The organism is Neisseria weixii (assembly GCF_042658245.1).
GTDB lineage: Bacteria > Pseudomonadota > Gammaproteobacteria > Burkholderiales > Neisseriaceae > Neisseria > Neisseria weixii.
The window spans coordinates 112622-222381 of sequence record NZ_JBHSPY010000001.1 but is presented as its reverse complement, the minus strand read 5'-3'; the positions used below and the strand labels follow the sequence as shown (position 1 = coordinate 222381).

Below are 109760 nucleotides of genomic sequence, written 5' to 3'. Positions count from 1 at the left end.
AACAGGGGTGCTGCGCCATGCGCGGCTGAGAATTACCCTTATACCACCCGATCAGGATAATACCTGCGTGGGGAGTTTCAGCGAGTTTATTTTTCAGACGGCCTTGTTGAATCCATCAGGCCGTCTGAAACCCCAAACGCCGCTCCTGTTTCGTTTTATTCTAAACGAGAAACAGGAGCATTTTTTATGGCACTCAAAACCAATGGCAATGAAGCCGACCAACTCGACCAGCTTTCCCACGATTTTGGTATTCAGTTTGCCTACCCCAACTCACGCAAAATCTATCTTTCGGGCAGCCGCCCCGATATGCGCGTGCCCTTACACGAGATCGGCCAAGACGACACGGTAACCGAACACGGACGCGAGGTCAACCCGCCGATTCCCGTTTACGACACCAGCGGGCCTACGGCGATCCGAACGCCGAAATCGATTTGAAACAAGGCCTGCCGCACATCCGCAGCGCGTGGATAGACGAACGCCGCGACAGCGAAATCTTGAGCGGTCTCTCCAGCAAATACGGCAAGGAGCGCGCGCACGATCCGAAAACCGCCCATTTGCGTTTCAACCAAATCACCCGCCCGCGCCGCGCCAAAGCCGGCCGCAACGTGACCCAGATGCACTATGCCCGCCAAGGCATCATCACGCCGGAAATGGAGTTTGTTGCCCTGCGCGAGCAGATGAAAATGGACGAGCTGTTCAGACGGCCTGAATACGCCAAATTAATCAAACAACACGCCGGCGAAGCCTTGGGCGCACAAATTCCCACCCATCCCGACCAAATCACCCCCGAATTCGTGCGCCGCGAAGTGGCCGCCGGCCGTGCCATTATTCCCGCCAACATCAACCACCCCGAGCTGTAACCGATGATTATCGGCCGCAATTTCCGGGTGAAAATCAACGGCAATCTGGGCAATTCGGCGGTAACCTCCAGCCTCACCGAAGAAGTGGAAAAAATGGTTTGGGCGCTGCGTTGGGGCGCCGACACGATTATGGATTTGTCCACCGGCGCACACATCCACGAAACACGCGAATGGATTACACGCAACGCGCCCGTGCCCATCGGCACCGTGCCGATTTATCAGGCCTTGGAGAAAACCGGCGGCATTGCCGAAGATTTGACTTGGAATTTGTTCCGCGACACCTTGATCGAACAGGCCGAACAGGGCGTGGAATATTTCACCATCCATGCCGGCGTGCTGCTGCGTTATGTGCCGCTTACCGCCGATCGGCTTACCGGCATTGTGTCGCGCGGCGGCTCGATTATGGCCAAATGGTATTTGGCGCACCATCGGGAAAACTTTCTCTACACCCGTTTCGACGAAATCTGCGAAATCATGAAGGCTTATGACGTGTCGTTCAGCTTGGGCGACGGCCTGCGCCCCGGCTGCATGGCCGATGCCAACGATGCGGCGCAGTTTGGCGAATTGCACACCTTGGGTGAATTGACCGCCAAAGCCTGGCAGCACGATGTGCAGGTGATGATCGAAGGCCCCGGCCATGTGCCACTGCAACGCATTCGCGCCAATATGGAAGAAGAGCTGCAACACTGTTTCGAAGCGCCGTTCTACACGCTCGGCCCCTTGGTTACCGACATCGCGCCGGGCTACGACCACATCACTTCCGGCATCGGCGCAGCCAATATCGGCTGGTACGGCACGGCCATGCTCTGCTACGTTACCCCCAAAGAACATTTGGGCCTGCCCGATAAAGAAGACGTGCGCACCGGCATCATCACCTACAAGCTCGCCGCCCATGCCGCCGATTTGGCCAAAGGCTGGCCGGGCGCGCAACTGAGAGACAATGCCTTATCAAAAGCGTGCTTCGAATTCCGCTGGCGCGACCAGTTCCGCCTAAGCCTCGACCCCGAACGCGCCGAAAGTTTCCATGATGCCACCCTGCCGGCCGAAGGCGCCAAAACCGCGCATTTCTGCTCAATGTGCGGCCCCAAATTCTGCTCGATGAAAATCACGCAGGAAGTGCGCGACTATGCTGCCGCACAGCAGGGTATGCAGGAAAAAGCGGTGGAATTTGTGCAGCAGGGCGCTAAGATTTATAGTTGATAAAAATACGCCGTCTGAAACGATTGTGTTTCAGACGGCGTTTTATTGCGGTTTGATGAGAATAGCTTAAGCGGAAGGTTATTTAAAGACAATGTCGGAACTGGCTCTTCATTTGATGAAAAGGCCGAGACCTTTGCAAAACTCCTTGAAAAGCCACTGCACAAAGAATCGACGTCATTCCCGCCTGCGTGGGAATCCATTTTTGAACATGACAAACTATTGAATAAAATAAGTTTCTGAAATTTTAAGATGGATTCCCGCCTGCGCGGGAATGACGGCTGTTTGGTTTTAGTGTAGAAAATCCTAGCGTTGTTTACACTTTTGCTTTTTTGCTTGAAGACCCATTTTGGGATTTTTGAGTGTTGTCAAGAATGCCGAAAGGCACGGCAACGCCGCATGGTTCTTGATAATGCTCAACAATCCTAAAACAATCATTTAGGCAGAAAATAAAAGCTGTTTTGCATAAAAAGTGTAAACAACCCGACAATTTCCTACATCTCAGGCCGTCTGAAAAAACACCATAATTTATATATATAGTGCGTCACAAACAATATACTTATCACAAAACAGAATCCAGAAAAACCTAGTAAAAAAAGCCGTCTGATTTTTCAGACGGCTTTTTATATTAGTTCCCTGAATAAGCAGGAATAAAAATGAGTGGTGGTGCCCGGAGCCGGAATCGAACCGGCACGACCTGTTTAGGGTCGACGGATTTTAAGTTTTTATTTAAATTTATAACTAATTGAAAATACTAAAGATTGATGTCTGCACACAATGTTATAGCCAATCTTGATATGTACTTCCCCGTCACAATTTTGACACAGAAGCAATATTTAAATCCTTAGTTTCAAAGGCTTTAAATATTGCTTTTTTTATTTTTGAAAGGAGGCTGGATGAGAAGAAAAGTTTTCTTGACGGTGTTGCTGTTAGCTTCAGTAGCAAACGCAGAGAAATTAACGTTTCCACAGTATGCTGTGTTAGTTGAAAAACATGCGGCGGCCCAGCGTCTTGACCCGAAAATGATTTGGGCGGTAATGGGGCGCGAAAGTTCAGGCAATCCGAACGCCTTATCACACAAAAATGCGCGCGGTCTGATGCAGGTAATTCCGCCGACGGCGGCGCGGATGGGCGTAAATCCGAAGCATCTGTATCAGCCTGAGCCGAACCTGATTGCAGGCACGCGTTATCTGCGTTTTTTGTGCAACCGTTATCCCGATAAAAATCACCCGACCGGGTGCGATATCGATTTGGTTTTGGCCGGATACAACGCCGGCGAAGGCGCAGTCGACAAATACCGGGGTATTCCGCCTTACGCAGAAACCCGTGCGTATGTGAAAAACGTGAAATACCGCTATGCACGCTTGAGTAAAAACCCGTCTTTGATGACTGCTTCTTTTACTCCGCCGGTTAAGCCGTCTGCCAAACCGAAAATGGCAGTCGCCCAAGTGGAAACGGCCACGGCTGTTCCGGTGGCCATGAAACGCCGGCATGAGGCATGGGACGTGTTTCAAGAATTTTAAGTGTGGCCTTCGGGCTTTTTTTGTTGCCGCTTTATGCGGTTTTTTTTATGGAGTTAATGATGATCACAGTTAGTCAAAATACCCGTCAATGGGGTAAAGCCGTTTTCTTTTCAATGATTTTGGGCTTTGCTCAAATGGCATTGGCTGCCGGAGGGCTGTCAACGGCAGAGGGCAGTCTCAAGGAATTGGTACAGGGTTTCTACGGTATTGTTGCCATTTTGTCCGGGGTAGCTATCTTGGCAGTAGCCGTTTGGGGTTATTTCGGCCATAAAACATTGGGAGACATCATTCAGATCTGCTGTTGGATTTTCGTAGCCGGTGCAAGTTTGGCAATCGGTAAGGCAATCTTCGATTGGGGTAAATCCGCCACATTCTAAGGAGAACGAGTATGGATAATATGCCGGAAATGGATATTGAACACGAATACAATACCTACGACGGTATGTCACGTCAGGCAATGATTGCCGGAGTACCCATTCTTCCGGCATTTATCATCCTCATTTTGATGATGTTCGGTACGCTCAGCTTGATACCCATGCTCGGATTGAGGGCATTGGCCATTTTTTTGCCGGGATTACCGATATTGTTTTTTCTGCGCATATTGGTCAAGCGGGATGACCAAGCCTTGAGGATTTTGGGGCTGGAAGTTTATTGGTGGTTCAAACGCAAAGGTTCGGAAAACTTTGGCAACAACTTCACGATTACCGCAACTAAATTTGGAAGAGATCGAGATGATTACAAGCGATTTGTACAAAAAAATGACGAAGCAGCAACCGCAGCAAGACTTTTTGCCGCCAGTCAGTCAGCACATAGCTGAAAATATCGTTCACTATCAAGACGGTTATATGATGTTTGCCATCAAGTTGGACGGTATTCCGTTTGAAGGAGTGAATGACAGTCATTTGATAGCCGCGAACGAAACGCTGAAAAACCTGTTTGCAACCGTCGGCAAGCAGTTTGGCAACCGGCTGGCATTATGGACGCATATCCAACGTCAGGAAATCAAACTGAAGCGCGATTATGATTTCGGTACGGCCTTCAGCCGGGACTTTGCTGCCAACTACATCAGTCAATTCAATCAAAAAAAGTATTATGAAAACCTTTTTTATATTTCAGGGGTATTGAAATATCAGGATTTTTCAGACGGCCGCGAAGAAGCAGAAGAACTGCTGCAACTGATGGTAAGGGCATTGAGTCCGTTTGACCCTCATGTATTGGGAACTTACGAGAATCAAAACGGCGTTCGGTTTTCGGAAGTCTATCAATTTATCGGAACGCTGATTAACGGCGGTATCCGTGAAGACATTCCTTTATCGCCGACTGCTGCTTATAAGATTATTCCTTGTGCCGATTTGCATTTCGGTACGGATATTCTGGAAATCAGAACGCCGACACATCAGAAATTTGCGACCTGCTATGATTTGAAAGACTTCGGTAAAAGCAAAATCATGGTTTTGCTGTCGATTTTGTCGTTACCGTGCGAATTTACCCTGACACAAAGTTTTGTTTATGTTGAAAACTCGGAAATGCAGACGGCCATCAATAAGCAGAAAAACGCATTGGTGAGCGCACAAGACCAAGCAATAGAACAGCAGGATGAATTGTCGGAGGGTAAAGGAGCATTGGCAGCAGGTCGTCTGATGTTCGGCGATTATTCGGCGGGACTGATTGTTTATGGCAACACGGCCAAAGATGCACGCAAAAACGGTACGACCGTTGCGACAGAGTTTCTCACGTCGGGTACCTACCGTTTTGTCCAATCCACCTTATCGATGCCGTCCACATTTTTCAGCCAGGTTCCCGGTTACAAAAAACGTCCTCGGATGATTCCCAAAACGACCAACAATTTGGCAACCGTGTTCGGTATGCACAATTATTCGCAAGGAAAATCGTGGGGGAATCCGATTGGTGACGGCTCTCCGGTCATGCCGCTCAAAACCTTATCCAATACGCTTTTTAACCTGAACCTGCACTTTACCGCTAAAAATAAGGACATGAAAGGAAAGAGGATTGCCGGACATACCTTGATTACCGGTGCAACAGGTACGGGTAAAACCGCTTTGGAGACAACTGTCCTGACTTTTATGGAACGGTTCAATCCCTACATGTTCGTATTGGATTTGGATCGCGGGATGGAAATTTTTGTGCGTGCTTTGAAAGGTACTTATTATTACCTTGAGGAAGGACAGGACAGCGGTTTCAATCCGTTCCAATTGCCGGATATACCTAAAACACGGAGTTTTTTATATCGGTTGGTAAAACAATGTGCCGACGGTGCCACGGCAGAAGAGGAGGGGCAGATTAAATTGGCGGTTGATACGCTGTATGAAATCAATTTCGAGAACCGCAATTTCAGTATGCTGCTGGATAACCTGCCGTACTCGACTATGCCCAATTCCCTGCGTACCCGCTTGTCGAAATGGTGCAGAAGTGAAAACGGTGAATTTGCCTGGTGCTTGGACAGCCTTCAAAACCGTTTCAATCCGGAATCTTTTTACCGGATTGGTTTGGACGTGACCTGTATCCTGAAAAAAGATTACGAACCGACAGGGCCGGTATTGGCCTATCTGTTTTATCTGAAAGATATGATGTCCGAGCGGGTTTCCGCAGAAGGCAGCCTGATGGCTTCCGTGATTGCGGAATTCTGGTATGCAGACCGCTTTGAGATTACCTCTGAGTTTATGCTCAAAACGCTGAAAACAGGCCGTAAGCTGGGTGAATTCATGATACTTGATTCCCAGTCACCTGAAGATGCTGCCGACAGTCCTAATTTTGCAGCCATTATCCAGCAGACACCGACTAAGATTTTTCTGCCTAATCCCGACGGCAGCAGGGAATCTTATTACCGGTGCGGTCTGACGGAAAAAGAGTGTACGGAGTTGCTTAAACTGTCATTGGAAAGCCGTACATTCTTAATCAAACAGAGCAAACAGAGTGCGTTTGCGACTTTGGATCTGCACGACTTCGACAAAGAATTGGTTGTGTTGTCCGGCACTTCGGAAAACGTCAATCTGATGAACCGGATTATCGAGGAGGTCGGGTCTGAAGATCCCGACGTATGGTTGCCTGTTTTACAGGAACGGGTGGTTGGTAAAAAGGAGGAAATAGCCGCACATTGAATAAATGGAGTGACGGAGCCGTCTGAATATTCAGACGGCTTATTTATTTTTGGTTTAAAAAGGAAATTCAAATGAAATTGAAAAACTTTACAAAAACGGTTTGCGCCGTCTTGGTCGGCGGCAGTTTGGTATTGGGTATGCCTTCAGCCACAGCCGGCGGTATTCCCGTCATTGACGGTGCGGCCATTGCCAAAATGGTTGAACAGGCCATCGTAATGAAAGAGCAGGTTGATAATCAGCTTAAGCAAATCAACGAACTGAAAAGCCAGGTAAAAGCAGTAACGGGCAACCGTAACTTGGGTAACATTCTGAAAACCGAGGCCTACGAGCAATTGCCGGACGAATGGAAAAAGGTTTACCGGTCGGCTGAAAAGCTGAAAGATGGGAACTATAAGGATTTGCTGAACTCTAAAGGCTATAATGCGAATGCCGATACTGAGCGTTTGTCCAAGCAGTTTGATCTGACTTTACGCGCGATTCAGGATTCCGAAGTGCGTATGAAAAACATCGACAAACTGATGAATCAGATTAACCGAACCAACGACATTAAAGCCGCACAAGACCTTCAAAACCGTATTGCGCTGGAAAACAGCAAAATCCAGCAAAACCAGACCAATCTGGATATGCTGTATCGTTATATGGAACTGGATGAGAAGGTTCAAATGAAAAAACGTGCGGCTCGTGATAGCTGTCGACGACAAAATGTCATCAAAGACAGCAATAAATCCTGTACTTAATTTGGAAGGGTGGAAATGAAAATTCAAGCAATTGGCTTATTATTATGTATCACTTTTCTTTTGTCTGCCTGCGGACAGTCAGAAGAAGAAAAGTTCTACGAAAAAATGAATCATGATATAGAAAAAAGTGAGAGAAATAAGCAAAATGATTCTTGTCGCAGGCAAAATATCATTAAGAAAACGAATATTGATTGTGATAAAGAATTTCCACGTATGAAAAACTAATCCTGCCTGATTCAAGCCACTACTTAGGTAGTGGCTTTTTTTTTGGAGAGATAAATGTCGACTTTTTTTGCAGATTTATCCAACACGCTGGGGGCGGATTTAGGTGCGAACCTGTTAAACAGAACGGGGGATTTTATCAGTCAGTTGACACCGCTGTTTGCCGCAGCCTTTGCCATATATGTTTTGCTGGTTATATGGGATTACTACAGCCAGAGTTTTGATGTGGCCTTTATCGATTTTGTCAAAAAATGTATGGGCTGGGTAGTGATCATCTCGTTGGCTTTTTCGCCCGCGATGTATATGAAATTGGCCCATCTGATTTACGGTTTGCCGGATGAAATTGCCGCTATTTTTTCCGGTGGATACTCGGTGAATGCTTCAGCTATGGATGCCAGTTGGAGTATGGTGAGAGAGTTATTGGGAAAAATATCTGACATACATAATGAATATAGTTGGATGGAAATAGGTGTCCATTTAGGACTGGAAATTAAAATAGCATTAATTATTACAATTTGTGCTGCTCTAATTATCGGCCTTTCTTTTGCTTTCTATATGGTAGCTAAAATTTCTTTGGCATTGGTTTTGATGATAGGTGTGTTCTTTATGGGCTGCCTGCTGTTTCCGTCAACCCGGCAGTATGGGATGAATTGGATAGGACAATGCCTGAACCATATCATTACCTGCACGATGTTTGTACTTTTGACCAAAGTACAGATGGCTGTTTTCGATAGGACTATAACTATGGCTTTGAGTGGTGGCATTTTAGATTATGCGGCGGTTGAGATGTTACCCCCCGTCTTCCTGTTACAGACGATTATTTTCGTCATTATCGTATTTAATATTCCGAGTATTGCTTCTGCATTAACCGGTGGAGCGGCTGTTCAAGGTGCAAGCCGTCAGTTGATGTCGTTGGCCCGGGCAGGCGGTTTTGCCGGCAGCACCGCAGGCAAAATAGGCGGAGCCTTTATGAAAGCCGCTTCAAACCGCAGCAGCGGCGGCAGCGTGAGAACCAAACTTCCGTAAATTGAAAGGATATGAATGATGACTGCACGTTTGTCCTGGGTTGCATATATTCCCTATTTGTCAGTCGGTTTTTTACTCTATTTTTGTATCGTGCTTGCCGTTTTTCCGATGATGTCGTATTTCGGTGTGACTATGAATAAAACATTGGCGGTGAACCTGTTGATGGTGCTGACGGTCTGTTATACGGCAGGGTTTCTGTGGATGGTTTACCGGGTTCGGCGTTGTAAGGCATATTTTAATCGGGACGGCGTTTGGTATTTCAAAGGTGTTTGGCCGTGGACATCAAAAATGCGCGGCATACGCTGGGAAAATTTCCACCAAGCCCTATACCGTCAGGATGCCGCAGGTTTATTCTTTAAGACGTACACCATTTATCTGTTCGGCAGGGACGGCAGCACGGTAATCATTAAAAATCTTTACGACGGCAGGAACTGGAGTGCGTTTGTGAACGACTATGCGCAGGACAGGGAACTGTCAACCTGATGGAACAGGAGTATGCGATGAAAAAAGTTTTCGGTATTTTGGCCATAGCCGTCTTTATTTACGGCTACCTCAACCGCGATACCAACTTGGGTGTCGGTATCATCATGTTTTTTGCATTTTCTTTTTGGGCAATCGTCTTTATCCGTGCGGCCAACAACCGCAGATATTGGGACGATTACTGACCGATAAACCAACTGAAATCCGGTGGGCTGTCCGCCGGATTTTTTTATATTCAAAGGAATTGTCATGAAAAAAATCGTTTTCTTATTAGGTGTGTTGCCATTGATGGCAGCTGCCTGTTCTTCTGCGCCGAAACAGCCTTCAGGCAAGCCGTTTCCCCTTAATCCCCATTATCAGACCGGAGTGAAATAATGTTTGGACGTGACCGCAAAAAACAGCCTGTGACAGAAGAAGCCTTGGAAAAACAGCGTAAAAAATCTGTCAATCAGGAAGTGAACCAAATGTTGGAAATGGCTAACGGTTTTGAAAAATCTTTAGTTGAAACTGCTCAGAACAATGCCAGAACTTGGCGGTACTTCGGTATCGGCTCGCTGGTTGTCGCAGGTATGGCCGTTGCCGCCGTCATGGGTCTGACCCCTTTTAAAGAGGTCATTCCCTTTGTTGCGCGCGTGAATGATACAACCGGCGCGGTAGACATCTTGACGACCATTAAGAACAAGCAGATGAAGTATGAAGAAGTGATTAACCGTTACTGGTTGGCCATGTATGTCCGCTACCGTGAAAGCTATGACTGGGATAAGATTCAGGCGACTTACGATGCCACCAACCTGCTCAGCGCACCGCAGGTTCAGGCTGTGTTCAAAGCGTTTTACAACAGTCCGGCGGCACCGCATAAGATTCTTAAGCAGCATGCCAAGGTAGTGGTTAAAGTCACCAATATTTCATTTGTCGGCGACATGGCCCAAGTACGGTTTGAAAAAAGGGTGATACCCGTTACCGGTGAGGAAAACGCCCAACCGATTCCGCCTCAAAAAATGATTGCGACGATTGCCTTTGAATTCAAATCGACACCGATGAAAGAGGCAGACCGTCTGATCAATCCTTTGGGTTTCCAAGTGCTGAGCTATGATGTTACGGAGGAAGTGGCACCATGACGAAACAAACACTCATTTTAACCGGCCTGATGGCCGGTTTGTTTTTTCAGACGGCCTATGCTGCCGAAACACCCAAACGCTCGGTCTATGACGGGCGTATCCAAAGTGTTGACTATAACCCCAATGATGTGGTCAATATCAAAGCCAAGCCGGGCTTCGTCACCATGATCCAGTTGCAGGATGGGGAAACCATCAATAGCGGTGACAGTGCTTCATTGGCAATGGGCTACGGTAAGGCTTGGGGTTTGACCAGCAAGGGGAACAATATCTATTTCAAACCCTTAAACCATCAGCCTACGACCAACCTTTTGTTTACAACAAATAAGAAGCGCAGATATGCACTTCATCTGAGTATGGCCGGCAGTAAATCGCAGCCGACCTATATTTTGGCATTCAATTACCCCGGAGATGCCCGTTACAAGCAGTTGCTGGAGGAACAGAAACAGGTTCAGGCCGCTGCCGTCTTGCGCAGCAGCCAGAGTAGGAACAAAGCCGGCGGGGACTATAACCGCAACTACTGGGGTAAGGGTAAGAAGGCTCTCGCACCCACATCGGTTTACGATGACGGCAGGTTTACCTATCTGCGTTACGACGATGCCAAAAGCCTGCCGGCGGTTTTCCGGGTAAACAGCGACGGAACGGAAGCCGCCGTAAACAGCCATGTCGAAGGCGATACGCTGGTTATTCATGAGACGGCGGAAAAATTTGTTTTACGTCTCGGCAAATCGGTATTGGGCATAGAAAACCGCAGCTATGATGCAAAAGGCAAATTCAACATGACCGGCAGTACCAAAGGCAGAACCGTACGTTTGAGAAAGGGTAAGAAATGAACCTGAATGATGATAACTTCAATATGGACAATGAACCCCGGAGCCTGAAAGAGCGTATCGGCGACAAAACCGTCGAACGGGGTATTCCCACCGAATTGAACGTCAAGAAGAAAAGGACGATGGCAACGGTCGGCTTTTTCCTTGCTGCAATGGTGGTGACTGCTGTTGCCGTCGGCGGTATTTTAAGTTTTACCGGCGGGGAGGATGAGGCGGCGGTTCAGGCTGAAGAAAATTCCATCAGCGGGCAAACGGGGCGCAAGGATTTGGAAGCCGAAAAGCAGGATTTGTTGGAAACAGTCGATAATCGGCCTGCTTCCGATACCGTCGCACCCGAGCCGCAGGAGCCACAGCCTGCCTCGGAGGCTGTGGCTCCTGCGGAACCGGTTGAACCTGTAGCGGCTTCCGGGCCGGCTCCTGACGAAAGGTTTGACAGCAGTTTGACACCGGTCGGTCTGAACGGAGGTTCGCCAATGTCTCTTTCGGGTTCATCAGGGGAAAACCGGCCGGAAGGCGGCAGCGGGTCAATCGGTTCAACAGATGAGACTGCCGGCACCTATTCGGGTAATCCGTTGACAGCCAAATTACGTCCTGGGGTATATCGCGCCACTCAGGCTGAAGAACGCGGCGATCCGACTTATCTCATGAGCCGGGGAACGGGCATATCCTGCGTTACCACCACCAAAATCGTTACCACACATCCGGGGCTGGTCCGCTGTCAGGTAACGAAAGACGTTTATTCCGCAGACGGTTCCACCCTTTTGGTAGAACGCGGTTCAACGGTCATCGGTGAACAGACATCGGCTTTGACGCAAGGACAGGCACGGGTTTTTGCATTATGGAATACGCTCGAAACGCCGGAAGGCATCCGTGTGGCATTGGACAGTCCCGGCGGGGATCCATTGGGTGCGTCCGGCCATCCGGCCAAAGTCAAACACCACTTTTGGCAGCGCATCGGCGGCGCGGTCATGATCAGCATGATTCAGGACGTTGTTGACGGTGCTAATAACCGGCGCAGCAATAAGGGAACCGAAGTAAGTTTTGAGACGACCACGGAATCGGCTCAAGATATTGCAACGGAAATCCTGAAAAACAGCATCAACATTCCGCCGACCGGTTATGTGAATCAGGGGACGGAAATCATGATTTTTGTCGCCCGCGATGTCGATTTTTCCGGTGTCTATGAAAACGTAACGGTTTCCAACCGTTATTAAGCCCAAGCCGCTTCTCAGTAAGCAGCTGAATTTTTAATGACCGTTAAAGGAACAGATATGCACGACAGTTCCATTTCGTCCCGCAATCTGCTGGACAAACTTCAGTTAACCGAATACCTCAATACTTCGGGGATAACGGAAGTTTTTATCAACCGTCCGGGCGAGGTATTTTTAGAAGGGGAATACGGGCGTATCAGATATGAACGTCCCGATTTGACTTTGCCCGTATTGGAAAAGCTGGCCAATACGCTGTGTACGTTTAATAAAAAACACATCAGTTACGAATCTCCTATCCATTCGGTGACATTGCCTGACGGCGAACGCGGCCACATCATGATGCCGCCTTCTTGCGAAGACGGCACAATGGTGTTTGCCTTCCGTAAGCCGTCCAACAGCCGTTTCAGCTTGGGTGACTATATCGAGACAGGCCGTCTGAAAGCATTTAACGATGTATCTGCGCACGGCGTACCCGAATGCCGTGAGGCTGCGGAAATTGAAATAGACAACCGCTATGTCCGGGACATCTGCGACAAAATGAAGCTGCCTTACGGTGTGAAGCTGGCTGACTGGCAATATCTGATGTTAGAGCATAAGGCCGACGGAAATCTGGCCGAGTTTTTTAAAATTGCGATCGCACGCAAGCTGAACATCTGCATGGTCGGCGGTACGGGTTCCGGCAAAACCACCTTTACCAAAGCCCTTGCCGATTTAATACCTGAAAACGAGCGTTTGATTACCATCGAAGATACGCACGAATTGAGTCTGCCCAATCACCCCAACCATGCCCATCTTTTCTATAAAGAACACATTTCGGCCAAAATGATTGTGGCTGCCTGCATGCGTTTGAAACCCGACCGGATTTTTTTGACCGAGCTTCGCGGCGATGAAGCATGGGACTACTTGGCTGCACTCAATACCGGACACCCGGGCGGTTTGACTTCGGTTCACGCTAATGATGCCCGTTCCGTCCACTACCGTATCGCACAGTTGGCAATGGAATCTCCGGCCGGCCAAAATATGGATCATTCCTACATCTTGAATACGGTTCGGGCAACCATTGATGTGATTTGCTATTTTGAAAAAACGCGTATGACGGAGCTTTATTACGACCCCGTTGAAAAATTTTATGCCATGCAAGGCCGTCTGTAACGGCCGCTTTTTATGCCTTGGTAAGGATTACGAAAATGAACTGTACTGAAGACATTCCAATGCACCTTAAAATTCTCGACCCATGCAGCGGCAGTCGCATGATGTGGTTTGACCGACAGAACCCGCACGCCCTGTTTGGCGATATACGCAGCGAAACCCACCGGCTGAAAGACAGAAAATATCAGCGCAGTCTGGAAATTCACCCATACATCCGCATGGATTTCCGCAACCTGCCTTTTCAGGACGGTCAATTCAAACTGGTTGCCTTCGACCCGCCCCACCTTGTTCATGCCGGTGCGAAATCATGGCTGGCACTCAAATACGGCAAACTGGGGCAAACATGGCAGGAAGACTTGCGGCAGGGCTTTGCCGAATGTTTCCGTGTTTTGGAAGCAGACGGTGTATTGGTTTTCAAATGGAACGAAGACCAAATCAGAGCCGAACAAGTATTGGAACTTACGCCTTACAAACCGCTGTTCGGTCACACCACAGGAAAACGCGGCAAGACGCTGTGGTTTACTTTTATGAAATAAAAAGGACTTTATCATGCCATACCTGAACCGTATCGAAGTGATGGGCAATTTGGGCAAAGACCCGGAATTGCGTTATTTGGCCAATCAAACACCGGTGACCACCATATCCCTCGCCTATACCGAAAAATGGCGCGACAAGGCCACCAATGAACCGCGCGAGCGTATCGAATGGTTTACCGTCGTGCTGTACGGCAAACAGGCGGAAACGGTTTGCCGCTATATGAAAAAAGGTGACTGCCTATGGGTAGCCGGTAAGATGCAGTCGCGCCGCTACGGCCATCACGGCGTTGAGAAAACGGTATATGAAATCATCGCCGGGGAAATGCAGATTATCCATACCAAGCAGCAGGGAGAAACGGCAGCCGGTTTGGATTATCTGTAAGGCCGTCTGAAAAACAAACCGGCTGTTTTTTACACAGCCGTTCCTGATGGAGTGCCCCCATGTTTCCGAAATTGAGACAGGCGGCCGGTTCGATACCGGCCGTTCTTTTATCCATCGCCACCGCCGCAGCGGGCTGGTGGTATCACGGTCTGTCCGATACCGGGCATGAGTTCCGCTGCCGTGTGGTCGGGGTTGCCGACGGCGATACCTTCCTTTGTCTGTCCGGACAGGAAAAGACGACCATCCGTCTGCGCGGCATCGATGCCCCGGAAAAAACACAGGCTTACGGCCGGGATGCCCAGGAGTTTTTGTCCGGACTGGTTTTCGGGAAAACGGTGTCCGTTACCGTCTACGGTAAAGACCGGTACGGCCGCATACTCGGCATGGTTAATGTAAACGGACGTGATGTCAATCACGCGATGGTCGCTGCCGGATATGCCTGGGTGTACCGGCGGCATAACGAAGATGCCGTAATGCTCCGTGCGGAAGGAGCGGCCAGAATCGGCAAATCGGGCTTGTGGGCAGATGCCCGTCCGGTCAATCCGGCCGAGTACCGCCAACGGCATTGACGCAGGCCGTCTGAAAATGAATTAGGTTGCTTTTTTCATTCCTTAAAATTAGGATATTCACTCCATCAACTTGGGAATGGAAATGACGTATGAAAACCAAGCAATTACTGCATCCGCTTTTGGTTGCTTTAAGTTTGGCCGGTACCGTATTTTTACCGCTGGGTTCCGTATATGCTGCCCCGTATTTTTCCACAACGGCAGCAGCAACCAAAGCGGCGGAAAGAATCGGTTACAGAAAGACCGGGCAGGTTTCCAGCGGACAAGCCGTATATGAAGCGACTAAAGCTGCAAAAGTCAAAGGATTGCCGTACATTACTCCCGATGTTGACAGCCACAAGGGAGGAGCATGGAAAGCGACCAAAACCGTTGCGGCTTTAGGCAGCAAACAGACCCGTCTCGGCACTTATAACGAAGACTTAACAGTACGCATAGGAGATTAAACAATGAACATGACCGAATGGGATGACAGACAGAAAAGCATTGCCCAAGTGATTCAGGAATTAAAAACCTTTGAAGACCAAGAACTGGTTGTTGTCGTAACCGATGACGAAGGAGAAACATTCAAAACCGTCAAATTGGTCAGCAAAGGTTTTGACGGCGACAAGGTGTACTGTGCCTTACATATTTAGCCGTAAAAACGAGCCGGCAGCCTGAAAAGTGATTTTCAGGCTGTTTTGTTACATTGGACGCAGTAAGGCCGTCTGAAAAAAAACTGTAACCGTATGCCCGCCCCGTGCGGGCTTTTTTAATGGGGTAGAAGATGAAAAACAAGTTTTTCGGCCTGCTGGCCGCGTTGGGTATCTTCGTGCCGCTCAGCTTGGCCGGTGGTCTGTATTTGGGCAGTACCGTCATGGCAACATGGCTGAGCCTGAAAGCGGAGCCGTCCGTCGGTATGCTGTACCGCTACTGGCACTATTACGACCGTTTGAAACCGGGTGCTCAGACGGCCTTTGAAGTATCGGCCTTTATTGCGCTGCTGATTCCGGCAGTGACGGCAGTCATCATTTGCGCGGCGGTGCTGATGAAGCCCAAACGCGAACTGCACGGCTCTGCGCGGTTTGCCAAACGTTCGGAAATCGTCAGGCACGGCTTGCTTAAAAAGAAGTTTTACGGCGGTGAAGAACCGGATTTGCTCATCGGCAAATACGGCAACGATTACCTGCGCTGGGCAGGCAATGAGTTTCTGTATCTGGCCGCACCGACCCGTTCGGGCAAAGGCGTCGGCATTGTGATCCCCAACTGCCTGCATTACCGCGACAGCATGGTGGTCTTTGACCCGAAACTGGAAAACTTCCTTATTAGCGGCGGCTACCGTGCGGAACACGGCCAAGAAGTCTTCCTGTTCAATCCGGCCGGCCGTATGCCCGAACACGAGCGTAATCCCAACGCACCTTTGGTGTCGCACCGCTGGAATCCCTGCACCTATATCCGCCGCAATCCGGTTTACACCTACAAAGACGTGAAAGACATTGCCGGCATTATGTATCCGAAGCCGGTTAAAGACAGCGGCAGCGCAACCTTCTTTCAGGAATCGGCGCAAAACCTGTTTGTCGGTTTGCTGCTTTACATGATTGAAACCGAAAACGAGCGCGATCTTTCTCTTCAGGAAAACAAAACCACATTGGCCAACCTGTTCCGCCTGACCACGCCTTCGGACGGCCGCACGCTTTCCGAATGGATTAAAGATGAAGTGATGTTGCGCGACCAACAACCGCAGACGCAATTGAGCCAAAACTGCCGCAGCCTCTTGATGGGCTTTGCCAACGGCAATGCCAAAACCGGTGCCGACATTCTGGCCACGCTGACCGCCCCTTTGGGTATCTTTATCGACCCGGTGGTAGAAGCGGCTACAAGCGGCGACGATTTCTACTTGGACGAAGTGCGCAAAAAGCGGATGACGGTTTATATCGGCATCGTACCAACGGAAACGGCGGTTTTTTCACGGCTGACCAACCTGTTTTTCAGCCAGTTGGTTTCGGTAAACGTGCAGCAGGGCTTACCTTCCAACAATCCCGACAGTCTGAAATACCAATGCTGCCTGCTGATGGACGAATTTACCGCTCTGGGCGTAATACCGGCGATTCAGCACGGCGTGTCCTACATCGCCGGTTACGGCTTGCGGCTGCTGCTGATTATCCAAACGCCTTCACAGGTAACGGACCTGTACGGCCGCGACGCAACACGTACCTTCTTCACCAATTTCGCTTGCCAAATCGTTTATCCGCCGCGCGAACAGACCGACGCGGAGGAGTACAGCAAGTTGATTGGTTACGAGACCTACAAGGCCAAATCGGTTTCACGTTCGGCGGGTAAGCTCGGCAGCCGCAGCACCAGTACCAGCGACCAGCGCAGGGCGGTGATGAATCCGGACGAACTCAAGATGATGCCCAAAAGCGACTGCATCATCAGTTTGGGCAACAGCCGGCCGGTTTACGCGCAGAAAATCGTTTATTACCAAGACCCGGAGTTCAGCAAACGCGCCAACCGGCCGCTGCCGGTGATTCCGCCTTTGGATGTTCGTACAGTGAATAAGGTAAGTGCAGCGATACCGAAAGCTGAATTTGTACCACCGGAAGCGTTAGACAGCTTCCATTGGGCAGATGCGTCTAATGCGGAAGACATCGCCCGTTCGCTGCTGAGTGTCCTCATCCCGCCGGGCAGCCCGCCGGATTACGTCGCCCAACTGGTGCCGGTCATACTGGAAAACTGGGGCGCGGATACCATGCCGTTTGTTCAAAAAATTCTCGGTAATCAGGCAGTGCCGACGGCTTGAGTGTAAAAAAAACCGTCTGCCCTTTGGGGCAGACGGGAAAACCTTTCGGTTTTATTTCAGCCGTCAGTTGACTAAGAGCAGGAACAGGGCTAAGATAATCTTAACGACTGTTCGCAGTCTCAGCCATGAACGACCTTTACGCAGGGTATGGTTCATACTTGAAACCTTCCTTTCTAGGGCGGTTTCAGCATAAAGCCCCACTGCAATGGGGCTTTTTTGCTACCAGCCCCGACGCAATTATACACGCATTCCGTATCAGGCCGTCTGAAAACGATTTTTCAGACGGCCTTTTTCTTTTGGGGTAATCAAACATGAGCGACATCGACAACATCCGCAGCGCACTGAGCTACATCGAACCGCACGACCGCGACGACTGGTGGCATATCGGCGCAGCTTTGAAAGACGAATTGGGCGAAAACGGTTTCGACCTGTGGGACGAGTGGTCCCAGCGCGGCGACAGCTATTCCGCCCGCGGTGCGAAAGCGACATGGAAAAGCCTGAAGCCGGGTATGTGGCACATCGAAACCGTTTGGAAAATGGCCCGGCAAAACGGCTGGAAACCCGAGAAGCCCTATACGCCGCCCAGTGCCGAAGAAGCGGCGCGGCGCAAAGCCGAATCGGAAGCACGCCGACAGGCGGCAGAGGCCGAACGGCAGCGCACGCGGCAGAAAGTGAAAGGTACGGCGCAGACGGTTTGGAAAAACAGCCGTCCGGCCGATCTCAGCCATCCGTATTTGGCGGCCAAAGGCATTACGGATTCGGCGGTTGTCGCCGGTTTGCGACAAAACGAATACAACGGCGATAGCAATCTCGTGATTCCGGTTTTGTACGGGCGCGAAATCGTCAACCTGCAATCCATCAACCAAGACGGCGGCAAACGCTTTTTGTCGGGCGGTCAGCTAGAAGGCGGCTATGCCTTTATCGGCAAATCGGAGGACGTGCCCAACGGCGTGGTGCTGGCCGAAGGTTATGCGACTGCCGCCAGCATTCATCAGGCAACGGGCAGGCCGGTCATCATCGCCTTTAACGCCGGCAATATGGTGGCGGTAGCAGAGCGGCTTTCCCAAACGCTGCCCGAACAGGTGCCGGTGGTGATTGCGGTCGATAACGACGCGTCGCAGACCGGTATCAAAAAGGCACGGCAGGCCGCTGCGTTTTTCAACGGCCAAGCCACGGCAGTACAGCCCGAATTTACCATGACGCAGATTCAGCAGTTTCAAAAAGGCAAAGGTGTGGACGAAAAAGGCCGTCCGCCGCTGCCGAGCGATTTTAACGATTTGTACAATCTGGCCGGAACCGAAGCCGTGCGTGCGGCATTTGAAAACCGTTTCAGACGGCCTGAACCGAATCCCGAGCCTTCCCAAACAGCAGGCAACACCGAATCCGATATTCCTTCACAACAGGAGCAGCAAATGAAAACCGAAACCCGAGCCGCAACAGCGGCAGAGGCCAACAGCATCGAATTTGACGGCCGCATACAGGAAACCGAACGTTCAGCCCACCCTGAAGAGCATGAGCAAAACCAACCGCAGCAAAAAGCGGCCGGCGAAACCGCCAAAACAACAAACACCCCAAAGCCCGATGTTGAAACGGCAGCCATGCCGTCTGAACAGGCCAAAAAAGCGGTTTTGGATTTGGAATACCGTATCCCCGACACCCTTAAAACGCGTTATCACGCGATTGGCGGCAAGTTTTATTCCGCCGCCGACGGCAAAACCGTACTGTTTGAAGACAAAGGCCGACAACTTAAAACTTCGCTGCAAGATCCGCAAACCGTGAAAGATATGCTGGAAGTGGTCAAGGCCAAAGGTTGGGACAACATCAAGATTTCGGGCAGCAAGGCATTCAGGCAGATGATGTTCATCGAAGCGGCCGCACAGGGCATTAAAACCAGCGGCTACACGCCGACGCAGGCCGATTTGCAGCAGGTGGAAGCCTTGCGCGAACGCTATGCGAAAAACGGCATCGAGCCGGTACTGACGCGCGGGCAGGAGAGGCGGACAGAGGCCGCCAAGCCTGAGCAGGATAAGGCGCAGGCTAAGCCTGAATCAGAACGGGAAGAACGCGTCCGCAGCGAACCCGACCGCGAAATGCCGGCTGCCGCCGAACGCTTGAAAGCCCAAAGCACCATGCCGTCTGAAAGCCAAGTCAACTCATCGCCGCGGGCCGATACCGACATCGGTGTGCCGGTTCACAGCCTCGGACAGGAAGAAGTGCCTGCCGAAGTCGTGCATCAAACCGACAACATGAAAGCGGCCGCACAAGATACCCGCTTCGTGTCGGCCAAAACCGTCTATACCGAAAAAGCCCGGAAACTCAGTAAAAACGAGCAGAAGAAACTGGCGTTTTACGAACGCGGCGTGACGGACACGCTGCGCGGTTTGGAAGGCGGTACCCGCACCGACGCGCTGCGCAATTACTACGAACACACGGCCAAGATGATGAAGGGCGGCAAACTGGATTTGCCGCATCCGATTCAGATTCCTTCACACACACAGACACCGGCAGGACAGAAACCGGGGCTTGAGCAACAGCCCCGTCACGAACGCAGCCAGGAGCAGGAACCGGAAATTTCACGATAAAAGGAGAAGACCTATGACAGGCAGGACGATACATAAAAAGCTCTCTGAAGCGTGGGCAGGCATTCATGTGTTGAAATGCACGCATTCGTTGAACAGCCGTTCCAAAATAGATTACCTGATGTATTGCGATGTATTGAAAAAAATGCCCGGAGGCCGTCTGAAAATCCGTGTGTACGGAAGCCGTTACGTATCGACGGAAGGAAGCCGGATCCGATATGCCGGCAGGGACGCGGCGGATAAGGCCGGAGACCGGAATATCGGGAAAGAAACATCATGACTCCGGAAAACTCCGCCGAGATGTGAGCAATTACGACAATCTGCCTATGCCCGAAGCCGCCGTGCTTCGGGCTGTTTTTATCCGGGAGTAAGCAATGGAAAAAGAACACGACAAAGACAAACCCGCAGGCAGCCGCCGCATGGAGATTTTGCAGCAGTCGTTGGCCGACAAGCAGGCTGCATTCGACCAACGTCTGCAAGCGCATTTTGATGATGTGAAATCCGCCAACGGACAGCCACTCAACGACAAACGCAACGGCCGTGCGACCCTCAACCGTTGGGCGCGGCAGAACGACGGCCTGCGCTCCATGCAGGAGGGCATCGAAAAAACGCAACGCGCCATCGAACGTGAGCAGCAGAAAATCGACCGTGTCGCCCGCACCCCGATTCCGGACTGTTTGAAGCCCCTGCTGGAATCGGGAGAAATCAGCCAATGGCGCAAGTATCCGAACCGCTTTTTTGTGAAGGGTGTAGAGAAAGCCCGCATCATTTGGTTTGAAGACAAACAGGAATTCGGCTACGGCCATATACAGGGCATCCCACCCGAACAGCGGCTGCGGTTCAAGGAAACCTACGGCAAAATCCGCGCCCTACACCGACAGGAACAGAAAAACAGCCTTGAGCCTGTCAAACCCGCAGGCAGCCGTATGGAAATTTTACAGCAGTCGCCGGCCGACAAGCAGGCTGCCAATACGGACAGCCCGTCTGAAAACCTCAAAGCAAACGGATACGGCAGTTTTCTGCCTTTGCCCGACTTTGGTTTGCAGGGGCAAGACCTCAAGGCATTCAAAGCATCTTGGCTCAGGGCGGTGGAAAGCCTGCCGGCGGCTATCGAAAAACAGCGGGAGCGGTTGGCCGCCGCCGGCATTGACGATACCGGTTTGACAGAATACGGCCGGGAAACAGACAGCGGCAAGCGCAGCGGCATTACCACAGAGATGACGCAGCAGCGGTTGGCAGACATTACCCGCTATATCGAAAGATTGCGTGACGGGCAAATCAAACCTTCAGACTACATCGGCAGCGGTTACAAAAATCCGCGCCAAACCGCATTTGAAGCAATGGCACGCGATATGGTGGAAACTCAGGCGGTACTGTCGCCGCATATCCCGTATTACGACGACATCAATGTAAACAACTACCTGCGCCGGCAGCTTGAAGCGGAGAGAGAACCGCAAAGGCCGTCTGAAAAGCATTATTCGGAAAAAATCATCGACCGTCTGGCGGAGCGGCACGGCTGGACGAAAAAGCCCGACCCAACCCAACTGCCCCCGGAAAACGTATTGGCCGAATATCCCGAACTGTCAGCCCTGTATATGCCGAAGAGCCTGTCCGAACGCTTGCAAACGGCCAAGCAGGAATATGAACGGTTGTTGGCCGGAGGAAACGATACCGACCGCAAACTCAGCCGGTTTATGGAAAGCGGCATGGAAGCGTTGGCCAAGGGGCTGCCCGAACAGACGCAGTTGCAGGTGCGCGTGAATTTTTACGAAAACCTAATCAGCCGTATCAACGGAAAGGGCGAACCGGAAAGAACACCTGAGCAGCAGGAACTGTTTGCCGAACGCTGAACAATAGGCCGTCTGAAACCCCGAAAAGCATACAGCTTGTCGGGGTTTATGCTTTTCAGGAGAAGCAATGAACAATGCAATCGATACCGCCGACAAACGCCGCCCGGTCCGAGTGTTCGGACTGACCGAAAGTGAACTGGAAGCATTGCGGAATTTGGCTTTAAAGAAATATGGTAAAGACAGCGTATCTTTATTGGCCAAAAAACTGTTACAGGCTCAGTTAGATGAAGCCGAAGAACCCGAACTCGTCAAACTGCCGACACCCAAAGGCAGCAAACGCATTACCGTGCGGCTGCCCGAAAAAGACCGCGCCTATTTGGAAATGGCCGCCGCGCAGCACCACAGCAGCGTGAACGATGTCGTGCGCGATATTGTACAGGCGTATATCCGCAAACATCCGTCTTTGTCGGCCGCCGAAGTGGACGTGCTGTACCGGTCCAACTATCAGCTTCTGAGTATCGGCCGCAACCTGAACCAAATCGCCCGACAGCTCAATATGGGCGAAAGCGCATCTGTTACATCCGAACATATCAAAGAGCTGACACGGATTATCAAACAGCACACCGAAAAAGTGGCCGGTGTTTTGAGAACCAACCGCAAACGCTTGGCTGCCAAATAGGAGAACCGCCATGTCGCTCAACAAAAAAATCGACGATTGGTTTTTAGGTTATAAAACCCGCGCCGTCAAAGCCAGAGATTCCGGTGTTCTGATAGGAAAATCCAAGCACCGCCGCAAATCGGGCATACCGCTGAAACCGGGAAGCGGTTTGGCCAACCTGACCGCAGCCGCCAAAAAACATCCCGAAGTGATGGTGAAAATCCCCAAGCGGCTCAGCCGGTTTTCCAAAGGTATGCAGGGTGTCGTCAACCATTTGGACTATATTTCGCGCAACGGAAAAATCACGGTAGAAACCCAGTCTGGCGAAAAGCTGGACGGTAAGAAAGCCGTCAAATCGCTGACCGAAGACTGGAAAAAGCTCAATATCCCCGACAACAGCAAACACCGCGAAGCCCTCAATATCGTATTGTCCATGCCCGCCGGCACGCCGCCGCAAGCGGTACTGAACGCAGCAAGAAATTTTGCGGCCGAACAGTTCCGCGACCACCCATACGTTTTTGCGCTGCACCATGAATCAGAGAAGGCCGACGAACCCGAACACCCGCACGTCCACTTATGCGTGTTAATGCGCGACGCATTCGGCGGGCGGCTCAACCCGCGTAAAAACGACCTGTTCGAGTGGCGCGTCCGTTTTGCCGAAAAGCTCAGGGAAGAAGGCGTGGAGTGCGCGGCGACAAGGCGGCAGCACCGGGGCCGAACCGTCAAACCGGAAAACGGTTTACTGCGTGCCATGCTGCAGCGCGGTGTCGCCGGCAATGTCCACCAGCAGCAGGCGGCCGAACTGATAAAAGCCATGCAAAACAGCGACCGTCTGAAACACCCTTATCTTCAGGAGGCCATGAAAACCCGTGGCTACATTTTGTCCGAATACGGCCTGATTGCCAAAGAACTGTACAAAATGGGGCACAAAACCGAAGCACGGATGATCAGCAAACTGGCCAAAGATATGGCCGGCCAGCCGTTTACCACACAAGCCCAACGGCAGTATGATGACGCGCAAGGCCGTCTGAATGGACAAAAAACACAGAATCCAGAACAAATATCGGAATACCTTCAAAATGATGATATTACGCGTTAGCTTTTCTCGATTATTTTCTGTGATATTGATATAATGATAAAAAAGGGAGCATTTATATGAGAATCGAAGCAGTAGACTTATTTTGTGGAGTAGGAGGCTTAACTGCAGGTTTGATAAAAGCAAACATTGTTGTAAAAGCAGGGTATGATATTGAAGAAAGCTGTGCTTTTCCATACGAACATAATAATAAAGGTGCCAAGTTTCATTTGAGAGATGTAAAAGATGTTTCAGGCAATGAAATTCTCAAACATTATTCGGATGGGGCTATTAAGCTTTTAGCAGGTTGCGCACCTTGCCAACCTTTCTCTACATATAATCAAGGAAAAGATGTAAGAAATGACACAAAATGGCCGTTACTATACGCCTTTTCGCGTTTAATTAAGGAAGTTAATCCTGAGCTTGTGACGATGGAGAATGTACCAGATGTTACAAAACATCAGGTATACCATGATTTTGTTGAAGAGCTTAGAAAAAAAGGTTATGAGATATGGGCAGCGAAAGTAAAATGTGCAGATTATGGAATTGCACAAATGCGACAACGTCATGTTTTACTGGCTTCTCGTATTGGCAATATTGAATTACTGCCTCCCACTCACGCCGATAATCATGTTACGGTCAGGGACATAATTGGTAAATTGCCTAAAATTACCTCAGGTGAGCAACATAAGACAGATATACTTCACAGAAGTTCTAGGCTAAATGATTTAAATATGAAACGTATTAGAGCCTCCAAACCAGGAGGCACATGGCTAGATTGGCCAAAAGAATTACGGGCGAATTGTCATACAAAGCGAAGTGGACAAACCTACAGAGGGGTATATGGCAGAATGGAATGGGATAAGCCTGCCCCAACTATGACTACGTTATGTACCGGCTTTGGGAATGGCCGCTTTGGTCATCCGGAACAAGACCGTGCCATTTCATTACGCGAAGCAGCCTTGTTCCAGAGTTTTCCTGTAGATTATCAGTTTTTTCCGTCTGATGAGAAGCCTATTATTTCAGCTATTTCAAGAATGATAGGCAATGCGGTTCCTGTACGTCTAGGGGAGATTATTGGCTTAAGTTTTGTACATGGTATTGCTGCTTTAAAGAGTTGTTAATAATATCAAATAATCCATCGAAAAAGCCTTGGATGTTTTCAAAGTGCATTTTGATTTCATCAAGGCTTTTCTTTTGGCCAAATTCGGAAAAGGTCATACTTCCATGTGCTAGGCGATTACGTCCTGATTTAATTTCTAAAATTGATGATGGACGCTTCTTTTTGGAATCTGCATGAATCTTATAACGCCTTCTGGATTTGTCAGAAACAATATCATCTATTAGGCAGCTTTTTAAGCCCAATCCATCTAACTCAGTCTTTAATTTTCTAAAATCTACATTACCATTGAAATATTTATCATACGAAACTCCTTCATCGTCTTTTTCAGTAGCTAACTCCTTTGATTTCTTTAGCCATCCATCAATTAGTATCTTATCTATACTATCTTCTTTATTTGCATAATTGTCGAAATACTCCTTAAGATCATTCAATTTTAAATTACAATTAAAATTTATGATCGTATTACGCAATTTTTCTGATATTTCAGTTAATGCCCTTGAAGGTAATTCTCCATTTAAATACTCATGAATATCTTTCATTAGCGCTGTACTGATAGATTCAATAAAATTGTAAATCATGAGTACTGCACCGGCTTTCAAAGGATGAGTATCACACAGTTCTAATACTCTTTTCTGTTTCATTTTTCCCATATCTGACTTATATTCAATGACTGCTCCTTTGGACAACATAATCGCCAATAGACTTAAATGACGTTCAATTTCTTCTACTTTCTCGCTAAAGCAGCTGCTTACCTCCGGTAAGTAATGCCATTTTTTATTCATTTAACACCTAATAATTTATCTCGGACATATTCAATTCGACTTTTTACTTTATTTTTATCGTTGCTGGCATCTGAACGAGTGTGTGCTTTAAATTCAGCACTATATGGCCATTCTGGTAAAGTTGAGGGTGGTTTGAGATCAGGGTTTTTCCTAAGTGCTAAAATAATGCCTACGGAAAGGGCTTCAAATCGAATTCTAGGAACAGAATTATCATTAGGTTTTTTACGAAAGCCCTGATCTCCAAAAAGTTCTTGAGCAAAATTTAGCATTAGGATAAATTCACTTTCCAAATTTGCAAAATCGTGATCTTCTTGTTCAGCGTAGCCTTCTAGGAATTTATCTACACGGTGGTGAAAATTTAAATAATTATTTGAGTATGCAAAGAACCTTAGAATCAACTCTGGATACTCTGCACGTTTCTCTCTTGCCTGTGAAATAGGGCATAATTTTTTTAACAATCCATTCCCATTTTTAGGAGCATATTTGTCCCTTATATTGCTTAAGAATTTATAGAACGGTTGATCATCAGATCCAAATCGACGTTCCATATCATTCAAGCGTGTTCCACCGCTATTCAGACGATCGAATATTTCACGACGAGCTTCTTCATCTGCATGCTCAGTTAACTCTATCATGCGCAAGGTTTTACGATTAAAGCGAAGTTGGCGAGATTTACCAAAGTCAGTAAAGCGTAAACCATTTGCAGACGGCAACTTCTCTAGGCCATTCAATTGCAATTCACCAGTCAAAAAATTTACCAATGTTCGAATGCGTTGACTACCATCAACAATTTCCAACCTTCCATCATCATTTTGATTGGTATCTGCAACAAAAAGATATGGGATAGGTAAATTGAGTAGCATTGATTCAATGAAACGGGATTGTTGACTTTCAGTCCAAACAAATTCGCGCTGATAGTCAGGAATATAAAGCTCCGCCTCATCCTCTTCAAGGCCATTTATGAATTTTTCCACAATGACACTTACAGGAAATTCTCTTATTTCGTGATCCGTAATTTTTTGTTTTTCTTTAATTTCCTGCTCAAGAGTATCTAACTTCTCTGGCATGAATAGTTCTGTTTGCTTCATATATTGTTCTCCAGTAAATCCATACTTATCTTTTGTATACTTCGCGTCGATTACCGATTCGTACAACCAGAATTTTCATGATTCCGTCTTCGATTTTAGCGATGATTCGGCAATCACCTACCCGATATTTCCAGTAATCCCCTAATGCTGAGCCTTTGAGGGCTTCGCCGATACTTCTCGGGTCTTCGGATTTTGAAATTCTTTCGTGTAAGAATTTCAAAATCCGTATGGCCGTCTGCTTATCCAATTTTTTCAGCTCTTTTTCAGCCGATTTATCCAACTCAATCTTCCAAACCATAGTCCCTCATCACATCATTAAGCGACACGGTTTTGCTTTTACCGGCCTGAATGTCGGTATAGCGTTGCTCAGCTAGATAAAAATCTTCCAAGTCATCTAAATATTCGAGAATCGCTTCTCGGGCATAATAGGTTTTGGTACGGCCAGTCTTCTCAGCCAAGACACTTAAGCGGTTTTCGATTTCTTGAGGCAAACGGATTGCAAGCATTTTTTCCTCCTTGCTATACATGTATAGCAAATTATAGCAGAGATAATGTTGTAAAAGGGTAGAATGTGTAAATCAGATTGCCGCATGGTCAAATAGAGTAGATAATTTATATGTGGATAAATAAAGTCCCTAATATATTAAATTACCCATTATTTGACTGATTCTGACATTAGACAATCAGGGTATGCCCAAATTAATCATAGGATTCGGTATGTATCCCGACAAATACGCACTCAGCCTGAAAGAAAACCTCTTCTTGGCCAAAAAGGTTCTTGTGGCGCAAATCCACAATCTCAGCCGCTTTGAAAACTGCCAGACCACGTTGTTGCAGACCGAACAGATTATCAACGGCCATAACGTTGCCTCAGCTTCTTTAGGCGATATTCAGACCATTCTCCACCTGAAGCGCGCGTATCAGTATGTGATACAGCACCTTTCAGACGGCCTGCCTGTGGATATTGCCCTGCTGAAGAAAATCAACAATATGGTGGCACAAGACGATTCGCTGGCTCCGGGCGAATTCCGCACCGGCTCCGTGGGCGTAACCTTGTTTGACGGTTCGCGCCATACGCCGCCGGTCATGGCCGAAGCGGAAGTGGCAGAACTGATGCACAGCATCGAAACGCACAGCGGCTCAACCACCGAAACCGCCATACGCACCATGCTGGCCTTAATGCGGCAGCAGGTTTTTTGGGACGGCAATAAACGCACGGCCACGCTGTTTGCCAATGCCCTGATGATGGCAAAAGGCTGTGGTATTTTGGAAATCGCCGAGGCAAAAATGCCCGAGTTCAACGAAAAACTGTCTGCCTTCTACCGCTCCGGCGATGACAGCGAAGTAGCGGCGTTCCTGTATCAGCACTGCATTTCGGGTATCGACTATTGAGGCCGGCTATGAAAGCAGCAAGAATCTACCAACGCGTCAGCACAGAAGCGCAAAATCTCGAGCGGCAGAATGCCCTGATTGAGAAAGCAAAGGCCGAAGGCTACTATATCGCCGGCGTTTATAAAGAAAAGGCTTCCGGTGTCCGAGCCGACCGCCCCGTGTTGAACCAATTGATTACCGACCTGCGACAAGGCGATGTCATCATCGCCGAGCATATCGACCGCATTACCCGCCTGCCGCTGGCAGAGGCGGAAAAGCTGGTCAACCGTATCCGTGAAAAAGGCGCGTTCCTTTCCATTCCCGGCATTATAGACCTGAGCCAAATCCAAACCGATTCCGAAATCGCCAAAATCGTTTTAGACAGCATACAAACCATGCTGCTGAAAATCGCCCTGCAAATGGCCAGAGACGACTACGAGCAGCGCAAACAACGGCAAGCTGCCGGCATTGCTGAAGCTAAGAAGCAAGGACGGTTCAAAGGTCGTGTAGCCGATAAAGCCAAACACAAACTGGTTATTGAACTGCGCCAGCACCATACAATCAAAGAAACTGCCAAATTGGCCGGATGTAGTGAAGCATTGGTCAAGCTCGTGATGAGACAATACAAAAACAGATTGAAAGGAAATTAGATGCCCATTCATTTAAATGAAGACGTGAGCAAACAAGTTGATTCCATATTTGCCCTCGAAGGCTTTCAGCCAACCGAAACCATGCAACGCATTCGCTTGGCTATTGCGGATGGTCGGGTAAGTAGAGAGCAAGTTACAGCTGAAATGCTTGAGTACGTTCAGCAAAATAAGGTATTTGAAGGATTCGCTGAATCGAGAACTTGGATATGAAAGCCTATGAGTAATCCTTATACTGATGAAAACGGCCTTTTTCATAATAAATTAGGTATTACGGATCAAACGGCATTAAATGAGTTTGAATACCACCATAGCGCAATGAAGGCTGAAGCCGTTCTTTCAGGTGAAATCAAGCTAGACCATAGCAGCTATGATTTAGCTCATTTGAAAGATATTCATAAAGCGTTATTTGGTGATATTTATGAGTGGGCTGGACAAGAAAGGACAAGACCGTCTGTAAAGGGAAATAATCTAAGCAAAACAGTTACATTCTTTTTAGAACCTGAAAAATTACAGGATAAATGGCAGGAAATCCAAAAGCTCACTCAAGAATTTTTGCAAGCTGAAAAACTGGATTTGAAGACGGCTAAGGAAAAATTGGTCGGCATCATGATTGAAGCCAATTATTCGCATCCGTTTCCAGAGGGGAATGGCCGCACTTTGCAGGTTTTTATGACCCAGCTTGCAAACGAGCAAAATTTAAAAATGGATTATTCCAAAGTTGATGCCGAGATGTGGAACATGGCCAACGCGCTGAGTGTACCTCATTCCAAACGTTATGAAGGCCATTTAATTGATGTACCGCCCAACAAAGAAATGCTTGGGCGTATGATGGATAAAGTGATACAGGAGCCTACTCAATCTCAAAATCTCCAAATCCAATTTGAACAGCTTGATAAGGTATATCAGGAAAATCAACATTTGCTGTCACCTAAGCAGAAGTTAATTATTCATGAAGCTGAGAAAATTATTCAGCAATTACCGCCACAAGCACAATTACAAGCTAAGGTGAATTTGTATCAGAGCGTTTCAGAGGATATTCAAAAACATCCCCAACAATTTGATGAGCCTGAAATTGATCGTTGATTTAAAAAAGCACCTTTGGATGAACCGACAAAAACTAAGCCCATGTTATACGACCAGGGTACTCGACTTGCCTATCCTTTCATGAACTCTTACTCAAAAAGAGAAATTCAATCATAAAAAAATCCCGCAGGAGGGGGCAAGTCGGGCTTGGGCTTGCCGGTGGCGCAGATGGCCGCAGGTATCGGAGCAGACGGCACGGTCAAGTCCGGCTTGGGGGCGTGGGGCCGTTTCTGCCGAACCTTGAGAGCCGGAAACGGGGCTGCTGCGGGATTTTTTCGGCAGCTGCCGCTGGCTTTGGCCGCAGTATCCTTTCTTCAAAAAGGCCGTCTGAAAGATAAACCTGTTCTTCAGACGGCCTCTTTTCATCCGCTTAGTGGTGAACGATTATGTCGATTGTCCACCAAGTCCCAGCATAAGCAGTCTTAAAATCTTCTACTTTCCATTGAATTTCTTTATCATCAATACCTATATCATAGATATATTTCATGTCCGAATTCATAAAATATGTAGCATTGATACAACCTTTTCGGATACTTGCTTCAACATCGGCTACATTTTCAAGCATCAAAAGGTTAATGAGTGCTTGAGTATCCAGCCGAACGCCTTCAGGAATTTCACCTTTCAAGCAGTCTGAAAACAGCTTGTCATACTCTCCACGCGGCAGCAAAGCGAATGTCTCCGTCACCGTGCCGACACCGTAGTCATCACAAGTCTGCTTCAGCAAATCGTAAGTAAAATCCGAACTGCCTTTTAACGCACCTGCGAAAATCTCAATGCAGTCATCTGCCGTCAAACCTTCATTCAGCCCTGCAACATCGCGCCACACCGTGATGAATACGTCGCGTATCTGTCTCGGCTCGAGTGCTTCAATCAGGGGCACGATATGTCCCACCCTGTTTTTTTCTTCACGCATCATCCCATCCTTTTTCATGGTTTTTAATGCCCTTCGCTTTGGTTTCCCGTTCAAACCACGCGGCAGGGTCTGCGTAAAATTCGGGCGGAAATGCCAATGCCACATTAAAATCAATGTTCGTGTTCTGCCAAAACCAATGCGCCTCCACGTCAAAACTGCTGTAAAAACAGATTTCCAGACAGCACCCCATCAACGCATATTCAAACGAGCCGCTGACACTCCGTATCGTCGCATCCATATAGACCTTGACCTGTTTACGGTCATCGCCCGCTGCCATCAGCATTCGATGCAGACGGCAGTAAAGGTCGATGTCGAAAATGACGGTCATGTCTCGGTAGTATCCGCCCAAACAGTCAAGGTCTTCATCGGTGCAGTTGATACAGTCAAGCTCATCATCCAGTTCCGCCACCATCAGGCGGCGGCCGGCTTTATCGTATTCAAATCGGTATTTCATTTCGGTTTCCTTTCCGAGGTTTCAGACGGCCTTCAGACCGTCTGAAAAACAGAGTTACAAACGCCTTACCACCAACTGTCATAGAACACGGCCAGCCATGCGGCAATGGCGGCACGCGCATTTTCGATAAAGGCTTTGGTTTCGGTAATGTCTTCAGGGTAGATTTCTTCGCCACCGAAGAGAAAGCCGGGCGTATGCTCCAGTTTTCCGCCGTCTAAATCCGCTTCCAACCGCGCCAAGTCTTCAAGCTCCAGCCGAACGGTGCAGCAGTTGAACGATTCTTTGCTGCCGCCTTTCTCCCGATACAGCTTTTCCATCCAGCCATGCAGATGATTGAATTTGCGCCAGTAGGCAAAGTGCGTAAGCCCTGCCTGTTCCTGCTCTTCTTCACGCACATTCACATCGGTTTGACGGTCGCCGACAAACTCGGCACGCATGGTGTAGCCGTACATATCCAGTCCCATCGGATACTCCTTTCATCAAGGTTCGTTCATAAATAAACAACCATCGGGGGCAGCCGCCGCCGTGTTGTGATGTCGTAAAAAATTTCAAAGCGCAAAAAGTCCAGACTGGCTTTGTGCGGCTTTCATCTTTGTCCGGTTCGTCCTCTGCGGCGTAGTGGAAAAGGTGGAAGACGTGCAAAGACACTCGTCTTGGTCTGGACTTTTTGCGCTTTGAAATTTAGACATCAACCAACAACACGGCGGCGGCTGCCCCCGATGGTTGTTCAAACCTTCAGCCGCTCTGCGGCGTTTCCGCTTTATATGGCGGAATTTAAAAAACGCGTTAGGGCGTTTTTTGGCACTCGTTGCCTATCCTGCGTTCTAGCAGAAATACACTTCTTTCTTAGGAAATATCCGTTTTTGAAGGAGGAGGTACGCGCGGAGGGGGAGATGAATTAGTTCATTGGTTAGATATTGATGGTTTGAAGTAGATTAATTATAGTTTTAAATTAGATTGAATTAGATTATAAATAGGTTTATATTAGATTATAATTAGATTTTATATAATCCAATAACTAGCCTTTGTTAGGCTGAAATATAGTCTGAATTAGATGATATTGGATTGAAGATAGATTATATTGGATGTATAATAGGTTATAGATAGTTTTAATTAGACTGTGATTGGATATGGGTATTTCTGTTGAAAATTTTATGGCCGGTCAAACAGGGCAAGGCCGTCAATCAAAGCTGGAGCCGTTCAAAGCCGATATTTTGCTGCTCAAGAAAAACGGGGTTCCCAAAAGCAGATTCAGCAGTTTTTGGCGCAAAACGGTGTCCGTGCCGGGCTGACGACGATTAACTGGTTTATCCGCTCCCGGGGGCAGGAGACGGTTTCTGCGACGGTGAAAGTATCGAAAAAATCAGATGATGTTAATCAATTAACGGTTAAGCCGAAGACCGTTCCCGAGCCGGAACAGCAGTCAAACGATTCCGAACAGTCGCAGCTATCCCAACCCAGAAAATTCAGTTGGACAGCCACACCTCCCGATGACGACGAACTGTTCGGGACAAACCAAACTCCTGAACATCCGGAAAACCAAGAAAAAGCCGTCTGAACGGTTTCAGACGGCCTTATTTAAATCTTAACCGGAAAACTGTAACTCAATTCCCGATTGGTGCTTAATCGCCACAATCACAACGGTTTCAGGATCAATCCGATATAAAATGGTATAACCTGCATCTCCGAAGGAAACCGGCCATTCCCGGTATTCATCATCAAAAAAACGGCCGGCGGCAGGAAATTGTGCCAAACCTGCCAAAGCGTCCCTAACGGCTTTTACCGCATTTCGTGCAGCTTGTTCGTTTTTCAGTGCTAAAAAATCGTAGAGCCGTCGTAAATCAGCCGTCGCATGTTCGGTTAACATTACTTGTGGCATTTCAATTCCCCGGCTTCTCTTCCCTCAATAATTGCACCCATCCATACATTCGCCTCTTCCAACGTAACATGCAGGCCGGTTTCTTGATAGTGGGCCCAAGAAGCATCGGCTGCGGCACGTAAAGCAGCTTTCTGCTCCTCACGTTCCAAAAATTGGTTGACCGCTTCCCGCATCAACCAATGCACAGAGCGATCTTGGGTTTCGGCAACTGCTTTCAAACGGTCTCTGATTTCCAGCGGTAATTTGACGGCCACAGGCACGGTTTTCGGTTTCATTTTATTCTCCGAATAAAAGTATTAAAAGGTATTACCATTATATACTTTAGTAGGGTAATTTGGCGTGGCGGTATTAATTCTTTTAACCTTTAATGGGCAACTTGACTAGAAATAACTAGGCCGTCTGAAAATTTTCAGACGGCCTGGTTATTCAATATGCAAAGAAGTTAATTCCCGTTATCAAAGATTGCCCAATCCAATCAAAACAGAAATTTTTGCCCGGATTTCTTCCAATTCGCTGTCCGAGACCTTCCCTTTAAAAACAGCTTGCCGGATACGCCAATCCAAACTTTTCACTTGGTCGGAAAGGGCAACATTCTTTCTGCTGCCGTCAATATTAACTTCAAAAGGATAACCTTTTACTTGAGTTGTCAGCGGACAGCAAATCAGCAACCCGGTGTTTTTGTTATAAGCCTTCGGAGTTAACACAACAGCCGGTCGATGTCCGGCCTGCTCATGCCCGGCTTGGGGAGTAAAATTCAGCCAAATAATATCCCCTACATCCGGTATATAGTTTTTGCTCATAACAATTCCTTGCCGACGGGTTCGCCGCTCGAAATTTCCTGATGAAGGTTGTCATCGGTAATGGCAGACAGAAGCTGATCCAAGCAATACCTGCTTTTAACAGGTTCAATCACAATTTTGCCGTTTTCTTCGCGAACATCGACCAGCGCATCAGCTTTTAACTGCAATGCTGCCAAGATGGAAGCAGGAATCCGAACACCTACGCTGTTCCCCCATTTTTTAATAGCCAGTTGCATTGTTCTCTCCTTCTTAATCTTAAGCATGTTATACATTGTATAACTTTCTTTGCTAGTATACAAGGTTCGGGTCGTCTGAAAATTTCAGACGGCCTTTTTGTTGCAAATACAATTAAAAAAATAATTCTGCACTTGGCGCAGTAAAAATATCGCTTGTAATACAAATATATCCTGCGTTCTAGCAGAAATACACTTCTTTCTTAGAAAATATCCGTTTTTGAAGGAGGAGGTACGCGCGGAGGGGAGATGGATTAGCTCATTAGTTAGATATTGATAGTTTGAAGTAGATTAATTATAGTTTTAAATTAGATTGAATTAGATTATAAATAGGTTTATATTAGATTATAATTAGATTTTATATAATCCAATAACTAGCCTTTGTTAGGCTGAAATATAGTCTGAATTAGATGATATTGGATTGAAGATAGATTATATTGGATGTATAATAGGTTATAGATAGTTTTAATTAGACTGTGATTGGATATGGGTATTTCTGTTGAAAATTTTATGGCCGGTCAAACAGGGCAAGGCCGTCAATCGAAGCTGAAGCCGTTCAAAGCCGATATTTTGCTGCTCAAGAAAAACGGGTTTTCCCAAAAGCAGATTCAGCAGTTTTTGGCGCAAAACGGTGTCCGTGCCGGACTGACGACGATTAACTGGTTTATCCGCTCCCGGGGGCAGGAGACGGTTTCTGCGACGGTGAAAGTATCGAAAAAATCAGATGATGTTAATCAATTAACGGTTAAGCCGAAGACCGTTCCCGAGCCGGAACAGCAGTCAAACGATTCCGAACAGTCGCAGCTATCCCAACCCAGAAAATTCAGTTGGACTGACATACCACCTGATGACGATGAATTGTTCGGGATAAACCAAACTCCTGAACATCCGGCAAAACAAGAAGAAGCCGTCTGAACGCTTTCAGATGGCCTTTGATTCGGTTATTGAGCAGTAGCGATCTGTTTAAATACAATCTATAATTAGCTAACTGAACTAAGTAAAGGCGTCGCCATGTTCCATGCAAATATCCATCAGGCAAAAACCAATCTCAGCCAATTGATTCAAAAAGCCGAGGCTGGGGAAACCGTCATTATTGCCAAAGCGGGAAAACCATGTGTCCAATTGACCGGTATTATCAAACAGGAACGGAAAGCAGGCAGCCTGAAAAAATTCAGCCATGCCCAAAATACCGATATTTCCCGAATCCTTGAAAGTGATAGCGATACCGCAGATTTATTTGAGACATCTTCCCTATGAGAAAAATCCTATTGGATACGCACGTTGTGCTGTGGTGGGTATTGGATGACGGGAAATTAGGCAAAAATGCCCGCAAACTGATCGAAAACCCCAACAATCTGATTTTTGTCAGTGCTGCGAGTATTTGGGAGATTTCAATCAAGCTGAATAAAAGATTGCTGAAACTGCCCGAAGAGTTTTTTGATGTGATAGGGCAAGAGGATTTTGAGAATCTCCCTATAGATTTCTTCCACGCCAAGCAGGCCGGACTGCTTCCTGCGATACATCAAGATCCTTTTGACAGGATGCTGATTGCCCAGACCCAAGCGGAAGGTTTGGAACTGATGACCGTTGACGGATATATCCCGCAATACGGAATCAGGGTTATTGATGCAGGCAAATGAAAATTCATCTTTAATAATAAGGCCGTCTGAAATTTCAGACGGCTTTTTACCACTCGGATTCTAAAAATCATCAACAGGCCATTTTTGCCATTGAGGGAGTATTGCAATGACATTCAGTACATTTTCTTTGTCAATTTGATATATAAGACGGTAACGAAGCGGATACAGCTCTCGGGTATCCTTAACGGTTCCGGGTTTGCCCATTTTGGGTTGGGTGGCCGCCAACTCAAGCAGCCGTTCAATTTCCCAAAAAGCCTTTTGCGCAGAGACTGTTCCGGCAAAATCTTTCCTTGCTTCAAGCAGCTTATCCAATTGTTCGACGGCGCGTTCGGACCAATTGATATTCATTCAGATGGCTCCTCAGCCGCCCACAAAGCAAATTTCGCTTCCATTTTTCTACGAACTTCAGAATCACCGGTTATCCGTCCTGCTGCAATATCAGCCAAGCCTTTTTCGACTTCGGCTCGGACATAAGCTTCATAACGCTGCTTCTCAATATAATCGCGCATAAACTCACGTACAAGCTGGGAAGCGTTTCGATCCGACTGCCGTGCAGCTTCCATAAAAGCTTCTTTTTCCGTATCGGGAACATTCATGATGAATTGAGCCATGTTATATCTCCTGATTAAATGAATATATATAAAATATATATACAAACCGCAGAAACTGCAAGTGTGTTGTATCCATACCGCTACTTATCCACAAAACCTGTATATATCCCCCCTCAAAAACAGCACATCTATCCACTAAATCCCCATATCCACAATGATTGAGACGGTTGCACAAAAATCAGGCACTTTAAGTGTCTGAAAGGGGTCTCTGAAAGGGCTGTCTGTATAGTGATCGGCTTTAGCGTACAAAGACCTTTGTCTTAACTGTACATTGTACTTTGCAATAATTGTACAAAGACATGATTTATAAAGGTTTTTAAAACGCAGTTTCTACGAAGCCGAAACGGCTTTTCAGACGGCCTGAAACCTTAAAATCATCAAAACGGCATAAAAAAACGGCCGATACAGGGTATCAGCCGTAAAAAACTGCCCGAGCCAGGCTCAAAAGCAGGGTGAAGACGGATTTTAGGCAGGTTTGGACAGCACGAAAGCGCAACAAGGCTTCAGACCTTATTGCGCTGAGTTATTTTTTTAGTTTCCGCTTTTTCAGATATTCCTGTATGGCTTGATAGCCTTCGTTTTGGCGGACAGCCTCCTTGTCGGGTGGCGGTTTGTTCTCTTCTTCCAGTTTGGCTTTATATTCGGCCTCCCGCTCACGTTTTACCTGTTCCGCCTGTTCCCGTACGGTTTTTTCAGACGGCCTGTACGGTTGGTTTTTGTCATTAAAGAAGAATCCTATCCAACCCGTCAGAACCGATTTTTCCATAATCGGCTTCAGATCCAGCTTTTTATTGTGCAGTTCCGCCAGTTGCTTCACGGCTTTCTTTTTCATGGAATGGCCGGCCGTTTTGCCTTTCTCGGCCACCATATCCAGCCAGTCGTGCCAAAGTTTGAGCGGGATAAATTTGGGAATACGGAAATTGTCGCGGTCATAGTGATGTTTGCTGTCGGTTTTCGGTACGGCAACGCCGCGTAATCCGCAGATTTTGGCCAGCAGCACTTCACGGTTGATATACCAGTGCATTTTGCCGTGGATGCCGCCGCGCCGGTATTGAACCAAACCCTGTTCCAACAGGATACGGCGCACCTTCTCATAGCCGCGCCGGGTCAGGCCCAGTTCTTTTTTCAGGTGGTCGGCAGTCTTATAAACCCAGCCCTGTTTTTTAGGTTCTTTATCAGCCACGTCGCTCCACCAAAACAGGTTGGACAGGAATGAGGCCGTCTGAAAATCGTGCGCGCACAGGGGCATAAATTCATCATAGACTTGGATGAATTTGTCTTGGAGGTAGAGGCGCAGGTCGGCGATGAACATTGCAGATAGCCCTATTTTTTTGGCTTATAGGCTTTAGCAATTGCCTCCACCGTCACTTCATTATTGGTGTATTCCGAGATTTTAATTGCCGTTTCAAGTGGAGCTTTTTTCCTGCCACTCGCAATTTGGGAAATCCATGTGTAGTTAATGTCTAAATCCTTAGCCATTGTTGTTACCCGACCACGGCGTTGTTTCAACCATTCTCGTAATGTGCGTTCGCTCATCAGTATTTGCCTACTATCGAAAAATTTGAGTTTATATGTTACCTATGGCTAATAAATAAATCAACAACTGAATGATTGTAGTTTCCCAAAGGAAAATAATTGGCAGCGATAATTAAAAAATGAATACACTTGCTGATAGAATCAAACAACGTTTGTCAGACTTGGATAAAACACAAGCTGATTTAGCCAAATATTGCAAAGTTAAACCGCCTTCTGTCTCTAAATGGTTGAGTGGTGGCACTAAAACGCTACAAGGACAGAATCTGCTTCGCGCTTCTGAATTCTTGGAATGTGATCCAGATTGGTTGGCTAGTGGCAAAGGATTTTGGGCTGATACTAAAAATGGAAATATAAAACCTCATGAATCTGTTACGTCCCCCTATACAGTCAAAATGCTTGGAGAAGATATTCTTGCGCAATATCTGATTAATACGTCTGATATTGCGGCCAATATATCTTATATTGAATATACTGAAGACCAATACAGAAGAATTTTTACAGCAAAAAATCCTAGCAGCCTCAGGTTAACTAATATCAAAGTAGACAATATGTCGGGTACATTGGAACCCGGTGATTTGGTATTTGTAGATATTTCTACCAATCGATATGATGGAGATGGGATTTACTTATTTATAGTAGGCAATCACTTACATCTAAAAAGATTACAAATGGCTGGAAGTAATCTGTTAGTTATTTCTGATAATCGGCAATATAAAAGCTGGGAAATTTCTCCTAAAGATAAATCTACTATGGTCGTTGTTGGAAAGGTTCTTCTTGGCCAGTCACAGATATTTCAAAGATTTTAAAAGCCATAAAATAGAGAAAATTATGAAATCAGAAGTTGTCTTTGAAGATAGATTTTTTCAACTTGTATGCTATTCAGGTATTGTTGCTGATGCAAATACTAAAATTAGTACCCATGTTTCAGGTGGCGGTTTTGATTATGTATCCATCAAAAGCACAACGCATGAAACATCGGAGTTTTTTCTACTTGATGATGAAGGTAATGAGAGTTGCTTTAGGATGAATAACTGGGGAGTCTCAATGAGACCTGGGCATAATGTCCAAGTGTATGCTTTGTTCGATAAACGAAAAAAACTTGGGGAATATGTACTTGTAAAAAATGATAATTTAAATGAGACTGCCCCTAATTTATATAATATAAAATTAGTGATAAAACAGAAATATAAATGGCCAGCAATATGGGCGACATTATTTTTACTCTTTGGTTTCCCAGGAATTTTGAAATTTATATTGCCTCCCGTTTTATCAATTTTTCCTTCGCTTGAAAAAGCTCTAAACCCAGTTGTGTTTCCATTGTATGTAGCCTTATTGGCAGCAGTTTTTATAATTTATCAGATCAAAAGTCATTTGACTTTCTCCTCTATTAGGAAAGCCTTATTAGCTGAAGTTTCAAGAAAATGATAGAAGTTTTTGAATGAAGCCCCGAATTCTCGGGGCTTTTATTTTTTAAAAAATAAAGTTATTTAAATTCAATGCTATGCGGTAATTAGAATGTAAAATATTAGCCAAGGCTAATATTTTTCTTGCAAATAATGTTACCTATGGCTAATATATCGATAACAAGCTCTTTAACAACCAGCCTTTAAATGCCTATGCCGCACCGCCGTCTGTGTCGTTGTCGTGTGGGAAAATCATTTGTGGCTGAATTTAACGTAGCAACCGTTCGGAGGCAGAACAGCCTTTGTCAAATCGGACAAACGGTTGCGGGTATCGTCAACATACCTGAAAGAAAAAAGACCGACTAACCGGGTAGCGCGGGTGCGTCCGGGTCAAGCGGTCTGTTGAACGGAAAAAATCGGAACGTAATTCCGATGTTGGGCAAATCTGCGGAGAAGCCCTGACTGACAATTTGACTTGATAAAACTGCCTCTGTCGGGCAGATGTAGGGCGGTAATGCCCTTTGCGCGTGTCCGGTAACACGCATTTTCAGACGGCCTCACACGCCGTCTTCGGTCTGTATCCAGACCCAAGCCCGTTTGATGAAGCGGGTTTCAGTATGGGTACGGTCATTATAGCACTAAGACTGCTGTAATAATGACAAAAGTTATTTTTAGGAAGGTTGAAATGGAAACCAAGTATTTTGTGTCTGACGACGGCAACCGTCATGGTTTGTTTGATTCGCTTGAACTGGCTGAGCATTATATCTTGAAGAAGAACGGCTGGACGGACAGCGAGATTGCCGAAAAATGGGCGTTCGTAAAAAAAGAAGCCCGAAAATACGGCGGAGACCCGTTTTCTTCTAATGGCCGTCATTCGTTGTGGTTTATCGACGAACTGAAACTTTCAGACGGCGTGATTATGGAAGTAGATGGGCAGTTGTTTGACGATTATGTCGAAAGTATTAGTGCCGAGCGCGGGACGGAAGAGTTTGCGGAAACGAAACGGCGGATGGTTGGGTATTATTTGGGAGGGTGAGATGGAAAATAACCGTGGGCAAAAGATACTGGTTCTGTCCGTATTACTTGCCCGGGAAGCATTTACCGTTATCAGAAATCTCGGCTTCGGGCGTGGCGGTTTGTACGATTCGGAAAACCGGCCTGTCAAGAATTTGGATATTTGCGATTTGCGGCAACGGCTGAATCCGGCAGGGCAATTGGCCGAAGCATTGCACAACCTGCCTACGGGTCGAAGTATGGACGATGTTGCCTTTACGGTACGGTGTATGGAGCGTTTTTTGCTGCTGAATCCGCAATATGCGGATGGACGTTACTATTTTAGGGCGTATTTGGACGAAATCAGGGCATTAGTTCCCGATATTGATGATTTAGTGTTTGGAAATGATGAGTGAGAAAGTCATGGCAGGCATAAATATTGCATCCGGTTCTGCCCGCAGCTTGCTGTAAGAGCATGGCATTCTGACGGGTTTTACTGAACACCGGTAAATATTCCGCTCCGTTGGCAAGTAGCCAAATGGTTCTTGTCAGGCTATCGGAGAAAACAATGCCTTTATCTTTATCAAAAGTTAACTCACTGATGACTGGAACGGGAGATTTTCTGCCTTGATTGAACAGAAATCCCGTATTCTGAAATTTTCTGTCTTTACACCACAATATTTCATTTCCTAAATGATAGTTTGGGTAGTCCTCATCATTTTTCGACATACGCCACGCATCGAGAAATAAGGTGGTGTCAAGCAGCAGGATATATCCGCTGTGGTAAGGGTAATCATGAAATGGCAGGAACATATATACTGTTCTGCTTTTAACCGGGATTTCAAAAATCAAAATGGGTTCGACTGGAGAACTGTTATTGAGTGTAAATTCGTATTTAATATCCCAATCAAGTTTTAATGGTTTAAGTTCCATGGGCATTTCCTGTTTCGTGGAAAGAGAAGATGTGGTAATCCAATCTTAACACAGGCAGCGGAATGCCCGCCTATGGCAAAGGCCGTCTGAAAGTGTGTGTTTCAGACGGCCTTTTCTTTACTCTTAAAACCGAAAGGAACCTTCATGCTGGAAAACTTTGAAAAACGCCTGTTGGCCGATTTTCTCGGCGAGCATTGGCAGATGTTTGTGGATTTTTGTGAAATGAACGGTAATGCCGGATACGCGGATACCATTGCCGACAAGTTGGAAAACCAATCCTGAATGTGGAAGGAGATTGAAATGTTTGCGAAAAAAAGCCGTCTGAAAAAATGTCGTGAACGTCTGCTCGGGCGTTACGGTTCGATGAAAGCCGCGTCCAAACAGGTGGATTTGCTGATGCGCGGCAATATGGATTTGTGTGTGAACATCGTGCAGGTCGGCCATCAATTTGAAGTCCGCACAATCGCGTGGCAATGAAAAAACCGCTTTGTTTCCAAAGCGGCTTTTTCTTAGGAGAAACGGATAATCTCGTAGGGGTACGGTGATTATCCTTTTTTTCGTCTATCAATGCAATGGGAGTGAATATGAAGAAGTGTTTACCTGCGGCGGCCGTGGCCGTTGCGCTGATGGCGGCTTTGCCGGCTCAGGCAGACGATCTGCTGACCGGCGATGTCCGTTTGGCTTGCGAAGCCATTCTGTGTTTGTCGTCAGGCGACAGGCCGTCTGAATGCACGGATTCGTTGCGCCGCTATTTCAGTATCAAACATAAACGGCTGCACAAAACCATTACCGCGCGTAAGAATTTTTTAAAGCTCTGTCCTACCTCTAATAATCAGGGCATGCCTGAATTGGTCAATGCCGTTGCTGAAGGAGCGGGCCGTTGCGACGCGAAGGAACTGAACCGCGTTATGCGTTATACGGTACAGGTTCGGCAATGTCCGCGTTATCACTATTCCCGTGACCGGGACAGTTGCCCGATTGTCAGCAAAACCTATATCCGTCCGTCTAAGCCGTCGTATTGCAAAGCCTACTTTGAGCATGGATGGACAACGGCCGGTGATGCCGTCCGCTATGTCGGCGAAGAGAAAAACGGCGGCAGATGGGTGGATGTGCGTTAAGTTCACTCCTGCTTCAACATTCGGCATAAAGTGTTAAAGCAGTTTTGGCAGCCTCAATCGGGGCTGCTTTTTTTACAAACGAAAGCGGCTTTTTCAGAAGCGGGTTATTGCCTGACAGAAAGAAACTTGTTACCATGAATGCGCTGTTCAATAGCAGCGCAGGCTTGGCGGCCTGTTTCTTTTATTGCTGATACAAGGCTTTTCACATGTATGCCATTACCTTTGACTTAGATACAAAAGAACTTGAAAAACGGTATCCTTCGGCTTCATGGCGGAAGGCATACGACGATATTGCCGACTTCTTAACCGACTACGGTTTTACTCGGCAACAAGGATCGGTCTATTTTGGCGACGATACCGTTGATGCCGTAACCTGTGTTACCGCAGTGCAAGATTTAAGTACAGAATATGCTTGGTTGGAAGAGTCGGTAAAAGACATCCGCATGCTCCGTATCGAAGAGCGCAATGACCTAATGCCTGCCATAAAAAAAAACCTTCGCCGTAAGCGCAATAAGACAAATCTCAAAATGGTTGGTTGAGAATTTCCCAAAACCGTCAGAAATGTTCGTACGGTTTCTAACTTAACAAACCATTACAAAACCCGTTTTCAGCCGAAAACGGTTTTTTTTATTGCCTGACCGAAAGAAACTTGCTACTATGAATACGCTGTTCAATAGCAGCGCAGGCTTGGCGGCCTGTTTCTTTCCAACGGCACACAATGCCGCTTTTGCGGTTTTTTGTTTGCAAATTCAATCCGTTTCAGTTTTCCCCAAATTCGGGGAAATCCCTACGGGGCGAGCTAGGCAGGACACCGCAAGGTGTGCTGCGACCGTTGGAGCAGTCCGCCAACCTGCCTAGTTTCCGCCCCTCCCAGCTTGGCGGCTGGAGACGGAAGTTTAAAATCCAACGGAGCAAACAAAATGAATTCAAAAAACCTCATTCCCGTATTCAACGGCAAAATTTCCGACTCCGAAACCCTACTTTGCGATGCGCGCAAACTGCATAAGTTTTTGCAGGTCACAAGGCCGTCTGAAACTGTTTCAAAATCAAACCCGCTTTAATTAAGGCGGGTTTGGTTTTGGTAACATGGAAAAACCATTGACAAACCGCCGCAGAACAGGCACGATGACCGCACTATTTCGTTCTAGCGGTTCATATCGCACCCGTCAGTTGCGGCTTTTTACGCCTGAAATTTCTGTTTCAGGCCGCCATCTTGCAATGACGGGTCCAGAGAGCCTAATACAATACCCGCAAGGGGAATAAGTTCCGCCGTCTAGAACCGGTAGTTGAAGCCCGCCCACCTAAAATCCGCGATTTGCGGTTTTTTTATTGCCTGACAGAAAGAAACTTGCTACTATGAATGCGCTGTTCAATAGCAGCGCAGGCTTGGCGGCCTGTTTCTCTCGTATCAGGCACACAATGCCGCTTTTGCGGTTTTTTGTTTGCATAACGCGCCCCTATGGGCAGGCGCGTGTAGGAAGCCGCAAGGCTTGCCGTGTCTGATACCACGGTCCGCCAACCCGCACGTTTCTTGCCCACCTCAGGCCGTCTGAAACTGTTTCAAAACCAAACCCGCTTTAATCAAGGCGGGTTTGGTTTTGGTAACACGGAAAAACCATTGACAAACCGCCGCAAAACAGGCACGATAGCCGCACTACTAAAACGTTAGCGGTTCATTCGCACCCGTCAGTTGCGGCTTTTTTATGCCTGAAATTTCCGTTTCAGGCCGCCATCTTGCAATGGCGGGTTGAGAGAGCCTAATACAATACCCGCAAGGGGAATAAGTTCCGCCGTCTAACGTCGGTAGTTGAAGCCCGCCCACCCACTAAGTGGGCAATTTGAAACTAAAACGTTAGGAGTTCAGCAATGAACAATCAAAACCTCATTCCCGTATTCAGCGGCAAACTTTCCGATTCCGAAACCTTGCTTTGCGATGCGCGCAAACTGCACGGATTTTTGCAGGTATCCAGTCGTTTTAACGACTGGATTAAAAACCGTATTAACGAGTACGGATTTCAGGAAAATCAAGACTTTTTGAGTTTTACTAAAAATTCAGTAAAACCCAAAGGAGGCAGAGCGGCAACCGAATACCACATCACGCTGGACATGGCCAAAGAACTGGCGATGGTCGAGCGCAACGAACAAGGCCGCGCCGCACGCCGCTATTTCATCGAGTGCGAGAAAAAGCTGCATCAAGCGCAAAGGCCGTCTGAAAAGAAACGGCTCCCCGCCACAGTCAAACGCCGAATCCGCAACCGTGAAGACCTGTCGTTTACCCGACGGGACGGACAGGGACGGCTGATCAACTGGGTTCCGCCTGTCGATGAAAGGGGGCTGTACGATTGGGGCGAAGCCTACGCCGTCGGCGAAGCATGGTTTGACGAAGTTATCGAACTGGCCGGCAACAATCCCGAATCCGCTTATCACGCGCTGTCGTTTTCGCCACGCTATATGTCGGAATATGCGCGTAATGTGGCCAGACAGGGTTTGGGCTTTATCGAAGGCTTCTTCGATAAAATGGCACGCTATACGCTGGCCGGTATTTTGGAACACCGCAACGGTGTGTCGTTTCCGTTTCAACGTACGATGAACCGCGCGGTAGATTTGGAGGTTTATTTGAAACAGGCTGCGCCGTTATCTGATGACGAATTGCGCTGGAGAGCATGGACGGAAAGCGAACATTGCCGATACAGATGTTATGAAAACAAATTGACCGAATTGTCGGAATTGGTCCGATAAGTACAGGCCGTCTGAAATTTTCAGACGGCTTTTTTTACAAACGAAAGCCTGTTCGGACGAGCAGGTTTCTTTTTGTGAAAAACATACGCAAACAAAACGAAAGGTTTATGCTATGAAAGAAGTCCATTTCATCGTGCAAGGTAAAGGCGGTGTCGGTAAGTCGCTGTCTTCAACGATTCTTGCCCAGTATTTGAAAGCCAAAGCCGCTAATGATACTGTCCATTGCTTTGACACCGATCCTGTCAATAAGACGTTTAGCCGCTTTAAGGAACTCAAGCCCGAAATGGTTAAGATTCTGACGGAAAACAATACCATCAACACCCGTGTGTTTGACGGGCTGATGGAAAAAATCATCAATGAAAAAGGTATCGGTGTGGTGGATAACGGCGCGGCTACATTTGTGCCGCTGATGTCGTACATCGCAGAAAACCATGTTGACGAGTTGCTGAAAGAAGAAAAAATACGCCTGGTACTGCATGTGCCGGTAACGGGCGGGCAGGATTTGCGTGACTGTCTGTCCGGCCTGAAACAGACCGCCGAAGGGATTGATGCCGATATTGTGGTTTGGCTCAACGAATACAAAGGCGAAATCAAAGCACCGGACGGCAAAGGGTTCACGGAACTGCCTGTCTATCAGGAACATAAATCGAAAATTATCGGCATGATCAACTTGGGGCTGCGCAATCCCGATACCTACGGTAAAGACATCGAAGTGATGGTCAGCAACAGTTTGACTTTTGACGAGGCCATCCGGTCGTTCGGCATCATGGAGCGTCAACGCCTCAAAACCGTGCAACGTGAATTGTACGGACAACTGGACAAAATCCCGTTCTTGGCTACCGGGACGGAGCCGGCAAAAACCGTAGTAAAACCGAACGGACAAGAGGCGTGATATGGCTAAACAGGCAGATGTAGAAGCCATCATTAACGATGTATTCCGCGTTTCAGGCATCAAGTTGACGGCAGATGACCCCGTTATCGCTATTCTGTTGGTGCAGGAAGCCCGTCTGAAAGCCTTGTTTGAAGAGCAGCGTATCGGCATTCGGCACAGCTTGGCCGAGTACGCGGCGGAAATGGACGATGCGCTGAAAGAAACGGTGGCGGCGGCGAAAGAGTTAAAAACCTATCGGGAGCAGATTTTGGCAGACTTATTGGCCAAAAGCGACGGGCAGCTTCAAGATGCCGAAGGCCGTATTTATGCGGCCATGCAGCCGAAGATTGCGGCTCAGAACAAGGCGTTGGCAGACGAAATTGCCGCCAAGACGAACCGGTCTTGGCTGGCTGCTTTTTTGGTTTTCTGCTTGTTGAGCCTGTTACTGAAATTTATTTGAGAGGTTAGCCATGCTGATAGAAGAAAAGGCAGTTGTAGCTACGGTCAAAGTCAATCCGTCGTTTGTTCCGACGGAAGACCGGTTTCCGCACTACCGGCTGGTTCCGCTCGATACGGACAGGCAGGGTTATCTCTGCCTGATTTTCTATATCGGTCCGGACAGTTTCCTGATGTTGGAGCCGCGCATCAAACGGTATGCGGCTCTTAAAAAGTTGTCGTTATGGCTTGAAAACGCGGATTATGAGATTTACGAAATTATGCGAAAAGGGTAGCTTATGAAAAGTTATACCGCTGAAGAGGTTGCTGAGTATTGTAAATGCCATGTTGACACAATTCGCAGCTATATAAAGCAAGGACGCTTAAAGGCAAGTAAACCTGGGCGTGCTTATTGTATTACCCAAGCCGCACTTGACGATTTTATAATCACATTGGAGAATGTTCAGGTGCAGGCATCACTCGAAAGCAGGAGTGAAGAAAAATGCCTAACAATAAAAGCAATAGCGGAATCTACCAACGTAACGGTATCTGGTATATCGATTTTATCGCACCCAGCGGTAAAAGAGTTAGACGGTCTGCTCAAACAAAAGAAAAGCGTGAAGCGGAAGAATTGAGGGATAAACTCAAATATGAAGCATGGCGTATTTCTCAGCTAGGCGAAAAGCCTAAGCGGATTTGGGATGAAGCTGCCTTACGTTGGATTCAAGAAAAATCGCATAAAAAAACCATAGCGGACGATATGGCCAAAATTAACACCCTTACACAGCTGAGAGGTGTTTTTTTACATCATATCGACCGCGATTTGATACATAGCATAGTTGCGAAACTACCTTGTAAAAACAGTACCAAAAACCGATACCTTTCGCTAATACGTTCAATTCTCCGTGCTGCCGTCAATAAGTGGGAGTGGTTAGAGAAAGCCCCATATATTGAAGAGTATAAGGAGGATAATGGGCGTATTCGCTGGTTAAAACCTGAAGAGGCTCAACGATTGATAGATGTTGCGAAGCCACGATATTTTGCTGATCTAATCATTTTCAGCTTAAATACCGGACTTCGTCAGGCTAATGTCTTGGGATTGAAGTGGAATCAGGTTGATTTGGAAAGGAAGGTCTGTTGGTTTCATTCTGATGAAATGAAAGCTGGCCAGGCGTTAGGTGTTGCGCTAAACCAAACAGCAGTTTCGGTATTGGAACGTCAAATAGGAAGGCATGAAACTTTTGTTTTTGTGAATAAGCGAGGTAAGCCGATAACGGATATAAATAGCCGATATTGGAAAAGTTCGCTTGAGGAAGCAGGAATAGAAGATTTCACTTGGCATGATTTGCGCCATACTTGGGCAAGCTGGCTTGTTCAGCGTGGTGTTCCGCTAAGGGTACTTCAAGAAATGGGTGGTTGGAAGACACTTGCCATGGTTCAAAGATACTCTCATCTTTCGCCTGAGCATTTACATCAACACGCGCAAGTTCTGCATGACTTAGTCAACCATGTTGATACAGGAAATGTACTATTTGACACAGATAAGGCACAAAGCAAAAAGACAGCTTAAAAAAATAGGCTGCCCTCAATAAGGATTTAAATTCGTAAGTATCAGTAATTAAATGAATTATTGGTGCCCGGAGCCGGAATCGAACCGGCACGACCTGTTTAGGGTCGACGGATTTTAAGTCCGTTGTGTCTACCTATTTCACCACCCGGGCAATAGTTTTATCGGAATAAAACTATTGAAAGTGGAGGCGGGAGTCGGAATCGAACCGGCGTAGACGGATTTGCAATCCGCTGCATAACCACTTTGCTATCCCGCCATAATAAAAAAGTTGCTTTATTTCAAACAACTTTGTTATTTGGAGCGGGAAACGAGTCTCGAACTCGCGACCTCAACCTTGGCAAGGTTGCGCTCTACCAACTGAGCTATTCCCGCATTTAATTAAATTTGAATGGAGCGGGAAACGAGTCTCGAACTCGCGACCTCAACCTTGGCAAGGTTGCGCTCTACCAACTGAGCTATTCCCGCATTTAATTAAATTTGAATGGAGCGGGAAACGAGTCTCGAACTCGCGACCTCAACCTTGGCAAGGTTGCGCTCTACCAACTGAGCTATTCCCGCTCAAATTTAATACTGATTGTTACACGCCGTAACAAGGAAGACGCTATTATTATGGATTTGATTCCAATCGTCAAGCTGTTTGCATCATTTTTTTCAACTTTTTTGCGCCATTTCTTTCCAAACCATTTTCAGGTAATAGAACATCGACCAAATCGTGAGCACGGATGCAATAAACATCAATATGTTACCAATCATGATTAAGTCGAAGCCGTGGAAATTAGGTAAGCCGATGAGCAGCAATAAGATGGCAGCCATTTGCGCGGTGGTTTTTAATTTGCCGATGGTGGCGACGGCCACGCTGTTGCGCCGTCCCATTTGTGCCATCCATTCGCGTAGTGCGGAAATGGTGATTTCGCGACCGATGATGATCATGGCGAAGATAACGTAAGTACGGTCAAGGCTAACGAGCAGCAGTAGGGCGACGGCAACCATGAGTTTGTCGGCAACAGGATCGAGAAATGCGCCGAAGTCGGAAGTTTGTTTCCACAGGCGTGCTAAAAAGCCGTCAAACCAGTCGGTAATAGCAGCCACGGCAAAGATAATGGCGGCTGTCCAGTTGACGGTTTGAGGATCTGCCCAGTTTTCCGGCAGATAAAAAAGTATGGTAAATACCGGAATGAGCAAAACGCGCATCCAGGTGAGAAAAATGGGAATATTCCAAGGCATTGGGGCGACCTTTTCGGTAGGCTGGTGGTTCGCTTGATATCAAGTTGGCTATTATAGCGAATTTCATCGGCTACCGATAATCTCTGAGGGTAAAAATTCCGGCACGAAGCTCTGCGCAGGGTAGGTTAGATGATGCTGAAGTTTCGGTAGTGAGGTAGTAATTGTCGCTGCAATGGGTTGTCTAAAAATGCATGTAAGGCCGTCTGAAAAGCGTGCAGGTGGTGGCTATGGGGATTATGCGGCAAATAGCGTGCGGCATAATAATGGGCGAGTAGGTCGGCCTGTTGTTCCATATTTAAGTCGCTGAAATGTTCGATGCCGTGTGGCGGAGGATAAACATAGGCTTTGCGGCGCACATAGCCGCCGACTGCCATCAGCAATATGCCGGCCCACCATGTTTTGAAACCGAGCTGATGCTGCCAAACATGGGTAAGTTCGTGAATGAGCCACATTTGATAGCTGTGGCCGGCCAGCGCGAAATCAGCAGGGCAGTTTTGGCGTGGGAAGTAAACGTTGCCGTTGGGGGCAATGGCCACATTGATATCGGGTAGATAGGGAATGCCGCGATAGATTTTGACGCGGGCATAATCAATGCCGTCTGAAAAAACACGGCGTGCCAATTCGACTTCGTTTGCCGTCAAGCGTCGCCAATGTTTACTCACGCGCTTCCTTTCGTTTGCGCCAATGATATTGGGTGCGCAATCGCCAGCCGACCAATACGGCGACGTAGCCGATTACGGCCAAAATAGAACCCAAAACCGGTACGCCGACTAACAAAGGTTTGCCCGCGCCCAACAGCCAAGTACCAAGCTCGCTGAAAAAATGTGTATCCGACCAGCTTGGGAATTCCAGCGAGTCTGCTGCTTCCACACCCAAAATCAGCGAGCCGATTTTATAGGCGGTGTAGTAGAGCGGCATATAGGTAATAGGGTTGGTGTAAAGCGTGCTGAACACGGCCACCGGCAGGTTGGTACGCAAGAAATAGGCAACAATCAGTGCGCTCAGCATTTGGGTGGGGCCGGGCATTAAGCCGCAAAACATCCCGACCGCCACCGATACCGCAGCTTGACGGCGGTTGAGCGTCCAGAAATAGGGTTTGTCAAACAGTGGTGCAAAAGGCTTGCTCCAGCGCGATGAGAAAATCTGCTGGCGGTTGGGAAGTTTTTGGCGTAAACCGTTGGACTTGGGTTGGTTCATGGATGGGTGTTGGAGTGAAACATACGGCGTAATATGGTGGATTGTAGCTGAATTTTAAAGAGAAGGCCGTTTGAAAAAAATAAGCCTCGTTAAAGTTTGCCTAAATTACAGATGTTAAAAGGCCGTCTGAAAAAATTTTCTTTCAGACGGCCTTGAGTTTTACTGACCGTTATCCGTACCGAAGAGTTTATCCATCGGGGTCAGATTAATGGCATTACCTTGGCTGGTGATCCATTTGTTTTCCACGCGCCAGATACCGGCTGTGTCAGCTACACGCACATACCAGTGATTGGTGACAGGTAAAGGTTTGAATACGGCTTCGTATTCCATGCGGTCGGCAGCTCCGTTGCTTTCCACTGCTTTGAGCGTGATGGTCTGGTCTTCCGCTTTTTTGGCCGGATGCATCAATTGCAGTTGAACCGGCTGCTTAGTATCGAAATCGCCACTGACAAATACTTTGGCTTTATCCATATCCGGGCTGATCAATACCTGCGCCTGAATGTGGCGTTTGACTGCTTCTTCATCGCGATGCAATTCAATTCCGATGTGTTTGCCGTCTTTGTAGTAATCGTCGGATACCAAGTCGGTCATGTTTTGCTTGGCAACAAAAAACATGGATACGCTGGCAATCACCACAAAAATCGGGCCGACCATCAGAAACCACGGCCAGAAGTTTTTATACCAAGGTTGGACATTTTTTTTCTGTGGCACATTACTCTCCGATAAAGGTTGCTTCTTCTTCAATCACCACTTTATCCGAATCGGCTTTGCCTGATTCTTGGTAAACGAAGGTAAATTCAATAGGGTGGCTGCCTTTGTCGGCATATTCCGGAATGGTGGAGACTTGCACCGGAATCGTGATGGTTTCACGGGCAGGCAGTTTCAAGCCTTCTTCCGGTAAGCCGGTTAATGTGATTTCTTCGAAGCCTTTGACGCTTGCGGTCAAAACTTGGTCATATTCGCTGTTGTTGATGATGCGCAGATTATACGCATTTTCCAGCCAGCCTTGGTTGTTTTCACGAACCATTACGCCGCGGTCTTTCAAGATATCCACTTCAACCATTTTGCGGGTAGAAATACCGGTGATAAAGGCAATAATCACGACGGCCAATACTGCGCCGTAACCGGCTACGCGTGGGCGCTTCAAGCGTTTCTTGATGTCGGATTCAGGATACTCATGTTCCAATGCGCCTTCAGTGGTGTAACGGATCAGGCCGCGCGGATAGTTCATTTTATCCATGATTTCATCGCAGGCATCAATACAGGCGGCGCAACCGATACATTGGTATTGCAGACCGTCGCGGATGTCGATGCCGACCGGACATACCTGTACGCACATATTACAGTTGATACAGTCACCCAGCGGGGTTTCTTCGCGCGAAACACTTTTCTTACGCGCACCACGCGGCTCACCGCGTTCGTAATCGTAAGAAATAATCAGCGTGTCTTTGTCAAACATGGCGCTTTGGAAGCGGGCGTAAGGGCACATGTGCAGACACACTTTTTCACGCATGATGTGCGCCATGAAGAAGGTCATGAATCCGTAGAAGGCTGCGGCAAACATAGCCCCGCCGCCTGCCGAGCCGTTAAACAAAGCCGGTACAAATTCGCGAATCGGCGTGAACCAACCGGCAAAGGTAATGCCTGTCCAAGCGCAGAACAGGAAAATTAGCAGATATTTAGTCGTTTTAATACGGATTTTGGTGAAATTCCACGGCGATTTGTCCAGCTTCAGGCGTTTGTTGCGGTCGCCTTCGACTGAGTTGTCAATCCACAGCATAATTTCGGTATAAACTGTTTGTGGGCAAGAATAACCGCACCACAAGCGGCCGGCGATGGTTGTCCACCAAAACAGGCCGAAGGCGCAAATTATCAGCAATAATGCCAGGTAAATCAAGTCGCCCATGCCCAGAGACAAGCCGAAGATATAGAAATGGCGCTCGGGAATGTTAAACAATACCGCTTGGCGGTCAGACCAGTTAAACCATGGAATGATGTAAAATACGAATTGCGTGGCCAATACTGCGGCAATACGCAGTTTGGCAAAGCGGCCTTCGGCTTTTTTCGGGTGAATACGTTCGCCCACCGGATGAATTTGAATCGCAGCCGATTTCGGTTTGGCAGGTGTCGGCGGCGCTGATTTTTCCGTTTTGGCTTGCGCTTGGCTGTATTGTTTAGGCTCGGCTTGCGGCTCGTTCACATGATGTTCGGCGGCCGGGGTTGGTTTTTCTTCGGCAGACATAGCTTGTTCCTTAATAAATATTAATATAATATTTTTTGATCATGGTGGTGTGTTTTGCAATCCATTTCAGACGGCCTAGGCAATCTGAAAAATGTTTGCAGCGGGAACTTTGTAATCATAACATTTTCTACTGCTCCTGCCGACCAAACTGCTTGCTGATATTTAGAAATTCATCTAATGTTTTTTGAACTGATACAAAAAATGTTTTTTGAACTGATACAAAAAAAGATTTGTATGAATCAATTGAAGCCTAAAGGCAATACCGCTGCCAATATTGCTCAATCCATTGAACAGCTTATCCGCCGCAAAGTGTGGTCTGAAGGCTACCGTTTGCCGACGGTGCGCAGTTTAGCTGATAGGTGTTAATCCCAATACGGTATCAGCCGCTTATAAACAATTGCGTGAAGCCGGCATCATCCATACCGATGGCAGCTGCGGCAGTTTTGTACCGCATAAAACTGAAATTCTTCACAGCGAAACCGCTGTTCCGCGGGGTTTGGTCGATTTGGCTTCGGGCAATGTCGATCGCCGCTTGTTGCCGCTGACGCCGGAATTGTTCGATCATTACAGCTTGAATGCCGATATGGGTAATTATGGCGACCATCCTGAATTGATGAAATTTTTAAAAAAATGGTTGGCCGAATATATCGGCATTGAGAGCGAATTGATGTTGCTTTCTAGCAGCTTGGATATTATCGAGCGTATTCTCATGCAACGCTGCATCAGCGGCAGTAAAGTCTTGATTGGAGATCCATGCTGGCCGCCGCTGCCTGCGTTGTTGGCTACTTTACGGTTAGAAGCCGTGTCTTTACGGATGGATGATGAGAGGGCGGTGATACCTGAGCCATTGATCAATGATTTTTCTGTGGTGATTCTCACGCCGCGGGCGCATAGCCCGACCGGTATTAATTACAGCCGCGCGCGTTGGCAGCAATGGCAGGCATTTTTGAATCAGCGTGCTGCCTTGCTGATTGTCGATGACCATTGGGCGGCTTTAAGCCAGCAGCCTTTTCACGGCATGCAAGGTTTTGAAGGTGAATGGATATACACCACGTCTACCAGCAAATTTCTGGGCACCGATGCACGCATAGCGATTGCGGCCGGCAACAGCAATATCCTGCATGCCATGAAAAAGCGTTTCACCTTGGGGTCGCGTTGGATCAGCAAAATCCTGCAACATTTGACTTGGCAACTGTGGCGGCAGCTGGAAGGGGAGGCTATGTATAAAATTTCAGAAAACTATCGCATCCGCCGTTAAACCTTGTTTGCATGTTTGAATCAACACGGCATTTTTCTCTTGGGCAAAAATGGTGAAGGTTTCCATATTTGGCTGCCGGTGGTCAATGAAGTGCAGGTGATTCAGTTTTTGGCAGCAAAGGGCTGGGCGGTGCAAAGTTGTGCAGCATTTCACTTTGGTAAAAGCGGTTCGGTGCGCATTAGTTCAGCAATCTCGATTTGGCGGATTGCGCACGTTTGGCCGACGATATTGCCTCTACACTCAATGCAGACCGTAAAACCATATATTGAGTGTAGAGGCCGTCTGAAAATTTTCTGCATGGTTTTCAGACGGCCTTTGGTTTTGTCGCAATACTGTGCTTGAAAGCCCTGGAAAATAAAGCGATAATTCAAACCGTTTCCCCACATTCACATCTTTAAAAGAAAGAAGGTACTGATGTCACAACTGGCAAACGCAATCCGCTTCCTTTCCGCAGACGCGGTACAAAAAGCCAACTCCGGCCATCCGGGTGCGCCGATGGGCATGGCTGAAATGGCCGAAGTTTTGTGGACGCAATATCTCAACCACAATCCCGCCAATCCGAAATTCTACAACCGTGACCGCTTTGTGTTGTCTAACGGTCACGCGTCGATGATTTTATACAGCCTGTTGCACCTGACCGGTTACGATGTTTCTATTGAAGATTTGAAAAACTTCCGCCAGCTTCACAGTAAAACCCCCGGTCACCCGGAATACGGCTACACCGATGGTGTGGAAACCACTACCGGTCCGTTGGGTCAAGGTATTGCCAATGCAGTCGGCATGGCTTTGGCGGAGAAAATCTTGGCATCCGAGTTTAATAAAGACGGTTTGGAGATCGTCGATCACTACACCTACGTGTTCTTGGGCGACGGCTGCTTGATGGAAGGCGTATCTCACGAAGCCTGCTCTTTGGCCGGTACTTTGGGCTTGGGCAAATTGATTGTTTTGTATGATGACAACAATATCTCCATCGACGGTAAAGTAGACGGCTGGTTTACCGAAGATATTCCGCAACGTTTTGCAAGCTACGGCTGGCATGTTGTCCCGAATGTCAACGGTCACGATACCGCTGCGATTCAGACGGCCATTGACGCTGCACGCGCTCAAACAGATAAGCCTTCTATCATCTGCTGCAAAACCTTAATCGGTAAAGGTGCCGCAACCAAAGAAGGCAGCCACAAAACCCACGGTGCACCATTGGGCGCAGAAGAAATCGAAGCCACGCGCAAACATTTGGGCTGGGCGTATGCCGCGTTTGAAGTGCCGCAAGAAATTTATGAAGGTTGGGATGCCAAAGAAAAAGGCGCCCAATTGGAGAACGAATGGAACAAACTGTTTGCTGAATACCAAAGCCGCTTCCCTGAAGAAGCTGCCGAATTCGTACGCCGCATGGAAAAAGAATTGCCGAAAGACTTCAACGCTTATGTTCAGACAGCCTTGAAAGAAGTGTGCGACAAAGCCGAAACCATCGCTACCCGCAAAGCCAGCCAAAACAGCATCGAAACTTTGGCCAAAGTATTGCCGGAATTTGTTGGTGGCTCGGCAGATTTGACTCCTTCTAACCTGACCGACTGGTCACACAGCAAAGCCGTTACTGCTCAAAACGGGGGCAATTATGTGCATTACGGCGTACGCGAGTTCGGCATGGCCGCCATCATGAACGGTATGGCACTGCACGGCGGCGTGAAACCTTTCGGCGCCACCTTCCTGATGTTCAGTGAATATCAACGCAACGCCTTGCGCATGGCGGCACTGATGAAAATCAACCCGGTTTTCGTGTTTACCCACGATTCCATCGGTTTGGGCGAAGACGGCCCGACACACCAACCGGTCGAGCAAACTGCCACCTTGCGCCTGATTCCGAACATGGACGTATGGCGCCCTTGCGACACCGCCGAATCGCTGGTGGCATGGGCAGAAGCAGTCAAAGCTGCCGATCACCCGAGCAGCCTGATTTTCAGCCGTCAAAACTTGAAGTTCCTGCAACGCAGCGATGAACAATTGAACAACATCCAACGCGGCGGCTATGTGATCAGCGAAGCACAAGGCGAGGCTAAAGCTGTGATCATCTCCACCGGTTCGGAAGTCGAATTGGCCTTGAATGCGCAAGCTGCTTTGGCTGAAGAAGGTATCGCCGTGCGCGTAGTGTCTATGCCGTCAACCAACGTGTTCGACCGCCAAGACGCCGCTTACCAAGCCGGCGTATTGCCGGCCAATCTGCCGCGCGTCGCAGTAGAAGCAGGCGTGACCGATGGTTGGTACAAATATGTCGGCTTAAACGGTAAAGTAGTCGGCCTCGACCGCTTCGGTGAATCAGCTCCGGCAAAATTGCTGTTTAAAGAGTTTGGCTTCACCACAGACAATGTGGTTGCAACCGTAAAATCTGTTTTGTCAGTAAAATAAGTTTGAACAAAGGCCGTCTGAAATATTTCAGACGGCCTTTTTATTGGGGTGAACCCGCAACATTAAAATAAGCTTTTTTGTGCTTGATTGAGATAATTCAATAAGGGTTTGGGTAAACCATAAGCGGCCAAATCTTCTTGTGCGACCCACAGGCCGTCTGAAATCTTTTCAGACGGCCTTTCGTCTGTGGTAAACGGGGTAATCATCAAAAGACGATGGGTCAGGCGGTGTGTGAACGCGGCTTCTTCATTGAGGCTGTCTAAATCGAGATTTAGGGCTTCTTGGGTGTATTGGTATAAGCCTGTTAAGTGTTCAAAACACGGCACACAATACAGGCCGCCCCAAATGCCTTTGGTCGGGCGTTTATGCAGTAGGATTTGATTATCCTGGTTGCGTACGATCAGCCAATACAAAGACAGGGTGTGTACCTCGACTGCTGCTTTTTTTCGCGGCAATTCAGTAATGCGGTTTTGCTTTTTAGCTTGGCAAATGTCGTTCATCGGGCATTCGTGGCAAAGTGGTTTGGTGCGTTTGCACACGGTTGCACCCAAATCCATCAAGCCTTGGATATAAGCGGGCATATCGTTGTTTTTAGGCGGCAACAGGCTTTCGGCAAGCTGCCAGAGCTGATTTTCAAATTTCTTGTTTTGCAGATTGCCGTCAAGTGCATATACGCGGCACAACACACGTTTGACGTTGCCGTCTAATATGGTTTCACGCTGATTGAATGCAAAGGCGGAAATGGCGGCGGCAGTACTGCGACCGACGCCGCATAGGGTTTCCAATTCGATTCGCGTTTGCGGAAATTCGCCGCCGAATTGTTTTACCACTTGCTGGGCAGCTTTGTGCAAATTACGTGCGCGGCTATAATAGCCTAAGCCTGCCCATAGTGATAAAACCTCATCTTCGGCAGCATTGGCCAAGCTTTCAACATCAGGAAAGCGGTTCAGAAAGCGTGGATAATAATCCAATACGGTGGCCACTTGCGTTTGCTGGAGCATGATTTCCGACAACCAAACGGTGTAGGGGTTTTGGGTCTGCCAAGGTAGATGATGGCGGCCGTGTTGGCGTTGCCATTGAATAAGGCGGTCTGAAAAAGTAGGGGGTTGGGGCATGGCTTCAGATTAAATCAGGAGGGTTTGCGTTGTATCAAAAATAGTTTAAAAACAGGGTGATATATTATAACATTTGGCAAAACTGAAATTGACTTTCATCAGTAGTAGGACTATAAATAAGGTATACTGTAATGTGAAGTTTCATCTTTTTTCGTTTCATCAAACAATAAAAGGAGCTGTACTATGAAAGCTATGGTGTACCACGGAGCGAACGATATCCGTTTTGAAGAAAAGCCGCGCCCTGAAATTATCGACCCGACCGATGCGGTAGTAAAAATCGTTAAAACCACAATTTGTGGTACTGACTTAGGCATTTGGAAAGGTAAAAATCCGGAAGTTGCCGATGGCCGCATTCTCGGTCATGAAGGTGTAGGTATTGTAGAGGAAGTAGGTTCGGCTGTAAAAAATATCAAGGCAGGCGACAAGGTTATCATTTCTTGCGTAAGCAAATGTTGTACTTGCGACAACTGTAAAAAACAACTCTATTCACACTGTCGTAATGGTGGCTGGATTTTGGGCTACATGATTGACGGCACACAAGCCCAATACGTGCGCACGCCTTATGCCGACAACAGCTTGATTCCGTTGCCTGATTCGGTAAATGATGAAGTGGCTTTGTTGTTGAGTGACGCCCTGCCGACCGCACATGAAATCGGTGTGCAATATGGCGATGTAAAGCCGGGTGATACCGTATTTATCGCCGGTGCCGGTCCTGTGGGTATGTCGGCTTTGTTGACCGCACAGCTTTACAGTCCTGCAGTATTGATTGTTTGCGACATGGACGAAAACCGTCTGAAAATGGCAAAAGAGTTGGGGGCGACCCATTTAATTAATCCAAGCTCTGGTAATGTGGAAAAACAAGTATTCGATATTGTTGGTAAGGACGGCGTAGACTGCGCGATTGAAGCAGTCGGCATTCCGGCTACTTGGGACATGTGTCAAGAAATCGTGAAACCGGGCGGCCATATCGCGGTAGTTGGTGTACACGGTCAGCCGGTTGATTTCAAACTGGAAAAACTGTGGATCAAAAACCTTGCCATTACCACCGGTTTGGTGAACACCAATACCACCGAAATGCTGCTGAAAGCGATTTCGACCAGCTCGGTAGATTATACCAAAATGATTACCCATCGCTTTAAATTCAGTGAATTGGAAGAAGCGTATCATGTGTTCAAACATGCATCTGAAAATCAAGCCATGAAAGTGGTGTTGATTGCGGATTAATTAGTCAGGATGTGATTTACATCACGCTACTGTTTGGAAGAAGCCGTCTGAAACATATGTTTCAGATGGCTTTGTGATTTTATGCTTTAAGCTCCCGCTACTGATTGATTAATGACAATTAAACTAAAAGGCCGTCTGAAAGGAAATACTTTCAGACGGCCTTTGATGGTTTAGCCTACGCTAATTATACATTCACTTTTTCGGCAACTTCGTTGTAGGTGGCGATTTCGTTGAAGTTCATATAGCGGTAGATTTGATCACCGTTTTCATCGATGATACCGATGTTGGCTTGGTATTCTTCGATGGTTGGGATTTTACCCAGTTTAGAGCAAATCGCGGCTAATTCTGCCGAACCTAAGAACACGTTGGTATTTTTACCTAAGCGGTTCGGGAAGTTACGGGTTGAAGTCGACATTACAGTCGCGCCTTCGCGCACCTGTGCTTGGTTACCCATACACAATGAGCAGCCCGGCATTTCCATGCGTGCGCCGGCACGGCCCAATACACCATAGTGACCTTCGTCGGACAGTTGTTTTGCATCCATTTTGGTCGGTGGCGCAATCCACAGGCGAACCGAAGTATCGGTTTTGCCTTCGAGCAATTTAGAAGCCGCACGGAAGTGGCCGATGTTGGTCATACAAGAACCGATGAACACTTCGTCAATCACAGTGCCTGATTTTTCAGACATGAAGCATACGTCGTCCGGATCGTTCGGGCAGGCGATGATTGGCTCTTTGATGTCGTCCATGTTAATTTCGAGAACCGCCGCATATTCGGCATCGGCATCGCCTTCCAACAATTGCGGATCAGCCAACCAAGCTTCCATGGCTTTAATGCGGCGTTCCAAAGTGCGGGCATCTTTATAACCATCTGCGATCATGTTTTTCATCAACACGATGTTAGAAGTCATGTATTCGATGATCGGCTCTTTGTTCAGCTTCACGGTACAACCGGCTGCGGAACGCTCTGCAGAAGCGTCAGACAATTCAAATGCCTGTTCAACTTTCAAATCGGGCAAACCTTCGATTTCCAAGATGCGGCCGGAGAAGATGTTTTTCTTGCCGGCTTTGGCAACCGTAAGCAAACCGTTTTTAATGGCATACAATGGAATCGAGTTCACCAAATCGCGCAAGGTCACGCCCGGTTGCAATTTGCCGCTAAAGCGTACCAATACAGACTCAGGCATATCCAAAGGCATAACGCCGGTTGCCGCGGCAAAGGCTACCAAGCCAGAACCGGCAGGGAATGAAATGCCGATTGGGAAACGGGTGTGTGAGTCGCCACCGGTGCCGACTGTATCCGGCAACAGCAAACGGTTTAACCATGAGTGAATCACACCGTCACCCGGGCGTAGCGATACGCCGCCACGAGTAGAGATAAATTCAGGCAATTCTTTGTGGGTACGTACGTCAACCGGTTTCGGATAAGCTGCGGTGTGACAGAACGACTGCATAACCATATCGGCAGAGAAACCCAAGCAAGCCAAGTCTTTCAACTCGTCGCGGGTCATCGGGCCGGTGGTGTCTTGTGAACCGACAGTCGTCATGCGTGGTTCGCAGTAAGTACCCGGGCGAACACCTTGACCTTCAGGTAAGCCACATGCGCGACCAACCATTTTTTGCGCCAATGAGAAACCAGCTTTGGTTTCAGCAGGTGCTTGCGGCAAGCGGAATTTATCAGAAGCAGGCAGACCCAAAGCTTCGCGCGCTTTGGCAGTCAAACCACGGCCAATAATCAGGTTAATACGACCACCGGCTTGCACTTCATCCAACAATACTTGAGATTTCAACACAAATTCTGCAACAGTTTCGCCGTTTTTCACGATTTTGCCTTCGTATGGCAAGATGTCGACAACGTCACCCATTTGCAGAGCTGATACGTCTACTTCGATTGGTAATGCGCCAGAGTCTTCTTGGGTATTGAAGAAAATCGGGGCAATTTTACCGCCTAAACATACGCCACCGAAGCGTTTGTTCGGTACGAAAGGAATATCTTCACCAGTGTGCCAGATTACAGAATTGGTCGCTGATTTACGCGAAGAACCGGTACCCACTACATCGCCAACGTAAGCGACAGGGTGGCCTTTGGCTTTCAATTCTTCCAATAATTTGATTGGACCCACTTCGCCCGGTTTATCAGGGTTGATACCGTCGCGCGGGTTTTTCAGCATAGCCAAGGCATGCAGAGGAATGTCGGGACGGCTCCATGCATCAGGTGCGGGAGACAAGTCGTCAGTGTTGGTTTCGCCGTCAACTTTGAATACGGTTACCGTAATTTTTTCAGGAACAGCTTCGCGAGAAGTAAACCATTCGGCATCAGCCCATGATTGCAACACTTCTTTAGCATGAACATTGCCTTTTCCGGCTTTTTCTTGTACATCGTGGAATGAATCGAACATCAACAATGTGTGTTTCAAACCTTTGGCAGCGATAGGTGCCAATTGGTCATTGTCGAGTAATTCGATTAACGGATGGATGTTGTAACCGCCGAGCATGGTGCCGAGCAATTCGGTGGCGTATTCTGCAGAAATCAATGGGCTGGAAGCGCTTCCTTCGGCAACGGCAGCCAAGAAAGAGGCTTTCACTTTGGCGGCATCATCTACGCCCGGCGGAACACGGTTAACCAACAGGTCAACTAAGAATTCACCTTCGCCTTCAGGCGGGTTTTTCAACAGCTCGATCAAGTCGGCAGTTTGCTGTGCATCGAGAGGGAGGGGAGGAATACCAAGGGTGGCGCGCTCAGCAGCGGCTTTGCGATAGGCTTCTAACATCTCTTTGTTCCTTTATGGTGTTTTTCTTCTGAGGGATTGCGAAAGTTTGCGTTAAAGATTGTGAACAATCCTTCTTTATCATCATAGACTAATTTTAAAGAAATGAAAATACTCTTGTTGTAAGATGTAATAAAGATTTTTTCTCATATTAAGAATTAGGCCGTCTGAAAATATCTGAGCGTAAAGCGATACTTTAAACAACAGATTTTTCAGACGGCCTGTTTACGCAATGATTTGATATTGCAAATTATTTGAGACCTTTGCAAAATCCCTATCTTTGGCACATTTCTTCATTATACGCTGCTCGAAAGCTTGCCTATCTTGATGATATCTCTTCGTCCTCTGTGCTGCGACAACTTTGAACTGCACTCAAATCTAGGGTTTTGCAAAGCTCTTTATTTGGTATTTTTGCGCGTTTTTTTCGCGGCTGCGTTAAGCTCTTTGTATTCGCTGCCGTCAGCCAGCAGCAATATTGGGTCTTCGCCTTTGTCAATGACATTTTGATTGATAACGACTTTTTTCACGTCTTTCAAGTCCGGCAATTGATACATGGTGTCGAGCAGGCAGCGTTCGACAATCGAGCGTAAGCCACGCGCACCGGTTTTGCGCTCCATCGCTTGCTTGGCAATACTGCGCAAGGCATTTTCTTCGATTTCCAATTCGACATTTTCCATGCCGAATAAGATTTGATATTGCTTAACCAAGGCGTTTTTCGGCTTTGTTAGGATGTTAATCAGGGCATCTTCGTCCAGTTCGGCCAAGGTGGCGATCACCGGCAAACGGCCGATTAATTCAGGAATCAGGCCGAATTTGATTAAGTCTTCCGGTTCGACGGTTTCGAACAATTCGGAAATATTGATGTTTTCGTCTTTGCTGTGTACCGCTGCACCAAAGCCGATGCCGCCTTTTTCCGTACGTTGGCGGATGACTTTTTCTAGTCCGGCAAACGCGCCGCCACAAATAAACAGGATGTTGGTGGTATCGACGTTGATGAATTCCTGATTCGGATGTTTGCGGCCGCCTTGTGGCGGAACGCTGGCAACCGTGCCTTCAATCAGTTTCAGCAAAGCTTGTTGCACACCTTCTCCCGATACGTCTCGAGTAATGGACGGGTTGTCGCTCTTGCGGGAAATTTTGTCGATTTCATCAATGTACACAATCCCGCGTTGTGCTTTTTCGACATCGAAATCGCATTTGCTCAATAGCTTGGTAATGATTTGCTCCACGTCTTCACCGACATAGCCGGCTTCGGTTAGGGTGGTGGCATCGGCCATTACAAAAGGCACGTCTAATTTGCGCGCCAAGGATTGCGCCAACAAGGTTTTACCGGAACCGGTCGGGCCGATCAGCAAAATATTGGATTTGGATAATTCAACATTGCCGTTGGCTTTGGGGTGGCGTAAGCGTTTGTAATGGTTGTAAACAGCAACCGCCAAGGCTTTTTTGGCGTGCTCTTGGCTGATAACGTGGTCGTTAAGGTTGGCCACGATTTCGGCAGGAGTCGGCAGCGCACTGTTTTCGGTAGTTTTGATGTCGCTTGATTCGGCTGGTGCGCCGCTATCGGAGTCTTGCAGCATAACACCGCAGGTTTCAACACATTCGTTACAAATAAAAGCGTGCTCGCCTTCAATCAAATTTTTGACTTCGTGTTCTGACTTGCCGCAGAACGAGCATGAGCGTTTTTCTTCAGACATAATTTATTCTTTAAGATATTAATATGAAAGCCGCGAAGAAATCTTTCCGGCATGATTTCTTAGTAAAGCGGTTAAGTATAATAAGTATCGCTGGGTTTATCAAATTTGCCGGTGAGTTGTTGCGAAAATTTCCACATCGCATTAAATTTAAGGAAAGCTTGCAAACAAACGCAAAAATTCAATGAGTTGCTTTACATTTTTTTTAAAATTGCCGAAAATGTTGGAATATATTGATTGAAATGTTGAACAAATCTGTGAAAGATACCGCTATGTCAGTAAAAAAATGGTGTAACAAATTAAGTGCGGCCTGCTTGGGCGTGGCACTCGCGGCAAGTGTATTTCCGGCTGCCGCCGATGATATGGACGTATTGGGCCAGTTTTTAGAACAGAATTTCCCAACCCAGCAAGACCCGTTGGGCGCATTTGCCGAAACGCAAGCCGGTAAGGTGGAAGCCCAAGCCATGATGGCAGGGCCTTTGCTTTTGTCGCAATCTGCGCTGATTCTGAATAACCGCACGGGCGAAGTGTTGTATCAGAAAAACGCCAATCGTGTGATGCCGATTGCGTCGATTTCCAAATTGATGAGTGCGATGGTGATTTTGGATGCCAAGTTGGATATGAACCAAATGGTTGAAATTACACCGGCTGAAATTGACCGTTTGAAAGGCACCGGCAGCCGTTTGGGTATAGGTACTACCTTAACCCGCAGCGAATTGCTGCATTTGAGCCTGATGAGCAGCGAAAACCGTGCGACACATGCTCTGGGGCGCACTTATCCGGGCGGTATGAGCGCGTTTGTCGCAGCGATGAATGCCAAGGCACAAAGCTTGGGTATGTACAACAGTCGTTTCTATGAGCCGACCGGTTTGGATTTCCGTAATGTCTCTACGGCACATGATTTGAGCCGTTTGGTTGCGGCAGCGAGTAAATATCCGTCGATTCGTTCAAATTCAACGTCTAATTATGGCTCGGTTTATACCGTTCGCGGTCGTCAAAGCTATAAAAATTCCAATGCCTTGGTTCGAGAAGGCTCATGGAATATCGAATTACAGAAAACCGGTTACACCCGTGAGGCAGGCCGTTCAATGGTGGTAAAAGCCAATGTGCAAAATCAGCCGGTCACCATCGTATTGCTGAATTCACCAAGCTCGCTGACACGAGTAAACGACGCGCGCAGTATCCAATCCTGGATGTTGCAAACCCGTTCGTAATGATTTGGTTAAAAAAGGCCGTCTGAAGATCATCGGAAAGATACAAGGTTTCAGACGGCCTTTTTACGTATATTTTACGTATAAAAGCATTTGAAACCACCTTTACACGTTATATTGTGTCCATTAACTGGTAACTGGGAGCCATTTATGACGATTCAAAACAAACATTATGCATGGTTAACCGCTGCTTTGTTGGCGGTGACGGGTTGTACTTCAGTGGCGGACATGGTCGGTTATGATTCTGCTGCTTTAAACCAAAGCGCCGCGAAAAACTATACGCAGGTCATGCAAAAGGCGCAAAGCCAAGGCGTTTTGGATATCACATCGCAAACCGCACATCGCGTTCATGCCGTATTCAACCGCATGAAGCCTTATGCCAATCAGGCTAACGGCACCGGCGTGCCGTTTAGTTGGCAGATGAATGTGATTCGCAGCAATGAAATAAACGCATGGGCGATGCCGGGCGGTAAAATGGCGATGTACACCGGCATGGTGGAGCGACTGAAGCTCACTGATGATGAAATTGCTGCTGTAGTTGGTCATGAAATGACCCATGCTTTGTTAGAGCACAGCAAAAAGGCCATCGGCGGCCAAGTCTTGACCGGTATCGGCGGCTCGATTTTGGCCAGCGCAACCGGAGTAGACGGTAATTTGATCGGTTTGGGTGCGGACTTGGCGGCGACCAAACCGTTTTCGCGTTATCAGGAAAATGAAGCCGATGCCGGCGGTGTGCGCCTGATGGCACAGGCCGGTTATAATCCGCAAGCGGCCATCAGTGTTTGGCAGAAAATGAATCAAGCACAAAGCGGTACACCGATTTCGGTTTTATCCACACACCCGGCTAACGATGCGCGCATTAACGCCATCCGTAAAATGCTGCCGGAGGTGATGCCGATTTACGAGCGCAACAAACGTTGATTTAAAGCTGAAATAGAAATGATGAGGCCCTCTGAAACGAATGGCCCGTTTCAGACGGCCTTTTTTGATGAATACGGTTCGGAGTTACAACAGCACAGAAAGCGAAGACATATCATCTAGATAGGCAAGTTGAGACTTTTGCAAAAGCCTCGGTTGATATGCTGTCTGAAACCTTACATCTGAACCGAGCCATCAACCGTAATGCTGATTTCTTCCGTACCAGGCGAGGCAGTTTCCACTGTATCCATCATCATGGCGGCTTCCGGTGCGGCGGCGCGATACATTTTACTTTCGGCCATTTGACCTGATTGCACACTGTTGCTGCCGATGTGGCCTAAGTTGATTTTGACGATTTTGTAATCGCGGTGGCCTAAGGTTTCAGCCAAAGTTTGCGCGCGTTGCTTGAAGCGGATGATGGCTGATTTACTCACTTCGTCAATCACTGATTCGCGTTTTTCTTTGGATACGCTGAAATAGGTGTATTCGACATGGGCATCATTTTGGGTATCGGCAATCAGACGGTTGAGCGCGGCGAAGTCTTTGCTTTCCACTTTGAAATCAGCGCGTTCTTCCCAGCCGGTTTGCGTGCGCTTGCCGTTTGTGTATTGATAACGCGGTGAAACGTTGCGGCTGAGTAGCTCGGTTTTGAAAGCGCTGTTTTTGGCTTGTCGGTTGAAACTATTGAATTTTCTGATAAATGCCGCATTCACTGCCTGACGATCTTTGCCTTCGGCACGCACTTGGAAACGGGCGGTCATGGTGTCGCGCGGCACTTCCATCACAGCGCTTTCGGAAAATTCGACAATATTGTAATTTAATTGTTCGGCGGCGGCGGGCAGGGCCGCGGCAAATAATAAAGCGGTTAAAGTCGGGCGGAGCATGGCTTTTCCTTTCGGGTGATTTATAGGGCAATAATCTAGCATATTGTTATACAAAATGGTATCAGGCCGTCTGAAAATACGTTTCACTTGTCGCGATTTTGTGTTCGAGGGTCTTGGTTATGTTTATAAAACCGGCGGTTTATTTAGCCAAAGAACCCCATTTTTACTTGAATCAGTTTTTCCAGTTCGCGCAACACGCGTCGGCGGGAAACGAAGAAAATCACATGGTCGCCTTCTTGCAGGATTTCATCGGTATGGTGCCCCATAATCACTTCTTCACCGCGCACAAGCGCAGCAAAATGGCAACCGGTCGGCCAGTTAACATCGCTGATTTTGCGGCCGACAATGGCGGAAGTGTTTTCATCTCCATGCACAATCACTTCAATTGCCTCGGCCGTACCGCGGCGCAACGGATGCACGGCCACCACGTCGCCGCGGCGGATGTGTGCCAGAATCGAGCCGATGGTAGTCAGGTGGGGAGAAACCACGATATCAATTTTGTTGCCTTCCAGCAAATCAACGTAGCTGGAGCGGTTGACAATGGCAATAACGCGCTTGGCACCGAGGTTTTTTGCCAGCAGGCTCGACATGATGTTGTTTTCGTCATCATTGGTCAGCGCGCAATAAATATCGATTTCGTCGATGTATTCTTCGTTGAGCAGCGATTCATCATTCGCCGATCCGTGTAGCACCAAGGTATTGTCGAGATTTTCTGCCAGCCATTCGGCGCGGGTGGCGTTGTATTCGATGATTTTGATGTCGTATTTGTTTTCCAGTTTTTTAGCCAAGCGGTAGCCGATGTTGCCGCCTCCGGCAATCATGATGCGCCGGCTGCGTTGTTCTTTCGGGCGCAATTCGCGGATGATGGCATCGATATTGTCGATGTTGGCGACAAAAAACACCTCGTCACCTTCGATAATTACGGTTTTCGATGACGGCACAATCAGGCGGTTGTTGCGGTAGATGGCGCAGATTTGGCAGTCGATGCCTTCAGGCAGATGAGCGTTGATGTCGGCAATTTCCTTGCCAACGAGTAAGCCTCCTTGCCTCGCCTGAACAATGACCATCTGCACTTTATTGTCGGCGAAATTCAAGACCTGCAACGTGCTGCTATAGCTGAGCAGGCCGACCAATTGCTCAGTCACCAATTGCTCGGGGCTGATGGTTTCGGTGATGTCGAAAATATTTAAGCTGTTGCTGTCTTCGCCTTCTTTGTTGGGAAAACTGTATTCCAAATATTCACTCGAACGCACGCGTGCGATGCGGTTGGGTACGTTGAAAATATCAGCAGCGATTTTGCAGGCAACGATATTGGTTTCGTCACTACGGGTCAGCGCAAGCAGCAAATCGGCATCGGCGGCGGCGGCTCGTTCCAACACGAAAGGAGATGCGCCGTTGCCGATGATGGTTTGCACATCGAGCTTGCTGAGCTGTTGCAGGGCTTTTTCATCGACATCGACGATGGTAACGTCATTGCTGGATAAGGAAGCAAGGTTTTGGGCAACGGTCGAGCCGACTTGGCCGCTGCCGAGAATCAGGATTTTCACGGTAATTGAATTGAGAATAAACAGAATGCGTTTATTGTATAACAAAGGCCGTCTGAAAACGAAGTTTCTGCGGAGCAAAAACGAATTTTCAGACGGCCTTTATTCATGTTAGGTCAATTTACGGTGTTGATTACCAGTAACCCAGCACCTTCCACCACATAATGCCGATGGTGCCGAAAATCAGCAGTTCCAACACGCTCATGATAAAGCCCGCTTTCCACCATTCCTGCATGGTGACGAAATTAGAACCGTAAATCACCGGAGAAGAACCGGAAGCGTAGTGGGTGAGCGACATCATAATACCGGTCGATGCAGCCATCACTAAGGCAAACAGCATAGGGGGAGCGCCCAATGCCAAACCTGCACCGTAGAATGCGCCGAACATGGCCGTAACGTGGGCAGTGCCGCTGGCAAACATATAGTGCGAATACACATAAGCCGCCACCAATAAGGCACAACCACCGGCCCAATCCAAACCCATGCCGGAAATACCGGCTTGCAGGTAATCAGACAGCCAGCCGATTAAGCCCAATTTGTTTAAGAAGTTGGCCATCATCACCAAAGCGGCAAACCAAACGATGGTATCCCATGCGCCTTTTTCTTTCAAGGCGTCTTCCCAAGTCAATACGCCGGTGAGCAGACACAATGAAAAGCCCAAGAAAGTGGTGGCAGTGGCGTCGATTTTCACGCCGAACAACATTTCCGGTACACCTGCCCACAACACCAGCAGCAACAAGAAAATCGCCAGCATGATTTTTTCGTTGCGCTGCATCGGACCCATTTTGCGCAATTCTTCTTTGGCCAGCGCAGTGGCATTCGGTGTTTGCTTGATTTCAGGCGGATACAGGAAATACAGCACCACAGGCATAATCAGCAAGGCGACCAAACCCGGCACCACCATCGCCATAAACCAAGTACCCCAAGTCAGGTGGATATCGGAATTGGTGGCTTTGGCAACCAGCTCAACCACCAAAGGGTTGGGTGCGGTGGCGGTGATGAAGATACAACAGGTGATGATGTTGGCGTGGTAGTTGACCAAGGCCAGATATTTACCGATTTTGCCTTCAGTGCCGTTTTCCGGATTGGAATCAAAGCTTAAAGCAATGGATTTCATAATCGGGTGTACAATCGCGCCGCCGCGTGCGGTGTTGCTCGGAGTGACCGGTGCGATAAACAAATCGGCAATCGCCAAGCTGTAGCCCACGCCCAAAGTGCGTTTGCCGAACCATGAAATCAACAAATAACCGATGCGCGCGCCCAATCCGGTTTTCAGCAGGCCGCGTGAAATCATGATGGCGACACCAATCATCCATATCAGCGAGTTGTTCAAGCTGCTCAAAGCATCTTTCATGGCTTGGCCGGCCGGATTTTTTACCGGCTTGCCGTCAACCAATTCAGGCACGGTCACGCCGGTGAGCGCAACCAAAGTAATGGCCAACATGGCCATCGCGCCAATCGGCATGGCTTTGCCGATGATGCCCGCAATAATGCCGACAAACAGCGCCAACAAGTGCCACGCTTGCGGTGACACACCTTCCGGCACCGGGATGCCGAACCAAATCAGCAGCGTCAGCGCCAGCGCGACCGCCGCAGGTATAGGTTTAAAACCCATGTTTCATCTCCAATCATGAAGTATTGTCAAAACTGTTTTCAGACGGCCTTTTTCAATCAGGCCGTCTGAAAGATTAAAATAATGTGCAGTTTGATGTTTTTCTTATGTTTTTCAGACGGCTTTGAAAAAAGCCAAAGCAGTCTGTCGGGGTGTGTTTTTGATGTTGGGTAGCGATTCAGGCGGTATCATAGCGTAAAACCTTGAGGCCGTCTGAAATCTTGGCCAACACTAAAACGATGGATGGCATACATCAATTTTCAGACGGCCTTTTTGACAACATGCGCTGTCAAGGCCGTCTGAAAAATAGGTTTAGTCCTGCTCAGCCGATGCCAAACCGTATTCTTCCGGGAAGGTGCGCAATGAGCTTTGCAACACGGTAACCGCCCCGTCAATCAAGCCGCAGCGGCCACTTTTTGGCAAAATTTGGCACAGGCTTTGTAAGGCGCGCAAGTCGTCGGCGGTGCCGATGCCGGTGTCCACACGGTTGAGCAGGCGCGACAGTTGGAACGTACCGCCCTTGCAAGGCGGGCATTGGCCGCAAGAGTTGGCCGCAAAAAATTCCACGTATTCCGATACCTTACGTACCACGCTGGTACCTTCCGAAATCACAATCATTGCACCGGTGCCCAAGCTGGATTTGCGTTCGCGCACGGACACAAAATCCAGCGGTACATCTAAATCTTTGGCTGTCAGCAGGGTATTCGACGGGCCGCCGGTAAACACGGCTTTGAAGGTTCGGCCTTCGAGCATACCGCCGCCATATTCGAAAATCAGCGTGTAAAGCGTGGTGCCCATCGGCAATTCGTATAAGCCCGGGTTTAACACGTCACCTGATAACGAATACAGTTTGGTGCCGACCGCATCGCCCAAGCCTAAGCTGCGGTACCATTCTGCGCCTTTGGCCAAAATTTGCGGAATATTGGCAAACGTTTCGGTATTGTTAATCAGTGTCGGTTCGCCGTTGACACCGCTTTCCGCAGGGAATGGCGGCTTGCGGCGCGGGAAAGGGAAACCGCCTTCCAGCCACGAAATCACCGCGGTTTCTTCGCCGCCGATGTAGCGGCCGGATGTTTCCACCAGTTGCAGATCCAAAGGCTTACCGAGATAGTTTTCAATGCGGATAAACAAATCGCTTTGTTTCCATTGTTCAATCGACGGAATCAGCGAAGCAATCGATTCAGTTTGGTGCGGGTTTACATACAGAACGGCTTTGTTGGCGCGACAGGCTACGGCCGCAATCAATACGCCTTCAATCACTTGATGCGGGGTTTGCGCCAGTAACACACGGTCTTTAAAAGTGCCCGGTTCGTCTTCATTGGCGTTGCACACGACGTATTTGTCGCCGTTTTTGCTTTGTGCGGCGACCGCCGCTTCCCATTTGCGCCAAGTCGGGAAACCGGCGCCGCCCATGCCGCACAAGTTGGCTTCTTGCAGCTTCGACACAATATTTTGCGGGTCGGCCAATGCCGCCAGCAAGCCTTCTCCGCCGCCGACATTGCGCCAAGCAGCCAAATCTGCGCCTACCCGGCGGGCGGGGTGTAATAAGTTTTGGTTGGCCTGATTCATGATTGCACCTCCTTCAAGCCTGCGTGTTCGCGTAAATCGAATCTACCGTAATCCGGATACAATACCGGCGCTTTGACATCGCTGCTCAAACCGGCGCGGGTCATTTCACGTTGTAAATCATGCACATGATCCACACCGCCGCGTACTTTTTTCAAAGGTAAGCCGCAGTTGGCCGCCGCCACTCCGGCGCGTCGGCCGAAGCTGATGATGTCGAGCAGGGCATTGCCCATCAGGCGGTTGCGGCCGTGAATGCCGCCGGTGACTTCGCCTGCCGCGTATAAACCCGGTACGGTGGTCGAGCCGTCGCCGTTGATTTCCATGCCGCCGTTTTGATAGTGCAGCGTCGGGTGAATCATCATCGGTTCTACTTTCGGATCCACACCGCATTTGTGGGCAACGTGGCCTAAAGTAACCAAGCGGTTCAACACTTCGGGATCGTTTTCAATTAAACGCGGAGTATCTAAGAACACGCCTACTTGGCCGTCGCGCACCACGCCGCGGCCTTCTGCCACTTCGCGCAAAATCGCGGCGGCGACCACGTCGCGTGGTTGTAATTCATCGACAAAACGCTCACCCAAACCGTTCACCAATTTGGTGCCTGCCGAACGGACAGCTTCGGAAATCAAAGCGCCGGCCAAGTGCGGCGGGTGTGCCACGCCGGTGGGGTGGTATTGGAAGGAATCGACATCACGCAATTTCACGCCGATGCGGTAGGCCATCACCAAACCGTCGGCGGTTGCGCCGTAGTGGTTGGATGTGGCAAAACCCTGCAAGTGCAGACGGCCTGAACCGCCGGTTGCCAACACCACAGATTTGGCGTGTACCAGCAGCAGGCTGCGTTTTTCCAAATCGTACAAAATCGCACCGACGCAACGGCCGTGTTCATCGGACAACAATTCGATGGCCGGATGGCGGTTGAATTGGGTGATGTTTTCATCGAGCTCCACCGCTTCACGCAACACGCGCATCATTTCCAAACCGGTAAAGTCGCGGTAGTGCAGAATGCGCGGCACGGTGGTGCCGCCGGCGCGTTTGCGGCTTAGATGGCCGTTACTGTCGGCACCTTGCGCCAAATCGAAAGTCATGCCCAAGCCAATCAGCCAACGGATGGCCGATGGTGCGTCAGTAACCATTTGTGCCACCAGAGCCTTTTTCGCCGCGTTGTGGCCGCCTTTGATGGTGTCGTCAAAGTGTTGTTGCAAACTGTCTTCGGTGCCGACTGCCGCTTGAATGCCGCCTTCGGCCATCACGGTATTGCTGTCGCCGATGCGCAGTTTGTTTGCCATCATCACACGGGCGCCGGTTTCGCTGGCCGACAAGGCCGCTGCCGCACCTGCACCGCCGCCGCCAATTACCAATACATCGGTATTAACGTGTTCGGCACGCGATAAATCGTAATCGTCAATCAAAGGCCGGCTGATTAACAGTTTGGCCAAATCAGGATGGCAATAGTCGCCGGCATTCGGACCAATCGGCAGCTTCACGCGCGCGCTCGGTTGGTAGTCGGGGTGGAAGCGGCTTAATAATTCGTCTTTCGGTGGCAAATCAGTGCGCATTTCCAATGATGACCCGTGCAAATTGGCCAAAGCGGTTTCGTAATCAATACCTGTTACTTGCTTTTCCATTTCAGACGGCCTCCTCTTCAAATTCCACGCGCATTTTGCCGCTGTCGATTTCGCGCAGACGGCGCATCAAATCCACCGGACGCAGCGTACGTGCGGCTTTCATGCGGCGGGCAAACAAGCCTAGATGGTTGGGGCGGATGTGTTCGGGGCAGGCGAGAGTGCATAAGTTGCACATCACGCATTGGTCGAAAGTATCCGCCGCCGCGCCGAAATCGCCCAATACCACCTGTGCTACGCCGTTTTCAACCTGCAAGCCTTTCGGGCAGGCGCGGTTGCAGCCGCCGCAGTGTCGGCAGTTTTGCGCTTCGGGGAAAGATTTGGCGGTGTCGTCGAGCCAGTTCCAGCCATCGCCGATTTCTTTGATGTCGTAATACTGAATATGCTCGGGGATAAAGTAATCAATAAAGCTTACCTGCATACCGGCTTCAACTTTGGTTTCGCAAGCAAGAGCGGTGGTGACATCACGTTCGCCTTCTTTGCGCACCATGCAGCGGCACGAGCCGCAGACACCTTGACCCATGCAGCCGACGTTTGCGGTAAGCGCGCTGCCGGCACGGGCATAGGCCTGAATAATGGACGAGTCGGGAGAAGCGTGTACTTCGTGGCCGTCGATGGTGAGGGTAATCAAATCACTCATGGGTTGTGTCCTGTTGAAAAGAAAGAGTAATAGTGGCGTGTTGTTTTATGTATTTTTATTACATAAGTTTTGATTTTTAAAACCTGAGTAGATTCGTCAGGAATTTTTTGTTATAAATCAAGGCTTATTTAATGTAATAAGTGTAGCAGAAATTAAGGTAAATTTGATGGTAGGCGGGGATGGCGAGGCTGTTTGAAGGATTGTGAACAAAAAAAGCGTGATTTTAAACCGGTTGAATGCTAAAAAACTGATTACCAAAGAAAAATAATTTCATAAAAAATAGAAATAGAAAAAAATCGGAATATTTTTAAAAATAAATACCATTATTTATAAATCAGATATTTTCATAATTAATTGAATATTATTATGAAAAATTGAAATCACAGAACATGGGCTGTTGTGTTGTTTAATTTCACTAATCGCATGTAACTTGATGTTGGTCAAACGCTGTTGTTAAAAAGATGACAAAGATTTTGCGATTGTGTAGTTTAAATTACCGCAAAAGGCCGTCTGAAAACAGAATGATAGGTAATTCATTTTGAAAACAGCCCTGTATTCAAAAGTTGGCCGGCATAGACAAAGTTTAACCATTGCCTCGATGAAATGTAAGATTATTCCCAATTGATATACAGGCAAAAGATTTAGGTTATCAAATTCTGAGTAAATTTATCAGTTATTAAATTAAAGGAAAATCAAAAGATTAGCAAATATAGACTGTTTTTCTGCCTTAAAAACAAGCACTATAACGCTTACAAATAGGCCGTCTGAAAACAGGCTCTGCCCACAACAACACAAACCAAACTTTTTTATTTAATAAAGGAACTGCCATGACCGTCATCAAACAAGAGGATTTCATCCGCAGCATTTGCGATGCTTTCCAGTTTATCAGCTATTACCACCCGAAAGATTATATCGACGCGCTCTATCAGGCGTGGCAGAAAGAGGAAAATCCGGCCGCCAAAGATGCGATGACACAAATTCTGGTCAACAGCCGCATGTGTGCCGAAGGCCGCCGCCCGATTTGCCAAGACACCGGTATTGCCACCGTGTTTTTGAAAGTCGGTATGAATGTGCAATGGGATGCCGAAATGAGCGTGGAAGATATGGTTAACGAAGGTGTGCGCCGTGCCTATACTTGGGAAGGCAACACCTTGCGTGCTTCCGTATTGGCCGACCCTGCGGGCAAACGCCAAAACACCAAAGACAACACGCCGGCCGTGATTCACATGAGCATTGTGCCGGGGGATAAAGTAGAAGTGACTTGCGCAGCCAAAGGAGGCGGCTCGGAAAACAAATCCAAATTGGCGATGCTGAATCCTTCTGACAACATTGTAGATTGGGTATTGAAAACCATTCCAACCATGGGCGCGGGCTGGTGTCCGCCGGGCATTTTGGGCATCGGTATCGGCGGTACGCCTGAAAAAGCCGTGTTGATGGCCAAAGAATCGCTGATGGATCATATCGACATTCAAGATTTGCAAGCCAAAGCAGAATCAGGCGCCGAGCTGTCGACCACCGAAGCGCTGCGTTTGGAATTATTTGAGAAAGTCAACGCATTGGGCATCGGCGCACAAGGTTTGGGCGGATTGACCACCGTGTTGGACGTGAAAATCTTGGATTACCCGACCCATGCTGCGTCGAAGCCGATTGCCATGATTCCGAACTGCGCGGCCACCCGCCACATTGAATTTGAATTGGACGGATCAGGTCCGGTAGGGCTGACACCGCCGAGCGTGGAAGATTGGCCGGATATCGCCTACAATCCCGACAACGGCAAACGCGTTGACGTGAACAACCTGACCAAAGAAGAAGTGGCTACATGGAAAACCGGCGACGTATTGCTGCTCAACGGCAAAATCCTGACCGGCCGAGATGCTGCGCACAAACGCATGGTCGATATGTTGAACAAAGGCGAGCCATTACCGGTTGATTTCACCAACCGCCTGATTTACTACGTCGGCCCGGTTGACCCGGTGGGTGATGAAGTGGTGGGGCCGGCCGGCCCGACTACCGCAACCCGCATGGACAAATTCACCCGCCAAATGCTGGAACAAACCGGCCTGCTCGGTATGATCGGCAAATCCGAACGCGGTGCCGCCACTTGCGAAGCCATTGCCGACAACAAAGCCGTGTATCTGATGGCGGTGGGCGGTGCGGCCTATTTGGTAGCCAAAGCCATCAAAGGTGCCAAGGTGCTGGCGTTTCCTGAATTGGGCATGGAAGCCATTTACGAATTTGACGTCAAAGACATGCCGGTGACCGTGGCGGTCGACAGCGACGGCCAATCCATCCACGCCATCGCACCGAAACAATGGCAAGCCAAAATCGGTATCATTCCGCTTGAAAACTAATCGGGTTTAAATCATCAAAGGCCGTCTGAAAACTATTTTTTCAGACGGCCTTTTTCATATTTGTCACAATCAACCAATCTCTAAACCCAATAAAATTAAGGTGAGATCTTTGCAAAACTTCAGATCTGGGTACAGGTCAAAGTTATAGCAGCACAGAAAGCGCAGACCTATCATTTAGATAAACAAGTTTTCGAGCAGCGCATAACGAAGAAATGTCCAAAATGAAAATTTTTCAAAGGTATCAAGGTGTTGATATTTATTTCATGCCTTTGTAACACAGCTTTGCCAAACTGAAGCCGATTTCATCTCAACCACAAAAAGGAACGCACCATGTCTCCAAAGCTCACCGGTGGCAGCCGCAAGCTGTTTATTCCCGATACCAATGTGATGTTGCACGACCCGTCTTGCCTGTTCCGTTTTCAGGAACACGGCATTTTTATTCCGATGGTGACCTTGGAAGAAATGGACAATCACAAAAAAGGCTCGTCTGACGTAGCGCGTAATGCCCGTCAGACCAGCCGTTATCTGGATGAACTGCTCAACGCCGAGCTGCATGGGCTGCATCAGGGTATTGCGCTGAATGTATTGGGGCACGCCGATGCCAAGGGTAAATTGTTTCTGCAAACCGAAATGCTGCAGGCCGATTTGCCCGAAGTATTGAGCAGACAAGCCGGCGATAATCAGATTTTAGCGGTGGTGATGAGCCTGTCGTACCGCATTTGCGGTGATTACGGTTATGTCGCATTGGTGTCGAAAGACATCAATATCCGCATCAAAGCGCGCACGCTGGGCTTGAATGCTGAAGACTACATTAACGATAACGTATTGGAAGACAGCGATATTCTATACAGCGGTTTGCGCAGACTCACACCGGAATTTTGGGCAAACAACGGCACGCATTTGAATTCATGGCAGGAAAACGGCCGCGCCTATTACCATATCGAAGGCAAAGATACGCCGCATTTACTGCTCAACGAATTATTGGTGGACGAACACGGCGAACCACCTTTGAGCGCACGCGTTATCGAGCAAACCAAGGTAAAGTGTTGCTCGAAACCTTAAAAGATTACAGCGGCCGCAACAATGTATTCGGCATTTCCGCCCGCAACCGCGAACAAAACTTCGCCTTGAATTTATTGATGGATCCCGAAATTGATTTGGTAACGATTCTAGGGCAGGCCGGCACCGGCAAAACGCTGCTGACGCTTGCCGCCGCGTTGACACAAACCTTTGACGACAAGCGCTACAACGAAATCATCATGACCCGCATCACTGTGCAGGTGGGCGAAGACATCGGCTTTTTACCGGGCACGGAAGAAGAGAAAATGAATCCGTGGATGGGCGCGCTGGAAGACAATTTGGAAGTATTGGCCCAGCAAAATGACGGCGACGAATTCAGCGCATGGGCGAAAAAAGCCACGTCCGACTTAATCCGCGCCCGCATTAAAGTGCGCTCGCTTAATTTTATGCGCGGGCGCACGTTTCAAAACAAATTCGTCATCATCGATGAAGCGCAAAACCTGAACGCCAAGCAGGTGAAAACCCTGATTACCCGCGCAGGCAAAGGCACGAAAGTGGTATCCTTGGGCAATTTGGCGCAAATCGACACGCCGTATCTCACCGAAGGCAGCAGCGGCTTGAGTTATGTGGTTGAGCGGTTTAAAGGCTGGCAGCACTATGGCCGCATCACGTTGCAGCAAGGCGAACGCTCGCGTTTGTCGGATTTTGCGGTGGAAGTGTTGTAGGATGAAGAATAATCATGTCGAGACCTTTGCAAAATCCCCATCTTTGGCACATTTCTTCGTTATGCGCTGCTCGAAAACTTGTTTATCTAAATGATAGGTCTGCGCTTTCTGTGCTGCTATAACTTTGACCTGTACTCAAATCCGGGGTTTGCAAAGGTCTCATGCCGTCTGAAACGTTTCAGGCGGCATGGTTATTTGCCTAAAAAAAGAGATTCGCGTTTCATCACTTTTTCGTCAGCGCAAAACTCTGCGCCAGCAATTGCCACACCAAATCCGCATCCACTTCCGCCAAGACCAAGCTTATCCAATGCGTTTTGTTCATGTGATAAGCCGGCAAAACACCTGGCATCTGCCGCAAGCCGCCGACCATTTCCGGCGGGCATTTCACGTTCAGCAAAGCCACATTATCATTGCCGTTGCGACCGATTTTTTCAGCGGCCACCGGCAGATAAGCGCAAAACCATTTCTGCTTTCCCCCAGTATGGCGGAACACAGCGTATTCAGGAAATTTCGCCCACAAATACTGCGGCTCGGCACCGAAGCGTTCTGTAATGCCGCTGAATAAAGTGGCCTGATTCATATTCAGACGGCCTGTTTCGGCGATAAAAATGCATCCAAGCGCGGATTATTGTCGCGCGGAATCGGGCGTGGGCGGCCTTCGTGGTCGATGGCAATGAAAGTGAATACCGCTTCTGTGACCAGCTCGAGCGGAATATTCGGCTCATCGGCGACAAACGGTTTCACCCACACTTCCACTTCAATTTTCAGCGAGGTATTGCCCACACCCAAACAACGTGCATACACGCCGACCACATGGCCGACTTTGACCGGCCGCAGAAAGCTCATTTCCTGCACCGAAACCGTGACAATCCGCCCTTGCGCGATTTCCGCCGCCAAAATGCCGCCGCCCAAATCCATCTGCGACATAATCCAGCCGCCGAACACATCTAAATTGGTGTTGGTGTCTTTCGGCCGCGCGACCGTGCGCAGCATCAATTCGCCTTCGGGCTTGGCGTGGGTGGTTTGGTTTCCGCTCATGTTTCTTCCTTTGTTGTCATGCAAATCAAACTTTATTTTACGATGAAAACAGGCCGTCTGAAACCTTTATCCTGACTTTCAGACGGCCTATTTTCAATGCTAAAATTTTGTTCCACTTTACATCAGGATTTTCCCATGCACCCGATTTGCGAACCGCACCGCAGCGGCTTACTGCCCGTATCCGCACGCCATCAAATTTATTGGGAAGAATCCGGCAATCCCGACGGCTTGCCGGTGATTTTTCTGCACGGCGGCCCCGGTGCAGGCGCTTCGCCGGCGTGTCGCGGATTTTTTCATCCCGATGTGTACCGGATTGTGATCATTGACCAGCGCGGTTGCGGCCACTCGCTGCCTTATGCCTGCGTCGAAGAAAACACCACTTGGGATTTGGTGGCCGACATTGAAGCCGTGCGCCGCATGCTCGGCATTGAAAAATGGCTGGTGTTCGGCGGCTCATGGGGCAGCACGTTGGCCTTGGCCTATGCCCAAACCCATCCCGAGCGCATGGCCGGATTGGTGCTGCGTGGTATTTTCCTGTGCAGATCGTCTGAAACCGCTTGGCTGAACGAGCAGGGCGGTGTCAGCCAAATTTATCCGCACCAATGGCAACAGTTTCTCGCCCCAATTCCCGAACACAAACGCAACAATCTGATTGCCGCGTATCACGAATTATTACACGGTGAAGACGAACCAGGCCGTCTGAAAGCGGCCAAGGCATGGGCAGATTGGGAAAGCTATTTGGTGCGGTTTGAGCCGAAAGAGGTGGACGAAGGCGCGCAAGAATCACTCGCCATCGCCCGCATAGAAACGCATTATTTTGTGTATCAAGGCTGGTTGCAAGGCGATAAAGCGATTTTGAACAACATCAATCAAATCTGCCATATTCCGACCATCATCTGCCAAGGCCGCTATGATTTATGCACCCCGATGCAAAGCGCATGGGAACTGGCGCAAGCCTTTCCCGAAGCCGAATTGCGTATTGTGCAGGGCGGTCATTCTGCGTTTGACGAGGGGTTGGATACGGCGTTGAAAGAAGCGGTGGCGGAGATGGAGGAAAGGGCAGATTGGTAAGATTGGGAAAGGCCGTCTGAAATTTCAGACGGCCTTTTATTTCAATTCAAATCAAGCCTGTTTGTTCCAGCGATCAATCGATTCTTTAATCACTTTTTTGGCTTCTTCCACATCGCCCCAAGATTCGACTTTGGTGGTGCCTGCTTTTTTCAGGTCTTTGTAGTGGTTGAAGTGAAATTCGATTTGTTTGATCAATTGCTGCGGCAGGTCGGCCAATGATTGGTAGGCGTTGCCGTTGTTGCGGTCGTCGGCCGGTACGCAGACGATTTTGTCGTCCACTTCGCCGTCGTCGACGAATTTCATCACGCCGATCACACGGGCTTCTAAGAAGATGCCGGTGGCCAACGGCTGCTCGGTCACCAACAATACGTCGAGTTCGTCGCCGTCTTCATCCAAAGTTTGCGGGATAAAGCCGTAGTTGGTCGGTTTGGCGAAAATTGCCGGCTCTACGCGGTCTAGTTGGAAGGCGGCCAGTTTGCGGTTCCATTCGATTTTGTGGTTGCTGCCGCAAGGGATTTCGTTGACTACGTTGATGATGCCGCCGTCTACGTCGCCCGGGGTCAGGATTTGGTTAAAATCTGCCATGTATGTTTCCTTTGAAAATAGGTTGGGTTAAACGGGTAAAGTATAGCAAACAAAAGGCCGTCTGAACATTGAACAGGGTTTGTGTGACGGGAAGGGGATGATTGATGACAACAGATGCGCGTTGAAATATTTTTGTCAAAATATTGTCATCAAAACCTGATATTTTAAGGGCTTCTTAATCTAGGAGACGAGAATGTCCGAGCATATTTCATCGCATTTCCATCAGGAATTGGAACAGGTGCGCACCGATGTATTGGCCATGGTCGGTTTGATTGAGCAGCAGCTCGGACAAACTCTGGAAGCATTTAATGATGCCGACAAGGAAATCTTGGCACAAGTGGTGCAAAACGACGATAAAATCAATGAGTTGGAAGTATCGATTGATGATGCCTGCCAAACGATTTTGGTGCGCCGCCAGCCGACTGCCGGCGATTTGCGTTTGGTATTGACCGTGAGCCGCGTGATTGTGGATTTGGAGCGTATGGGCGATGAAATCAAGAAAATCGCTTTGCACGCCAACGGTTTGATTGCAAAACACCATGTCAGCTGCAAGCAGCTTTATGATACGCACCGTTTGCTGGAAATGACGGTGCCGATGTTGCGCCAATCTTTGGATGCGTTTGCGCGCTTGGACGATGAAACCATTCTGAAAATCAACGAGTTGGATAAATCTTTAGACATGGCTTACCACAATCAGTCGCGCGCCTTGCTGACCTATATGATGGAAGACCCGTACGGCATCGGCATGGAAACGATGTTGATGAACAAAGCGGCCGAGTGCATTGGCGACCATGCGAAAAATATTTGCGAACATGTGGTTTATCTGGTGCGCGGTATTGATGTGCGCCATGTGCCGGTGGATGAGATTCACAAGAATTTTTAAGGCCGTCTGAAGGTTTGGGGAGATGAATCTGCTGCGTTTCCCGAAAAAAATGCCGTCTGAAACAGGTTTCAGACGGCATTGGTTATTGTTTCTCCAGCCTTTTTTGCAAAGCTAAAATCGCGCGTTTATTTGACGGCGAAAACACCTTTTCCGCCGCCTCTTCGGCGTTAAACCAGCCATAAGCCACATGTTCCGCCGCTTGCAGCGTGATGGCCGTATCGCGCGGGATTTCGGCGGAGAAGATGTGTTCGCGGTTTTCAAACACGCCTTGGGGGTAGCGGTGGCGCCAATGATGGTAGATTTCATATACCGTGCTTTGATGCCAATCAAGCAATTGGCCGTCTGAAAGTGAAATGCCGGTTTCTTCCCACACTTCGCGTTTGGCGGCGGCAAAAATATTGTTGTCTTCCGGCTCGATGCTGCCGGTGACCGATTGCCAAAAGCCTTGTGGTGTGGTGCGTTCGATTAAGAGAATGTTGCCGTCTTTATCGTGCAGCACCACTAAGGCGGAGATAGGGTATTTCAGCGGTTTGCTCATCGGTCGTCGTGTTCCGCTTCGAAATTTTTGTCGGAACGCGTATACTTTTTCACTTCCATACCGGCGCGTATCATGGCGGCATTATCAGGTGCGCGCTCTTCATTGAGAATGCGGATTTCGCGTTGCGGGAACGGGAACTCAATGCCGCTTTCGTTAAATCGTTTCCAAATATCCAGCAAAATTGCTGAAAACAGGCCGACAAAGCCGTTCTCCGGGTCTTTTACCCAAAAGCCGACACGCAGATTAACGCCGTTATCGCCGAAGCTGATTAAAAAGGCTTTTGGCGATGGGTCGGCCTGTACGCGTTCCTGCGATTTGGCGGCTTCTTCCATAATCTTCATCGCCAAGGCCAAATCGGTGTGGTAGGCGACTTGTACGTCGATGCTCTGCCACAAAGATTTGGCGGTGTAAGATTCGTTGATTACGGTGGATGTGATGAAAGTCTCGTTCGGAATCAAGGCTTCGCCACCCGCGGCGCTTTTTAAGACCACAAAGCGCGAGGTGATTTTGGTGACGTAGCCGGTAAAGTTATTCACTGTCAAACGGTCGCCCGGGCGGATAGAGCGGTCGCCCAAAATGATAAAGCCCGAAATGTAGTTGCTGGCTACTTTCTGTAGGCCGAAACCGATGCCGACACCGAGTGCGCCGCCAAATACCGATAATACAGTCAAATCAATGCCTACCAGCGGCAGCGCAATCAGAATCGCCAGCACGGTTAAGAAAGCTTTGACCACTTTTGACATCACGATGCGCAAGTTCATGTCCATGTGGTGGTTTTTCATCAACCAGCCTTCAATCAGGCGGCTGAGCCACATGGCAAACGTCAATACCACCGCCACCCACAACAGGCCGGTGAGAATGGTGTACACGCTTAGATTAATCGAACCGAGGCTGAGCTTGGTATCTTGCAAAATGCCAATGAGCAAATCATCGATACCCGACAACCAAATGACAAAACATACCCACAATGTGCCGGATAAGAAGCGTTCCAGCCAGTCGGTTACTTTATGTCTCGGCAACGCGGCATGCACCAAAGACAACACCAAGCGAATCAGAATCATCCAGCGTGCCGCCATTATGAGCAAGCGTAGCCATACCGAACGCAGCTCAAACAAGTTCCACGTATAAAGCGCGATAATCGAGCAAATCAGCAGTAGAAAAGGCCACAGCAGGCGGTTGGCAATATGGCGTGCACTTGCCCACTTGCGGTCGGGCAGAACGGGATATTTGCGAATCAGAAATTCCGATAAATAATAAGTCGCTATCATCAGCGCAACGGTGATGCCGATTTCCAGCCAGCCGATGGGTTCGCTGAAGCTGCGTTCGAGCAGGTGGGAAGTAAATTGGTTACGCGCAAACAGATTGAAAAAAAATTCTTTCAAGCCGTTGCCGGTCGATTCCAAAAGATGATTGGCCGCTTCGGCTACAGGTTTGGCCGTGTTGGCAGATAAAAAAAGCATAAGTATTCTCGTGGATGGGTCGGTGATTGCTCTACAGATTGCAAATAATAAATTATTTAAGTGGTTCGGTGGGAGTAGGGCAGTAGATTTTAGCATTAGTTGACTGAAAGAAAGTATGGAAAATTAAAGTATTTGTAAGCTTGGTTTGGAGGGGGAGGCCGTCTGAAAAGCAGAGATTGTATGAGGGCAGGGTTTTTTCTGATTTCGCCAGTTTAAAGGTATCGGTACTCGATTGCCCGATGCCAAGCACCATGCGGATTAAGGTTAAAAACAGGATGAAATATGTTTGGAAATGTGTATAATACCGCACATGTTATAAATAATAATTATCATTTGTAAGTTGTTTTTTGTTATTTTCTGTTTTCCTAAGCATATCGTGACATTCAAGTTTTATCGAATCATCAAGCTGTCGACGGCGTTATTATTGGTCGCCGGCATTATTTTTCAGACGGCCTGCCGCCCACAAGCGCAGCAGGCCGCCAAGCCGTTTGTGGTTTACGAACGGGCGGGCCATCAATATCCGGTCACCCTCAATGGCAGCTTGGGCAGCGTGACTTTGCAAAAAGCACCCGAGCGCGTAGTTGTGTTGGGTGCGGGTACGGTTGATTTGGTGGTGGCTTTGGGCATCCAGCCGGTGGCGATGGAAGCCAATCTTTGGGGAGGGGATGAAAATGGCTACATGCCATGGTTTAAAGAGTTTATGGCTGAACAGAAGCGTCCTTTGCCGCCCACGGTGGTGATGTATCCCGAATTGGATGCGGAAAAACTGGTTTCGTTCAATCCAGATCTGATTATAGCCACGCAATCGGGCTTGTCCGAGGAAAACTACCGTCTGCTGTCAGGGTTCGCCCCTGTCATTGCCCATCCGCACAAACCGTGGATGACGACAGTAGATGAACAAATCGGCATCATTGCCGCCGCTTTCGGCAAGCAGAAACAAGCGGCCGCCCTCAAAGCCCAAATCGGCGCGGAATATGCCGATTTCCGCCGTCGCCACCCCAAACTTCAGGGCAAAACCTTCGCCTATATTTACTCCGGTGCCCGCAGTCCGCAATTGTCGGTTTATGCCGAAGGTGAACCGCGCGTGGACGCCTTGTACGGACTCGGTCTGAAAATGTCGCCTGATTTGGTGAAGATGAGTGTCGATGAAGGCTCGTGGTCGGTGGCTTTAGGCTTGGAAAACGCCGACAAACTCAATCAGAGCGACATCGTCATCACTTGGTTTTTCAGCGAGGAAGATCAAAAAATGGTGGAGGCGAGGCCGTTATTCCGTGAAATCAAGGCTGTCAAACGTGGCACATACCTGCCGCTGCTCGACCGCGAAGTGAATGCCGCCATGTATCAGGCCACTCCGCAGAGTTTGCGCTGGGGCTTGAGGCGTTTGGAAGCGGATTGGACGCGTATTGAAAACGCGTTGGATTGAGGCGGTCTGAAAACATGGGTGGAATATAGTGGTTTCCAATAAAAATAATACGGCGTTGCCAGCCCTTTATTTACTGGGTGTACACGGCATTCGCTTCAAACAATATCTGTTTGGAAGCCGCTAATCCGATAGGGCAGTAAAACCGGAAAGACCGTCTGAAAACTTTTTTCCGGTTTCAGACGGTCTCAACAATAAATCATTTTTTCCCGACAAGGAGCAGCTGTGAAATCCACGGCAACCTTATTTTGTGGCCTGTTGGCCGTCGTTTTGTTGACCGTCGTCGCGCTGGCGTGTGGCTTGGTGTTCGGCACTAAGCCTTTGGCCTTCGGCGATTTGCAGCATTACCTGTTTTCAGACGGCCTGCGTGTGTATAACGATTGGGTAATCGATTCTCGTTTGCCGCGCACTTTTACCGCCGCCTGTTGCGGTGCCGCTTTGGGCTTGTCGGGCGCATTGATGCAGGGCTTGACGCGTAACCCGCTGGCCGATCCGGGTTTGCTCGGCGTGAACGCGGGTGCGGCGGCGGCCATCGTCTCTGCGCTGCCGCTGCCTTTTCTGCAAAACGTATCCGAATTCTGGCTGGCTTTAGGTGGTGCGTTGGTGGTATCTGTAGTGATTTGCAGCATTGGCTTGAGCAGCCGGCGGGGAGCTTATGGCAAGCTGGTGTTAGCGGGGGCAGCTATTGGTGCGGCCTTGAGCGCGTATGTGTCGTTGCTGTCGCAACTCAATCCGGTTTTATTTGACTATTTGCGCTTTTGGAACAGCGGTGCGTTCGGCGGCGTGACCTTGGCCGGTCTCGGTCAAATGCTGCCTTTTGCCGTTCCGGCTGCCGTCACTGCTTTACTACTGGGCTATCATCTCAACCTGATTGCGCTGGGGACGGATACGGCGCGTGCGCTGGGTACAAAAGTGTTACCTGTTCAACTGGCGGTGTTGGTATGTGCGGCGGTATTGGCCGGTTCGTCCGTCGCGGTGGCGGGGCCGGTGGCATTTGTCGGCTTGGCGGCTGCACACTTGGCGAGAATCTGGACGGGCAACGACTACCGCTGGCTGTTGCCTTACAGCTTGTTTATTGGTGCGTGCCTGCTGGTAGTATCCGATATTTTGGCACGGGTCGTATCGGCACCGGCGGAAGTCGCTACCGGCATCATTACCGCCTTGGCCGGCGCGCCCTTGCTGTATGTGGTCGCGCTGCGTTTGAAAGGGGCAGCAAAATGAAAAGTTTGTTCCTGCCTTTAAAGCGCCAACGCAAGATTCAGACGGGCTTAATCATTATCTTGGCCGGATTGCTGGTGTTGTCTGCCATTTGGGGCAAACAGCATTTCCTGCTCGGCAATATAGCTGATATCCTGAGCAGTACCGCTAACCCGATGCAGCAATGGCTGTTTTATGATTTGTGGCTGCCGCGCACTCTGACCGCAGCGGGCGCGGGTGCGGCATTGGGTGCGGCGGGGGCAGTATTTCAAAGCCTGACGCGCAATCCTTTGGGCAGCCCCGACATCATCGGTGTCAATGCGGGCGCGGCAGTCGGGGCGGTGGCGGCAGGATTGCTTTGGCCGGGGTATTTGGGTATTGCGCAAGACGCGCTGCTGGGCGCGCTGTCGGTGTTGGTTTTGGTGCTGCTGGGCACCAAAGGCCGTCTGAATTTTGGTATGGAGATTATCGTCAGCGGTTTGGCGGTGAATGCGGCGGCAATGGCGCTGGTGCAGTTCGGCTTGACCGCTGTGCGTCAGGAAAACGCGCAGCAGATGACGGCATGGCTGAGCGGCAGTCTCGAAGCGCGGTCGTGGGAGCACGTTGTCACCGTGTGGACGTTCATGCCCTTGTTGCTGGCGGGCTTAATGCTACTCAACACACGTTTGAGCCTGTTGGCATTGGGACGCGATACCGCTTCGGGTTTGGGTGTGCCGGTTAGAAGCAGTTCATGGCTGCTGTTGTTGGCGGCGACGGCATTGGCGGCTACAGCGGTTACGGTGGCAGGTCCTGTATCTTTTTTGGCCTTGGCAGCCCCACACATTGTACGTCGCATGATGCAGACAGACCGGCCGATGGTGGTGCCCGCCGCGCTTACCGGTGCCGTGTTGATGATGGCCGCCGATTTGACTGCGCGTCTGCTGCCGACGCCAGCTCCGTTGCCTGCCGGCATCGTTACGGCGGCTTTGGGCGGACTGTATCTGGTTTTTCTGCTTTCGCTTAAGCCTAAAGCCGTCTGAAACATTTTCAATAGGAAACATTATGCTTCATGGTCAAAACTTGGTCGTTGCCTACGACAGCCATACCGTTATCCGCGATTTGTCACATCAAATCCCCCAAGGCAAAATCAGCGTGTTCATCGGCACCAACGGCTGCGGCAAGTCCACCCTGCTCAAAGCTTTGGCGCGGCAGATTCAGCCGACGGGCGGGCAGATTGTATTGGACGGAAAAGCAGTAAATGAATACGGCAGCAAAGCATTCGCCCGCCGCTTGGCCATGTTGCCGCAAAGTCCGGCCACTCCCGAGGGCATTAGCGTGCGCCAATTGGTGCGCTATGGCCGCTATCCGCACCGTACATTCGGTAAGGCATGGCAGCCCGGCGATGATGCCGCCGTCGAAAACGCCATGCACCTGACCCGAACTGACGCTTTTGCAGAGCAGGCGGTGAAAACCTTATCCGGTGGACAACGGCAGCGGGCATGGATTGCCATGGCTTTGGCACAAGATACACCTTATCTGCTGCTTGACGAGCCGACTACCTTTTTGGATCTGTCGTATCAAATCGAAATCCTCGATTTACTGCAACAACTCAACCGTGAAACAGGCAAAACCATTCTGATGGTATTGCACGATTTGAACCTGGCATGCCGCTATGCGGATGAAATAGTTGCATTATACCAAGGCAATGTCCACGCACGCGGTACGCCGCAGGAAGTGATGACCGCCGAAACCGTGCAAACCGTGTTCGGCCTTAAAAGCATGATGATTGCTGATCCGATTTACGGTACGCCGATGTGTATTCCTTTTGGTAGGGAAAGTTTCAAAAGTTTTGAAAACGGGCATACTGTTGAGTAGAATCTTTGGCAGGTTAAGCACCGAAAGGCCGTCTGAACAATTTGAACTGCACCTTTTAAAGTTGGAGGGAATATCCAATTTTGGGGGCAGGCTAGTTTCAGGCGGCCTCAAGTTGATTTGAGTAAATGTTGGGTAACGGCTCTGTTTGAGCTGGGCTATTACATAAGTTATGTTTGTAAATATAAATAAAAACCTATATCATTACACTTTTTTGTCTTGCGCATCCTCCTTACAAGATATTGATTTCGGAGGGCTTTAGGAAAATCTCATGATTAAAAACAGCACTTTCACAAAAAATGCAATGGCAGCCGCTATTCTCGGCATTTATGCAGGTACAGTTTTGGCTGCGGATATTGAACAAACGGCCGAGCTTGATACCGTTCAAGTCGTCGGTTCCGCCGGCAAAATCGAAGGCCTCAAATTCAAGTCGGCACAATCAAATGCCGTCATCACTCATCAAGAAATCGCCGATAAAGCTCCTGAGAAAGTCGAAGATATTTTGGCTTACGAATCGGGCGCACGCACGGGGCAGTTCGGCACCGACACCAAGCAGGAATGGATTAAAATCCGCGGATTCGACGCTTCGGTTGCTGTCGACGGTTCGCCTGTAATGCAAAACGGCTTTTTTACCGTAATTCCCAATACTTACGGCCTAGAAGCAGTGGAAGTAGTCAAAGGTGCGGACTCATTAGCTTACGGTTCGTCTGAAACCGGTGGTTTGGTCAATCTGATTTCCAAGCGGCCCACCAGAACAGCCCAAGGTGAAGTCGGCGTACGTATCGGTACCCAAGGCCGTGCCGGTGTATTCGGTGATTACAGTGGCAAGCTGGCTGCCGACAACAGCGTCCGTTATCGTATGGTCGGCGAAGTCGAACGCCGCAAAGGGGATTTCAACGGCAAAATCAACGATTATTATTTTGCGCCTAGCTTGACTTGGGACATCAGCGACCAAACCGGATTGACGGTTTTAAGCAGTATTTCGCGCCAACAAGGTACACCGACCAGCGTACATTTACCGTCGGCAGGTGTGTTGTATCCGATTTCAGGTAAAAAAACCGCATACGGCATCCATTACCAAGATTCTGATGCCGATTACATCCGCCGCAACCAATATTCCATTGGCTACGAATTGAACCACGATTTTGGCAACGGTTATAAATTTACCCAAAACTACCGCTATAACCATCAAGATTTAGATTGGCTTGGGACATTTGCCTGGTCTACTGACGGCGTTGACACCGCCTACCGAGGCTACAGTTACACCGACGGCACGGTCAACGCCCACACCGTTGACAACCGCCTGAGCAAGGAGTGGAAAGGCAATGGCTGGAAAAATACACTCTTGGGCGGTATTGATTACCTGCACTCCAACACAGGCGGTGTTAACAACGGTTTTGGCAGCGTTTCGGCTACCAATTTGTTCACACCTGATAACAGCAGCAGTGGTATCGTCAAATCTGGTACACGCTATGAAGTCAAGCAAAAGCAATTGGGCTTCTATCTGCGGGATCAATTCACTTATGGCGGTTTAGTAGCCAATCTCGGCATGCGTCACGATAAAGCCAAATCCGATTCTTTCTCCAACGGTACCGCAGACGGCTATGATGTCAGCCATACTTCCTATCAAGGGAGTCTAATGTATAACTTCAAGTCCGGCGTGTCGCCCTACATTAGCTACAGCGAATCATTTAAGCCGGTTTCCGGCACCGATGCTTACGGTAATGGTTACAAACCGTACGAAGGCCGCCAATATGAAGCCGGTATCAAATACATTCCGTCATGGCTGGATGGCAAGCTATCCGCTGCCTACTTTGACTTGGAAGAGAAAAATGCCTTGGTGGCCGATGCCAGCGCTGTTCAACGCCAAATCGGCAAGCGCCGCGGCAAAGGCATCGAATTTCAAGCCGATGTCGCCCTGAACGATAACCTAAGCGCAACCTTGGCCTACACTTACACCGATTCCAAACAAGATTTAAGTTACAATCAATCGGTACGTACTGCGCTGATTCCGGAACACCAAGCCTCAGTGCAAGTCAAGTATGCCTTTGACCAAGGCGCATTAAACGGTCTGACTTTGGGCGCAGGCTTAAGATACGTCGGTAGCACGGCGGATGAGCAATACTCACCGGGCTACAAAGTGCCGTCATACACCTTGCTTGATGCTTCGGCACAATACAGATTCGGCAAAAATTGGTTGGCGCAAATCAACGCCACCAACCTTACCGGCAAGAAATATGTAGCGGGATGTGACTATTATTGTTATTGGGGTGCCGAGCGCAGCGTAGTCGGCAGCTTGCGCTATACCTTCTAAATCCGCTATATCCTGATTTGGCTTGACTGAGCTGTTTTAAGTCGAATATTTGTTTTCAAGGCCGTCTGAAAACGAACTATGTCGGTTGTGCTTTTGGTAATAATGGAGTAAGGTTAGGCATTTGAAGTCTGATGAATATTTGTCAATAAGAAAACTGCATCTTTTAAGGTTGGAGAGATCGTCCAACTTTGGGGGGCAGTTTATTTTATTTTTTTTTTTTTTTTTTTTTTTAGACGGCCTGCTGGTCTTCTTTAGATGGTGCTGGAGATGCGTTTGTATTCGCGGCTGAATTGGTTGGCACTTTCATAGCCCACTTGATAGGCGGTTTGGGTAATGGGCAAATCACTTTTCAGAATCAGACTTTTGGCATGATTAAGACGAATCGATTTCTGGTACTGCAAGGGCGTGCAGCCGGTAATCATTTTGAAATGCTGATAAAAAGCCGATTTCTCCATACCCGATAATTTGATGAAGCGGGCAACGGTTCATTTTTGGGTTCAAGGCCTCTTGCAGAACATGGCAGGTTTTTTTGATTTGAGGCAGAAAGCGGCTTGAGATGGGTAGCCGGAACAGAATAAACAGCATATCACTGATACGCGCCATGAAAGAGCGTTCGCCCAGCCGCATATTTTGCTCGCCCGATGAAATAAATGTTACGGTGGTGTATTCGGAAATTACATCGATTTTGACCGGCGGCTCAGCAGTATGCAACATGATTCCTTTAAAAGGGTGTAAGACCCGGTTGATTAAGGGTTTGAATATGCCGGATGACGGTTTCAGCAGCGGCGGAATCCATAACAAAATCCTTTGATACGATAAAATAATCTAAATATTTCGCAGGATTAGGCAAGTTTTTTTTTAAAGAATCTGGCAAATATTTCCATTAATATGTTTATAATAAAAACAAATCAAGTTTCAAACAGTCTCATTAAGAAGAACGATCGCTTTCACCCGCCAATATGTGGTCTGAACATTTCAGACGGCATATTGAAATAAGCTTCGCAAACAATGAAAGGAGCCAGCCATGGAAATCCGCAGCCATATTTATTGCCCGAATTGTCAATTCCCTTATTGCCACCATACACCAGACGGTTTGCTGCAATGCACGCAATGCGGCCACACCTGGCAAGAAGCGCAACAAGAACTGGCGAAACACGTTGCTTATCAAAATGGTCAGATCAAAGAAATAAATCCCGAAGGTGATTCGCAGTAAACACCGTTTTATGCATTGACGATAAATTTTTGATAAATCGGATCGGATTGATTTGGGAAACGGATGTATGTGTGCGAGAATGGGGCACAGAGTAAATTGATGGTTTAAATAGCGCAATTTTGTCCGTTTTCAGAGAAGAACATCATGCAGAATATCCGTTTTCCCTTAAATTTCCAATTCAAAATCTTTACGCCGTCAAACGATTTTTCCGTATTCGATGCCGACGGCAAAGAAATTGCCTACACGCGGCAGAAGATTTTTAAAATCAAAGAGTCGGTGCAGATTTTTCGCAGCAGCAGCGACAAAACCGAATTGTTCAACATCCGAGCCGACCGCATTATTGATTTCAATGCGGTTTATACCGTGCGCGATCCAAGCGGAAATGCGATCGGCAAAATTCAGCGCCACGGCATGAAATCGTTGTGGAAAACCAGCTATGTGCTGTTCGACGAGCAGGGCTGTGAAGTGTATCAACTGCGCGAAACCAATCCGATGGTGGCCTTGGTTAACGGCTTGATCGGTGAAATTCCGCTGCTCGGCTCGTTGACCGGTTATTTTCTCAATCCGACTTACGCAATCACCGCACCGGATGGGCAGGAAGTTTACTGCCTGAAAAAAGAGCCGTCGTTTTTCGAGCGCAAGTTTAGCTTGGACAAACTCGCCCAAACCGATGAGCGCGATGATGTGCTGGTGTTGAATGCCGTGATGATGGTGATGCTGTTGGAGCGTGGTGACGGTTAATCGGTTTTCATTTAAAAGGCCGTCTGAAAACAAAAGTTTTCAGACGGCCTTTTAAATGAAAACTTTAAGCCTTACCGGTGCTGCCGAATCCGCCTTCGCCGCGTTCGCTGGCGGCAAAGTCGTCCACCACTTTAAACGCCGCCTGAATCACCGGCACAATCACCATTTGCGCGATGCGTTCCATCGGTTCGATGGTGAAGGCGGTTTGGCTGCGGTTCCATACCGACACTTTCAATTCGCCCTGATAATCCGAGTCGATTAAGCCCACCAGATTGCCCAACACAATGCCGTGTTTGTGGCCGAGGCCGGAGCGCGGCAGTAATACGGCGGCGTAGGCAGGATTGGCCAAATGCACGGCCAAGCCGGTCGGCACCAGATAGGTTTCGCCCGGTTGCAGCGTCACCGCTTCGTCCAAACACGCGCGCAAATCCAAGCCGGCGGAGCCGGGGGTGGCATAGGCGGGAAGCTGCTCGGCCATTTTCGGGTTTAAGATTTTCAGTTCGACTTCTATTTGCATGGTTTTTCTCGCATTGATATTTTTCAGACGGCATTATAACAAGCTTGAGGCCGTCTGAAAAAAAAGCGTATCATTAGAGCAAACCACAGGAGAACCATCATGGATCTGCACAATATCCGCGAAGACTACAGCAAACGCGAGCTGTCGGAATCAGAGTGCGACAGCAACCCGATTACCCAATTCGAACAATGGCTGCAAGAAGCTATGCATTCGCAGGCCAACGAGCCGACGGCTGTGAACGTGGCTTCGGTCGGCGAAGACGGCCGCCCCAACAGCCGCATGGTGCTGCTCAAAGAAGTGAACGCGCAAGGTTTTGTCTTTTTCACCAATTACCATAGCCGCAAGGGCAAATCGTTTGCCGCCAACCCGTTTGCCGCGATGACGTTTTTCTGGCCTGAATTGGAGCGCCAAGTGCGCATTGAAGGGCGCATTGAAAAACTGGATGCGGCTGCTTCCGACGAATATTTCGACAGCCGCCCCTACACCAGCCGCATCGGCGCATGGGCGAGCAATCAGAGTGAAGTAATTTCCGGCAAAGCCATGTTGGTGGCGAAAGCCGCGGCAGTCGGCGCGAAACACCCGCTGCATGTGCCGCGCCCGCCGCATTGGGGCGGCTATATCGTGATTCCCGACCGCATTGAATTTTGGCAGGGCCGCCCAAGCCGTTTGCACGACCGCATTCAGTATCGCTTGGAAAACGGTGTGTGGGTGAAAGAGCGGTTGTCGCCTTAATCGGATTGGCTTGGAAATAAAGATGAAGCGCTGAACCATTTGTTTTCAGACGGCCTTTTCTAAATTAAAACCAACACAAATTCAATAAAATAGGGTAAAATCGCGGTTGATATAAAAGGCCGTCTGAAAGCGCTTAATTTTTCAGACGGCCTCAGTATTCCCTCAGTATCCATTGTCCAACTGTCCTGCCGCATTTGCCGCAGAAGAACCGTTGTTTTCAAAATATCCAACGTGTTAGGAGATTCATCATGGCCAAAAAGCCGACCAGCAAGCGCGAATGGCGTGACGGCGTGTCCACCGCCGCCCAAAAGCCCGCCAAGAAAAGCGTATCGTTCAAAAGCAAACCGAAAGCCGAATCCGGCTTTAAATCCAAATCACAAGAAACCGAATTCAAAGGCGGCCGCCGTGCACGCGGCGAAGCCGTTTCAGACGGCCTGAAAGCAGGCAAAACGGCGAAATCAAGTTTCCGCGACCAAACGGCCGAGCAAAATCCGCGTGTGCCGAAACAGCGTGTCTCTAAAGCCAAAAAGCTGATGGTGCGCAATCCGAACCAAAAAATCATGGAACACGCGCGCGATTTGAAAGAGCGGCGCAGCGATTTGTCGCGTTTTGAGCCGGAGCGTTTGCAAAAAGTGCTGGCTGCTTCGGGTGTGGGTTCGCGCCGTGAGATGGAAGAATGGATTACCAACGGTTGGGTGACGGTCAATGGCCGCGTGGCCGAGTTGGGCGAAAAAGTCACGCCCGACGACCATGTGACGGTGAAGGGTAATGTCATCAAGCTGAAATGGGCCGACCGCCTGCCGCGCATTATTCTGTATTACAAACAAGAAGGCGAAATCGTATCACGCGACGACCCGCAAGGCCGCGTGAGTATTTTCGACCGTTTGCCGCAAGCGGCCAGCAGCCGTTGGGTGGCGATTGGCCGTTTGGACATCAACACCAGCGGTTTGCTGATTTTGACCACTTCAGGCGAATTGGTGCAGCGTTTTGCCCACCCGAGCTTTGAAGTCGAGCGCGAATACGCTGTGCGCGTGTTGGGTGAACTGAGCACCGAGCAAATGCGTATGCTGACGCAGGAAGGCGTGATGCTGGAAGACGGTTTGGCCAAGGTCGAGCGTATTTACGAGCAGGGCGGCGAGGGCATGAACAAATGGTATAACGTGGTGATTAAAGAAGGCCGCAACCGCGAAGTACGCCGTATTTTCGAAAGCCAAGGCCTGACTGTCAGCCGTTTGGTGCGTGTGGGCTTTGGCCCGATTGGTCTGCCGAACCGCTTGAAACGCGGCCAGTTTTATGAATTGAATCCGGCAGAAGTCGCCAATATTATGAAGTGGGCGGATATGCTGCTGCCGGGCGAATACCGCCGCCGTTCGTAAGCTGTTCAGTTAAATCAATGCCGTCTGAATGTCTGTGAAATGATTTTCAGACGGCATTTTGGGATCTTTGCAAAACTCCAAAAGCCAGTTTGCTTTAAAACTGCCGTCATTCCCGCGCAGGCGGGAAGCCATTTTTGAGCATGGCAAACTATTGAATAAAATAGGTTTCTTAAAATTTTAAGATGGATTCCCGCCTGCGCGGGAATGACGGCTGTTTTGGTTTTTATTGATGGTTCATAAGGTTTTGCAAAGGTCTCATTTTGTGTATGGAGAAATGAGCGAAGATGTTCAGCCTTGATTTATCTGAAGAAACCATTGTATTAAACCATCGAAGCCAATGCCGTGCCGAAATTTACACCTTTGGCGCTCTGCTCAACCGCTATGAAATCATGAGGCCTGACGGTACTTGGTTCAACGCTGTCAAAGGACATGAATCGCCGCAGCAATGCCGCCAAACGCTGACAGATGGTTTTCACAGCGTCAAACTCAGCCCGTTTGCCTGTCGCGTGCGGCATGGTCAATATGAGTTTAACGGGCAGCTTTATCAGCTTGAGGGTAAATTTCAGGCAGCCGGCCACGCTTTGCACGGCTTGATGTATGACTGTGATTTTGCCGTTGTGCAAAGTGGCGAGGATGCCCAATCGGCTTGGGTGGAGCTGGCGGCAGATTACCGCCAGGACGACAGCGGCTATCCTTTTGCCTATCGTTTGAATATTGTGTATCGATTGGATTCAGACGGCCTGACGGTGACCACACGCGCAACCAACACCGGCAACCGCGCCATGCCGTTGGCCGACGGTTGGCATCCTTATTTCACACTCGGCGGCAAAGTTGATGATTGGACGATGCAGCTCAACAGCAGCGAGCGGTTGGAATTTGACCAAGATTTGGTTGCCAACGGCAATATTCTGCCCGACACCCGCTTTCAGACGGCCTTGAGTATGCAAGGCATCGCGCTGGACAACAGTTTCGTGTTGGCCGATTTTGACAAACCGGCTTGCGTGTTGATCGGCGAAAAGCTGCAACTGCGCATTTATCCGGATTCAAGCTATCCTTATCTGCAAATCTATATTCCGGCAACGCGCGATTCGGTTGCATTGGAAAATTTGAGCGGCGCGCCCGACGGTTTCAATAATGGTTTGGGCCTGCAGGTATTGCAGGCGGGGGAAATGCGGATGTTTGCTACGCGCTATGTGTTGTCTTGGCAGGAGTAATATTGAAAACTGAGGCTGTTGAATTGCTTTAGATTTTTATCATTACAAAGATAAAGATGACCTCATTCCCGCGCAGGCGGGAATGACGTGGGTTTAATATTGCCAGTGTGATAAAGAGTTTTGTAAAAGTCATTTTTTATAAGAAAAAATGCCGTCTGAAACAGTTTTCAGACGGCATTTTGATGTGTAGGTTTATTGTTCTGCTTTCAACACGCGCTGACGGCGCGTTTCGCTCAACACCATACCGGCGGATACTGACACATTCATGCTCTCGACTGTGCCGAACATCGGAATCGATACCAGCATATCGCAATGCTCGCGTGTCAGGCGGCGCATACCTTCGCCTTCGTTGCCCATCACCCACGCCACGCTTTCGGGCAGGTCGGTGTGGTACAAATCGGATTGGCCGCCCATATCGGTGCCGACAATCCAAATACCGTATTCTTTCAATTCGCGCAAGGTGCGTGCCAAATTGGTGACGGTGATATAAGGCACGGTTTCGGCCGCGCCGCAGGCCACTTTGCTGACGGTGGCATTCAAGCCCGCGCTTTTGTCTTTGGGCGCAATCACCGCATGCACGCCCATGGCATCGGCGGTACGCAGACACGCGCCGAGATTGTGCGGGTCGGTGATGCCGTCGAGCACCAATAAAAAGGCCGGCTCACTCAGGTTTTCCAAGACGTCTTCCAAGTGGACGTGGTTTTTGGAAGCGTCGATAAAACCGACTACGCCTTGATGGCGCGCACCTTTGGCGATGGTGTCGAGACGGCCGGCATCGGCAAAATGCAGGCGCACGTTTTCGGTGGCGGCTTTTTCCAACACTTCACGTGTGCGGGCATCGTTTTTGCCTTCTTGAACGTAGAGTTCGGTAATGGATTTCGGGTTTTGCCACAAGCGGGCGTTAACGGCGTGGAAGCCGTAAATCAATCTTTGGTTGGCCATTGTTTTACTTAAGAAAATGTTTCAGACGGCATTATACGGGATTTGCATGCCGGCGCGTGAAAATTGTGGCGTGGATGAATAACGATTTGATCGATACATAAGCGAAAGGCCGTCTGAAAATCAATGATTCAGACGGCCTGAAACCTTTGCAACATCCCTATCTTTGGCACATTTCTTCGTTATGCGCTGCTCGAAAACTTGCCTATCTTTATGATATATCTGTGTTTTCCGTGCTGCTCTCACTTCGCACTGCACTCAAGTCTAGGGTATTGCAAAGGCCTCGTCCTTATTGTTCAAAAAAACAAACTAATCAAGCGATAAAGGCTTTGATTTCTTTATCTATTTCTTTGAATTTGCCTTCGGCTTCGTTCATGCTGCCGCCGACGGCGGAAATGTAGAATTTGATTTTCGGTTCGGTACCGGAAGGGCGCACGGCAACCCAAGAGCCGTCGGCCAAGTAGTATTTCAATACATTGCTCGGCGATGTGTTCAAAGCGGTGACCTTGCCGTCTGAATCGGTGGCGGTTTGCGCTTGGAAATCTTCCACTTTGATGATGTCGGTGCCGTTGAACTGCTTCGGCGCGTTGGCGCGGAATTTGCCCATAATCGCTTGGATTTCCGCTGCGCCGTCAATACCGGTCATAGTGATGGAAATCGGTTTGTCGAAATAATAGCCGTATTCGCGGTAGATTTCGTCGAGACCGTCAGCCAATGTCATGCCGCGCGAGCGGTAGTAGGCGGCGATTTCGGCAAACATCACTGCGGCTTGTACCGAGTCTTTGTCGCGGGCAAACGGTTTGATTAAGTAGCCGTTGCTTTCTTCAAAGCCGAATAAATAATTATAGGCTTGTGTGCGCTCGAATCCGGCGATTTTTTCGGCCACGAATTTGAAGCCGGTCAAAACGTTAAATACGGTTACGCCGTAGCTTTCGGCGATTTTGCCGACCAATTCGGTGGAAACGATGGATTTACATATCGCGCCGTTTGTCGGCAGCGTACCGGCTTGGCGGTGGGCTTCCAAAATGTATTTCGCCATGACCGCACCGATTTGGTTGCCGGTTAAGGTTAAGTAGCTGCCGTCGGCTTGGCGGATTTCCGCGCCCAAGCGGTCGGCGTCGGGGTCGGTGCCGAGCAGCAAATCGGCGCCGACTGCTGCACCCAGTTTTTCCGCCAAAGCAAACGCGGCTTGACTTTCGGGGTTGGGCGAAGGCGCGGTGGTAAAGTTCGGGTCGGCGATGGCTTGTTCTTCCACCAATTCGAACGATTCAAAACCGGCCTGCTTCAACGCGCGGCGCACCATCATTTCGCCGGTGCCGTGCAGCGGGGTATAGACGATTTTCAGGTCTTTACCGTGTTGGGCAATCAATTCGGGATTGATGGTGACGGTTTTGACGGCGGCCAAGTATTTTTGATCCATTTCTTCGCTCAACAGCTTGATTTTGCCGTCGGCTTTGGCAGCCTCGAAATCGGCCACTTGGATGGTGAAGGGATCATCCACGGCGCGGATGAGTTTGGTCAACGCAGCGGCATCATCAGGCGACAGTTGGCCGCCGTCTTCGCCGTAGACTTTATAACCGTTGAATTCTGCCGGATTGTGGCTGGCGGTAATCATGATGCCGCCGGCGGCTTTGAGTTCGCGCACGGCGAAGGATAATTCAGGGGTTGGCCGCAAAGATTCGAATACATAAGCCTGAATGCCGTGTTGTGCCAGCAAAGCAGCGGAATCAAAGGCAAATTCTTGCGAGAAATGGCGCGAATCATAGGCAATCACCACGCCGGCGCTTTTTGCGGCTTCACCTTTGCCGGCAATCAGTTGCGCAAAGCCTTCGGTGGCTTGGCGCACCACATAGCGGTTGATGCGGTTGATACCGGCGCCGATCACGCCGCGCATACCGGCGGTGCCGAATTCCAGCGGTACATAGAATGCGTCTTCTTTGGTTTTTTCATCCATGGCCGACAATTCTTGTTTTAAGAAATCGGGCATGCCGGCAAAATCCAACCATTTTTGATACGTTTCTTGATAGGCCATCTGAATCATCCTTTTGGGGTAATAAACGGATTATGAACAAGATTATACGTTATTGCGGCACAATGCGCTGCCTAAGCCGATATACGGCAGCATCAGCGCATCAGATAGCCGAGTATGCCCGAAGATGCCACGCCGACGATGACGGTGGCCAACATCGAAAAACGGCTGGCAGCCAATACAGTCAAGGCGATGGCAATCAGTTCGTGCGGTTTGTCGGACACAAAATACGGCGCAATCACCGAAATCAACACGCAGCCGGGAGCGGCTTCCATCACCGTTTGGGCGCGTTTGCCCAAGGTACGGTTGCGCAGGGCGAAAAAGCCGATGAGGCGGGTGGAATAAGTCACGCACAGCATGGCGCAAAAAAGCAGGAAGGAGTCGAGCGTAATCATTCTTGCGCTCCCAGCAGGTAAGCCGTGAGCAGGCCTGATAATGCGCCGGCCGGTACATACCAAGGCCCGTCAATACTCAAACAGGTGATGGCCGCCACAATCAGGCTGACAAACCAAGGCCGCACCGCCGAAAAACTCTTCCACAAGCCGCGCATAATCACCAAAAACACCGCCGGAAAAGCCATTCCGAAGCCCCAAGCGGCCACATCGCCGAACATCGGACCGACCGCCGCGCCAATACTGGCAAACAGAATCCAGGTAGTGTACATAATGAAACACGTGCTGCCGTAATAGGCAAAATTAAAGCCGCCCAAACCGGCCGCTTTGCGCTTTTGTGCTTCAGCCAAACCCAGCGCCCACGATTCGTCACACATGAAAAACAGCGACGGCAACACTTTTTTCATCGGTGCATTTTTCATATACGGCGCATAGGCCGCGCCCATCAGAATATGGCGTGAGTTAATCATAAAAGTCACGCCCGCAATCAGCAGAATGGGCAGCGGATGAGTCCATAAATCAACCGCGGCAAATTCCGAGCCGCCGGCAAAGTTCATTCCTGTCATCAGCATCATTTCTAGCCAACTCATGCCTTTCTGTCCGCCTTGCACACCCAAAATAATCGCCCACGGCAACAAGCCGATGAGCATGGGCGAGCAGTCTTTGATGCCGCGTAAAAATTCTTGTTTCGGGGAAGCCGTCATGGTATGGGGAAACATTTCGATATGAAAAAAGCGCATTATACACCCATTGATTTTCAGACGGTCTGTTGAGGTGTTAATCCAATTGATTAGTTCTTTAGGATTATAAAAGGGCATGAAGAGAAATGGTACAACAACGTTTTTTATTCATCGGGTAGGCCGTATGAAAATCCCCTATGCCTTTTTGTTGACCGCTTTTGCCGCAGGCCAAATATCCGCGGCGGAAATCACCGTATCTGCAGCCGCCAGCTTAAAAGATGCGTTCAATGACATCATCACGCACTATCACAAACAATATCCGCAAAGTAAAATCAAGCTCAATACCGCCGGTTCGGGGGTTTTGCTGCAACAGGCAGTGCGGGGTGCGCCGGTGGATGTATTGGCTTTTGCCGATGAAGTGACCATGAATCAGGCGCAGCAGAAGAATGTGATTGAAGCCGGCAGCCGCAAAACGTTTGCGCACAATGCTTTGGTGATTGCTGCACCGAAGAGCAGCCGGTATGCGGTAAACCAACTCGGCGATTTGCAAAGCCGACATTTCGGCCGCATTGCCGTGAGCAATCCGGCCAGCGTGCCGGCCGGCCGCTACAGCAAAGCCAGTTTGGAAAAAGCCGGTTTGTGGGCGGGTTTGCAGCCGAAAATCATCACCACGCAAAACGTGCGCCAGTCTTTAGATTACATCGCGCGCGGTGAGGTGGATGCCGGTTTTGTATACCGCACCGATGCCGTGTTGATGAAAGGCAAGGTCAAAATTTTGGCGACGGTGCCGACGCCAAGCGCCGTGTCTTACCCGATTGCGGTGAGCAAAAGCACCAAGCAGGCGGTGGAAGCCAAGCGGTTTGTGCAATATGTGTTGTCGGCGCAAGGGCAGGCGGTGTTGAACCGTTATGGTTTTAGAAAGCCTTGATGCTTCGAATGAAAAATGAAACAGGCCGTCTGAAAAAGAATATAAATCTAGTGGCTTAAAAATAAAAATAATACAGCGTTGCCAGCTCCCTTATGTACCGGATGTACACGGCAGCTGCCGCTTTGTCTTATTTCTATTTTAAACGGCTATATGCTTTATGCTTTCAGACGGCCTTCAATCATCACCCGCTTATGAACGAAACCTTACTCACAACTTTATTACTCTCGCTCAAAATTGCGGCGACCGCCACGTTGTTGAATACCGTGTTGGCGGTGGCGGTTGGCTTTGCCTTGGCACGCCGGCGTTTTGTCGGGCGCAATGTGCTGGATACATTGCTCACCCTGCCGATGGTGTTGCCGCCGACGGTACTCGGCTATTATTTGTTGGTGGCCTTCGGCCGCAACAGCGCATTCGGTGTGTGGCTGAAAGATACGTTCGGCATTAACCTGATTTTTACATGGCAGGGCGCGGTGATTGCGGCGGTGGTGGTGACTTTCCCGCTGATTTTCAAACCGGCGCGGGCGGCGTTTGAAGAAGTGAATCCGCAATGGGAGCAGGCCGCGAGGGTGTTGGGCCTGAGTGAAGCGGCGGTGTTTTTCCGCGTCAGCCTGCCCTTGGCGTGGCGTGGGATTTTGGCCGGTATTTTACTGGCATTTGCCCGCGCGTTGGGCGAATTTGGTGCCACATTGATGATTGCGGGCAGTATCCCGGGGCAGACACAGACCTTGTCGATTGCGATTTACGAAGCGGTGCAGGCCGGAGATGATGCGCTGGCCAATGGGTTGGTGGTGCTGGTGTCGGCGGTGTGTATTGTGATTTTACTGGCCGCCGGACATTTAATGTGCGTGAAAGACGGGAGAAAATAATGTTGTTTGATATCGAGTTGCACAAGAAATTGCCGTCGTTAGCCTTGAATGTCGCCCTGAAATCTGATGCGCAGCGCATCGTGATTTTAGGGGCATCCGGTTCGGGTAAAAGCCTGACCTTGCAATTGCTGGCCGGTTTGATGCAACCCGACAGCGGCTATATCCGCATCGACGGCGAAACATGGTGGGATGAGCGCGTAAAGTTGGCCACACAAGCGCGCAAAGCCGGTTTGCTGTTTCAAGACTATGCCCTGTTTCCACATTTGACCGTGGCGCAGAATATCGATTTCGGCTTGGCAACAGGTTGGCGCAATCCGAACAAAAGGCCGTCTGAAAAAGCGCAGTATTGGTTGGATTTGCTTGAGTTGGCACACATTGCCGACCATTATCCCAACCAAATGTCCGGCGGGCAAAAACAGCGCACAGCCTTGGCACGGATGTTGATTACCGGGCCGAAACTGTTGCTGCTGGATGAGCCGTTTTCCGCATTGGATGCCCAGTTGCGCCAACGCACCCGCCGCGAAGTATTGGATTTGCAGCAGATGGCGGGTGTGCCGATGATTCTGATTACCCATGACCGGGCCGATGCGGAAGCCTTGGGGCAGGAAATTTGGCACATGGCAAACGGGGTATTACGATTGGAAAAAGCTTATTGAGATTAAATGATGGATTGAATCAAGGCCGTCTGAAAATGTTTCAGACGGCCTTTGATATATTTTAATGATTCAAATCAGCTCCAAATCCGGACCCGCATTTTGCGCGCGACGGCTGCGTAATTGGATGTCCAAGCGTAAATCGTGGGCGGAATCGGCATTGCGAATGGCATCTTGGAAACTGATGTCGCCGCGTTCATAAAGTTCGTACAAGGCTTGGTCAAAAGTTTGCATGCCTTGGGCGGCGGATTTCTTCATCAACTCTTTGATACCGTGGATTTCGCCTTTATTGATCAATTCGGCAATCAGCGGAGAATTGAGCAACACTTCCACCGCGGCCACACGGCCTTTGCCGCTTTCGCGCGGCACCAGACGTTGCGAGATAAATGCTTGCAGGTTCAGCGACAAATCAGTCAGAAGCTGCGTGCGGCGTTCTTCTGGGAAGAAGTTGATGATGCGGTCGAGCGCTTGGTTGGTGCTGTTAGCGTGCAGTGTGGCCATGCACAAGTGGCCGGTTTCGGCAAAGGCAATCGCGTAATCCATGGTTTCGCGGTCGCGAATCTCACCAATCAAAATCACATCCGGTGCTTGGCGCAGCGTGTTTTTCAGCGCTGCCATCCAGTTTTCGGTATCTACGCCGACTTCTCGTTGGGTGATGATGCAGTTTTTGTGTTCGTGTACAAATTCGATCGGATCTTCGATGGTGATGATGTGGTCGAACGAATTTTCGTTGCGGTAATCAATCAAAGAAGCCAGCGATGTCGATTTTCCCGAGCCTGTGCCGCCGACGAAAATCACCAAACCACGTTTTTTCATGGCCACATCTTTCAATACCGGCGGCAGATTGAGACTGTCGAATTTCGGAATATTGCTGGTAATCGCGCGGAACACCATCGCCGTGGCGCCACGTTGAATCATGGCATTGACACGGAAGCGGCTGGTGTCGGGCAGACTGATGGCGAAGTTGCATTCATTGGTGCTGGAAAATTCTTCGATTTGCTTGGTATTCATAATCGAAAAAGCCAATTCCATGCACTTTTCAGCCGTCAGCGGTGTGTCGTTGAGGCGGGTGATTTTGCCGTCCACTTTCATGGCAGGCGGGAAATTGGTGGTGATGAATAAATCTGAACCTTTGTATTTATTCATGTGGCGCAGCCAACCGAATAATTCTTCCTTGGCGCCGGGTGGATTATTTGGATCAAACATTTGCGTTTTCGTATTTAAAATAGTTTGGAAGGAGATTAGTTTAGAAGGATATTATAGCAAGCTTGCTGCTTATCGGTGTGTCATCATCGAATATATCCGATTATATCCGATAAAAAATTAAGCCTTGTTGTGTTTTACACAGACCGGCAAGATGACGGCTTTGGGTTATAATCGGAGCAAATCTTTCAGAAAGGCAAGAAATGAGCATGAACACAGTGGCCGTAATCGGTGCGATGGCGCAGGAAATCGAATTGTTGAAAACGCGTATGGACGACATTAAAGCGTTTCAATTCGGCAAATTTAATGCCTATGAAGGCACACTCAACGGTAAGCGCATGGTGTTGGTATTGAGCGGCATCGGCAAAGTCAATGCCGCGATTGCCACTTCATGGGTGATTCATCAGTTCCAACCCGATTGCGTGATTAATACCGGCAGCGCGGGCGGCTTAGGCAAGGGTTTGAAAGTCGGCGATGTCGTGATTGGCGAACGCATCGCTCATCATGATGTCGATGTGACCGCATTCGGCTATGTGTGGGGACAAATACCGCAGCAGCCTGCCGTATTTGAAAGTGATGAACATTTGATGGCCGTGGCCAAAGAAGCGGCGCAGGCGTTTGAACACGCCCGAGTCAACCGCGGTTTGATTGTCAGCGGCGACCAATTTGTCCACAGCAGCGAGCGTGTGGCGGAAATCCGTGGTCATTTTAATGATGTACAGGCGGTCGAAATGGAAGCGGCCGCGATTGCGCAGGCTTGCCATCAATTGGATACGCCGTTTGTCGTGATTCGTGCGGTGTCGGATTCTGCCGATGAAAAAGCGGATATTAGTTTTGAAGAATTTTTGAAAACGGCAGCGGTGAGTTCGGCGAAGATGGTGACGGAGGTTGTTGCCAAGCTTTAAAAACCCATGCAAAAACAGTAAATTTCCGCTAAAATACGCAGCTATTTTAATTCTATTTGGAAGGCCGTCTGAAAGCTTACCGTGTTTTTTCAGACGGCCTTTTGAACCATTGAACTTTTCATCAAAATAACTACATGAAAAATATCCGAAATTTCTCCATTATTGCCCACATCGACCATGGTAAATCAACGCTGGCCGACCGTTTCATTCAGTATTGCGGCGGTTTGGAATTGCGTGAAATGAGCACACAGGTGCTGGATTCTATGGATATTGAAAAAGAGCGCGGCATCACCATTAAGGCGCAAACCGCGGCTTTGAGCTACAAAGCGCGTGATGGCCAGACTTATCAGCTCAACCTGATTGACACTCCCGGACACGTTGACTTTTCTTACGAAGTGTCGCGCTCGTTGTCTGCTTGCGAAGGCGCGCTGTTGGTGGTGGATGCGTCGCAAGGTGTGGAAGCGCAAACCGTGGCCAACTGCTACACCGCGATTGATTTGGGCGTGGAAGTCGTACCGGTGTTAAACAAAATCGACTTGCCTGCCGCCGACCCTGAGCGTGTGGAGCAGGAAATTGAAGACATCATCGGCATCGATGCCATCGGCGCAGTGCAGTGTTCGGCCAAGAGCGGCGTGGGCGTGGAAGATGTGTTGGAAGAAATCGTGGCCAAAGTGCCGGCACCTGAAGGTGGCGAAGATGCGCCTTTGCAGGCGATGATTATCGATTCTTGGTTTGACAACTATGTCGGCGTGGTGATGCTGATCCGCATCAAACAAGGCCGTCTGAAACTCAAAGACAAAGTGCGTTTCATGAGCACCAAAGCGGAAACGCAGGTCGAGCAATTGGGTGTGTTCACGCCGAAATCGGTGCAGAAGGCGGAATTGAAAGCCGGTGAAGTAGGCTTTTTGATAACCGGTATTAAAGAATTGGGTTCGGCCAAAGTGGGCGACACCATCACGCTGACGGCCAATCCTGCCGCCGAGCCGCTGCCGGGCTTCCAAGAAGTGCAAAGCCAGGTATTTGCCGGCCTGTATCCGGTGGAAAGCCACGATTACGAAGCCTTGCGCGATGCCTTGGAAAAACTGCAACTTAACGACGCGGCTTTGAAATTCGAGCCGGAAGTGTCGCAAGCCTTGGGTTTCGGTTTCCGTTGCGGATTCTTGGGTCTGCTGCACTTGGAAATCGTTCAAGAGCGTTTGGAACGCGAATTCGACATGGATCTGATTACCACTGCGCCGACAGTGGTGTATGAAGTGGTGATGAAAAACGGCGAAAAAATCGAAGTGGAAAACCCGTCCAAACTGCCCGACATCAGCCAGATTGAGACCATTCTCGAGCCGATTATCACCGCAACCATTCTCGTACCGCAGGAATATGTCGGCAACGTGATGACGCTGTGTAACCAAAAGCGCGGCGTGCAGGTCAATATGCAATACATGGGCCGCCAAGTGATGCTGACCTACGATTTGCCGATGAATGAAGTAGTGATGGATTTCTTCGACAGGCTCAAATCCACCTCCCGCGGCTATGCTTCGTTGGATTATCAGTTTAAAGAATTCCAAGCTTCTGATTTGATTAAGCTGGATATTATGGTCAACGGAGAAAAAGTCGATGCCTTGAGCCTGATTGTGCATCGTCAAAGCGCGGTACACCGCGGCCGTGAATTGGCTGCCAAAATGCGCGAGCTGATTCCGCGCCAAATGTTTGACATCGCCGTGCAGGCCGCCATCGGCAGTCAGATTATCGCCCGTGAAAATGTCAAAGCCCTGCGTAAAAACGTATTGGCGAAATGTTACGGCGGCGACATCACGCGTAAGAAAAAACTATTGGAAAAACAAAAAGCCGGGAAACGCCGTATGAAACAGGTGGGCAATGTGGAAATTCCGCAAAGCGCGTTCTTGGCGATTTTGCAAGTGAGTGACAAATAATGGGTACAAATTTATTGTTTGCAGCCATCGCTGCCTTTGTGTTCGGCGTGGTGCTGTATCTGAAAAGCAGCAAAGTGCGTGAAGACAACGGGGAATGGAGCAGCGGCCTGCAATGGGGCTATCTGCTGATGATGATCGGCGTGTTCGGTGTATTGTCTTTTTTCATGAGTTTTACCGCCGTATTGCTGGTGTTTGTCGTGTTTACCGGCATTGTGTGGTTTATCCATAAAGGCCGTCTGAAAAAAGATCCGGCGCATCAAGACGAAGGCCACTTTACCGATTACATGAACGGCTTTTTCCCGATTATCTTAATCGTATTTGTATTGCGTACCTTTATCGCCGAACCTTTCCAAATTCCGTCGAGTTCGATGCGTCCGGGCTTGGTGGTAGGCGACTTTATCTTGGTGAATAAGTTTTCATACGGCATCCGCACCCCGATTATCAATAATTTGCTGATTCCGACCGGTAAAGTCGAGCATGGCGATGTGGTGGTGTTTACCTATCCGGAAAATCCGAGCATCAACTACATCAAGCGCGCCATCGGCTTGCCGGGTGATGTGGTTGAATACAAAGACAAAGTCTTGAGCATCAACGGCCAAACCATTACCGAGCAATCCGAAGGCATGCAGACTTACGCCGAAAACACCCGCCAATACGGCATGGTGGATATTGAAGCCGAAGCCTTCCGTGAAAACATCGGCAACCACAGCTACCAAGTGTTGAAAATGGCCGAGCAGCCAAGCTTCCTGCCGCAAGCCGTGCGCGCCAATTTTGCTTATCGTGAAAACTGCGAATACGCGCCAGACGGCTCCGCCTTTAAATGCACGGTGCCGGAAGGTCATTATTTTATGATGGGCGACAACCGCGACAACAGTGAAGATTCCCGCTACTGGGGCTTTGTGAGTGATAAACTGATTGTTGGCAAAGCATTTTTTGTGTGGATGAACTTCGGCGATATGAGCCGAATCGGTACATCGATTAAATAAAAGTTGATGTGAAAGGCCGTCTGAAACACCATGTTCAGACGGCCTTTTGCCATATCGATTAATCTGCCGGTTTGCTTTTAAGCGAGCCCAAATAAATCGCCAGCAGCGTCATCGCCGCCCCAAGCCACTGTAAGCCGTTGATCGGTTTGTCGAGCCAGAAATAGTCGATAACTAAGGCGGCGACGGGTTCGGAAAGCAGTAAAAGACCGGTGAGCGAGAGCGACAGTAATAGAATGGCATAAGCAATCAAACCCCAAGCAAAACACTGCATCACTACGCCGTAAATCAATACCAAGCCGACATCGCGCAAAGTGGCCGGGTAGAGTGCGCCCGCATCGAACATCAAGGCCGGCAAAATCAGCGACAATGCGCCACCGAAGCTTAAAATCATCATTAAAGGAAACAGCGCGGTATGTTCGATTTGATGGGTTTTACGGATAAATACCATCGATAAAGCCAACATCGCACCTGAGGCAATCCCGCTGACGAAGCCCCAAACGGCATCGCTGTTGTAACTGAATTCCGGGCTGCCGATAAAGGCCACACCAGTAACGGCAATCAGCAAACTGAGCATTTGCAGTTTGCTTAAGCGCTCGCCGAAAAAGAAAAAGCCGATGGCGGATAGGAAAAAGATTTGCAGGCTGTTGAGCAGGGTCGAAATACCGGGGCCGACAGCGTGGATGCTCTCATGCCACAGCGCCAAATCAAAGGCAAGGAAAACGCCGGAGAGCAGGGCGGTGTAAACCGCTTTTTTGTTTTGGGGTAATTTTTGACCGAAAAAGCGCGCCAAGAAGAAAAACACCACACCAGAAATGGCCAACCGCCAGAAGGCAATGGCATAAGAGCCAACATCGACAAATTTCACAATCAGGCTGCCCAAGCCGAAAATAATGCAGCCGGCTACCAGCAGCGGTGCAGCATGTAAGGCGTGCCGTTCAGACATGATGCTCCTATAAATATGGATGAATCGGGCTTTGGATTGTGCCATATTTTGGGTGTAAATAGAACCATACTTTTCAGACGGTCTCATCAATTATAGCGGCTTACACCAAATCTTTAACTGCTTCTTGCTTTTCCAATAATTCGTTCAAGGTGGGGCAATGCGCTGCCGGCTGAAGTCATCCGATAAACCCAAACCTTGTACAATTTGATAATTGCTGTTTTCACAAATCACAGGAAAACCGAAAATCACGTTTTCAGGGATGCTGTATGACCCATCCGGCGGCACACCAATGGTGACCTATTTCACGACCGGTCACTTTATTCAATGCTTCGCCCTGTGTTTTGAAAATCGCCGCGTTGGCATTGAGCAAATCCGAACGCTCCATACCTTTGTGCAAAAGTTTCATTCTAAAAAATCAACTTAACACAATCTTGTTATTTTTCATATTTTTCAGTTATATTGTGTTTTCTTTAACACAAAGCGCGATGAGCTCAATGGTTCATCAATTGTTTGACACTATGCAAGAGGTACCCATCATGAGTAAAGTACAAGAAGTCAAATTACAACGCAATCTTAAAAATCGTCATCTGCAACTGATTGCCATTGGCGGTGCTATTGGCACGGGTTTGTTTATGGGCTCAGGAAAAACCATTAGCTTGGCAGGACCTTCGGTGTTGCTGACTTATATGCTGATTGGTTTTTTTCTATTTTTCGTCATGCGCGCCATGGGTGAATTGCTGTTATCAAATCTCGAATATAAATCTTTTACCGATTTTACCCACGATATTTTAGGGCGCGGTGTGGGTTTTTTTGTCGGCTGGACCTATTGGTTCTGCTGGGTTGTGATTGGTATTGCCGACATTATTGCGATTACAAGTTATGTGCAATTCTGGTGGCCTGATGTACCGCTGTGGCTGCCAGGTTTGGCGTGTATTTTCATTATGGCGTCGTTGAATATGCTGACGGTACGTTTGTTTGGCGAAATGGAGTTTTGGTTTGCGCTGATTAAAATTGTTGCCATTGTTGGCTTGGTTTTGGTAGGGGTTTATTTGATTGCAACGGGTTTTGTGAATCCAAATACAGGCATTCCTGCGTCGTTGAGTCATTTATGGATGCGTGAAGGTGGGATTTTTCCACACGGCATTGGGGGCTTTTTCTCGGCATTTCAAATTGCGGTTTTCGCCTTTTTGGGCATTGAATTAGTAGGCACCGCAGCAGCAGAAACGCAAGACCCTTATACCAATTTGCCTAAAGCGATTAACCGCATTCCGATTCGCGTGATTGTGTTTTATGTGTTGGCATTGAGCATAATTATGACGGTTACGCCATGGGATATGGTAGATCCCAAAATCAGTCCATTTGTAAACATGTTTACCATGATTGGCATTCCGATTGCCGCAGGTTTGATTAATTTGGTGGTCTTGTCGTCTGCTTTATCCTCAGCCAATGGCGGTATGTTTTCCACAGGGCGTATGTTATACGGCTTGGCAAAAACGCAATCTGCACCGCGCGTATTTGGTTTATTGAATTTACGTGGTGTGCCTGCGCCCGCATTGATGTTCTCTTGTAGCTTGTTGTTATTGGGTTTGATTTTGCTTTATGTGGGCGAAGACACCAGCATTATGGAAATGTTTACCATCGTTACCACCATTTCCAGTATTGGTTTTATTTTTGTGTGGATGATGATTTTGTTGGCATACATCAAATATCGCAAAACGCGCCCTGAATTACACGCGCAATCGGTGTACAAAATGCCAGGCGGCGTGATGATGGCTTGGGCATGTTTGGCATTTTTGGTGTTCTCACTTTATCTTTTCTCGCGCGACGCGGATACGCTCACAGGTATGCTGTATATGCCCGTTTGGTTCGGTGTTTTGGGTAT

The 109760-nt window shown here is 48.7% G+C and carries 122 protein-coding genes, 5 tRNA genes, 1 pseudogene and 1 riboswitch (2 of these 129 running past the window's edge); of the genes and pseudogenes, 78 read left to right on the top strand and 50 right to left on the bottom strand.

Going from position 1 to position 109760, the window contains the following annotated elements; translation table 11 throughout:
• Positions 1-91, top strand: a riboswitch (TPP riboswitch); it begins 7 nt to the left of the window's first position.
• Positions 92-186: 95 nt separating this feature from the next.
• The 26 genes and pseudogenes from thiC to ACFPVS_RS01085 all read left to right on the top strand — a co-directional run bounded on the left by thiC (position 187) and on the right by ACFPVS_RS01085 (position 24955).
• Positions 187-2060 (top strand): annotated as a pseudogene (gene thiC, locus ACFPVS_RS01210) (phosphomethylpyrimidine synthase ThiC).
• 893 nt (positions 2061-2953) lie between these two features.
• Positions 2954-3580 carry a lytic transglycosylase domain-containing protein gene (locus tag ACFPVS_RS01205; protein WP_378595184.1) on the top strand — a complete coding sequence of 209 codons (627 nt, stop codon included), beginning with the start codon at positions 2954-2956 and terminating at the stop codon, positions 3578-3580.
• The gene (locus ACFPVS_RS01200) at positions 3556-3957 is read left to right on the top strand and encodes a hypothetical protein (RefSeq protein ID WP_233572050.1); all 402 of its coding nucleotides are present in this window, start codon (positions 3556-3558) and stop codon (positions 3955-3957) included. The genes ACFPVS_RS01205 and ACFPVS_RS01200 overlap by 25 nt, the downstream gene beginning before the upstream one ends.
• A gap of 11 nt (positions 3958-3968) precedes the next feature.
• On the top strand, positions 3969-4397 hold the full coding sequence (locus tag ACFPVS_RS01195) for a VirB3 family type IV secretion system protein (RefSeq protein ID WP_096294821.1): 429 nt from the start codon (positions 3969-3971) through the stop codon (positions 4395-4397).
• Positions 4398-4425: 28 nt separating this feature from the next.
• Entirely contained in the window at positions 4426-6699 is a 2274-nt protein-coding gene (locus tag ACFPVS_RS01190; protein ID WP_233572049.1) for a VirB4 family type IV secretion/conjugal transfer ATPase, read from the top strand.
• A gap of 71 nt (positions 6700-6770) precedes the next feature.
• Positions 6771-7436 (top strand): type IV secretion system protein, encoded by a 666-nt coding sequence (locus ACFPVS_RS01185; protein ID WP_378595181.1) that lies wholly within the window; start codon positions 6771-6773, stop codon positions 7434-7436.
• 15 nt (positions 7437-7451) lie between these two features.
• Positions 7452-7661 carry a conjugal transfer protein TraH gene (locus tag ACFPVS_RS01180; RefSeq protein ID WP_096294822.1) on the top strand — a complete coding sequence of 70 codons (210 nt, stop codon included), beginning with the start codon at positions 7452-7454 and terminating at the stop codon, positions 7659-7661.
• 54 nt (positions 7662-7715) lie between these two features.
• Positions 7716-8684 (top strand): TrbL/VirB6 family protein, encoded by a 969-nt coding sequence (locus tag ACFPVS_RS01175; protein WP_378595179.1) that lies wholly within the window; start codon positions 7716-7718, stop codon positions 8682-8684.
• A gap of 15 nt (positions 8685-8699) precedes the next feature.
• Positions 8700-9167: a cytochrome C oxidase subunit III gene (locus ACFPVS_RS01170; RefSeq protein ID WP_232507509.1), complete on the top strand. Its 468-nt coding sequence runs from the start codon at positions 8700-8702 to the stop codon at positions 9165-9167.
• A gap of 17 nt (positions 9168-9184) precedes the next feature.
• Complete coding sequence (locus ACFPVS_RS01165; RefSeq protein ID WP_157742690.1) at positions 9185-9349, top strand: hypothetical protein; 165 nt, start codon at positions 9185-9187, stop codon at positions 9347-9349.
• A 64-nt stretch (positions 9350-9413) separates the two neighbouring features.
• Positions 9414-9539 carry a hypothetical protein gene (locus ACFPVS_RS01160; protein WP_269768623.1) on the top strand — a complete coding sequence of 42 codons (126 nt, stop codon included), beginning with the start codon at positions 9414-9416 and terminating at the stop codon, positions 9537-9539.
• Entirely contained in the window at positions 9539-10282 is a 744-nt protein-coding gene (locus tag ACFPVS_RS01155) for a VirB8 family type IV secretion system protein (RefSeq protein WP_198345332.1), read from the top strand. The genes ACFPVS_RS01160 and ACFPVS_RS01155 overlap by 1 nt, the downstream gene beginning before the upstream one ends.
• Entirely contained in the window at positions 10279-11112 is an 834-nt protein-coding gene (virB9, locus tag ACFPVS_RS01150) for a P-type conjugative transfer protein VirB9 (RefSeq protein WP_123803755.1), read from the top strand. The genes ACFPVS_RS01155 and virB9 overlap by 4 nt, the downstream gene beginning before the upstream one ends.
• Positions 11109-12323, top strand: a complete 1215-nt coding sequence (gene virB10 / locus ACFPVS_RS01145; RefSeq protein ID WP_232507510.1) for a type IV secretion system protein VirB10 — start codon at positions 11109-11111, stop codon at positions 12321-12323. Before virB9 ends, virB10 begins: the two co-directional genes overlap by 4 nt.
• Before the next feature lie 57 nt (positions 12324-12380).
• Positions 12381-13472, top strand: a complete 1092-nt coding sequence (locus ACFPVS_RS01140; protein WP_096294825.1) for an ATPase, T2SS/T4P/T4SS family — start codon at positions 12381-12383, stop codon at positions 13470-13472.
• Between the two features lie 35 nt (positions 13473-13507).
• Positions 13508-14005 (top strand): class I SAM-dependent methyltransferase, encoded by a 498-nt coding sequence (locus ACFPVS_RS01135; RefSeq protein ID WP_232507511.1) that lies wholly within the window; start codon positions 13508-13510, stop codon positions 14003-14005.
• Between the two features lie 13 nt (positions 14006-14018).
• Positions 14019-14387: a single-stranded DNA-binding protein gene (locus ACFPVS_RS01130; RefSeq protein WP_096294826.1), complete on the top strand. Its 369-nt coding sequence runs from the start codon at positions 14019-14021 to the stop codon at positions 14385-14387.
• Positions 14388-14446: 59 nt separating this feature from the next.
• Positions 14447-14956 carry a thermonuclease family protein gene (locus ACFPVS_RS01125; RefSeq protein ID WP_096294827.1) on the top strand — a complete coding sequence of 170 codons (510 nt, stop codon included), beginning with the start codon at positions 14447-14449 and terminating at the stop codon, positions 14954-14956.
• Between the two features lie 89 nt (positions 14957-15045).
• Positions 15046-15396, top strand: a complete 351-nt coding sequence (locus tag ACFPVS_RS01120; protein WP_096294828.1) for a toxin C-terminal domain-containing protein — start codon at positions 15046-15048, stop codon at positions 15394-15396.
• Between the two features lie 3 nt (positions 15397-15399).
• Positions 15400-15585 carry a hypothetical protein gene (locus tag ACFPVS_RS01115; protein ID WP_096294829.1) on the top strand — a complete coding sequence of 62 codons (186 nt, stop codon included), beginning with the start codon at positions 15400-15402 and terminating at the stop codon, positions 15583-15585.
• 131 nt (positions 15586-15716) lie between these two features.
• Complete coding sequence (locus ACFPVS_RS01110) at positions 15717-17729, top strand: type IV secretory system conjugative DNA transfer family protein (RefSeq protein ID WP_096294830.1); 2013 nt, start codon at positions 15717-15719, stop codon at positions 17727-17729.
• Positions 17730-18040: 311 nt separating this feature from the next.
• Positions 18041-20311, top strand: a complete 2271-nt coding sequence (locus ACFPVS_RS01105; RefSeq protein WP_096294831.1) for an LPD7 domain-containing protein — start codon at positions 18041-18043, stop codon at positions 20309-20311.
• Positions 20312-20682: 371 nt separating this feature from the next.
• Positions 20683-22158, top strand: a complete 1476-nt coding sequence (locus ACFPVS_RS01100; RefSeq protein ID WP_096294833.1) for a hypothetical protein — start codon at positions 20683-20685, stop codon at positions 22156-22158.
• Positions 22159-22225: 67 nt separating this feature from the next.
• The gene (mobC, locus tag ACFPVS_RS01095; RefSeq protein WP_096294834.1) at positions 22226-22777 is read left to right on the top strand and encodes a plasmid mobilization relaxosome protein MobC; all 552 of its coding nucleotides are present in this window, start codon (positions 22226-22228) and stop codon (positions 22775-22777) included.
• 10 nt (positions 22778-22787) lie between these two features.
• A complete protein-coding gene (locus ACFPVS_RS01090; protein WP_096294835.1) occupies positions 22788-23855 on the top strand; it encodes a relaxase/mobilization nuclease domain-containing protein in 1068 nt (355 codons plus the stop codon).
• Between the two features lie 56 nt (positions 23856-23911).
• Positions 23912-24955: a DNA cytosine methyltransferase gene (locus ACFPVS_RS01085; protein ID WP_123803747.1), complete on the top strand. Its 1044-nt coding sequence runs from the start codon at positions 23912-23914 to the stop codon at positions 24953-24955.
• Here the strand turns inward: ACFPVS_RS01085 and ACFPVS_RS01080 are convergent.
• Genes ACFPVS_RS01080 through relB form a run of 4 tightly spaced genes read right to left on the bottom strand, consistent with a single transcriptional unit; the run spans position 24906 to position 27330 of the window.
• The gene (locus ACFPVS_RS01080; RefSeq protein ID WP_096294836.1) at positions 24906-25736 is read right to left on the bottom strand and encodes an MAE_28990/MAE_18760 family HEPN-like nuclease; all 831 of its coding nucleotides are present in this window, start codon (positions 25734-25736) and stop codon (positions 24906-24908) included. The two genes, ACFPVS_RS01085 and ACFPVS_RS01080, sit on opposite strands and share 50 nt — an antisense overlap.
• Positions 25733-26824, bottom strand: a complete 1092-nt coding sequence (locus tag ACFPVS_RS01075) for a DUF262 domain-containing protein (protein ID WP_096294837.1) — start codon at positions 26822-26824, stop codon at positions 25733-25735. The genes ACFPVS_RS01080 and ACFPVS_RS01075 overlap by 4 nt, the downstream gene beginning before the upstream one ends.
• A gap of 25 nt (positions 26825-26849) precedes the next feature.
• Entirely contained in the window at positions 26850-27122 is a 273-nt protein-coding gene (locus ACFPVS_RS01070) for a type II toxin-antitoxin system RelE family toxin (protein WP_096294838.1), read from the bottom strand.
• Positions 27106-27330, bottom strand: a complete 225-nt coding sequence (gene relB, locus ACFPVS_RS01065; protein WP_123803746.1) for a type II toxin-antitoxin system RelB family antitoxin — start codon at positions 27328-27330, stop codon at positions 27106-27108. The genes ACFPVS_RS01070 and relB overlap by 17 nt, the downstream gene beginning before the upstream one ends.
• Positions 27331-27541: 211 nt before the next feature.
• Between relB and ACFPVS_RS01060 the strand changes: the two genes are divergently transcribed.
• Genes ACFPVS_RS01060 through ACFPVS_RS01040 form a run of 5 tightly spaced genes read left to right on the top strand, consistent with a single transcriptional unit; the run spans position 27542 to position 30013 of the window.
• The gene (locus tag ACFPVS_RS01060; protein WP_096294839.1) at positions 27542-28216 is read left to right on the top strand and encodes a Fic family protein; all 675 of its coding nucleotides are present in this window, start codon (positions 27542-27544) and stop codon (positions 28214-28216) included.
• 8 nt (positions 28217-28224) lie between these two features.
• A complete protein-coding gene (locus tag ACFPVS_RS01055; protein WP_089036151.1) occupies positions 28225-28845 on the top strand; it encodes a recombinase family protein in 621 nt (206 codons plus the stop codon).
• Positions 28846-29055, top strand: a complete 210-nt coding sequence (locus tag ACFPVS_RS01050) for a hypothetical protein (RefSeq protein ID WP_096294840.1) — start codon at positions 28846-28848, stop codon at positions 29053-29055.
• Positions 29056-29061: 6 nt separating this feature from the next.
• On the top strand, positions 29062-29928 hold the full coding sequence (locus ACFPVS_RS01045; protein WP_123803744.1) for a Fic/DOC family protein: 867 nt from the start codon (positions 29062-29064) through the stop codon (positions 29926-29928).
• Positions 29906-30013 carry a DUF4113 domain-containing protein gene (locus ACFPVS_RS01040; RefSeq protein WP_123803743.1) on the top strand — a complete coding sequence of 36 codons (108 nt, stop codon included), beginning with the start codon at positions 29906-29908 and terminating at the stop codon, positions 30011-30013. Before ACFPVS_RS01045 ends, ACFPVS_RS01040 begins: the two co-directional genes overlap by 23 nt.
• 285 nt (positions 30014-30298) lie before the next feature.
• Here the strand turns inward: ACFPVS_RS01040 and ACFPVS_RS01035 are convergent, their stop codons facing one another.
• The 3 genes from ACFPVS_RS01035 to ACFPVS_RS01025 all read right to left on the bottom strand — a co-directional run bounded on the left by ACFPVS_RS01035 (position 30299) and on the right by ACFPVS_RS01025 (position 31759).
• Positions 30299-30844, bottom strand: a complete 546-nt coding sequence (locus tag ACFPVS_RS01035) for a hypothetical protein (protein WP_096296083.1) — start codon at positions 30842-30844, stop codon at positions 30299-30301.
• A complete protein-coding gene (locus ACFPVS_RS01030; RefSeq protein WP_096294844.1) occupies positions 30834-31295 on the bottom strand; it encodes a hypothetical protein in 462 nt (153 codons plus the stop codon). Before ACFPVS_RS01030 ends, ACFPVS_RS01035 begins: the two co-directional genes overlap by 11 nt.
• Positions 31296-31360: 65 nt before the next feature.
• Positions 31361-31759: a phosphoglycerate kinase gene (locus ACFPVS_RS01025; protein WP_096294845.1), complete on the bottom strand. Its 399-nt coding sequence runs from the start codon at positions 31757-31759 to the stop codon at positions 31361-31363.
• A 797-nt stretch (positions 31760-32556) separates the two neighbouring features.
• Between ACFPVS_RS01025 and ACFPVS_RS01020 the strand changes: the two genes are divergently transcribed.
• A complete protein-coding gene (locus ACFPVS_RS01020) occupies positions 32557-32853 on the top strand; it encodes a hypothetical protein (protein ID WP_157742691.1) in 297 nt (98 codons plus the stop codon).
• A gap of 27 nt (positions 32854-32880) precedes the next feature.
• On the opposite strand, the gene ACFPVS_RS01015 is transcribed toward ACFPVS_RS01020, so the two are convergent.
• The 4 genes from ACFPVS_RS01015 to ACFPVS_RS01000 form a co-directional block, all read right to left on the bottom strand.
• Complete coding sequence (locus ACFPVS_RS01015; RefSeq protein WP_096294847.1) at positions 32881-33174, bottom strand: type II toxin-antitoxin system RelE/ParE family toxin; 294 nt, start codon at positions 33172-33174, stop codon at positions 32881-32883.
• On the bottom strand, positions 33162-33449 hold the full coding sequence (locus ACFPVS_RS01010) for a CopG family ribbon-helix-helix protein (protein ID WP_096294848.1): 288 nt from the start codon (positions 33447-33449) through the stop codon (positions 33162-33164). Before ACFPVS_RS01010 ends, ACFPVS_RS01015 begins: the two co-directional genes overlap by 13 nt.
• A gap of 180 nt (positions 33450-33629) precedes the next feature.
• Positions 33630-33974, bottom strand: coding sequence for an endoribonuclease MazF (gene mazF / locus ACFPVS_RS01005; protein ID WP_123805071.1), 345 nt, complete (start codon positions 33972-33974; stop codon positions 33630-33632).
• The gene (locus ACFPVS_RS01000; protein ID WP_096294849.1) at positions 33971-34210 is read right to left on the bottom strand and encodes an AbrB/MazE/SpoVT family DNA-binding domain-containing protein; all 240 of its coding nucleotides are present in this window, start codon (positions 34208-34210) and stop codon (positions 33971-33973) included. Before ACFPVS_RS01000 ends, mazF begins: the two co-directional genes overlap by 4 nt.
• 567 nt (positions 34211-34777) lie before the next feature.
• Here ACFPVS_RS01000 and ACFPVS_RS00995 point away from each other — a divergent pair.
• The 3 genes from ACFPVS_RS00995 to ACFPVS_RS00985 all read left to right on the top strand — a co-directional run bounded on the left by ACFPVS_RS00995 (position 34778) and on the right by ACFPVS_RS00985 (position 35847).
• A complete protein-coding gene (locus tag ACFPVS_RS00995; protein ID WP_378595166.1) occupies positions 34778-35122 on the top strand; it encodes a hypothetical protein in 345 nt (114 codons plus the stop codon).
• A gap of 96 nt (positions 35123-35218) precedes the next feature.
• Positions 35219-35464, top strand: a complete 246-nt coding sequence (locus tag ACFPVS_RS00990; RefSeq protein ID WP_096294852.1) for a type II toxin-antitoxin system Phd/YefM family antitoxin — start codon at positions 35219-35221, stop codon at positions 35462-35464.
• Complete coding sequence (locus ACFPVS_RS00985; protein ID WP_378595164.1) at positions 35461-35847, top strand: type II toxin-antitoxin system VapC family toxin; 387 nt, start codon at positions 35461-35463, stop codon at positions 35845-35847. The genes ACFPVS_RS00990 and ACFPVS_RS00985 overlap by 4 nt, the downstream gene beginning before the upstream one ends.
• Positions 35848-35907: 60 nt before the next feature.
• Here the strand turns inward: ACFPVS_RS00985 and ACFPVS_RS00980 are convergent, their stop codons facing one another.
• From ACFPVS_RS00980 to ACFPVS_RS00965, 4 genes are all read right to left on the bottom strand, one after another.
• Positions 35908-36195 (bottom strand): type II toxin-antitoxin system RelE/ParE family toxin, encoded by a 288-nt coding sequence (locus ACFPVS_RS00980; RefSeq protein WP_096294853.1) that lies wholly within the window; start codon positions 36193-36195, stop codon positions 35908-35910.
• Positions 36192-36458 carry a hypothetical protein gene (locus tag ACFPVS_RS00975; protein WP_096294854.1) on the bottom strand — a complete coding sequence of 89 codons (267 nt, stop codon included), beginning with the start codon at positions 36456-36458 and terminating at the stop codon, positions 36192-36194. The genes ACFPVS_RS00980 and ACFPVS_RS00975 overlap by 4 nt, the downstream gene beginning before the upstream one ends.
• A gap of 523 nt (positions 36459-36981) precedes the next feature.
• The gene (locus tag ACFPVS_RS00970; RefSeq protein WP_096294855.1) at positions 36982-37770 is read right to left on the bottom strand and encodes a hypothetical protein; all 789 of its coding nucleotides are present in this window, start codon (positions 37768-37770) and stop codon (positions 36982-36984) included.
• Between the two features lie 11 nt (positions 37771-37781).
• Positions 37782-37994 carry a helix-turn-helix domain-containing protein gene (locus tag ACFPVS_RS00965; RefSeq protein ID WP_096294856.1) on the bottom strand — a complete coding sequence of 71 codons (213 nt, stop codon included), beginning with the start codon at positions 37992-37994 and terminating at the stop codon, positions 37782-37784.
• 119 nt (positions 37995-38113) lie between these two features.
• On the opposite strand from ACFPVS_RS00965, the gene ACFPVS_RS00960 reads away from it, so the two are divergent.
• The 4 genes from ACFPVS_RS00960 (at position 38114) to ACFPVS_RS00945 (ending at position 40806) form a co-directional block, all read left to right on the top strand.
• Positions 38114-38800, top strand: a complete 687-nt coding sequence (locus ACFPVS_RS00960) for a S24 family peptidase (protein ID WP_378595161.1) — start codon at positions 38114-38116, stop codon at positions 38798-38800.
• A gap of 22 nt (positions 38801-38822) precedes the next feature.
• Complete coding sequence (locus ACFPVS_RS00955; RefSeq protein ID WP_378595160.1) at positions 38823-39419, top strand: hypothetical protein; 597 nt, start codon at positions 38823-38825, stop codon at positions 39417-39419.
• Between the two features lie 663 nt (positions 39420-40082).
• Complete coding sequence (locus tag ACFPVS_RS00950; protein ID WP_378595158.1) at positions 40083-40433, top strand: hypothetical protein; 351 nt, start codon at positions 40083-40085, stop codon at positions 40431-40433.
• Position 40434: 1 nt separating this feature from the next.
• On the top strand, positions 40435-40806 hold the full coding sequence (locus ACFPVS_RS00945; RefSeq protein WP_378595156.1) for a hypothetical protein: 372 nt from the start codon (positions 40435-40437) through the stop codon (positions 40804-40806).
• Here the strand turns inward: ACFPVS_RS00945 and ACFPVS_RS00940 are convergent.
• Positions 40754-41323 (bottom strand): plasmid fertility inhibition factor family protein, encoded by a 570-nt coding sequence (locus ACFPVS_RS00940; protein WP_096294861.1) that lies wholly within the window; start codon positions 41321-41323, stop codon positions 40754-40756. The genes ACFPVS_RS00945 and ACFPVS_RS00940 overlap by 53 nt on opposite strands.
• Positions 41324-41467: 144 nt before the next feature.
• On the opposite strand from ACFPVS_RS00940, the gene ACFPVS_RS00935 reads away from it, so the two are divergent.
• From ACFPVS_RS00935 to ACFPVS_RS00885, 11 genes are all read left to right on the top strand, one after another.
• Positions 41468-41605, top strand: a complete 138-nt coding sequence (locus ACFPVS_RS00935; RefSeq protein WP_157742695.1) for a hypothetical protein — start codon at positions 41468-41470, stop codon at positions 41603-41605.
• Positions 41606-41623: 18 nt separating this feature from the next.
• Positions 41624-41800: a hypothetical protein gene (locus tag ACFPVS_RS00930; protein ID WP_198345335.1), complete on the top strand. Its 177-nt coding sequence runs from the start codon at positions 41624-41626 to the stop codon at positions 41798-41800.
• Positions 41801-41907: 107 nt separating this feature from the next.
• The gene (locus tag ACFPVS_RS00925) at positions 41908-42441 is read left to right on the top strand and encodes a TrbM/KikA/MpfK family conjugal transfer protein (protein ID WP_096296084.1); all 534 of its coding nucleotides are present in this window, start codon (positions 41908-41910) and stop codon (positions 42439-42441) included.
• 206 nt (positions 42442-42647) lie between these two features.
• Positions 42648-42980, top strand: coding sequence for a virulence factor (locus ACFPVS_RS00920; protein ID WP_096294862.1), 333 nt, complete (start codon positions 42648-42650; stop codon positions 42978-42980).
• Between the two features lie 956 nt (positions 42981-43936).
• Entirely contained in the window at positions 43937-44110 is a 174-nt protein-coding gene (locus ACFPVS_RS00915) for a hypothetical protein (RefSeq protein WP_157742696.1), read from the top strand.
• A gap of 197 nt (positions 44111-44307) precedes the next feature.
• Positions 44308-45180 carry an antA/AntB antirepressor family protein gene (locus ACFPVS_RS00910; protein WP_096294863.1) on the top strand — a complete coding sequence of 291 codons (873 nt, stop codon included), beginning with the start codon at positions 44308-44310 and terminating at the stop codon, positions 45178-45180.
• 112 nt (positions 45181-45292) lie between these two features.
• Positions 45293-46072: a nucleotide-binding protein gene (locus ACFPVS_RS00905; RefSeq protein WP_157742697.1), complete on the top strand. Its 780-nt coding sequence runs from the start codon at positions 45293-45295 to the stop codon at positions 46070-46072.
• Position 46073: 1 nt separating this feature from the next.
• Positions 46074-46511, top strand: coding sequence for a hypothetical protein (locus ACFPVS_RS00900; RefSeq protein ID WP_096294864.1), 438 nt, complete (start codon positions 46074-46076; stop codon positions 46509-46511).
• A gap of 10 nt (positions 46512-46521) precedes the next feature.
• The gene (locus tag ACFPVS_RS00895; protein ID WP_096294865.1) at positions 46522-46782 is read left to right on the top strand and encodes a lipopolysaccharide heptosyltransferase; all 261 of its coding nucleotides are present in this window, start codon (positions 46522-46524) and stop codon (positions 46780-46782) included.
• 3 nt (positions 46783-46785) lie between these two features.
• Positions 46786-47121: a helix-turn-helix domain-containing protein gene (locus ACFPVS_RS00890; RefSeq protein WP_096294866.1), complete on the top strand. Its 336-nt coding sequence runs from the start codon at positions 46786-46788 to the stop codon at positions 47119-47121.
• The gene (locus ACFPVS_RS00885; RefSeq protein WP_123804003.1) at positions 47016-48056 is read left to right on the top strand and encodes a tyrosine-type recombinase/integrase; all 1041 of its coding nucleotides are present in this window, start codon (positions 47016-47018) and stop codon (positions 48054-48056) included. The genes ACFPVS_RS00890 and ACFPVS_RS00885 overlap by 106 nt, the downstream gene beginning before the upstream one ends.
• Positions 48057-48117: 61 nt before the next feature.
• On the opposite strand, the gene ACFPVS_RS00880 is transcribed toward ACFPVS_RS00885, so the two are convergent.
• The 10 genes from ACFPVS_RS00880 to ccoG all read right to left on the bottom strand — a co-directional run bounded on the left by ACFPVS_RS00880 (position 48118) and on the right by ccoG (position 52719).
• A tRNA-Leu gene (locus tag ACFPVS_RS00880) sits at positions 48118-48207 on the bottom strand.
• 31 nt (positions 48208-48238) lie between these two features.
• A tRNA-Cys gene (locus tag ACFPVS_RS00875) sits at positions 48239-48312 on the bottom strand.
• A 40-nt stretch (positions 48313-48352) separates the two neighbouring features.
• Positions 48353-48428: transfer RNA gene (locus ACFPVS_RS00870), tRNA-Gly, on the bottom strand.
• A 17-nt stretch (positions 48429-48445) separates the two neighbouring features.
• A tRNA-Gly gene (locus tag ACFPVS_RS00865) sits at positions 48446-48521 on the bottom strand.
• A 17-nt stretch (positions 48522-48538) separates the two neighbouring features.
• Positions 48539-48614 (bottom strand) — tRNA-Gly (locus ACFPVS_RS00860).
• A gap of 93 nt (positions 48615-48707) precedes the next feature.
• A complete protein-coding gene (gene pgsA / locus ACFPVS_RS00855) occupies positions 48708-49280 on the bottom strand; it encodes a CDP-diacylglycerol--glycerol-3-phosphate 3-phosphatidyltransferase (RefSeq protein WP_096294867.1) in 573 nt (190 codons plus the stop codon).
• 125 nt (positions 49281-49405) lie between these two features.
• On the bottom strand, positions 49406-49942 hold the full coding sequence (locus ACFPVS_RS00850; RefSeq protein WP_123803958.1) for a type IV secretion protein Rhs: 537 nt from the start codon (positions 49940-49942) through the stop codon (positions 49406-49408).
• Positions 49935-50477 (bottom strand): DUF2062 domain-containing protein, encoded by a 543-nt coding sequence (locus ACFPVS_RS00845; protein WP_123803959.1) that lies wholly within the window; start codon positions 50475-50477, stop codon positions 49935-49937. The genes ACFPVS_RS00850 and ACFPVS_RS00845 overlap by 8 nt, the downstream gene beginning before the upstream one ends.
• A 159-nt stretch (positions 50478-50636) precedes the next feature.
• Positions 50637-51188: a FixH family protein gene (locus tag ACFPVS_RS00840; protein ID WP_096294868.1), complete on the bottom strand. Its 552-nt coding sequence runs from the start codon at positions 51186-51188 to the stop codon at positions 50637-50639.
• 1 nt (position 51189) lies between these two features.
• On the bottom strand, positions 51190-52719 hold the full coding sequence (gene ccoG, locus ACFPVS_RS00835; RefSeq protein WP_096294869.1) for a cytochrome c oxidase accessory protein CcoG: 1530 nt from the start codon (positions 52717-52719) through the stop codon (positions 51190-51192).
• A gap of 234 nt (positions 52720-52953) precedes the next feature.
• On the opposite strand from ccoG, the gene ACFPVS_RS00830 reads away from it, so the two are divergent.
• The 3 genes from ACFPVS_RS00830 to tkt all read left to right on the top strand — a co-directional run bounded on the left by ACFPVS_RS00830 (position 52954) and on the right by tkt (position 56380).
• Positions 52954-53085 carry a GntR family transcriptional regulator gene (locus ACFPVS_RS00830; protein ID WP_232507517.1) on the top strand — a complete coding sequence of 44 codons (132 nt, stop codon included), beginning with the start codon at positions 52954-52956 and terminating at the stop codon, positions 53083-53085.
• Positions 53086-53116: 31 nt separating this feature from the next.
• A complete protein-coding gene (locus ACFPVS_RS00825) occupies positions 53117-53977 on the top strand; it encodes an aminotransferase class I/II-fold pyridoxal phosphate-dependent enzyme (protein ID WP_232507518.1) in 861 nt (286 codons plus the stop codon).
• Between the two features lie 414 nt (positions 53978-54391).
• A complete protein-coding gene (gene tkt, locus ACFPVS_RS00820; RefSeq protein ID WP_096294870.1) occupies positions 54392-56380 on the top strand; it encodes a transketolase in 1989 nt (662 codons plus the stop codon).
• 62 nt (positions 56381-56442) lie between these two features.
• Here tkt and mutY read toward each other — a convergent pair whose 3' ends face one another.
• Positions 56443-57495, bottom strand: a complete 1053-nt coding sequence (gene mutY, locus ACFPVS_RS00815; RefSeq protein WP_123803961.1) for an A/G-specific adenine glycosylase — start codon at positions 57493-57495, stop codon at positions 56443-56445.
• Positions 57496-57678: 183 nt separating this feature from the next.
• Between mutY and ACFPVS_RS00810 the strand changes: the two genes are divergently transcribed.
• The gene (locus ACFPVS_RS00810) at positions 57679-58719 is read left to right on the top strand and encodes a zinc-dependent alcohol dehydrogenase family protein (protein ID WP_096294872.1); all 1041 of its coding nucleotides are present in this window, start codon (positions 57679-57681) and stop codon (positions 58717-58719) included.
• A 184-nt stretch (positions 58720-58903) separates the two neighbouring features.
• Here the strand turns inward: ACFPVS_RS00810 and acnB are convergent, their stop codons facing one another.
• Positions 58904-61489 carry a bifunctional aconitate hydratase 2/2-methylisocitrate dehydratase gene (gene acnB / locus ACFPVS_RS00805; RefSeq protein ID WP_123803962.1) on the bottom strand — a complete coding sequence of 862 codons (2586 nt, stop codon included), beginning with the start codon at positions 61487-61489 and terminating at the stop codon, positions 58904-58906.
• 395 nt (positions 61490-61884) lie between these two features.
• Entirely contained in the window at positions 61885-63183 is a 1299-nt protein-coding gene (gene clpX, locus ACFPVS_RS00800) for an ATP-dependent Clp protease ATP-binding subunit ClpX (protein WP_096294873.1), read from the bottom strand.
• Positions 63184-63452: 269 nt separating this feature from the next.
• On the opposite strand from clpX, the gene ACFPVS_RS00795 reads away from it, so the two are divergent.
• Together ACFPVS_RS00795 and ACFPVS_RS00790 are read left to right on the top strand one after the other, a co-directional pair.
• A complete protein-coding gene (locus ACFPVS_RS00795) occupies positions 63453-64394 on the top strand; it encodes a serine hydrolase (RefSeq protein WP_096296085.1) in 942 nt (313 codons plus the stop codon).
• 147 nt (positions 64395-64541) lie between these two features.
• Positions 64542-65312 (top strand): M48 family metallopeptidase, encoded by a 771-nt coding sequence (locus ACFPVS_RS00790; RefSeq protein WP_096294874.1) that lies wholly within the window; start codon positions 64542-64544, stop codon positions 65310-65312.
• A gap of 173 nt (positions 65313-65485) precedes the next feature.
• Here ACFPVS_RS00790 and ACFPVS_RS00785 read toward each other — a convergent pair whose 3' ends face one another.
• From ACFPVS_RS00785 to ACFPVS_RS00760, 6 genes are all read right to left on the bottom strand, one after another.
• Positions 65486-66193 carry an SIMPL domain-containing protein gene (locus ACFPVS_RS00785; RefSeq protein ID WP_096294875.1) on the bottom strand — a complete coding sequence of 236 codons (708 nt, stop codon included), beginning with the start codon at positions 66191-66193 and terminating at the stop codon, positions 65486-65488.
• 143 nt (positions 66194-66336) lie between these two features.
• On the bottom strand, positions 66337-67740 hold the full coding sequence (gene trkA / locus ACFPVS_RS00780) for a Trk system potassium transporter TrkA (protein ID WP_096296086.1): 1404 nt from the start codon (positions 67738-67740) through the stop codon (positions 66337-66339).
• A 130-nt stretch (positions 67741-67870) separates the two neighbouring features.
• Entirely contained in the window at positions 67871-69352 is a 1482-nt protein-coding gene (locus ACFPVS_RS00775) for a DASS family sodium-coupled anion symporter (RefSeq protein ID WP_096294876.1), read from the bottom strand.
• A gap of 309 nt (positions 69353-69661) precedes the next feature.
• Complete coding sequence (locus tag ACFPVS_RS00770; RefSeq protein ID WP_096294877.1) at positions 69662-70918, bottom strand: complex I 51 kDa subunit family protein; 1257 nt, start codon at positions 70916-70918, stop codon at positions 69662-69664.
• On the bottom strand, positions 70915-72543 hold the full coding sequence (locus ACFPVS_RS00765) for an FAD-binding protein (protein ID WP_378595147.1): 1629 nt from the start codon (positions 72541-72543) through the stop codon (positions 70915-70917). The genes ACFPVS_RS00770 and ACFPVS_RS00765 overlap by 4 nt, the downstream gene beginning before the upstream one ends.
• A gap of 1 nt (position 72544) precedes the next feature.
• Positions 72545-73180 carry a 2Fe-2S iron-sulfur cluster-binding protein gene (locus ACFPVS_RS00760; RefSeq protein WP_096294878.1) on the bottom strand — a complete coding sequence of 212 codons (636 nt, stop codon included), beginning with the start codon at positions 73178-73180 and terminating at the stop codon, positions 72545-72547.
• A gap of 827 nt (positions 73181-74007) precedes the next feature.
• On the opposite strand from ACFPVS_RS00760, the gene ACFPVS_RS00755 reads away from it, so the two are divergent.
• The 3 genes from ACFPVS_RS00755 to ACFPVS_RS13735 all read left to right on the top strand — a co-directional run bounded on the left by ACFPVS_RS00755 (position 74008) and on the right by ACFPVS_RS13735 (position 77276).
• Entirely contained in the window at positions 74008-75531 is a 1524-nt protein-coding gene (locus ACFPVS_RS00755) for a fumarate hydratase (RefSeq protein ID WP_096294879.1), read from the top strand.
• Positions 75532-75861: 330 nt separating this feature from the next.
• On the top strand, positions 75862-76593 hold the full coding sequence (locus ACFPVS_RS13740; RefSeq protein WP_232507521.1) for a PIN domain-containing protein: 732 nt from the start codon (positions 75862-75864) through the stop codon (positions 76591-76593).
• Positions 76578-77276 carry a PhoH family protein gene (locus ACFPVS_RS13735; protein WP_232507522.1) on the top strand — a complete coding sequence of 233 codons (699 nt, stop codon included), beginning with the start codon at positions 76578-76580 and terminating at the stop codon, positions 77274-77276. The genes ACFPVS_RS13740 and ACFPVS_RS13735 overlap by 16 nt, the downstream gene beginning before the upstream one ends.
• A 223-nt stretch (positions 77277-77499) precedes the next feature.
• Here the strand turns inward: ACFPVS_RS13735 and ACFPVS_RS00740 are convergent, their stop codons facing one another.
• Complete coding sequence (locus ACFPVS_RS00740; RefSeq protein ID WP_096294880.1) at positions 77500-77856, bottom strand: MmcQ/YjbR family DNA-binding protein; 357 nt, start codon at positions 77854-77856, stop codon at positions 77500-77502.
• Between the two features lie 2 nt (positions 77857-77858).
• Positions 77859-78314, bottom strand: a complete 456-nt coding sequence (gene yciA / locus ACFPVS_RS00735; protein ID WP_096294881.1) for an acyl-CoA thioester hydrolase YciA — start codon at positions 78312-78314, stop codon at positions 77859-77861.
• Positions 78315-78449: 135 nt separating this feature from the next.
• Here yciA and pip point away from each other — a divergent pair, with 135 nt between their 5' ends.
• A complete protein-coding gene (gene pip / locus ACFPVS_RS00730) occupies positions 78450-79385 on the top strand; it encodes a prolyl aminopeptidase (RefSeq protein WP_378595143.1) in 936 nt (311 codons plus the stop codon).
• A gap of 51 nt (positions 79386-79436) precedes the next feature.
• On the opposite strand, the gene ACFPVS_RS00725 is transcribed toward pip, so the two are convergent.
• Positions 79437-79970: an inorganic diphosphatase gene (locus ACFPVS_RS00725; protein WP_096294882.1), complete on the bottom strand. Its 534-nt coding sequence runs from the start codon at positions 79968-79970 to the stop codon at positions 79437-79439.
• A 193-nt stretch (positions 79971-80163) separates the two neighbouring features.
• Here ACFPVS_RS00725 and phoU point away from each other — a divergent pair, with 193 nt between their 5' ends.
• Entirely contained in the window at positions 80164-80853 is a 690-nt protein-coding gene (phoU, locus tag ACFPVS_RS00720; RefSeq protein ID WP_096294883.1) for a phosphate signaling complex protein PhoU, read from the top strand.
• An 82-nt stretch (positions 80854-80935) separates the two neighbouring features.
• Here the strand turns inward: phoU and nudB are convergent, their stop codons facing one another.
• Complete coding sequence (nudB, locus tag ACFPVS_RS00715; protein ID WP_123803970.1) at positions 80936-81391, bottom strand: dihydroneopterin triphosphate diphosphatase; 456 nt, start codon at positions 81389-81391, stop codon at positions 80936-80938.
• Positions 81388-82773 (bottom strand): mechanosensitive ion channel family protein, encoded by a 1386-nt coding sequence (locus tag ACFPVS_RS00710; RefSeq protein ID WP_378595248.1) that lies wholly within the window; start codon positions 82771-82773, stop codon positions 81388-81390. The genes nudB and ACFPVS_RS00710 overlap by 4 nt, the downstream gene beginning before the upstream one ends.
• A gap of 454 nt (positions 82774-83227) precedes the next feature.
• Between ACFPVS_RS00710 and ACFPVS_RS00705 the strand changes: the two genes are divergently transcribed.
• The 5 genes from ACFPVS_RS00705 to ACFPVS_RS00685 all read left to right on the top strand — a co-directional run bounded on the left by ACFPVS_RS00705 (position 83228) and on the right by ACFPVS_RS00685 (position 89633).
• The gene (locus tag ACFPVS_RS00705) at positions 83228-84274 is read left to right on the top strand and encodes an ABC transporter substrate-binding protein (RefSeq protein ID WP_157742699.1); all 1047 of its coding nucleotides are present in this window, start codon (positions 83228-83230) and stop codon (positions 84272-84274) included.
• A gap of 222 nt (positions 84275-84496) precedes the next feature.
• The gene (locus ACFPVS_RS00700) at positions 84497-85492 is read left to right on the top strand and encodes a FecCD family ABC transporter permease (RefSeq protein WP_378595140.1); all 996 of its coding nucleotides are present in this window, start codon (positions 84497-84499) and stop codon (positions 85490-85492) included.
• Entirely contained in the window at positions 85489-86487 is a 999-nt protein-coding gene (locus tag ACFPVS_RS00695; RefSeq protein ID WP_096294888.1) for a FecCD family ABC transporter permease, read from the top strand. Before ACFPVS_RS00700 ends, ACFPVS_RS00695 begins: the two co-directional genes overlap by 4 nt.
• Positions 86488-86509: 22 nt before the next feature.
• Positions 86510-87322 carry an ABC transporter ATP-binding protein gene (locus tag ACFPVS_RS00690; protein WP_198345336.1) on the top strand — a complete coding sequence of 271 codons (813 nt, stop codon included), beginning with the start codon at positions 86510-86512 and terminating at the stop codon, positions 87320-87322.
• 268 nt (positions 87323-87590) lie between these two features.
• Entirely contained in the window at positions 87591-89633 is a 2043-nt protein-coding gene (locus tag ACFPVS_RS00685; protein WP_378595137.1) for a TonB-dependent siderophore receptor, read from the top strand.
• A 251-nt stretch (positions 89634-89884) separates the two neighbouring features.
• Here the strand turns inward: ACFPVS_RS00685 and ACFPVS_RS00680 are convergent, their stop codons facing one another.
• Both ACFPVS_RS00680 and ACFPVS_RS00675 read right to left on the bottom strand, forming a co-directional pair.
• Entirely contained in the window at positions 89885-90055 is a 171-nt protein-coding gene (locus tag ACFPVS_RS00680) for a helix-turn-helix domain-containing protein (RefSeq protein ID WP_198345337.1), read from the bottom strand.
• The gene (locus tag ACFPVS_RS00675; protein WP_157742703.1) at positions 90006-90347 is read right to left on the bottom strand and encodes a hypothetical protein; all 342 of its coding nucleotides are present in this window, start codon (positions 90345-90347) and stop codon (positions 90006-90008) included. Before ACFPVS_RS00675 ends, ACFPVS_RS00680 begins: the two co-directional genes overlap by 50 nt.
• Before the next feature lie 310 nt (positions 90348-90657).
• On the opposite strand from ACFPVS_RS00675, the gene ACFPVS_RS00670 reads away from it, so the two are divergent.
• Both ACFPVS_RS00670 and ACFPVS_RS00665 read left to right on the top strand, forming a co-directional pair.
• Positions 90658-90846: a hypothetical protein gene (locus ACFPVS_RS00670; RefSeq protein WP_096294894.1), complete on the top strand. Its 189-nt coding sequence runs from the start codon at positions 90658-90660 to the stop codon at positions 90844-90846.
• 144 nt (positions 90847-90990) lie between these two features.
• Positions 90991-91587 carry an LURP-one-related/scramblase family protein gene (locus ACFPVS_RS00665; RefSeq protein WP_096294895.1) on the top strand — a complete coding sequence of 199 codons (597 nt, stop codon included), beginning with the start codon at positions 90991-90993 and terminating at the stop codon, positions 91585-91587.
• Between the two features lie 64 nt (positions 91588-91651).
• On the opposite strand, the gene dut is transcribed toward ACFPVS_RS00665, so the two are convergent.
• Positions 91652-92104 carry a dUTP diphosphatase gene (dut, locus tag ACFPVS_RS00660; RefSeq protein WP_096294896.1) on the bottom strand — a complete coding sequence of 151 codons (453 nt, stop codon included), beginning with the start codon at positions 92102-92104 and terminating at the stop codon, positions 91652-91654.
• 99 nt (positions 92105-92203) lie between these two features.
• On the opposite strand from dut, the gene pdxH reads away from it, so the two are divergent.
• The 3 genes from pdxH (at position 92204) to ACFPVS_RS00645 (ending at position 95426) form a co-directional block, all read left to right on the top strand.
• Complete coding sequence (gene pdxH, locus ACFPVS_RS00655; protein WP_096294897.1) at positions 92204-92836, top strand: pyridoxamine 5'-phosphate oxidase; 633 nt, start codon at positions 92204-92206, stop codon at positions 92834-92836.
• A 248-nt stretch (positions 92837-93084) separates the two neighbouring features.
• Positions 93085-94212, top strand: coding sequence for a pseudouridine synthase (locus ACFPVS_RS00650; protein ID WP_198345338.1), 1128 nt, complete (start codon positions 93085-93087; stop codon positions 94210-94212).
• A 284-nt stretch (positions 94213-94496) separates the two neighbouring features.
• On the top strand, positions 94497-95426 hold the full coding sequence (locus ACFPVS_RS00645) for an aldose 1-epimerase (RefSeq protein WP_096294898.1): 930 nt from the start codon (positions 94497-94499) through the stop codon (positions 95424-95426).
• A 192-nt stretch (positions 95427-95618) separates the two neighbouring features.
• Here ACFPVS_RS00645 and rlmB read toward each other — a convergent pair whose 3' ends face one another.
• The 4 genes from rlmB to ACFPVS_RS00625 form a co-directional block, all read right to left on the bottom strand.
• Positions 95619-96368, bottom strand: a complete 750-nt coding sequence (gene rlmB, locus ACFPVS_RS00640) for a 23S rRNA (guanosine(2251)-2'-O)-methyltransferase RlmB (protein WP_378595133.1) — start codon at positions 96366-96368, stop codon at positions 95619-95621.
• A 310-nt stretch (positions 96369-96678) separates the two neighbouring features.
• Complete coding sequence (locus tag ACFPVS_RS00635; RefSeq protein ID WP_096294899.1) at positions 96679-98397, bottom strand: phospho-sugar mutase; 1719 nt, start codon at positions 98395-98397, stop codon at positions 96679-96681.
• A gap of 92 nt (positions 98398-98489) precedes the next feature.
• A complete protein-coding gene (locus tag ACFPVS_RS00630; protein WP_096294900.1) occupies positions 98490-98789 on the bottom strand; it encodes an AzlD family protein in 300 nt (99 codons plus the stop codon).
• Positions 98786-99436: an AzlC family ABC transporter permease gene (locus ACFPVS_RS00625; RefSeq protein WP_096296088.1), complete on the bottom strand. Its 651-nt coding sequence runs from the start codon at positions 99434-99436 to the stop codon at positions 98786-98788. Before ACFPVS_RS00625 ends, ACFPVS_RS00630 begins: the two co-directional genes overlap by 4 nt.
• Before the next feature lie 214 nt (positions 99437-99650).
• Here ACFPVS_RS00625 and modA point away from each other — a divergent pair, with 214 nt between their 5' ends.
• The 3 genes from modA to ACFPVS_RS00610 all read left to right on the top strand — a co-directional run bounded on the left by modA (position 99651) and on the right by ACFPVS_RS00610 (position 101916).
• A complete protein-coding gene (modA, locus tag ACFPVS_RS00620) occupies positions 99651-100394 on the top strand; it encodes a molybdate ABC transporter substrate-binding protein (protein WP_378595131.1) in 744 nt (247 codons plus the stop codon).
• Between the two features lie 191 nt (positions 100395-100585).
• The gene (modB, locus tag ACFPVS_RS00615) at positions 100586-101260 is read left to right on the top strand and encodes a molybdate ABC transporter permease subunit (protein WP_096296089.1); all 675 of its coding nucleotides are present in this window, start codon (positions 100586-100588) and stop codon (positions 101258-101260) included.
• On the top strand, positions 101260-101916 hold the full coding sequence (locus tag ACFPVS_RS00610; protein WP_096294901.1) for a sulfate/molybdate ABC transporter ATP-binding protein: 657 nt from the start codon (positions 101260-101262) through the stop codon (positions 101914-101916). Before modB ends, ACFPVS_RS00610 begins: the two co-directional genes overlap by 1 nt.
• 69 nt (positions 101917-101985) lie before the next feature.
• Here ACFPVS_RS00610 and ACFPVS_RS00605 read toward each other — a convergent pair whose 3' ends face one another.
• Positions 101986-103119, bottom strand: coding sequence for a PilT/PilU family type 4a pilus ATPase (locus ACFPVS_RS00605; protein ID WP_123803983.1), 1134 nt, complete (start codon positions 103117-103119; stop codon positions 101986-101988).
• 200 nt (positions 103120-103319) lie between these two features.
• Here ACFPVS_RS00605 and ACFPVS_RS00600 point away from each other — a divergent pair, with 200 nt between their 5' ends.
• The 3 genes from ACFPVS_RS00600 to lepB all read left to right on the top strand — a co-directional run bounded on the left by ACFPVS_RS00600 (position 103320) and on the right by lepB (position 106935).
• Complete coding sequence (locus ACFPVS_RS00600) at positions 103320-104021, top strand: 5'-methylthioadenosine/adenosylhomocysteine nucleosidase (RefSeq protein ID WP_378595128.1); 702 nt, start codon at positions 103320-103322, stop codon at positions 104019-104021.
• 134 nt (positions 104022-104155) lie between these two features.
• Positions 104156-105949, top strand: coding sequence for a translation elongation factor 4 (gene lepA / locus ACFPVS_RS00595; protein ID WP_378595127.1), 1794 nt, complete (start codon positions 104156-104158; stop codon positions 105947-105949).
• Positions 105949-106935 carry a signal peptidase I gene (lepB, locus tag ACFPVS_RS00590; protein ID WP_123803986.1) on the top strand — a complete coding sequence of 329 codons (987 nt, stop codon included), beginning with the start codon at positions 105949-105951 and terminating at the stop codon, positions 106933-106935. The genes lepA and lepB overlap by 1 nt, the downstream gene beginning before the upstream one ends.
• Before the next feature lie 58 nt (positions 106936-106993).
• Here lepB and ACFPVS_RS00585 read toward each other — a convergent pair whose 3' ends face one another.
• Positions 106994-107878, bottom strand: a complete 885-nt coding sequence (locus ACFPVS_RS00585) for a DMT family transporter (protein ID WP_123803987.1) — start codon at positions 107876-107878, stop codon at positions 106994-106996.
• Positions 107879-108131: 253 nt separating this feature from the next.
• Positions 108132-108284 (bottom strand): hypothetical protein, encoded by a 153-nt coding sequence (locus ACFPVS_RS00580; RefSeq protein WP_198345339.1) that lies wholly within the window; start codon positions 108282-108284, stop codon positions 108132-108134.
• 130 nt (positions 108285-108414) lie between these two features.
• Between ACFPVS_RS00580 and ACFPVS_RS00575 the strand changes: the two genes are divergently transcribed.
• Positions 108415-109760, top strand: partial view of an amino acid permease gene (locus ACFPVS_RS00575; RefSeq protein ID WP_199721117.1) — the 5' portion only. The gene runs 31 nt beyond the window's last position; 1346 of the gene's 1377 nt are visible here — the first part of the coding sequence; the start codon lies at positions 108415-108417; the stop codon falls past the right edge of the window.

What these genes read in the sequence shown, in the direction of transcription:
- pdxH (WP_096294897.1), top strand. Translation starts at nt 92,204, where the DNA reads ATGGATCTGCACAATATCCGCGAAGACTACAGCAAACGCGAGCTGTCG.
- ACFPVS_RS01100 (WP_096294833.1), top strand. Translation starts at nt 20,683, where the DNA reads ATGGAAAAAGAACACGACAAAGACAAACCCGCAGGCAGCCGCCGCATG.
- relB (WP_123803746.1), bottom strand. Translation starts at nt 27,330, where the DNA reads ATGCTTGCAATCCGTTTGCCTCAAGAAATCGAAAACCGCTTAAGTGTC.
- nudB (WP_123803970.1), bottom strand. Translation starts at nt 81,391, where the DNA reads ATGAGCAAACCGCTGAAATACCCTATCTCCGCCTTAGTGGTGCTGCAC.
- yciA (WP_096294881.1), bottom strand. Translation starts at nt 78,314, where the DNA reads ATGAGCGGAAACCAAACCACCCACGCCAAGCCCGAAGGCGAATTGATG.
- ACFPVS_RS01045 (WP_123803744.1), top strand. Translation starts at nt 29,062, where the DNA reads ATGAGTAATCCTTATACTGATGAAAACGGCCTTTTTCATAATAAATTA.
- ACFPVS_RS01050 (WP_096294840.1), top strand. Translation starts at nt 28,846, where the DNA reads ATGCCCATTCATTTAAATGAAGACGTGAGCAAACAAGTTGATTCCATA.
- ccoG (WP_096294869.1), bottom strand. Translation starts at nt 52,719, where the DNA reads ATGTCTGCCGAAGAAAAACCAACCCCGGCCGCCGAACATCATGTGAAC.
- ACFPVS_RS00725 (WP_096294882.1), bottom strand. Translation starts at nt 79,970, where the DNA reads ATGGCAGATTTTAACCAAATCCTGACCCCGGGCGACGTAGACGGCGGC.
- ACFPVS_RS01070 (WP_096294838.1), bottom strand. Translation starts at nt 27,122, where the DNA reads ATGGTTTGGAAGATTGAGTTGGATAAATCGGCTGAAAAAGAGCTGAAA.
- ACFPVS_RS00980 (WP_096294853.1), bottom strand. Translation starts at nt 36,195, where the DNA reads ATGAATATCAATTGGTCCGAACGCGCCGTCGAACAATTGGATAAGCTG.
- tkt (WP_096294870.1), top strand. Translation starts at nt 54,392, where the DNA reads ATGTCACAACTGGCAAACGCAATCCGCTTCCTTTCCGCAGACGCGGTA.
- ACFPVS_RS01155 (WP_198345332.1), top strand. Translation starts at nt 9,539, where the DNA reads ATGTTTGGACGTGACCGCAAAAAACAGCCTGTGACAGAAGAAGCCTTG.
- modB (WP_096296089.1), top strand. Translation starts at nt 100,586, where the DNA reads ATGAACGAAACCTTACTCACAACTTTATTACTCTCGCTCAAAATTGCG.
- ACFPVS_RS13740 (WP_232507521.1), top strand. Translation starts at nt 75,862, where the DNA reads ATGTCTCCAAAGCTCACCGGTGGCAGCCGCAAGCTGTTTATTCCCGAT.
- ACFPVS_RS01125 (WP_096294827.1), top strand. Translation starts at nt 14,447, where the DNA reads ATGTTTCCGAAATTGAGACAGGCGGCCGGTTCGATACCGGCCGTTCTT.
- ACFPVS_RS00680 (WP_198345337.1), bottom strand. Translation starts at nt 90,055, where the DNA reads ATGATTACCGGCTGCACGCCCTTGCAGTACCAGAAATCGATTCGTCTT.
- ACFPVS_RS01185 (WP_378595181.1), top strand. Translation starts at nt 6,771, where the DNA reads ATGAAATTGAAAAACTTTACAAAAACGGTTTGCGCCGTCTTGGTCGGC.
- ACFPVS_RS01105 (WP_096294831.1), top strand. Translation starts at nt 18,041, where the DNA reads ATGAGCGACATCGACAACATCCGCAGCGCACTGAGCTACATCGAACCG.
- ACFPVS_RS00830 (WP_232507517.1), top strand. Translation starts at nt 52,954, where the DNA reads ATGAATCAATTGAAGCCTAAAGGCAATACCGCTGCCAATATTGCTCAA.
- ACFPVS_RS01010 (WP_096294848.1), bottom strand. Translation starts at nt 33,449, where the DNA reads ATGAAACCGAAAACCGTGCCTGTGGCCGTCAAATTACCGCTGGAAATC.
- ACFPVS_RS00665 (WP_096294895.1), top strand. Translation starts at nt 90,991, where the DNA reads ATGCAGAATATCCGTTTTCCCTTAAATTTCCAATTCAAAATCTTTACG.
- ACFPVS_RS00635 (WP_096294899.1), bottom strand. Translation starts at nt 98,397, where the DNA reads ATGGCCTATCAAGAAACGTATCAAAAATGGTTGGATTTTGCCGGCATG.
- ACFPVS_RS00895 (WP_096294865.1), top strand. Translation starts at nt 46,522, where the DNA reads ATGCTGATAGAAGAAAAGGCAGTTGTAGCTACGGTCAAAGTCAATCCG.
- mazF (WP_123805071.1), bottom strand. Translation starts at nt 33,974, where the DNA reads ATGAGCAAAAACTATATACCGGATGTAGGGGATATTATTTGGCTGAAT.
- ACFPVS_RS01130 (WP_096294826.1), top strand. Translation starts at nt 14,019, where the DNA reads ATGCCATACCTGAACCGTATCGAAGTGATGGGCAATTTGGGCAAAGAC.
- dut (WP_096294896.1), bottom strand. Translation starts at nt 92,104, where the DNA reads ATGCAAATAGAAGTCGAACTGAAAATCTTAAACCCGAAAATGGCCGAG.
- virB9 (WP_123803755.1), top strand. Translation starts at nt 10,279, where the DNA reads ATGACGAAACAAACACTCATTTTAACCGGCCTGATGGCCGGTTTGTTT.
- ACFPVS_RS00580 (WP_198345339.1), bottom strand. Translation starts at nt 108,284, where the DNA reads ATGAAACTTTTGCACAAAGGTATGGAGCGTTCGGATTTGCTCAATGCC.
- ACFPVS_RS00670 (WP_096294894.1), top strand. Translation starts at nt 90,658, where the DNA reads ATGGAAATCCGCAGCCATATTTATTGCCCGAATTGTCAATTCCCTTAT.
- ACFPVS_RS00675 (WP_157742703.1), bottom strand. Translation starts at nt 90,347, where the DNA reads ATGTTGCATACTGCTGAGCCGCCGGTCAAAATCGATGTAATTTCCGAA.
- ACFPVS_RS00690 (WP_198345336.1), top strand. Translation starts at nt 86,510, where the DNA reads ATGCTTCATGGTCAAAACTTGGTCGTTGCCTACGACAGCCATACCGTT.
- ACFPVS_RS01120 (WP_096294828.1), top strand. Translation starts at nt 15,046, where the DNA reads ATGAAAACCAAGCAATTACTGCATCCGCTTTTGGTTGCTTTAAGTTTG.
- lepA (WP_378595127.1), top strand. Translation starts at nt 104,156, where the DNA reads ATGAAAAATATCCGAAATTTCTCCATTATTGCCCACATCGACCATGGT.
- ACFPVS_RS00775 (WP_096294876.1), bottom strand. Translation starts at nt 69,352, where the DNA reads ATGGGTTTTAAACCTATACCTGCGGCGGTCGCGCTGGCGCTGACGCTG.
- ACFPVS_RS00585 (WP_123803987.1), bottom strand. Translation starts at nt 107,878, where the DNA reads ATGTCTGAACGGCACGCCTTACATGCTGCACCGCTGCTGGTAGCCGGC.
- ACFPVS_RS01075 (WP_096294837.1), bottom strand. Translation starts at nt 26,824, where the DNA reads ATGAAGCAAACAGAACTATTCATGCCAGAGAAGTTAGATACTCTTGAG.
- ACFPVS_RS01160 (WP_269768623.1), top strand. Translation starts at nt 9,414, where the DNA reads ATGAAAAAAATCGTTTTCTTATTAGGTGTGTTGCCATTGATGGCAGCT.
- ACFPVS_RS01175 (WP_378595179.1), top strand. Translation starts at nt 7,716, where the DNA reads ATGTCGACTTTTTTTGCAGATTTATCCAACACGCTGGGGGCGGATTTA.
- ACFPVS_RS00695 (WP_096294888.1), top strand. Translation starts at nt 85,489, where the DNA reads ATGAAAAGTTTGTTCCTGCCTTTAAAGCGCCAACGCAAGATTCAGACG.
- ACFPVS_RS01200 (WP_233572050.1), top strand. Translation starts at nt 3,556, where the DNA reads ATGGGACGTGTTTCAAGAATTTTAAGTGTGGCCTTCGGGCTTTTTTTG.
- ACFPVS_RS01040 (WP_123803743.1), top strand. Translation starts at nt 29,906, where the DNA reads ATGAGCCTGAAATTGATCGTTGATTTAAAAAAGCACCTTTGGATGAAC.
- ACFPVS_RS00810 (WP_096294872.1), top strand. Translation starts at nt 57,679, where the DNA reads ATGAAAGCTATGGTGTACCACGGAGCGAACGATATCCGTTTTGAAGAA.
- ACFPVS_RS01170 (WP_232507509.1), top strand. Translation starts at nt 8,700, where the DNA reads ATGATGACTGCACGTTTGTCCTGGGTTGCATATATTCCCTATTTGTCA.
- ACFPVS_RS00685 (WP_378595137.1), top strand. Translation starts at nt 87,591, where the DNA reads ATGATTAAAAACAGCACTTTCACAAAAAATGCAATGGCAGCCGCTATT.
- ACFPVS_RS00925 (WP_096296084.1), top strand. Translation starts at nt 41,908, where the DNA reads ATGAAGAAGTGTTTACCTGCGGCGGCCGTGGCCGTTGCGCTGATGGCG.
- ACFPVS_RS00965 (WP_096294856.1), bottom strand. Translation starts at nt 37,994, where the DNA reads ATGAGCGAACGCACATTACGAGAATGGTTGAAACAACGCCGTGGTCGG.
- ACFPVS_RS01030 (WP_096294844.1), bottom strand. Translation starts at nt 31,295, where the DNA reads ATGAAATACCGATTTGAATACGATAAAGCCGGCCGCCGCCTGATGGTG.
- ACFPVS_RS01140 (WP_096294825.1), top strand. Translation starts at nt 12,381, where the DNA reads ATGCACGACAGTTCCATTTCGTCCCGCAATCTGCTGGACAAACTTCAG.
- ACFPVS_RS01180 (WP_096294822.1), top strand. Translation starts at nt 7,452, where the DNA reads ATGAAAATTCAAGCAATTGGCTTATTATTATGTATCACTTTTCTTTTG.
- ACFPVS_RS01000 (WP_096294849.1), bottom strand. Translation starts at nt 34,210, where the DNA reads ATGCAACTGGCTATTAAAAAATGGGGGAACAGCGTAGGTGTTCGGATT.
- lepB (WP_123803986.1), top strand. Translation starts at nt 105,949, where the DNA reads ATGGGTACAAATTTATTGTTTGCAGCCATCGCTGCCTTTGTGTTCGGC.
- phoU (WP_096294883.1), top strand. Translation starts at nt 80,164, where the DNA reads ATGTCCGAGCATATTTCATCGCATTTCCATCAGGAATTGGAACAGGTG.
- ACFPVS_RS00765 (WP_378595147.1), bottom strand. Translation starts at nt 72,543, where the DNA reads ATGGAAAAGCAAGTAACAGGTATTGATTACGAAACCGCTTTGGCCAAT.
- ACFPVS_RS00930 (WP_198345335.1), top strand. Translation starts at nt 41,624, where the DNA reads ATGTTTGCGAAAAAAAGCCGTCTGAAAAAATGTCGTGAACGTCTGCTC.
- ACFPVS_RS00910 (WP_096294863.1), top strand. Translation starts at nt 44,308, where the DNA reads ATGAACAATCAAAACCTCATTCCCGTATTCAGCGGCAAACTTTCCGAT.
- ACFPVS_RS00905 (WP_157742697.1), top strand. Translation starts at nt 45,293, where the DNA reads ATGAAAGAAGTCCATTTCATCGTGCAAGGTAAAGGCGGTGTCGGTAAG.
- ACFPVS_RS00935 (WP_157742695.1), top strand. Translation starts at nt 41,468, where the DNA reads ATGCTGGAAAACTTTGAAAAACGCCTGTTGGCCGATTTTCTCGGCGAG.
- ACFPVS_RS00940 (WP_096294861.1), bottom strand. Translation starts at nt 41,323, where the DNA reads ATGGAACTTAAACCATTAAAACTTGATTGGGATATTAAATACGAATTT.
- rlmB (WP_378595133.1), bottom strand. Translation starts at nt 96,368, where the DNA reads ATGGCCAACCAAAGATTGATTTACGGCTTCCACGCCGTTAACGCCCGC.
- ACFPVS_RS00790 (WP_096294874.1), top strand. Translation starts at nt 64,542, where the DNA reads ATGACGATTCAAAACAAACATTATGCATGGTTAACCGCTGCTTTGTTG.
- pgsA (WP_096294867.1), bottom strand. Translation starts at nt 49,280, where the DNA reads ATGCCTTGGAATATTCCCATTTTTCTCACCTGGATGCGCGTTTTGCTC.
- ACFPVS_RS00990 (WP_096294852.1), top strand. Translation starts at nt 35,219, where the DNA reads ATGTTCCATGCAAATATCCATCAGGCAAAAACCAATCTCAGCCAATTG.
- ACFPVS_RS01015 (WP_096294847.1), bottom strand. Translation starts at nt 33,174, where the DNA reads ATGCCACAAGTAATGTTAACCGAACATGCGACGGCTGATTTACGACGG.
- virB10 (WP_232507510.1), top strand. Translation starts at nt 11,109, where the DNA reads ATGAACCTGAATGATGATAACTTCAATATGGACAATGAACCCCGGAGC.
- ACFPVS_RS01205 (WP_378595184.1), top strand. Translation starts at nt 2,954, where the DNA reads ATGAGAAGAAAAGTTTTCTTGACGGTGTTGCTGTTAGCTTCAGTAGCA.
- ACFPVS_RS01055 (WP_089036151.1), top strand. Translation starts at nt 28,225, where the DNA reads ATGAAAGCAGCAAGAATCTACCAACGCGTCAGCACAGAAGCGCAAAAT.
- ACFPVS_RS00845 (WP_123803959.1), bottom strand. Translation starts at nt 50,477, where the DNA reads ATGAACCAACCCAAGTCCAACGGTTTACGCCAAAAACTTCCCAACCGC.
- ACFPVS_RS00740 (WP_096294880.1), bottom strand. Translation starts at nt 77,856, where the DNA reads ATGAATCAGGCCACTTTATTCAGCGGCATTACAGAACGCTTCGGTGCC.
- ACFPVS_RS00795 (WP_096296085.1), top strand. Translation starts at nt 63,453, where the DNA reads ATGTCAGTAAAAAAATGGTGTAACAAATTAAGTGCGGCCTGCTTGGGC.
- ACFPVS_RS00960 (WP_378595161.1), top strand. Translation starts at nt 38,114, where the DNA reads ATGAATACACTTGCTGATAGAATCAAACAACGTTTGTCAGACTTGGAT.
- mobC (WP_096294834.1), top strand. Translation starts at nt 22,226, where the DNA reads ATGAACAATGCAATCGATACCGCCGACAAACGCCGCCCGGTCCGAGTG.
- ACFPVS_RS01190 (WP_233572049.1), top strand. Translation starts at nt 4,426, where the DNA reads ATGATGTTTGCCATCAAGTTGGACGGTATTCCGTTTGAAGGAGTGAAT.
- ACFPVS_RS00605 (WP_123803983.1), bottom strand. Translation starts at nt 103,119, where the DNA reads ATGTTTGATCCAAATAATCCACCCGGCGCCAAGGAAGAATTATTCGGT.
- ACFPVS_RS01025 (WP_096294845.1), bottom strand. Translation starts at nt 31,759, where the DNA reads ATGGGACTGGATATGTACGGCTACACCATGCGTGCCGAGTTTGTCGGC.
- ACFPVS_RS01110 (WP_096294830.1), top strand. Translation starts at nt 15,717, where the DNA reads ATGAAAAACAAGTTTTTCGGCCTGCTGGCCGCGTTGGGTATCTTCGTG.
- ACFPVS_RS00975 (WP_096294854.1), bottom strand. Translation starts at nt 36,458, where the DNA reads ATGGCTCAATTCATCATGAATGTTCCCGATACGGAAAAAGAAGCTTTT.
- ACFPVS_RS00600 (WP_378595128.1), top strand. Translation starts at nt 103,320, where the DNA reads ATGAGCATGAACACAGTGGCCGTAATCGGTGCGATGGCGCAGGAAATC.
- ACFPVS_RS00970 (WP_096294855.1), bottom strand. Translation starts at nt 37,770, where the DNA reads ATGTTCATCGCCGACCTGCGCCTCTACCTCCAAGACAAATTCATCCAA.
- ACFPVS_RS00625 (WP_096296088.1), bottom strand. Translation starts at nt 99,436, where the DNA reads ATGCTCATCGGCTTGTTGCCGTGGGCGATTATTTTGGGTGTGCAAGGC.
- ACFPVS_RS00630 (WP_096294900.1), bottom strand. Translation starts at nt 98,789, where the DNA reads ATGATTACGCTCGACTCCTTCCTGCTTTTTTGCGCCATGCTGTGCGTG.
- ACFPVS_RS01115 (WP_096294829.1), top strand. Translation starts at nt 15,400, where the DNA reads ATGAACATGACCGAATGGGATGACAGACAGAAAAGCATTGCCCAAGTG.
- ACFPVS_RS00920 (WP_096294862.1), top strand. Translation starts at nt 42,648, where the DNA reads ATGTATGCCATTACCTTTGACTTAGATACAAAAGAACTTGAAAAACGG.
- ACFPVS_RS00645 (WP_096294898.1), top strand. Translation starts at nt 94,497, where the DNA reads ATGTTCAGCCTTGATTTATCTGAAGAAACCATTGTATTAAACCATCGA.
- ACFPVS_RS00955 (WP_378595160.1), top strand. Translation starts at nt 38,823, where the DNA reads ATGAAATCAGAAGTTGTCTTTGAAGATAGATTTTTTCAACTTGTATGC.
- modA (WP_378595131.1), top strand. Translation starts at nt 99,651, where the DNA reads ATGAAAATCCCCTATGCCTTTTTGTTGACCGCTTTTGCCGCAGGCCAA.
- ACFPVS_RS00755 (WP_096294879.1), top strand. Translation starts at nt 74,008, where the DNA reads ATGACCGTCATCAAACAAGAGGATTTCATCCGCAGCATTTGCGATGCT.
- ACFPVS_RS01085 (WP_123803747.1), top strand. Translation starts at nt 23,912, where the DNA reads ATGAGAATCGAAGCAGTAGACTTATTTTGTGGAGTAGGAGGCTTAACT.
- ACFPVS_RS01195 (WP_096294821.1), top strand. Translation starts at nt 3,969, where the DNA reads ATGGATAATATGCCGGAAATGGATATTGAACACGAATACAATACCTAC.
- ACFPVS_RS00945 (WP_378595156.1), top strand. Translation starts at nt 40,435, where the DNA reads ATGGAAAATAACCGTGGGCAAAAGATACTGGTTCTGTCCGTATTACTT.
- ACFPVS_RS00985 (WP_378595164.1), top strand. Translation starts at nt 35,461, where the DNA reads ATGAGAAAAATCCTATTGGATACGCACGTTGTGCTGTGGTGGGTATTG.
- ACFPVS_RS00770 (WP_096294877.1), bottom strand. Translation starts at nt 70,918, where the DNA reads ATGAATCAGGCCAACCAAAACTTATTACACCCCGCCCGCCGGGTAGGC.
- clpX (WP_096294873.1), bottom strand. Translation starts at nt 63,183, where the DNA reads ATGTCTGAAGAAAAACGCTCATGCTCGTTCTGCGGCAAGTCAGAACAC.
- ACFPVS_RS00650 (WP_198345338.1), top strand. Translation starts at nt 93,085, where the DNA reads ATGGCCAAAAAGCCGACCAGCAAGCGCGAATGGCGTGACGGCGTGTCC.
- ACFPVS_RS01135 (WP_232507511.1), top strand. Translation starts at nt 13,508, where the DNA reads ATGAACTGTACTGAAGACATTCCAATGCACCTTAAAATTCTCGACCCA.
- ACFPVS_RS01060 (WP_096294839.1), top strand. Translation starts at nt 27,542, where the DNA reads ATGTATCCCGACAAATACGCACTCAGCCTGAAAGAAAACCTCTTCTTG.
- ACFPVS_RS01035 (WP_096296083.1), bottom strand. Translation starts at nt 30,844, where the DNA reads ATGATGCGTGAAGAAAAAAACAGGGTGGGACATATCGTGCCCCTGATT.
- acnB (WP_123803962.1), bottom strand. Translation starts at nt 61,489, where the DNA reads ATGTTAGAAGCCTATCGCAAAGCCGCTGCTGAGCGCGCCACCCTTGGT.
- ACFPVS_RS00760 (WP_096294878.1), bottom strand. Translation starts at nt 73,180, where the DNA reads ATGAGTGATTTGATTACCCTCACCATCGACGGCCACGAAGTACACGCT.
- ACFPVS_RS01080 (WP_096294836.1), bottom strand. Translation starts at nt 25,736, where the DNA reads ATGAATAAAAAATGGCATTACTTACCGGAGGTAAGCAGCTGCTTTAGC.
- ACFPVS_RS00890 (WP_096294866.1), top strand. Translation starts at nt 46,786, where the DNA reads ATGAAAAGTTATACCGCTGAAGAGGTTGCTGAGTATTGTAAATGCCAT.
- mutY (WP_123803961.1), bottom strand. Translation starts at nt 57,495, where the DNA reads ATGCCCCAACCCCCTACTTTTTCAGACCGCCTTATTCAATGGCAACGC.
- pip (WP_378595143.1), top strand. Translation starts at nt 78,450, where the DNA reads ATGCACCCGATTTGCGAACCGCACCGCAGCGGCTTACTGCCCGTATCC.
- ACFPVS_RS00900 (WP_096294864.1), top strand. Translation starts at nt 46,074, where the DNA reads ATGGCTAAACAGGCAGATGTAGAAGCCATCATTAACGATGTATTCCGC.
- ACFPVS_RS00610 (WP_096294901.1), top strand. Translation starts at nt 101,260, where the DNA reads ATGTTGTTTGATATCGAGTTGCACAAGAAATTGCCGTCGTTAGCCTTG.
- ACFPVS_RS00785 (WP_096294875.1), bottom strand. Translation starts at nt 66,193, where the DNA reads ATGCTCCGCCCGACTTTAACCGCTTTATTATTTGCCGCGGCCCTGCCC.
- ACFPVS_RS01165 (WP_157742690.1), top strand. Translation starts at nt 9,185, where the DNA reads ATGAAAAAAGTTTTCGGTATTTTGGCCATAGCCGTCTTTATTTACGGC.
- ACFPVS_RS00950 (WP_378595158.1), top strand. Translation starts at nt 40,083, where the DNA reads ATGGAAACCAAGTATTTTGTGTCTGACGACGGCAACCGTCATGGTTTG.
- ACFPVS_RS01090 (WP_096294835.1), top strand. Translation starts at nt 22,788, where the DNA reads ATGTCGCTCAACAAAAAAATCGACGATTGGTTTTTAGGTTATAAAACC.